General features: G+C 66.9%; 89 protein-coding genes, 1 other RNA gene and 1 pseudogene. 44 read left to right on the top strand and 47 right to left on the bottom strand.

Annotated features, from left to right (window positions below):
- The 3 genes from rpoB to ON40_RS10255 all read right to left on the bottom strand — a co-directional run.
- Positions 1–3009, bottom strand: a 3009-nt coding sequence (gene rpoB / locus ON40_RS10265; RefSeq protein ID WP_040820965.1) for a DNA-directed RNA polymerase subunit beta, incomplete at its 3' end; no start/stop codon positions are given.
- A 323-nt stretch (positions 3010–3332) separates the two neighbouring features.
- A complete protein-coding gene (locus ON40_RS10260; protein WP_169541848.1) occupies positions 3333–4289 on the bottom strand; it encodes a slipin family protein in 957 nt (318 codons plus the stop codon).
- Positions 4290–4427: 138 nt separating this feature from the next.
- Positions 4428–4655, bottom strand: a complete 228-nt coding sequence (locus ON40_RS10255; protein ID WP_040820963.1) for a hypothetical protein — start codon at positions 4653–4655, stop codon at positions 4428–4430.
- A 128-nt stretch (positions 4656–4783) separates the two neighbouring features.
- On the opposite strand from ON40_RS10255, the gene ON40_RS10250 reads away from it, so the two are divergent.
- Positions 4784–5131, top strand: a complete 348-nt coding sequence (locus ON40_RS10250; RefSeq protein ID WP_040820961.1) for a hypothetical protein — start codon at positions 4784–4786, stop codon at positions 5129–5131.
- Between the two features lie 75 nt (positions 5132–5206).
- Complete coding sequence (locus tag ON40_RS10245) at positions 5207–6082, top strand: D-alanyl-D-alanine carboxypeptidase family protein (RefSeq protein ID WP_051192944.1); 876 nt, start codon at positions 5207–5209, stop codon at positions 6080–6082.
- 40 nt (positions 6083–6122) lie between these two features.
- Here ON40_RS10245 and ON40_RS10240 read toward each other — a convergent pair whose 3' ends face one another.
- The gene (locus ON40_RS10240) at positions 6123–6347 is read right to left on the bottom strand and encodes a hypothetical protein (RefSeq protein ID WP_051192940.1); all 225 of its coding nucleotides are present in this window, start codon (positions 6345–6347) and stop codon (positions 6123–6125) included.
- Positions 6344–7315: an SDR family NAD(P)-dependent oxidoreductase gene (locus ON40_RS10235; protein WP_040820959.1), complete on the bottom strand. Its 972-nt coding sequence runs from the start codon at positions 7313–7315 to the stop codon at positions 6344–6346. The genes ON40_RS10240 and ON40_RS10235 overlap by 4 nt, the downstream gene beginning before the upstream one ends.
- Positions 7316–7417: 102 nt before the next feature.
- On the opposite strand from ON40_RS10235, the gene ON40_RS10230 reads away from it, so the two are divergent.
- Both ON40_RS10230 and ON40_RS10225 read left to right on the top strand, forming a co-directional pair.
- On the top strand, positions 7418–7996 hold the full coding sequence (locus tag ON40_RS10230; RefSeq protein ID WP_063712979.1) for a TetR/AcrR family transcriptional regulator: 579 nt from the start codon (positions 7418–7420) through the stop codon (positions 7994–7996).
- 14 nt (positions 7997–8010) lie between these two features.
- A complete protein-coding gene (locus ON40_RS10225) occupies positions 8011–8733 on the top strand; it encodes a cutinase family protein (protein ID WP_040820957.1) in 723 nt (240 codons plus the stop codon).
- A 13-nt stretch (positions 8734–8746) separates the two neighbouring features.
- On the opposite strand, the gene ON40_RS10220 is transcribed toward ON40_RS10225, so the two are convergent.
- Positions 8747–9202 carry a hypothetical protein gene (locus ON40_RS10220; RefSeq protein ID WP_174435022.1) on the bottom strand — a complete coding sequence of 152 codons (456 nt, stop codon included), beginning with the start codon at positions 9200–9202 and terminating at the stop codon, positions 8747–8749.
- 391 nt (positions 9203–9593) lie between these two features.
- On the bottom strand, positions 9594–9998 hold the full coding sequence (locus tag ON40_RS10215; protein WP_051192939.1) for a pyridoxamine 5'-phosphate oxidase family protein: 405 nt from the start codon (positions 9996–9998) through the stop codon (positions 9594–9596).
- A 193-nt stretch (positions 9999–10191) separates the two neighbouring features.
- Here ON40_RS10215 and ON40_RS10210 point away from each other — a divergent pair, with 193 nt between their 5' ends.
- A complete protein-coding gene (locus ON40_RS10210; protein WP_051192938.1) occupies positions 10192–10533 on the top strand; it encodes a hypothetical protein in 342 nt (113 codons plus the stop codon).
- A 59-nt stretch (positions 10534–10592) separates the two neighbouring features.
- On the opposite strand, the gene ON40_RS10205 is transcribed toward ON40_RS10210, so the two are convergent.
- Positions 10593–11225, bottom strand: a complete 633-nt coding sequence (locus ON40_RS10205) for a hypothetical protein (RefSeq protein WP_040820952.1) — start codon at positions 11223–11225, stop codon at positions 10593–10595.
- An 85-nt stretch (positions 11226–11310) separates the two neighbouring features.
- Positions 11311–11720: RNase P RNA component class A (gene rnpB, locus ON40_RS48050), an RNA gene on the bottom strand.
- 137 nt (positions 11721–11857) lie between these two features.
- Here rnpB and ON40_RS10200 point away from each other — a divergent pair.
- The 3 genes from ON40_RS10200 (at position 11858) to ON40_RS10190 (ending at position 13974) form a co-directional block, all read left to right on the top strand.
- The gene (locus ON40_RS10200) at positions 11858–12745 is read left to right on the top strand and encodes an alpha/beta hydrolase (protein WP_040820949.1); all 888 of its coding nucleotides are present in this window, start codon (positions 11858–11860) and stop codon (positions 12743–12745) included.
- A 73-nt stretch (positions 12746–12818) separates the two neighbouring features.
- Positions 12819–13292 carry a GNAT family N-acetyltransferase gene (locus tag ON40_RS48045; RefSeq protein ID WP_051192937.1) on the top strand — a complete coding sequence of 158 codons (474 nt, stop codon included), beginning with the start codon at positions 12819–12821 and terminating at the stop codon, positions 13290–13292.
- Between the two features lie 163 nt (positions 13293–13455).
- Positions 13456–13974 (top strand): TrmH family RNA methyltransferase, encoded by a 519-nt coding sequence (locus tag ON40_RS10190; protein ID WP_040820947.1) that lies wholly within the window; start codon positions 13456–13458, stop codon positions 13972–13974.
- On the opposite strand, the gene ON40_RS10185 is transcribed toward ON40_RS10190, so the two are convergent.
- The 11 genes from ON40_RS10185 to ON40_RS10135 form a co-directional block, all read right to left on the bottom strand.
- Positions 13975–15162 (bottom strand): bifunctional RNase H/acid phosphatase, encoded by a 1188-nt coding sequence (locus tag ON40_RS10185; RefSeq protein WP_040820945.1) that lies wholly within the window; start codon positions 15160–15162, stop codon positions 13975–13977.
- A gap of 7 nt (positions 15163–15169) precedes the next feature.
- Positions 15170–15907 (bottom strand): zinc ribbon domain-containing protein, encoded by a 738-nt coding sequence (locus ON40_RS10180; RefSeq protein ID WP_040820943.1) that lies wholly within the window; start codon positions 15905–15907, stop codon positions 15170–15172.
- Between the two features lie 204 nt (positions 15908–16111).
- Positions 16112–16882 carry an ABC transporter permease gene (locus ON40_RS10175; protein WP_040821020.1) on the bottom strand — a complete coding sequence of 257 codons (771 nt, stop codon included), beginning with the start codon at positions 16880–16882 and terminating at the stop codon, positions 16112–16114.
- Between the two features lie 16 nt (positions 16883–16898).
- Complete coding sequence (locus tag ON40_RS10170; RefSeq protein WP_040820941.1) at positions 16899–17678, bottom strand: ABC transporter ATP-binding protein; 780 nt, start codon at positions 17676–17678, stop codon at positions 16899–16901.
- Between the two features lie 13 nt (positions 17679–17691).
- Positions 17692–18069 (bottom strand): DUF1048 domain-containing protein, encoded by a 378-nt coding sequence (locus ON40_RS10165; RefSeq protein ID WP_306305380.1) that lies wholly within the window; start codon positions 18067–18069, stop codon positions 17692–17694.
- Positions 18070–18071: 2 nt separating this feature from the next.
- The gene (locus ON40_RS10160) at positions 18072–18404 is read right to left on the bottom strand and encodes a PadR family transcriptional regulator (RefSeq protein ID WP_040820937.1); all 333 of its coding nucleotides are present in this window, start codon (positions 18402–18404) and stop codon (positions 18072–18074) included.
- 231 nt (positions 18405–18635) lie between these two features.
- On the bottom strand, positions 18636–19760 hold the full coding sequence (locus ON40_RS10155; protein WP_040820935.1) for a Nif3-like dinuclear metal center hexameric protein: 1125 nt from the start codon (positions 19758–19760) through the stop codon (positions 18636–18638).
- Positions 19761–19878: 118 nt separating this feature from the next.
- Positions 19879–20928: an Rv2231c family histidinol phosphate aminotransferase CobC gene (cobC, locus tag ON40_RS10150; protein ID WP_083895548.1), complete on the bottom strand. Its 1050-nt coding sequence runs from the start codon at positions 20926–20928 to the stop codon at positions 19879–19881.
- Positions 20929–21073: 145 nt separating this feature from the next.
- Complete coding sequence (gene dmpG, locus ON40_RS10145; protein WP_040820934.1) at positions 21074–22087, bottom strand: 4-hydroxy-2-oxovalerate aldolase; 1014 nt, start codon at positions 22085–22087, stop codon at positions 21074–21076.
- Positions 22084–23055 (bottom strand): acetaldehyde dehydrogenase (acetylating), encoded by a 972-nt coding sequence (locus ON40_RS10140; protein ID WP_040820932.1) that lies wholly within the window; start codon positions 23053–23055, stop codon positions 22084–22086. The genes dmpG and ON40_RS10140 overlap by 4 nt, the downstream gene beginning before the upstream one ends.
- A complete protein-coding gene (locus tag ON40_RS10135) occupies positions 23052–23882 on the bottom strand; it encodes a 2-keto-4-pentenoate hydratase (RefSeq protein ID WP_040820930.1) in 831 nt (276 codons plus the stop codon). The genes ON40_RS10140 and ON40_RS10135 overlap by 4 nt, the downstream gene beginning before the upstream one ends.
- A 152-nt stretch (positions 23883–24034) precedes the next feature.
- Between ON40_RS10135 and ON40_RS10130 the strand changes: the two genes are divergently transcribed.
- Positions 24035–24757 (top strand): IclR family transcriptional regulator, encoded by a 723-nt coding sequence (locus tag ON40_RS10130; RefSeq protein ID WP_085997685.1) that lies wholly within the window; start codon positions 24035–24037, stop codon positions 24755–24757.
- Positions 24758–24794: 37 nt separating this feature from the next.
- Here ON40_RS10130 and ON40_RS10125 read toward each other — a convergent pair whose 3' ends face one another.
- Positions 24795–25754, bottom strand: a complete 960-nt coding sequence (locus ON40_RS10125) for an amidohydrolase family protein (RefSeq protein WP_040820926.1) — start codon at positions 25752–25754, stop codon at positions 24795–24797.
- Positions 25755–25828: 74 nt separating this feature from the next.
- Here ON40_RS10125 and ON40_RS10120 point away from each other — a divergent pair, with 74 nt between their 5' ends.
- Complete coding sequence (locus ON40_RS10120; protein ID WP_040820924.1) at positions 25829–26467, top strand: TetR/AcrR family transcriptional regulator; 639 nt, start codon at positions 25829–25831, stop codon at positions 26465–26467.
- Positions 26468–26498: 31 nt separating this feature from the next.
- Here the strand turns inward: ON40_RS10120 and mhpA are convergent, their stop codons facing one another.
- Genes mhpA through ON40_RS10105 form a run of 3 tightly spaced genes read right to left on the bottom strand, consistent with a single transcriptional unit; the run spans position 26499 to position 30189 of the window.
- Positions 26499–28247, bottom strand: a complete 1749-nt coding sequence (gene mhpA, locus ON40_RS10115; RefSeq protein ID WP_063712978.1) for a bifunctional 3-(3-hydroxy-phenyl)propionate/3-hydroxycinnamic acid hydroxylase MhpA — start codon at positions 28245–28247, stop codon at positions 26499–26501.
- The gene (locus ON40_RS10110) at positions 28244–29332 is read right to left on the bottom strand and encodes a VOC family protein (RefSeq protein WP_083895543.1); all 1089 of its coding nucleotides are present in this window, start codon (positions 29330–29332) and stop codon (positions 28244–28246) included. The genes mhpA and ON40_RS10110 overlap by 4 nt, the downstream gene beginning before the upstream one ends.
- Entirely contained in the window at positions 29329–30189 is an 861-nt protein-coding gene (locus ON40_RS10105) for an alpha/beta fold hydrolase (protein WP_040821012.1), read from the bottom strand. The genes ON40_RS10110 and ON40_RS10105 overlap by 4 nt, the downstream gene beginning before the upstream one ends.
- 250 nt (positions 30190–30439) lie before the next feature.
- Between ON40_RS10105 and ON40_RS10100 the strand changes: the two genes are divergently transcribed.
- Both ON40_RS10100 and ON40_RS10095 read left to right on the top strand, forming a co-directional pair.
- Positions 30440–30985 carry a low molecular weight protein-tyrosine-phosphatase gene (locus tag ON40_RS10100; protein ID WP_281033019.1) on the top strand — a complete coding sequence of 182 codons (546 nt, stop codon included), beginning with the start codon at positions 30440–30442 and terminating at the stop codon, positions 30983–30985.
- A 5-nt stretch (positions 30986–30990) separates the two neighbouring features.
- A complete protein-coding gene (locus ON40_RS10095; protein ID WP_040821008.1) occupies positions 30991–31980 on the top strand; it encodes an SURF1 family cytochrome oxidase biogenesis protein in 990 nt (329 codons plus the stop codon).
- An 80-nt stretch (positions 31981–32060) separates the two neighbouring features.
- On the opposite strand, the gene ON40_RS55440 is transcribed toward ON40_RS10095, so the two are convergent.
- Complete coding sequence (locus tag ON40_RS55440; protein ID WP_281033018.1) at positions 32061–32195, bottom strand: hypothetical protein; 135 nt, start codon at positions 32193–32195, stop codon at positions 32061–32063.
- A gap of 224 nt (positions 32196–32419) precedes the next feature.
- On the opposite strand from ON40_RS55440, the gene ON40_RS10085 reads away from it, so the two are divergent.
- Entirely contained in the window at positions 32420–33907 is a 1488-nt protein-coding gene (locus tag ON40_RS10085) for a cation:proton antiporter domain-containing protein (protein ID WP_040820921.1), read from the top strand.
- Between the two features lie 163 nt (positions 33908–34070).
- Here the strand turns inward: ON40_RS10085 and ON40_RS10080 are convergent, their stop codons facing one another.
- Positions 34071–35003, bottom strand: coding sequence for a cobalamin biosynthesis protein (locus ON40_RS10080; protein ID WP_040820918.1), 933 nt, complete (start codon positions 35001–35003; stop codon positions 34071–34073).
- A gap of 160 nt (positions 35004–35163) precedes the next feature.
- A complete protein-coding gene (locus ON40_RS48040; RefSeq protein WP_051192935.1) occupies positions 35164–35784 on the bottom strand; it encodes a TetR/AcrR family transcriptional regulator in 621 nt (206 codons plus the stop codon).
- Positions 35785–35846: 62 nt separating this feature from the next.
- Here ON40_RS48040 and ON40_RS10070 point away from each other — a divergent pair, with 62 nt between their 5' ends.
- Together ON40_RS10070 and sigJ are read left to right on the top strand one after the other, a co-directional pair.
- A complete protein-coding gene (locus tag ON40_RS10070) occupies positions 35847–37316 on the top strand; it encodes a carboxylesterase/lipase family protein (protein ID WP_051192934.1) in 1470 nt (489 codons plus the stop codon).
- 99 nt (positions 37317–37415) lie between these two features.
- Positions 37416–38345, top strand: coding sequence for an RNA polymerase sigma factor SigJ (gene sigJ / locus ON40_RS10065; RefSeq protein WP_083895542.1), 930 nt, complete (start codon positions 37416–37418; stop codon positions 38343–38345).
- A 128-nt stretch (positions 38346–38473) separates the two neighbouring features.
- On the opposite strand, the gene ald is transcribed toward sigJ, so the two are convergent.
- A complete protein-coding gene (ald, locus tag ON40_RS10060) occupies positions 38474–39586 on the bottom strand; it encodes an alanine dehydrogenase (RefSeq protein ID WP_040821000.1) in 1113 nt (370 codons plus the stop codon).
- A gap of 278 nt (positions 39587–39864) precedes the next feature.
- On the opposite strand from ald, the gene ON40_RS51760 reads away from it, so the two are divergent.
- Positions 39865–40374: an NUDIX hydrolase gene (locus ON40_RS51760; RefSeq protein WP_157186255.1), complete on the top strand. Its 510-nt coding sequence runs from the start codon at positions 39865–39867 to the stop codon at positions 40372–40374.
- Here the strand turns inward: ON40_RS51760 and ON40_RS10045 are convergent.
- The 3 genes from ON40_RS10045 to ON40_RS10035 all read right to left on the bottom strand — a co-directional run bounded on the left by ON40_RS10045 (position 40350) and on the right by ON40_RS10035 (position 42971).
- Positions 40350–40877 carry an HD domain-containing protein gene (locus ON40_RS10045; protein WP_169541847.1) on the bottom strand — a complete coding sequence of 176 codons (528 nt, stop codon included), beginning with the start codon at positions 40875–40877 and terminating at the stop codon, positions 40350–40352. The two genes, ON40_RS51760 and ON40_RS10045, sit on opposite strands and share 25 nt — an antisense overlap.
- Positions 40878–41077: 200 nt before the next feature.
- A complete protein-coding gene (locus ON40_RS10040; RefSeq protein ID WP_051192931.1) occupies positions 41078–42289 on the bottom strand; it encodes a hydroxymethylglutaryl-CoA reductase in 1212 nt (403 codons plus the stop codon).
- Positions 42290–42482: 193 nt separating this feature from the next.
- Complete coding sequence (locus tag ON40_RS10035) at positions 42483–42971, bottom strand: LURP-one-related/scramblase family protein (protein WP_040820992.1); 489 nt, start codon at positions 42969–42971, stop codon at positions 42483–42485.
- Between the two features lie 129 nt (positions 42972–43100).
- Here ON40_RS10035 and ON40_RS10030 point away from each other — a divergent pair, with 129 nt between their 5' ends.
- The 3 genes from ON40_RS10030 (at position 43101) to ON40_RS10020 (ending at position 44653) form a co-directional block, all read left to right on the top strand.
- A complete protein-coding gene (locus tag ON40_RS10030; RefSeq protein ID WP_040820914.1) occupies positions 43101–43616 on the top strand; it encodes a gamma carbonic anhydrase family protein in 516 nt (171 codons plus the stop codon).
- 149 nt (positions 43617–43765) lie between these two features.
- Positions 43766–43945 carry a hypothetical protein gene (locus ON40_RS10025; RefSeq protein ID WP_040820912.1) on the top strand — a complete coding sequence of 60 codons (180 nt, stop codon included), beginning with the start codon at positions 43766–43768 and terminating at the stop codon, positions 43943–43945.
- Positions 43946–44032: 87 nt separating this feature from the next.
- Positions 44033–44653: a TetR/AcrR family transcriptional regulator gene (locus ON40_RS10020; RefSeq protein WP_040820910.1), complete on the top strand. Its 621-nt coding sequence runs from the start codon at positions 44033–44035 to the stop codon at positions 44651–44653.
- A 40-nt stretch (positions 44654–44693) separates the two neighbouring features.
- Here the strand turns inward: ON40_RS10020 and ON40_RS10015 are convergent, their stop codons facing one another.
- From ON40_RS10015 to ON40_RS10000, 4 genes are all read right to left on the bottom strand, one after another.
- Entirely contained in the window at positions 44694–46538 is a 1845-nt protein-coding gene (locus tag ON40_RS10015) for an Eco57I restriction-modification methylase domain-containing protein (RefSeq protein ID WP_245567742.1), read from the bottom strand.
- A gap of 111 nt (positions 46539–46649) precedes the next feature.
- A complete protein-coding gene (locus tag ON40_RS10010; RefSeq protein ID WP_157186254.1) occupies positions 46650–47522 on the bottom strand; it encodes an MspA family porin in 873 nt (290 codons plus the stop codon).
- Between the two features lie 5 nt (positions 47523–47527).
- On the bottom strand, positions 47528–48133 hold the full coding sequence (locus ON40_RS10005) for an MspA family porin (RefSeq protein ID WP_040820905.1): 606 nt from the start codon (positions 48131–48133) through the stop codon (positions 47528–47530).
- 199 nt (positions 48134–48332) lie between these two features.
- On the bottom strand, positions 48333–49133 hold the full coding sequence (locus tag ON40_RS10000; RefSeq protein ID WP_040820988.1) for a nuclear transport factor 2 family protein: 801 nt from the start codon (positions 49131–49133) through the stop codon (positions 48333–48335).
- Between the two features lie 120 nt (positions 49134–49253).
- Here ON40_RS10000 and ON40_RS09995 point away from each other — a divergent pair, with 120 nt between their 5' ends.
- Complete coding sequence (locus ON40_RS09995; RefSeq protein ID WP_083895540.1) at positions 49254–49967, top strand: SanA/YdcF family protein; 714 nt, start codon at positions 49254–49256, stop codon at positions 49965–49967.
- A gap of 24 nt (positions 49968–49991) precedes the next feature.
- On the opposite strand, the gene ON40_RS09990 is transcribed toward ON40_RS09995, so the two are convergent.
- Positions 49992–50561 carry a TetR/AcrR family transcriptional regulator gene (locus tag ON40_RS09990; RefSeq protein WP_040820984.1) on the bottom strand — a complete coding sequence of 190 codons (570 nt, stop codon included), beginning with the start codon at positions 50559–50561 and terminating at the stop codon, positions 49992–49994.
- Positions 50562–50717: 156 nt separating this feature from the next.
- Between ON40_RS09990 and ON40_RS54470 the strand changes: the two are divergent.
- Positions 50718–51542, top strand: a pseudogene (locus ON40_RS54470) (oxidoreductase); the annotation flags it as partial.
- 70 nt (positions 51543–51612) lie between these two features.
- Here the strand turns inward: ON40_RS54470 and ON40_RS54465 are convergent.
- Together ON40_RS54465 and ON40_RS09975 are read right to left on the bottom strand one after the other, a co-directional pair.
- Positions 51613–52140 (bottom strand): hypothetical protein, encoded by a 528-nt coding sequence (locus ON40_RS54465; RefSeq protein WP_040820903.1) that lies wholly within the window; start codon positions 52138–52140, stop codon positions 51613–51615.
- Between the two features lie 368 nt (positions 52141–52508).
- Positions 52509–52889 carry a winged helix-turn-helix transcriptional regulator gene (locus tag ON40_RS09975; protein ID WP_040820901.1) on the bottom strand — a complete coding sequence of 127 codons (381 nt, stop codon included), beginning with the start codon at positions 52887–52889 and terminating at the stop codon, positions 52509–52511.
- Positions 52890–52966: 77 nt separating this feature from the next.
- On the opposite strand from ON40_RS09975, the gene ON40_RS09970 reads away from it, so the two are divergent.
- From ON40_RS09970 to ON40_RS09960, 3 genes are all read left to right on the top strand, one after another.
- Positions 52967–53893, top strand: a complete 927-nt coding sequence (locus tag ON40_RS09970) for an NADP-dependent oxidoreductase (RefSeq protein ID WP_040820899.1) — start codon at positions 52967–52969, stop codon at positions 53891–53893.
- Between the two features lie 42 nt (positions 53894–53935).
- On the top strand, positions 53936–54880 hold the full coding sequence (locus ON40_RS09965) for an ADP-ribosylglycohydrolase family protein (protein ID WP_051192927.1): 945 nt from the start codon (positions 53936–53938) through the stop codon (positions 54878–54880).
- A 240-nt stretch (positions 54881–55120) separates the two neighbouring features.
- On the top strand, positions 55121–55789 hold the full coding sequence (locus ON40_RS09960) for a VC0807 family protein (RefSeq protein ID WP_040820897.1): 669 nt from the start codon (positions 55121–55123) through the stop codon (positions 55787–55789).
- 81 nt (positions 55790–55870) lie between these two features.
- On the opposite strand, the gene ON40_RS09955 is transcribed toward ON40_RS09960, so the two are convergent.
- Positions 55871–56911 carry an NAD(P)-dependent alcohol dehydrogenase gene (locus ON40_RS09955; RefSeq protein WP_040820895.1) on the bottom strand — a complete coding sequence of 347 codons (1041 nt, stop codon included), beginning with the start codon at positions 56909–56911 and terminating at the stop codon, positions 55871–55873.
- A gap of 379 nt (positions 56912–57290) precedes the next feature.
- Here ON40_RS09955 and ON40_RS09950 point away from each other — a divergent pair, with 379 nt between their 5' ends.
- Both ON40_RS09950 and ON40_RS09945 read left to right on the top strand, forming a co-directional pair.
- The gene (locus ON40_RS09950) at positions 57291–57806 is read left to right on the top strand and encodes an OsmC family protein (RefSeq protein WP_040820894.1); all 516 of its coding nucleotides are present in this window, start codon (positions 57291–57293) and stop codon (positions 57804–57806) included.
- A gap of 37 nt (positions 57807–57843) precedes the next feature.
- Positions 57844–58608 (top strand): hypothetical protein, encoded by a 765-nt coding sequence (locus ON40_RS09945; RefSeq protein ID WP_169541846.1) that lies wholly within the window; start codon positions 57844–57846, stop codon positions 58606–58608.
- 298 nt (positions 58609–58906) lie between these two features.
- Here the strand turns inward: ON40_RS09945 and ON40_RS09940 are convergent, their stop codons facing one another.
- Positions 58907–60289, bottom strand: coding sequence for an NADP-dependent succinic semialdehyde dehydrogenase (locus tag ON40_RS09940; RefSeq protein WP_040820891.1), 1383 nt, complete (start codon positions 60287–60289; stop codon positions 58907–58909).
- A gap of 83 nt (positions 60290–60372) precedes the next feature.
- Between ON40_RS09940 and ON40_RS09935 the strand changes: the two genes are divergently transcribed.
- From ON40_RS09935 to ON40_RS09920, 4 genes are all read left to right on the top strand, one after another.
- A complete protein-coding gene (locus ON40_RS09935; RefSeq protein ID WP_083895538.1) occupies positions 60373–61446 on the top strand; it encodes an NAD(P)-dependent alcohol dehydrogenase in 1074 nt (357 codons plus the stop codon).
- Between the two features lie 358 nt (positions 61447–61804).
- Complete coding sequence (locus ON40_RS09930) at positions 61805–62953, top strand: PucR family transcriptional regulator (RefSeq protein WP_169541845.1); 1149 nt, start codon at positions 61805–61807, stop codon at positions 62951–62953.
- A gap of 319 nt (positions 62954–63272) precedes the next feature.
- Complete coding sequence (locus tag ON40_RS09925; RefSeq protein ID WP_157186252.1) at positions 63273–63806, top strand: hypothetical protein; 534 nt, start codon at positions 63273–63275, stop codon at positions 63804–63806.
- Positions 63803–64045, top strand: a complete 243-nt coding sequence (locus tag ON40_RS09920) for a hypothetical protein (protein WP_040820887.1) — start codon at positions 63803–63805, stop codon at positions 64043–64045. Before ON40_RS09925 ends, ON40_RS09920 begins: the two co-directional genes overlap by 4 nt.
- 603 nt (positions 64046–64648) lie before the next feature.
- Here ON40_RS09920 and ON40_RS09910 read toward each other — a convergent pair.
- Positions 64649–65386: a class I SAM-dependent methyltransferase gene (locus ON40_RS09910; protein ID WP_040820883.1), complete on the bottom strand. Its 738-nt coding sequence runs from the start codon at positions 65384–65386 to the stop codon at positions 64649–64651.
- Positions 65387–65514: 128 nt separating this feature from the next.
- On the opposite strand from ON40_RS09910, the gene ON40_RS09905 reads away from it, so the two are divergent.
- On the top strand, positions 65515–65955 hold the full coding sequence (locus ON40_RS09905) for a hypothetical protein (RefSeq protein ID WP_040820881.1): 441 nt from the start codon (positions 65515–65517) through the stop codon (positions 65953–65955).
- 30 nt (positions 65956–65985) lie between these two features.
- Here the strand turns inward: ON40_RS09905 and ON40_RS09900 are convergent, their stop codons facing one another.
- A complete protein-coding gene (locus tag ON40_RS09900; RefSeq protein ID WP_040820879.1) occupies positions 65986–66540 on the bottom strand; it encodes an isochorismatase family protein in 555 nt (184 codons plus the stop codon).
- 5 nt (positions 66541–66545) lie between these two features.
- Here ON40_RS09900 and ON40_RS09895 point away from each other — a divergent pair, with 5 nt between their 5' ends.
- From ON40_RS09895 to ON40_RS09885, 3 genes are read left to right on the top strand one after another with little or no spacing between them, the layout of a single operon-like run.
- Positions 66546–66995: a MarR family winged helix-turn-helix transcriptional regulator gene (locus ON40_RS09895; RefSeq protein WP_051192926.1), complete on the top strand. Its 450-nt coding sequence runs from the start codon at positions 66546–66548 to the stop codon at positions 66993–66995.
- 45 nt (positions 66996–67040) lie between these two features.
- Complete coding sequence (locus tag ON40_RS09890) at positions 67041–67412, top strand: aminoglycoside phosphotransferase family protein (protein WP_169541844.1); 372 nt, start codon at positions 67041–67043, stop codon at positions 67410–67412.
- 11 nt (positions 67413–67423) lie between these two features.
- Complete coding sequence (locus tag ON40_RS09885) at positions 67424–67726, top strand: aminoglycoside phosphotransferase family protein (RefSeq protein WP_040820875.1); 303 nt, start codon at positions 67424–67426, stop codon at positions 67724–67726.
- A 140-nt stretch (positions 67727–67866) separates the two neighbouring features.
- On the opposite strand, the gene ON40_RS09880 is transcribed toward ON40_RS09885, so the two are convergent.
- Positions 67867–68814: an NADP-dependent oxidoreductase gene (locus ON40_RS09880; protein ID WP_040820977.1), complete on the bottom strand. Its 948-nt coding sequence runs from the start codon at positions 68812–68814 to the stop codon at positions 67867–67869.
- A 339-nt stretch (positions 68815–69153) separates the two neighbouring features.
- Between ON40_RS09880 and ON40_RS09875 the strand changes: the two genes are divergently transcribed.
- Positions 69154–69531, top strand: coding sequence for a VOC family protein (locus ON40_RS09875; RefSeq protein ID WP_040820873.1), 378 nt, complete (start codon positions 69154–69156; stop codon positions 69529–69531).
- Between the two features lie 48 nt (positions 69532–69579).
- Here the strand turns inward: ON40_RS09875 and ON40_RS09870 are convergent, their stop codons facing one another.
- On the bottom strand, positions 69580–70353 hold the full coding sequence (locus ON40_RS09870) for a TIGR03084 family metal-binding protein (protein ID WP_040820975.1): 774 nt from the start codon (positions 70351–70353) through the stop codon (positions 69580–69582).
- Positions 70354–70634: 281 nt separating this feature from the next.
- On the bottom strand, positions 70635–71075 hold the full coding sequence (locus ON40_RS09865) for a VOC family protein (protein WP_083895535.1): 441 nt from the start codon (positions 71073–71075) through the stop codon (positions 70635–70637).
- Positions 71076–71269: 194 nt separating this feature from the next.
- On the opposite strand from ON40_RS09865, the gene ON40_RS51755 reads away from it, so the two are divergent.
- Positions 71270–71422, top strand: coding sequence for a hypothetical protein (locus tag ON40_RS51755; RefSeq protein WP_157186250.1), 153 nt, complete (start codon positions 71270–71272; stop codon positions 71420–71422).
- An 84-nt stretch (positions 71423–71506) separates the two neighbouring features.
- Here ON40_RS51755 and ON40_RS53920 read toward each other — a convergent pair whose 3' ends face one another.
- The gene (locus tag ON40_RS53920) at positions 71507–71698 is read right to left on the bottom strand and encodes a DUF4246 family protein (RefSeq protein ID WP_218008767.1); all 192 of its coding nucleotides are present in this window, start codon (positions 71696–71698) and stop codon (positions 71507–71509) included.
- Between the two features lie 92 nt (positions 71699–71790).
- On the opposite strand from ON40_RS53920, the gene ON40_RS09855 reads away from it, so the two are divergent.
- The 6 genes from ON40_RS09855 (at position 71791) to ON40_RS09830 (ending at position 80597) form a co-directional block, all read left to right on the top strand.
- Positions 71791–73017: a glycoside hydrolase family 76 protein gene (locus ON40_RS09855; protein ID WP_245567740.1), complete on the top strand. Its 1227-nt coding sequence runs from the start codon at positions 71791–71793 to the stop codon at positions 73015–73017.
- Positions 73018–73395: 378 nt separating this feature from the next.
- Positions 73396–77187 carry a nitrate reductase subunit alpha gene (locus tag ON40_RS09850; RefSeq protein WP_083895534.1) on the top strand — a complete coding sequence of 1264 codons (3792 nt, stop codon included), beginning with the start codon at positions 73396–73398 and terminating at the stop codon, positions 77185–77187.
- A 1-nt stretch (position 77188) separates the two neighbouring features.
- The gene (gene narH, locus ON40_RS09845) at positions 77189–78949 is read left to right on the top strand and encodes a nitrate reductase subunit beta (protein WP_040820867.1); all 1761 of its coding nucleotides are present in this window, start codon (positions 77189–77191) and stop codon (positions 78947–78949) included.
- The gene (gene narJ, locus ON40_RS09840) at positions 78946–79626 is read left to right on the top strand and encodes a nitrate reductase molybdenum cofactor assembly chaperone (protein WP_040820865.1); all 681 of its coding nucleotides are present in this window, start codon (positions 78946–78948) and stop codon (positions 79624–79626) included. The genes narH and narJ overlap by 4 nt, the downstream gene beginning before the upstream one ends.
- Positions 79623–80360 carry a respiratory nitrate reductase subunit gamma gene (gene narI, locus ON40_RS09835; protein WP_040820863.1) on the top strand — a complete coding sequence of 246 codons (738 nt, stop codon included), beginning with the start codon at positions 79623–79625 and terminating at the stop codon, positions 80358–80360. The genes narJ and narI overlap by 4 nt, the downstream gene beginning before the upstream one ends.
- Before the next feature lie 24 nt (positions 80361–80384).
- Positions 80385–80597, top strand: a complete 213-nt coding sequence (locus ON40_RS09830) for a hypothetical protein (protein ID WP_040820969.1) — start codon at positions 80385–80387, stop codon at positions 80595–80597.
- A gap of 1 nt (position 80598) precedes the next feature.
- Here ON40_RS09830 and ON40_RS09825 read toward each other — a convergent pair whose 3' ends face one another.
- Positions 80599–81585 (bottom strand): NAD(P)H-dependent flavin oxidoreductase, encoded by a 987-nt coding sequence (locus ON40_RS09825; protein ID WP_051192924.1) that lies wholly within the window; start codon positions 81583–81585, stop codon positions 80599–80601.
- Positions 81586–81888: 303 nt separating this feature from the next.
- Here ON40_RS09825 and ON40_RS09820 point away from each other — a divergent pair, with 303 nt between their 5' ends.
- Both ON40_RS09820 and ON40_RS09815 read left to right on the top strand, forming a co-directional pair.
- Positions 81889–83370 (top strand): nitrate/nitrite transporter, encoded by a 1482-nt coding sequence (locus ON40_RS09820; protein ID WP_051192923.1) that lies wholly within the window; start codon positions 81889–81891, stop codon positions 83368–83370.
- A gap of 41 nt (positions 83371–83411) precedes the next feature.
- A partial coding sequence (locus tag ON40_RS09815; protein ID WP_169541843.1) for an NAD(P)/FAD-dependent oxidoreductase occupies positions 83412–84092 on the top strand: 681 nt, incomplete at its 3' end.

The following is an 84092-nucleotide window of genomic DNA, read 5'->3' as shown; positions in this document are numbered from 1 at the left end:
GAACAACGTGGCCTTCCCGTCCGCGCCGACCATCACCTCACCGTCCCGGTTGGGCAGCGTCGAGGCCAGCAGTCCGGCCAGCTCCTCCTCCCGCGCACCGTCGAAAACCGGTGTGGCGAGGTTGGTTTCGGGCTCCGCGGACAGCAACTCCTCGGGCAGCCGCTGCGCCCAGTCCGGACGATCGCCGCCGTCGGCGAGCTGAATGTTCCAGCCCGTCTTGCCGATCCAGCCCAGATGCGTCTCCAGGATCTGGCCGATGTTCATCCGGCGCGGCACACCGTGCGTGTTCAGGATGATGTCGACCGGAGTCCCGTCGGGCAGGAACGGCATGTCCTCCTTCGGCAGGATCTTGCCGATGACGCCCTTGTTACCGTGCCGACCCGCCAGCTTGTCGCCGTCCTGGATCTTGCGCTTCTGCGCCACGTACACGCGCACCAGCTCGTTCACACCGGGAGGCAGATCGTCGTCGTCATCACGCGAGAACACCCGGATACCGATGACCTTGCCCGACTCACCGTGCGGCACCTTCAGCGAGGTGTCGCGCACCTCACGCGCCTTCTCACCGAAGATCGCACGCAGCAGCCGCTCCTCCGGAGTCAGCTCGGTCTCACCCTTCGGAGTGACCTTGCCGACCAGGATGTCACCGTCACGAACCTCCGCACCGATACGCACGATGCCACGCTCGTCGAGATCGGCCAGGACTTCCTCGGAGATGTTCGGAATGTCGCGGGTGATCTCCTCCGCACCCAATTTCGTTTCCCGCGCGTCGACTTCGTGCTCCTCGATGTGGATCGAGGTGAGCACGTCCTCCTCCACCAGACGCTGTGACAGGATGATCGCGTCCTCGTAGTTGTAACCCTCCCAAGGCATCACCGCGACGAGCAGGTTCTTGCCCAGGGCCATTTCGCCGTTCTGGGTACTGGGTCCGTCGGCCAGGACCTGCCTCGGCTCCACGCGCTGACCCTCGTCCACGATCGGACGCTGATTCGCGCAGGTGCCCTGGTTCGTACGGCTGAACTTGTGCATCCGATACGAACGCCGGGTGCCGTCGTCGTGCATGACGGTGACGAAATCGGCCGAAACCTCTTCCACCACACCCGATTTCTCGTTCACCACGACATCACCGGCATCGATCGCCGCCCGCAGCTCCATACCGGTGCCGACCAGCGGCGACTCGGAACGAATCAGCGGCACAGCCTGTTTCTGCATATTCGCGCCCATCAGCGCGCGGTTCGCGTCGTCGTGCTCGAGGAACGGGATCATCGCCGTCGCGACCGACACCATCTGGCGCGGTGAGACATCCATGTAGTCGACCAGCGCGGGATCGACCAGCGCGACCTCGGAATCCTTGCGGCGCACCAGAACTCGCGAGGAGGTGAAACGCCCGTCGGCATCGAGCGGTTCGTTCGCCTGCGCGACGACGTGCCGGTCCTCCTGATCCGCGGACAGATAGTCGACCTGCTCGGTCACTTTGCCGTCGACCACCCGGCGGTACGGCGTCTCGATGAAACCGAACGGGTTGACCCGCGCGTACACCGACAGATAGCCGATCAGACCGATATTCGGACCCTCGGGGGTTTCGATCGGGCACATCCGCCCGTAGTGGCTGTAGTGCACGTCGCGGACCTCGAGACCGGCACGTTCGCGGGTCAGGCCACCCGGGCCCAGCGCCGAGAGACGACGTTTCTGGGTGAGGCTCGCGAGCGGATTGCGTTCGTCCAGGAACGTCGAGGACTGTGAGGTGCCGAAGAACTCCCGGATGGCCGCCACGACCGGGCGGATGTTCATCAGGGTCTGCGGGGTGATCGCCTCGACGTCCTGCGTGGTCATGCGCTCGCGCACCACGCGCTCCATCCGGGACAGGCCCAGCCGCACCTGGTTCTGGATGAGCTCGCCGATGGTCCGCAACCGGCGGTTGCCGAAATGATCGATGTCGTCGACATCGACCGGCACCTCCTCGCCACCGGGCACGGTCATCGTCGCATCGCCCGCATGCAGATGCAGGAGATATTCGATGATCGCGACGATGTCCTCCTCGGTGAGCACCCGGTCGGCGTCCGCGGCGGGATCGACGCCGAGTTTGCGGGTGATCTTGTGCCGGCCGACGCGAGCCAGGTCGTACCGCTTCTCCTTGAAGAACAGGTTCTCCAGCAGCACCTGCGCGGATTCCTTCGTGGGCGGCTCACCCGGGCGCAGTTTGCGATGAATGTCCAGCAGCGCCTCGTCGGTGCCCGCCGTATTGTCCTTCTCCAGGGAGGTCATCATGATCTCCGAGAAGCCGAAACGCTCGGTGATCTGCTCGGCGCTCCAGCCCAGCGCCTTGAGCAGAACCGTCACCGGCTGGCGGCGTTTGCGGTCGATACGCACGCCGATGGTGTCGCGTTTGTCGATATCGAATTCCAGCCACGCGCCGCGGCTCGGGATGACGCGGGCACTGTGCAGTGTCTTCTCGGTGGTCTTGTCGACGGACTCGTCGAAGTACACGCCCGGCGAACGCACCAGCTGCGAGACGATCACCCGCTCGGTGCCGTTGACCACGAAAGTGCCGCGATCGGTCATCATCGGGAAATCACCCATGAAAACCGTCTGGGACTTGATCTCGCCGGTGTTGTTGTTGATGAACTCCGCGGTGACGAACAGCGGGGCCGCGTAGGTCAGATCCTTGTCCTTGCATTCCTCGACCGAGGCCTTGACGTCCTCGAAACGGGGATCGGACAGGGACAGCGACATCGTGGCGGCGAAGTCCTCGATCGGGCTGAACTCGTCGAGCACCTCCTCCAGGCCACCCAGGACCGAATCACCTGCCGCGCCCGCCCGTTCCCGCCACGTTCGCCCGCCGATCAGCCAGTCGAACGACTCGGTCTGAACGGCCAGCAAATCCGGAATCGCCAGGGGTTCACCGAGTTTGGCGAACGAAACCCGTCCGGGTGCACCCGGAATCCGGGCGATCGAGCTGACGGTATCCACCTCGGTCTGACTCGAGACTGCCAAGATACGTCCTTCCAGCACCTCGCGCCGACCACGCCTGCGCGCGGTCGTCGCGGTAGTAGCCGTCCTGTGGGCTGCATTCCTCATGGCGCACCGTGCCGGATACCGACCTAACCTGACTCGACACCGACGGACGGAAAGCGACACGCAGACAGTGCGACTTTCCGCAGTCAATTTCATTTTCGAGAGCTGGACAGCATGCGCCCCGGCGCGAAAACCAAAATTACACCCGAAACGACGAGATGTCGAGGGCAGAAACAAACAGACACCACAATCCGAGTGCCTTTCCCCTTTCAATAATGACATCCGGATATATGGCTCGTCAAGGACGATTCGGCGGGTTATTACGGCAAGTCGAGCCGAGGCCGGACAGTCGCGTCCTCGCGCGCGGGTCCCGGCTGCAGTATCTCGATGGTGTCGGACCTGGTGCGGGACTTCGGTTCCAGCGCCGGGGAATCCGGGCCGTCCGTCTCGGCGCTCGCCGCCTGCGGGGACGAGTCCGGTTCCGCCGACTCGTCGGGCTCCGCGGCTGCTTCGCCCGGTGTCGAACGCTCCAGGAAACGCAGCAACTCGACCGGGAAGGGCAGGACCAGCGTCGAATTCTTCTCCGCCGCGACCTCCACCACGGTCTGCAACAGGCGAAGCTGCAATGCGGCGGGGGCGGCCGCCATCGTCTTGCCCGCATCGGCCAGTTTCTGGGATGCCTGCAGTTCGCCCTCCGCGGTGATGACGCGGGCCCGGCGTTCGCGTTCGGCCTCGGCCTGGCGGGACATCGAGCGCTTCATCGATTCGGGCAGAGCCACATCCTTGATCTCCACCCGATCGATGTGCACGCCCCAGGACAGCGCCGGGCTGTCGATCATCAGCTCCAGGCCCCGATTGAGATGCTCCCGGTTGGACAGCAGATCATCCAGATCGCTCTTGCCGATGATCGACCGCAGCGAGGTCTGCGCCACCTGCGCGATCGCGAACAGGTAATCCTGCACGTCGACCACCGCCTGCACCGGATCGATGACCCGGAAGTACACCACGGCGTCCACCCGCACGGTCACGTTGTCCCGGGTGATGCCCTCCTGCCCCGGCACCGGCATGGTGACGATCTGCACCGGCACCTTGCGCATCCGGTCGACCACCGGAATCAACACCCGCAACCCGGGCTCGCGCACGTCACGCACCCGCCCGAACCGGAACACCACCCCGCGTTCGAACTGCTCCACCACTCGCATACTCGCCCCGAACGCGATCCCGGTCAGTACCGCTCCCGCCCCCACCAGGACGCCGAAGATGCCCAAGATATCCATATCGCACCACCACGCGAATCGCCCGGCACACGGAAGAACCGGGCCCTGCATCGATCATGGCACCGAGTCGTCGCGCGTGCGAGCACGATTATGCTGCGCTACCGGCCGGATCCGAGCGGTGCACACGCAGCCGTTGCACTACTGATCATTTCGGTCGAACCATGCGTCGGGCATTCGCGCGAACAACTCCATGGGCAAGTCCTCGACGACGGGATGACGGCCGACGCTCACGTACACATCGCCGAGCCGGGTGGGCACGATCAGGTTCGCGGACTGGTCCAATTCGGTGTCACACCACCGTCGAAGCAGCCGGACGAGCTCCCGGTGCTCGGCTTCGGTCAACGGAGTGTCGTCGGTGTCCGCCATACGATCAGCCTAGGGGCGAGGTCCATCGGATCACCCGCCGATCGACAGCCGATCATGTCGGGCCGCCACAAACATCCGTTAAGCCCGTCAGCGGCGACACGACAACCACCGCGACACATCATTTCATCGTGGTCGCGGTGCTGCTCGATCGGATACACCCACCGGTATCCGTGCGACGCGCCCCCGGCGCGCTGGCCGCATTCGCCCGGAAACTGTTCGGACAGAGCCCGGCGCCGACCGGCGACCCGGTCTTCGACTCGTTCTTCCGCATCGACTCCGCCGACCCGGACCATGCCCGCTCGCTCGTCGGGCCGCAGCTGATGCACGCACATGTCACCGGCGGGCCGCCGCCCTGGCAGATCGTCGGATCCGAACTGCTCACCTGCACACCGACTTCCGGCCGCATCCACGACCCGAACCTGGTTTTCGCCTACGCCGGGCCGACGGTGCGCGTCGCGGAACTGCTCGGCCGCTGAGCCCGGTCGCCGGCAGGCTGCTCCACGTCCAGCGAAATCCCGCTCACCAGGGGTATCGAACGGCACAATATGGCGATGCGACCAATTGCCCGAGTGATGCTGGCTGCCGCTTCCGGACTATTTCTCGTGACACCCGGCCCCGCCGTGGCCGCTCCCGCCGTCTCGCACGCTCAACTGCCCACCATGTCCGCCGAGCCGAACGGCGTACAGGCCCCGTTCGCCGAGCTCGCCGACGGGAACACCGGTGCGGTGCGCTGGTCGCGTCAGCCGAACACCCGGACCCCGATGGGCAGCATCACGAAGGTGATGACCGCGCTGGTCGTCCTGGAGGCGGGCAATCTGGACCGTGCCATCACCGTGCCGCAGGCGATCATCGCCTACGACCGCAAGTACGACGGCAGCACCGCGGGCCTGGTCCCCGGCGAGATACTCACAGCCAGACAGTTGCTGTACGCGATGATGCTCCCCTCCGGCTGCGATGCCGCCTACACCCTCGCCGAGGCGTACGGCCCCGGTCAGGCCGCCTTCATCGCCGAGATGAACGCCACCGCAGCACGTCTGGGCCTGGCGAACACCCATTTCACCGACCCGAGCGGCCTGCCCGCGCCCACCGGCCACGCCACCTATTCCACCCCGGCGGACCTGGTGAAACTCGGTATGCACGCCATGGCTCAGACCTATCACCAGCCCGCCGGTCCCGCCAATCGCGACCATGTCTGGCGCACAACGAATCTCCTGCTCCGCGACTATCCCGGCACCGTCGGCATCAAAACCGGCTCCACCGACGCCGCGGGCACATGCCTGTTGTTCGAGACGGTCCGCGCGGGCCAACCTCTCCTCGGCGTCGTCCTGCACAGCTCCCCCACCAGCGACGCCGTCGCCGAATCCGACGCCCGACACATGCTCGACTGGGGCTTCGGCCCGATCCTGAGCCTCATCCCCATCCCCTGACATCCTCCGAAAGTGACTCCGCCACACCGTGTCACGAACATCACGGTGCGGCGAGCCATTCGGCGAGAGCGGTGAAATCGGTGTCCAGCAGCCCGGATATACCGTCGACCCGATGGAGCAGGGCCCGGCCCGGATGATTCCCGCGGACCCATATCTCGTCGTGATCTCTGATCTCGTCATCGATCCAGATGAATGGGCGACCGGCAGCCAGATCGACCAAAGTTCTGGTCTTCCAATGTAATCCGGCAGATTCGACGAAGGTCACAGCTCGAGGGTTGCGAGTGACATCGACCAGAGCTCACGCGCGGCGTCCGGGTCCAGAGCCCATCGCTTGACGCCGTGGCTGTGGGCGGTGAGGTCCGCATCGTCGGGGACGGTATATGCCTCGCGGCAGTCGTCGAGGTAATGCCCGCCGGTTGCCTCGAATTCCGGTGCGACGGCCGCCACCAGGGTGGTCGCGGCGCCTTGCTCGACGGATTTGTAGGTGAACACTCCGGCGGCCTTGGCGGCGTCGAGTGATTCGCGCTGCCGCTGCGTGAAGTTCCGTTGCAGTCCGGTCCTGATTCCCCCGGGATTCACCGCATTGGCCACGATGCGATCTGCGGCCCACCGTCTGGTCGCTTCGACGGCGAAGAGTGAATTCGCCGTCTTGGACTGGGCGTATGCGATCTGCGGATCGTATGACCGGTGTTCGAAGTGGATGTCGTCGAAGTCGACCGGGGCGCGCATGTGGGCGGTGGAACTCACCGCCACGATTCGGGCTGCGCCGCGATCCACCGCGCCGCGGGCCAGTGCGTCGTGCAGTAGGTGGGCGAGGGCGAAGTGGCCGAGATGATTGGTCGCGAACTGCAGTTCCCAGCCCTGCTCGTTTCGTTCCAGACCCGGGGTGACCAGCCCGGCGTTGTTGACCAGAAGGTGCAGCGGGCCGTCCCAGCCCCGCGCGAAACGCGCCACGCTGCCCGGGTCGGCCAGGTCGACGGCGGCCACCGCGGGCCTCGAACACGCACCGCGCGAAGCGATCCGGTCGGCCACGCGTGCACCCGCCGAGATATCGCGTACAGCGAGAGTGACATCCGCGCCCGCGACCGCGAGGACCCGAGCCGTCTCCGCCCCGAGTCCCGAGGATGCACCGGTGACCACCGCGCGCAGCCCGCGTAGGTCGACACCGGCGGCCACTTCGTCGGCGGTGCTCGAACCGTCGAAGCGAGTGGAGATGAGTGGACCTCGGGTCATCGGAATCCTCCTGATCGGCACGGTTGTTGTCGGCCTCTGCCACCAACTTTACAACTTTTACCTACTTTGTATAGTACGTCCACAACCAGGTAGGGTGTGCGGATGGACGCCACCAACGAGGGCACGCCGGACCCGCACACGGACGGCGGTCGGCGCGAGCAGGTGCTCGCCGCGGCACTGGGCACCTTCGTGCGGTACGGCTATCGGAAGACGTCGATGGAGGACGTCGCGCGCGCCGCCGACATCTCGCGCCCCGGCCTGTACCTGATGTTCGGCGCCAAACAAGAGCTGTTCACCGCCGCCGTCACCCATGCCCTGGACCGCAGCATCGCCGCGGTCATCGAGGTGCTCACCGATCAGACCCGGCCGATCCGCGACCGGCTCCTCGACGCGTTCGACCAGTGGACCGGTCGCTACATCGGCGCGATGAGCCGCGAGGTCAACACCATGGCCGAGGAATACTCGGACCTGCTCGGACCCGCCGTGACCGAGTACCCCTCGCGATTCGCCGCACTCCTGGACACCGCCCTGGCCGAATCGACGGACCCCGCCCTCGCGCCCCGATCAGCCGCGGTGGCACAGACTTTGATCAGCACGTCGATCGGAATCAAGCAGCAGGTCACCACCCGTGCGGCGTTCCTCGAGCGCCTGGCCATCGCTATCGAGCTGATCGTGCGCTGAGGTAGTCTCCGGTAATGGAGCCACGGTGGTTGGTTCGTTTCGCGTGCGCTGCGATCCTGGCGGCCACCGTCTCGGTGGTCATGCCCGCGCGGCAGGCGTCCGCGGTTGTATGTCCCGACGTCGAAGTGGTCTTCGCCCGCGGCACCGCCGATGTTCCGCCGGACTTCGGCGCCGTCGGGGTCTCGTTCATCACCGCACTGCGCACCCAGATCCCGGGCCGCTCGATCGCCACCTACCCGGTCGAATATCCGGCGAGCGCCGACTTCGCCGACCGGCTGGCCTTCGCGCGCACGGTCGTGAACGGTATCCGAAATACGCAGTCGCACATCGAATCCACGGCCGCGAACTGCCCCCGGACGCGAATCGTGCTCGGCGGCTATTCACAAGGCGCGGTCGTCGCCGGATTCGCCACGATGGCAAGCCTCCCCGCAGGCATACCGTCCCAGTTCGCCCAGTACCAATCGAGCATCCCCCTGCCGATGCCGCCCGAGGTCGCCCCCCACGTCGCCGCGGTCGTACTGTTCGGCAAACCCTCGGACCGCTTCATGCGAGACGTCGGCGCCCCGCCCATCGTCATCGGCCCCCTCTACACACCGAAGGCCACCGAGTACTGCGTCCCCGGCGACACGGTATGCGACGGCTCCCCCTTCCCCGGCCGCCCCAACGCCCTACACGCCCTCTACAGCGTCAACGGAATGACCTTGGCCGCAGCAGGTTTCGCCGCGAGCCGACTCTGAGGCCGTTGCACCTTCAGCCGCGCGCCGCTCCCCGCGGCCACACGATCGTCACCGGCACACCGCGCTCACGCGCCAGCGCAACGACGCTGCCGGTGCCGCTACGCTCGCCGATCTCCCCGTCCCACACGGCGATCAGCCGATCACACGACCCGACCACAACCTCGTTCGCGGCCTCATATGCGTCAGCACCGGCTTCGTCGAAGTCCATCACCCGAACGCGCTCCGCTCGTTCCAGCAGCTCATCGAACAGCGGCGTATGATCCGGCTTCACCTTGCGCTCCCGGTAGTTCCGCGAGGGCAGCACAACCTCCAACCGGCCGCCTGCTTCAAGCACGGCTTGGGCGAACACCGAATCTGCCCCCCGGGCAAGGCAACTCACGCCGGTCACCTCGGCGGCCCGACCCGTTGCCGTGATCTGGCGGGTGATCTTCGCGTACACCAGCTGTGCCGTGTCCGCGGTCAGGTTCATATGTCCGGTCACGCCGATTCGCACGGCTCGACTCCTCTATGTCGTTGCGTCACCCATGGGCCGGATCCGGCGGTTCGGTCAGCGTGGTACGTCACGTGAGCGAGAGTCGCGGGCGGCGTCATCGGTCTGCATACTGCGATTATCACCAGCGAACCCATCTCCGGTGAGCGGCAAAGACTTCCCGACGGAAGAGAAGGGACCGGTGCGGCAGCCGCATCCGCCGCTGGGTCCCACATGCCGCCGGATCCTCCGGATCGAGGCCGGATTCGAGCAGTGCTTCGTAGTCGATGGAGTCCACGATCCGTTGGACGCTGGATGGTTGCTGATGATGTCGTAGGCGATGTGAATCGCCTGTGGTTGTCCTGTCCGACAAGGTGCTTGCGTGGTGATGTCAGGTGTTGCTGGAGTCGGTACGCCGCATACCTGTGACGAGGTCGGGTTCGATCGCGATCAGGGCATCGTTGACCGTGTGGGTCCAGGACTGCACGAGGGGGTCGTACAGGGCGATACGGTCCGGATCCTCGATGATCCGCCCGTAGCCGACCACCAGCACCGACCAGCCCTGACGGGAATGGGGGTCGATCTCGTCGGCCTGGTAGCCGAGCACGGTTTTGCCTCTCGTGCGCACCGCGTCGGTCAGCCAGGGCGACGCCCCGGCGCCGATGATGATCTTCCCGCCCCGCACGATGTGGTTGACCGGCCGCACGGCAGGCAGGACATCGCGGGTGTACGCCACCCTGCCCAGCGGCACCCCGGCCAGCAACGCCAGACACTCGTCCGAGTCGAGCGCGATCACTCCGGATTCCGGGGGCTCGGGTAGACGCTGGGGTGAATCGCAGGCGTTTGGCATTACCGTGCAGTTCCCCTGCCGGTTCGAGCGAAACGGGCCTCGTTCGCGGACCGGACACACGCCCTCTCGTCATGTTTGCTCGCTGCGCCGCGTCGGGCTCGCCACCGACCGCGATACAGACCGACTAGTATTCGAAACTGTGTTCGAAGAGTGGCCGCAGGAGTTCAGTCCGCCGCTGCGCCGCACCGTGACGCCGCCGGTGCCGGTCGTGGTCGACCTGAGCCAGGCCATGCCCACCCGGCAGCCGAACGGGTGGGGCCGCGACAAGATCGCCATCAAGGTGAAACTCGGCGGACTGGATCTCACCGGCAACGTCCCGGGCCTGCTGCACGCGTGGGCCCGAGTGAACGACGGCAGCTGGCTCGGCCTGGTCGAAATGGTGCTGTGGACCAATAACGGCAACGGGCAACTGTCGGTGACGCAGTGGTGCCCCGCACCCGCACTGTCACCACGCGACCGGGCAACAGGCCCTGAACAGTAGGGTGGCCCCGCCGGATCCGGCGGCGCCACAATCGTTTCCGGGCTGGCGAACGGTCGCCTCTACGTGCGGGAGATCTTGTCGATCTCTTTCCCGAGATGAGTCAGGGACTCGTAGAACCCGTGCCGTCCGCGGACGAGCTGATAGGCGAGCACCTCGTCCTTGTTCAACGCGTCGATCTGCTGTAACTCACCGAGGTGCCGGCGGAGGTCTCGGAGCCGGGGGGCATCGCCCCATCCGTTGTTTCCGGCGAAATCGATCCTCTCCAGGATCTTCTGATGCTCCTGCGAGCGATCGACAGCGTGGAACCGGCGTTCGACCATGTTGATCGCGCCGATCTCGTCGGCCCAGCGGGCGCACGAGAAAGATGGGTCTTCGACCACGGCGATCGGCTGGTCACCCGCGTACCTCATCGCCAGTTCCAGCTCCTTCAGCGCCGGCGCGTAGACCAACGTCGGACGTCCGAACGCGCCACCGATCCGGTTGGAGTTCAACGGAGTCAGAACGGTGCGGTTCGTCGCGTACCGCTTCAGAGGTTGCGAGTATTCGATGGAGTTCTTCTGCGGAGCAAGGATGATCGCGGTCGTGTGCGCGCCAATGCGATCCAGGAACGCGACACCCAGTTCAACTGCCGGATCGTACCCAGCTTCCGGGCGGAACGGGATGTACGCAGCGCGGGGAAGGCCACCTGCCATAACGACATCATCTTGCCGATCACCAGGATCGTTACCGGCCGGACTCGGATCGGACTGCGGCCGTCCGGGGTCGGGTGGAAGAGAAAGGACGAGTCGGTCTATAAGCCGGATCCTGTTCCCGGCTCGCGCCGGGAGGCGACCATCCATCTGGATGCACCGTTGCCGGGCACCTCGAGCGGTCCACCCGCGGGCTCGGGCGAGCAGCCCTCGAACACCCGCGCAGCCGCACTCGCGAGGAGTGCGGCCTTCGACCTTGCTCCGGGCGGGGTTTACCTAGCCGCCCCGGTCACCCGGGGCGCTGGTGCGCTCTTACCGCACCGTTTCACCCTTACCGGCGCTTGCGCGCCGGCGGTCTGTTTTCTGTGGCACTGTCCCGCGGGTCACCCCGGGTTGCCGTTAACAACCGCCCTGCTCTGTGGAGTCCGGACTTTCCTCGGCGCCGGGCGGCGGCACAGCTGTGCCCGTTCCCGTCGCCGCAGTCGCCCGACCGACTCGTCCGCAGAGATTATGCCGCATGGGGTGTTCGGCGGCCCCGCCGGTGGTGCTGTCCGGATGCCGCGCGACGAGATTTCGGGCCACGACCGGGGATCCAGCGCAGCGGGCCCGAGCGAGAACAAGTACCGTATTTCGCCATGGAGCGTGTCGAGGTGGGGTTCCCTTCGGGAAACGAACAGTGTGCAGCGTGGCTCTACCGGCCCGATGGACCACCCAAACCGCGCCCGCTGGTCATCATGGGCCACGGGCTGGGGGCGAATCGGGAAATGGGGCTGGACCGATATGCGCGCCGGTTCACCGCGGCCGGAATGGGTTGCCTGGTCTTCGATTACCGCAACTTCGGGGCAAGCGGCGGCACCCCGCGCCAGCTGATCAGCATTCGCAAGCAGCGTGCGGACTGGCGTTCGGCGATCACCTACGCACGCACCATCAAGGGTTTCGACGCGACGCGAATTGCGTTGTGGGGCAGCTCGTTCGGCGGGGGACATGTGCTGTCGATCGCGCACGAGGACGATTACCTCGCCGCGGTGGTGGCCCAGTGCCCGTTCACCAGCGGCTGGTCCTCGGCGATGGCCAAGGGCCCGATCAGCCTCACCAGGACCGGCATCGTCGCCATGACCGACCTGCTGCTCGGCCCCATCGTGCGCAAACCGATCAAGGTGCGGCTGGCCGGGCGCAAACGGTCCGCGGCATTGATGAGCGCCTCGGACGTGCCGGAGGGATTCGGCCGCCTGGCCGAGGAGAGCGAGCAGTACCAGCCGAAGGTGGCCGCCCGCTTCGGACTTCAGGTGCTGTTCGACTCACCGTGGCGGCGCACCAAGGGCATCAAGGTGCCCGTGCTGTATTCGCTGTGCGACAACGATTCTGTCGCGCCGATCAAACCGACCCTCAAGGCCGCCGAGCGCACCAAGCACTCGATCGTCAAGCGATACCCGATCGGGCACTTCGACATCTACTTCGACGACTGGTTCGAGAAGGCCGTCTACGACCAGACCGACTTCCTGGTTTCGGTGCTGCGCCCCTGACCGCTCACCGCGCAGCAGTCTCGGCGGCGTAATTCGATTGCCCACGGCCCCTGCCGAGGAGGACGATCACCGGATGACTGTGCGAGAGGTACCTCCGCAGGACTGGCAGACGGTCCGGACCGCGCGCCTGGCCGCGCTGGCCGGATCCACGCCGGGCACCTTCGCCACCCTGCTCGAGGAGGCCCAGGGGTGGGACGAGGAGCATTGGAAGCAGTGGTCCGCCCGCCGCACCATGTTCGTGGCCGAATCGGGCACGGAGGTGATCGGTTGCGCGGGCGGCATCCGGGAACACGGTGTGCCGGTTCTGGTCTCGATGTTCGTGGAACCGGCCGCACGCGGGACCGGAGTCTCGCGTGAGCTGATCGAGGCGGTCGCCGACTGGGCGCGCGCCGACGGGCACGCCGAACTACGACTCTGGGTGCTGGACGGCAATACCCCGGCCGAGAAGCTCTATCGCAGAATGGGTTTCGCCCCGACCGGAGTTTCTCGCAGCACCGGGGTCCACGCACCGGACACCGAATACGAGATGTCCCTCGCACTGCACTGAGCTTCCGCTCGCGGCAGTGCCGCACGTACAATCGGTGACATCCGGTGGGCGAGTAGGTCGTCCACCCCGACGATGGCCCCGGTGCGCCGACGAGCACCGTGTCGATGACATTGCTTCGTGTGAATATCGTTGTCCCCCACGGGAAGGTATTTCCCGTTCGCCGATGAGCGCGGTGCGGGCGCGTACGCCCGCCGAGATCCACCGCCGGCGCCGCACCCGAGCGCACACCTGCTGGAATCACCTCGTCGTGGCCCCGCTGTGGCCCAAACACGGCGTCAACCTGGGCACGCTACTGCGTACCTGTGATGCGGCAGGAGCCTGTCTGGCCGTACCCCGGTGGCCGTGGATCCCCGAAGCGCTCGAGCGCGGAAACACCTTGCGGCACCGCGCCTGTGTGCACTGGATCGACGGCCGCGCCGACCGCTGGCTGGACCGGCAGCGGCGCGGCGGATCGGCGATCGTCGGGGTGGAGCTGACCGACGAATCGATTCGCCTGGCGGATCTGCCCGTCGCACGCAGACGCACCGTGATCGTCCTGGGCAACGAGGGCTCGGGCATTCCGCCGGAGGGCCTCGAACGCCTGGACGTGGCGGTGGAGATCCCGATGGTCGGCACCGGCCACAGCCTCAACGTCGCGGTCGCGGGCTCCCTGGTGCTCTACAAATTGGCCGGGCTGTGCTGATCAGAGATAGGACGTCTCGTTCACCAGGCGCACCGAGGAGCCGCCGTCGGGATAGAACTCGGCGATCGACAGCGAGGCCAGATCCAGATGCAGCCGGTACAGCAGCGACGGGCCCACGCCGAGGGCCAGTTGCAGCAGGGTCTTGATGGGCGTCACGTGACTGACCACGACGACGTTGCGGCCCGGATACAACCCCACCAGATCCGAACGCGCCGCCTCGATCCGCTCGCGCACCGCGGCGAAGCTCTCGCCGCCCGGCGGGGAGATCGTGGAATCGCCCAGCCAGCGCGCGTGCAGCTCCGGGTCGGCCTCCGCCGCCTCGGCGAACGTGAGTCCCTCCCAGTCGCCGAAATCGGTTTCGATGAGCCGATCCAGCACCCGCACCGGGACGTTCAGGGCGTCACCGACCGCGCCCGCGGTCTCCTGTGCCCGACCCAGCGGAGAGGTCACGATCGCGGCGATATCGCCTTTGGCCGCAAGGTATTTCGCCGCCCGCGCGGCCTGCTCGCGCCCCAGGGCGGTGAGCGGCGGATTCCCGCGGCCGGAATACCGGCGTTCCACCGACAGTTCGGTCTGGCCGTGCCGTAACAGCAGCAGCCGGGTCGGACGGCCGCGCGCACCGGTCCAGCCGGGTGCGGTCTGGTCCGGCTTCTGTTGTGCCGCACGGGCGTCGGCAGCCTCATCGATCCAGCCGGTCAGCGTGCGCTCCACACCGACTGCCGATTCCTGCTGTGCTGCAGCGGTTTCCGAAGTCTGCGCCGAGCGAACCTCGCCGATCAGCGGCGCGTCGTCCATCGCCTCGTTGGCGAGCCGGTCGGCGTGGGAATTCTGCGCTCGCGGAATCCAGCTGAAATCGACCCGATCGAATTCCGTGACCAGCTGCCGCGCACGATCGTTGAGCGGAATCATGGCCGCGTGCTTGACCTTCCAGCGACCCGACATCTGCTCGACGACCAGTTTGGAGTCCATCCGCACCGCGACCTCGCGCGCGCCCAGCTCCGCCGCGGCCGCGAGTCCGGCGATCAGCCCGCGGTATTCGGCCACATTGTTGGTGGTGACCCCGAGCGACTCCTTGCGTTCGGCGAGCACGCGCGCATGGTCCGCATCCCAGACCACCGCGCCGTATCCGGCCGGACCGGGATTGCCCCGCGAACCGCCGTCCGCTTCGACGATCACGCTATCGGTCACAGCCGCCTCACAACCCGGATTGCTTGGTGCGCACCATGATCGCGCCGCACTCCGGGCAACGGACCACCGCATCCGGCGCCGCCTTCGCGATCCGCGCGATCTCACCGCGATCGAGTTCGATCCGGCACGCGCCACACCGGCGAGCCTGCAACAGCGCCGCGCCCACACCGTGCTGGGCGCGCTGCTTGTCATACACCGACAGCAGCTCCGCCGGGAACTGGGCCTGTAACTGCTCGCGATCGCCAGCGCAGCGCTGTGCGGCGACCTCGAGATCGGCCAGCGCCTCGTCCCGATGACGCTGTGCTTCGGCGAGCTCCCCCTCTGCCTTCGTCAGGTTCGCCCCGGTGTGTTCGTGATCGGCGACCGCGGCCTCGCGACGCTCCATCACCTCGAGCAGATCGTCTTCCAGCACCGAGCGGCGACGTTCCAGGCTGCCCAGCTCGTGCTGCAGCTCCGAGAGCTGCTTGGCTCCGACCGCGCCGCCCTCGAGCATGCCCCGATCGCGCTGTTCGCGTTTGCTGACGCCGTCGATCTCGGTCTCCAGCTTGCGGATGTCACGGTCGAGGTCGTCGAGCCGGATCTCGACCTTCACCGCCGCGTCCTTGCGAGAGGTGCGCTCACCCTCGAGCCGCTCGACCTCCTGCTGTTCCGGCAGCACCTTGCGCCGATGCGCGATACGCGTCAGCTCCGCATCGACCGCGGCGAGGTCGAGCAACTTGGCCTGGATCGTTGGTTCGACATTCAACGCGGGACGTACTCCTCGACACTCTGGACCTATACGACAGCGCGCCGGACGGGCCGACGCCGAAGTTCTAACCGTACTCCGCACCCGGCGGCACACACCCCAACCCCGCCGTTTTATCCGGTCCCCGTACCCGGCAGAGGTTCCGTGCGCCGACGCCCGATGGCGGCCTCGCTCCGTCCGGGGATCGAGGCCGCCTCCGGTGCGCTAGGAGATCTTGCGGCGGTAGGCGGCCATCGCGCCGAGATAGGCGACGACGAGGATGCCGAAACACCAGGCCAGCGCGGTCCAGATACCGGTTCCTACCGGCTGCTGTGCGAACAGATTGCGCAGGGTGTTCACGATCGAGGTCACCGGCTGGTGTTCGGCGAACGCCCGCACCGGTCCGGGCATCGTGTGCGTGGGCACGAACGCCGAACTCAGGAACGGCAGGAAGATCAGCGGATAGGAGAACGCGCTCGCACCGTCCGGGGTGCTCGCGGTCAGGCCGGGAATGATCGCGATCCAGGTCAGCGCCAGAGTGAACAGGATCAAGATGCCTGCCACCGCGAGCCACGCCGAAAGACCTGCGCTGGAACGGAATCCCATCAGCAACGCGACGGCCAGCACGACCGCGAGCGATATCACGTTGGCCACGACCGAGGTCAGCACGTGCGCCCACAGCACCGAAGAGCGAGCGATCGGCATGGATTGCAGACGCTCGAAGATGCCGTTGCTCTTGTCCTGGTAGAGCCGGAAGGCGGTGTAGGCGATGCCCGAGGCGACCGTCATGAGCAGAATGCCCGGCAGTAGGTATTTCACGTACGCATGCGAGCCCGAGGTGCCGGTATTGATCGCGCCGCCGAACACGTAGGTGAACAGCAGCAGGAATGCGATCGGCATGACGATGGTCGTGATGATGGTGTCCATGCTGCGGGTGATGTGGCGCAGCGACCGGCCCAGCAACACGACGGTATCGCCGAAGAAGTGCTTGTTCATCGAAATGCCCCGTCCGTCACGCGACGCCGCGCTGATCGCCGTCACCGGTGATCACGAAGAAGATGTCCTCCAGGGTCGGCTGCTTCTCGACGTATTCGACCTTCGTCGGCGGGTGCAGCGCCTGGAGTTCGGCAAGGGTGCCGTTCACGATGATCCGGCCCTCGTGCAGGATCGCGATCCGGTCGGCGAGGTGTTCGGCCTCGTCGAGATACTGCGTGGTGAGCAGCACCGTGGTGCCGCGCGCGGCGAGTTCGGAAACCGCGTGCCACACCTCGAGGCGCGCCTGCGGGTCGAGCCCGGTCGTCGGCTCGTCGAGGAAGATGACCGGCGGATCGCCGATCAGGCTCATCGCGATGTCCAGCCGTCGGCGCATACCACCGGAATAGGTCGACACCTTGCGCGCACCGGCCTCGGTCAACGCGAAGCGTTCCAGCAGATCCTCGGCGATCCGGCCCGGGTCCGGCACATGCCGCAGACGCGCGACCAGCACGAGATTCTCACGGCCGCTGAGGATTTCATCGACTGCGGCGAATTGCCCGGTGAGACTGATGGATTCGCGCACCCGCGCAGGTTGCGCGGCGACGTCGAACCCGTCCACCTCGGCCGCCCCGTCGTCGGCCTTCAGCAGGGTGGCCAGGATTCCGATGATCGTGGTCTTGCCCGCGCCGTTGGAACCCAGCAGTGCGAAGATGCTGCCGCGCGCCACGTCGAAATCGACGCCGCGTAGCACATTCAGTTGCTTGTAGGATTTCTCCAGCCCTCGCACGCGAATCGCCGGAATCTGATCTGTCATCATCGGAAAGTCCCTTTCATCCTTCTTTTCCGACGTCTTCTCCGGCTGCCCGCGCGATGGCGTTGTCCAGCCGTTCGCGTTCGCGTTTGATCCAGGATTCGTCCTGATAATTGCGCGCGAAGGTCTCGATGAACTCCACCGGATCGTCCCCGACGATTTCGCGGATCGGCGTACGATCCGCCGCACTCTGTTCGAACAGATCGATCAGATCCTCGAACATGGCGACACTGCCGCCCGCCGCGTACATCAGGTAGCGCTGAAAGGCATCGATCGCAGTGCTGTACGGCTCGGGGAGCTGTTTCGCGCGAGCGCGGTACTGCCGCCAACGCCGCTTCTCACCGAGGTCGCCGACCACCGTGGAGAGCAACTTTCCCGGCAATTTCGAATCGGACATGATCATTCTTCTCCTTCTGCACGAAGCTGTTCCAGCCGTTCCGAGAGGAAATCCCAGGTCCGCCAGAACTCGTCGAGATATTCGCGTCCCTGCGCGTTGAGTGAATACACCTTGCGCGGCGGTCCCTTTTCCGAAGGGACCTTCTCCACATCGACCAGGCCACGTTTCTCCACCCGCACGAGCAGCGCATATACGGTGCCCTCGGCGATATCGGCGAAGCCCTGCTCCCGCAGCCACGCGGTGATCTCGTAGCCGTACGCGGTCCGCACCGCCAAGATCGCGAGGACGATGCCTTCCAATGTGCCCTTGAGCATTTCCGTGATCTGCTTGCCCACGGATCACCTCCTCGTATCCAGTGGCGCTACTCAGTTCTACTGAGTACCAGTAGATAGTAACACTGAATAGCGGTGAGACAAGTCCCTACCGCAGCACTCGGTGCGAGTCGGCGAGCAGGCCGTTCGGGTGAGTCGAATCAGTTGTCCGCCAGATGATGTGCGCCATCACCGGGCATGCGCATCGGGCCGGGCCGCGAGCGAGAGAGACTTCGGCGCAGCGCCCAGGACAGCTCAGCCGTCGAGCGAGCCGAGGGTCCAGGGATCGGTGCGGACCGCGCTGACGTGGGTTTCCAGATCGGGCAGTGCGGTGCGCACGATGCGTTCGGCCTGAGCGCACCAGGGGTATTCGGTGGCCCAGTGCGCGGCGTCGACGAGTGCGGGGCCGCCCGCGCGCAGATGTTCGTCGGCGGGATGGTGGCGCAGATCGGCGGTGACGTAGGCGTCCACGCCGAGACGGGATACCTTGGCCAGGAAGGAATCTCCCGCGCCGCCGCAGACCGCGACCGAGGCGATGCGTCGCTCGGGATCACCGGCCGCGCGCACGCCCCAGGCGGTGACGGGCAGCGCCGCGCGGACGCGAGCGGTGAACTCCCGCAATGTTTCCGGCTCCGGGAGCTCTCCCACGCGGCCCAGTCCCAGACCGGTGGGCAGGCTCGCCCGCTCGGTGACGAAATAGGCGGGCTCCTCGTACGGATGCGCCTGTCGCAGGGCGGCGAGCAGAGCCGCGCGGGCCGACGGCGGCGCGACGACCTCGAGCCGGTCCTCGGCCACCTGTTCCAGTTCACCGACCGCGCCGAGCGCCGGATTCGCGCCCGCCACCGGCCGGAACTGTCCGATACCCGGCACCTGCCAACAGCATTCGCGATAGTTGCCCGAGCCGCCCGCACCTGCCGCGAACAATGCGCCCAGCACCGCGGCGGAGTGTTCACGCGGGACGTTGACCGTCCATTCATCCAGGGCCGCAGTAGGTTTGGGATCGAGCGGACCAGTCACCCGCAGTCCCAACGCGTCCGCCAGCGCATCGGAGACGCCCGGCGCGGCGGAATCGGCATTCGTGTGTGCGGTGAACAGCGCGCACCCGGCCCGAATCAGCCGGTGCAGCAGCGCACCTTTCGGCGTACTCACGGCCACGGTGTCCACCCCGCGCAGCAGCAGCGGATGGTGCACCACCAAAGCCTGTGCGCCCCAAGCGATCGCCTCGTCCACCACCGCCTCGGTCGCGTCGACGGCGAACAGCACCCGGGCCACGTCCTCCCCCGGATCACCACACACCAGCCCCACCGAATCCCACGATTCGGCCAGCCGCGGCGGATACGCCTCGTCCAGCACCGCCACGAGCTCACTCACCTGCGCCACCCTGGAACCTCCTCCACTGCGATCATCCCGCCGCGCTCTCGGCCGTCATCCGTCGCATCCGCATTCCGGAACACGGTCCGGCACCCCGCGCGAGCGGCGGACCGAATTCGAGCAGCGCTCATATGCCGACCTCGCGCAGCGCCGCGACCAAGCTGTCGACCTCGGCTTCCGGACGGACCGCGAGGCGCAGATGACCTCGTCCCAGCCCCGGAAAGGTGTCACCACGCCGGACCGCGACGCCCACACCGGCGAGACGTTTACGAAGCAGTTCGGCATCGGGCACCCGGATCAGCAGGAACGGGCCGTGCGCGGGTTCGTGGACCTCGATGCCGAGCGCACGCAGTCGCGGGATCATCGCGGCGCGGTCGGCGGCGATATGTTCCGCGCGGACCTGTGATTCGGCGACCGCGGCCGGATCGCCGGTTGCCGCAATGGCTTCCAGTTGCAGGGCGCCCAACGGCCAGTGCGCGCGGCCGTGCCGTACCCGCGCCAGCAGATCCGGCGGTCCCAGGAAATATCCACACCGCAGGCCCGCCAGCGCCCAGGTCTTGGTGAGGCTGCGCAGCACCAGGACATCCGGGAATGATTGGGCAGCAAGCGATTCCGGCTCACCGGGGATCGCATCGGCGAACGCTTCGTCGACCACGACCACCCGTCCGGGCCGCCGCAGCGCACGGATCGTCCCGGCGGGATGCAGCACCGAGGTCGGATTGGTCGGGTTGCCCAGCACCACCAGATCGGCGTCCTCGGGCACCAGCGCGGGATCGAGGGCGTAGGGCTCGCCCAGCACGACCCTGGTCACCGCCACTCCGGCCTCGCGCAACGCCAGTTCGGGTTCGGTGAACGAGGGGTGGATCACCGCGGCCAGGCGCGGAGCCAAGCGCGGCAGCATCGCGAACCCTTCGGCCGCCCCCGCGAGCAACAGCACCTCGTCCGGAGTCCGCCCGTGCCGCGCCGCGACGATCTTGCGCGCCGCCAGATCCTCGGCCGCCCCCGGATATCTGCCCAAGGCGTCCAGCCGCGCCGCGAGCCGCTCACGCAACCACGTCGGCGGCCCCTCCCCCTGGACGTTCACCGCGAAGTCCAGCATCCCGGGCCGCACGTCCACATCGCCGTGATGCCGCAACTTGGCCGCGTCCACCTCCCCGGACCCGGCGTCGGACGGCAGAGCCCGAACCGCCGCGGGCCCGGTTACGGGCCTCGACGGCGGTTCCGGTTCACGATCTGCCGTGACGTCCTCGGGCACAGCAATACACCCTACGTGGCCGCCCCCGCGCCGAATCGACCCAACGGCGGTGCTGGATCCGGACGGATCACGCGCCCTGTTCGGCGACCATCGTGAGTGCGATATCGACGATCATGTCCTCCTGACCACCGACGAGCCGCCGACGACCGGCCTCCATGAGCAAGGTGCGCACGTCGATCCCGTACCGCTCGCTCGCGGCCTCGGCGTGCCGCAGGAAGCTGGAGTAGACACCGGCGTAACCGAGGGTCAGCGTCTCCCGGTCGACCCGGACGGGGCGATCCTGGAGCGGGCGCACGAGATCGTCCGCGGCGTCCTGGAGGGCGAACACATCGCAGCCGTGCTTCCACTCCAGCAGATCCGCCACGGCGATGAACGCCTCGATCGGGGTATTGCCCGCACCCGCACCGTGCCCGGCGAGCGAGGCGTCCACGCGGAAGGCTCCGTTCTCCACGGCGACAACGGAATTGGCGACCGACAGCGACAGGTTCTCGTGCGCGTGGATACCGATCTCGGTGGTCTCGTCGAGAATGTCACGGTAGGCGCTGATCCGGTCGCGCACGCCGTTCATGGTGAGCCGGCCACCCGAGTCGGTGACGTAAACGCAGTGCGCCCCATAACTTTCCATCAACTTCGCCTGCGCGGCGAGGTCGGCGGCCGGGGCCATGTGACTCATCATCAGGAAGCCGGAGACGTCCATGCCGATCTCCCGGGCCGTCGCGATGTGCTGCGCCGAGACATCCGCCTCGGTGCAGTGCGTCGCGACGCGCACCGACCGGACGCCCAGATCGTAAGCGCGCCGGAGATCTTCGACCGTGCCGACGCCGGGCAGCAGCAGTGTGGTCAGGCGCGCGCGGCTCAGGTTCGCCGCGGCCGCCTCGATCCACGTCCAGTCGCTGTGCGAGCCGGGACCGTAGTTGACCGAACCACCCGCGAGACCGTCACCGTGGGCGACCTCGATGGCATCGACGCCGGCGGCGTCCAGCGCGGCCACGATCCGCCCGACGTTCTCGGGAGTGATCCGGTGCCGGATCGCGTGCATGCCGTCACGCAGCGTGACGTCCTGAACGAACAGTGTGGTCATCGCGCGTTCTCCTGCTTCTGGGCGTTCTGGGCGATCCGCTCGCCGACCTGCAGCGCGGCCGAGGTCATGATGTCGAGATTTCCGGCGTAGGCGGGCAGGTAGTGCGCCGCGCCCTCGACCTCGAGGAAGACCGACACCCGATGCGTCGGGACCGTGGCCGCGTCGTCGGCCAGCAGCGTGTGCACCGGCTGATCGGCGGGGATCGGATCGATCTGGACCTGCTGTTTGAGCCGATAACCGGGCACGTACGCGGCCACATCGCCGACCATCTTCGCCACCGAGGCGCGGATCTGTTCGTGCGTATCCGCATCGGCGGCATCGACCAGGCAGAACACGGTGTCGCGCATGATCAGCGGCGGCTCGGCCGGGTTCAGGATGATCACCGCTTTGCCGCGCGCGGCCCCGCCCACGGCCTGGATCGCGTGGGAGGTGGTCTCGGTGAATTCGTCGATATTGGCGCGCGTGCCCGGCCCGGCGGACTTCGAGGCGATCGAGGCGACGATCTCGGCATAGGCCACCGGCACGACCCGCGCGACCGCCGCGACGATGGGGATCGTCGCCTGTCCGCCGCAGGTCACCATGTTCACATTCGGTGCGTCGAGGTGATCGGAGAAGTTGACCGCCGGGACGACGAAGGGCCCGATCGCCGCGGGCGTCAGGTCGATCAACCGCTTGCCCAGCGGCGCCAGGCGAGCGTGGTTGGCCCGGTGTGCCTTGGCCGAGGTGGCGTCGAACACGATCTCGATCTCGTCGAAGCCCGGCATCGCCACCAGTCCCTCGACGCCCTCGTGGGTGGTCGGCACGTCCATCCGGGCCGCGCGCGCGAGACCGTCGGAGTCCGGGTCGATGCCCACCATGGCCGCCATCTCGAGATAGCGGGAATGGCGCATGACCTTGATCATCAGGTCGGTGCCGATATTGCCGGACCCGATGATCGCCACCTTGGTACGGGCGCTGTTCTCACTCATCGGATGACCTCCTCGTTGCTGAAGGACGCGGACAGACTGCCGAGCCCGCCGATGACGACCTCGACGACCGAGCCCGGACCCACCGGACGCATCGGACCGAGGGCGCCCGACAGGATCACCTGTCCGGCGCGCAGCGGGTCACCGAATTCGCGGGCCCGCAGCGCCAGCCACGACAGAGCGTTGAGCGGATCTCCCAGGCACGCCGCCCCGGTGCCGGTCGAGACCTCGGCACCGTCGATCCGCATGGACATGGTGACCTCGACGGGCTCGAACTGTGCGAGTGTGCGGCGCTCGGCGCCGAGCACGAAGACGCCGCTGGAGGCGTTGTCGGCCACCGTGTCCGCGAAGGAGATGTCCCAGTTGGTGATCCGGCTGTCGACGACCTCCAGTGCCGCGACCGCGTAATCGACCGCGGCCCGGCATTGCGCCACGTCCAGCGGGCCCTCGGCGAGGTCGTCGCTGAGTACGAACGCGACCTCGGCCTCGGCCCGCGGCTGCAACAACCGGCCCGTCTCGACGACGTCGCCGTCGGCGTAGGCCATATCGGCGAACAGGACACCGAAGTCGGGCTGGCGCACACCCAACTGGGTCTGCACGGCTTCGGACGTCGCGCCGATCTTCCGGCCAACCACGACGTTCCCCCCGACGCGCAGGCTGTTGAAGTGTTCCTGGATCCGGTACGCAGTGGCGACGTCGTCGGGGCCGATCAGATCTCGAATCGGTGCGCAGGGGTTGCCGGTGGCGGCGGCAGCGGCCAGGCGTTGCGCCGCCGCGGCGACGGTCGACTCGTCGACGGTCTCGGCGCGGCTGTCCGTGGTGGCGGACATGCCCACCTCCTTCCTTTCTCGGGTATTTCTCCTCGACGTCAGTGCACCCCACGCGACCAGTGCCCGAACAGTAAAGTGGTCCACTGGATGGACCGATAGGAGCGACCGTGGACGAAGCCGCGCTGCAGGACAAGTCGGTGCTGGGCCGGATCATGCGAATTCTCGACGCGTTCGATGTCGGGGATCAGGCCGTCGGCCTGTCGGAACTGGCCCGCCGAACCGGGCTGGCGAAGGCGACCGTGCATCGGATCGCGCAGGATCTGGTGACCGCGCGACTGCTCGCGGCCTCACCACAGGGCTATCGCCTAGGCCGGGGCCTGTTCGAATTGGGTATGCGCGCCGCCGCCGAACGAACCATGCTCGAGGTGGCCGTCCCGTTCCTGCAGGACCTGTTCGCCCGCACCCGGGAAACGGTGCATCTGGGCGTACTCGACGGTGACGAGGTGGTCTACATCAGCAAGATCGGCGGGCACCGGCAGGCACGCTCACCGTCGCGCATCGGCGGGCGAATGCCGTTGTACTGCACCGCGATCGGCAAGACTCTGCTGGCCAACTCGGACCAGGCCACCATCGCCCGGATCCTCGCCGGGCCGCTGCCCCGGCGCACTCCGCGCACCATCGTCGCGCCCGGCCTGCTGCGCGCCCACCTCGAGCAGGTCGCCGAACAGGGCGTGGCCTACGAGTACGAGGAGTCCACGCTCGGCATCGTGTGCGTCGCGGCGCCGGTCCTGAGCGCCGACGACCAGCCGCTGGCGGCAATCTCGGTCACCGGCCCCGCGACCCGGTTCCGTCCGGACGCACACGCCGCCTCGGTCCGGGCCGCGGCGGCCGGAGTCGCGTCGATCCTGGCCCGCCGCACGAGCACCGCCGAGTAGGGCCGCTACCGGTCGGCGATCTTCGATCACGCTGTCTTCAGACCTTCAATCGCGGAAAGAGCGTTTCGCAATTGCCACGGTCGATGCTCGCACGCACCGACTCGTCCAGGGGGTAGTTCTCGAACCCGCTGTCGATGAACGCGACCGCGGGCGGCGGCGCGAACGGAAAATCGCTGCCGTAGGTGATGTGGTCGGGTTCGGCGACCGCCAGCAGGCTCGGCAGCGCGGCGGGACCGGCCGACAACGCGATGTCGTAGTAGAACTGCCTCAGCACCGCTTTGTACCCCGCACCGGGATCGTCCGATTCCACCTGCGGCACAGTGGTATTCGCGGCGAACATGGTCAGCAGGATCCGGTTGGCGATATAGGGAACGAACCCGCCCGCGTGCGCGAGGATGAACCGGATGCCCGAGTATTTCGCCATCGCCCCCGACAGGATCAGGCTCAATGCGGTGCGAGTGGTGTCCAGCAGGAAATCCGCGGTGAAGGTGGGAATGCCGGGCACGGGCTCGGCGGGCAGTTCACCCGGATGGATGAAGACCACGCCCCGGCGCTCGTGCAGGAATTGCAGCAGCGGCGCGAAGGCGGGTTCGCCCAGGTACCGGCCGTCGTTGTTGGCCAGCAGCACGATTCCGTCGGCCTGCAGGGTGTCCAGCGCGTATTCGGCCTCGACGAGCGCGCCGGTCACATCGGGCAGGGTGAGAGTGGCGAAGAAGCCGAACCGATCCGGCCGCCTGCGCACCAGGTCGGCGGTGTATTCGTTGATCTCCCGTGCCCACCGCCCGGCCTCCGCGGCATCACCGAGGTACACCCCGGGCGTGGACAGCGACAGTATCCCGGTCCGGATTCCGTGACCGTCCATGAACTCCACCGCCGCCGTTTCCGACCAGGACGGCAGGTCGACACCACCGGGACGAATCCCCTTGCTGCGCAACCACTCCGCATATTTCGGGGGAACGATGTGTTGATGGGTGTCGATACGCCGTGCGCCGCTCATACAAGCCTCCTCCACTTAACTGATGCTTTTGTCAGATATGATTCAGGTAACGATTTCGACCGGAAGAAGGAGCCATGGCCGCGGAGCCCGCAGTACGCAACCGTATCGACCGGCGGCGCGAGCGCACCCGCAACGCGCTGCTCGGCGCGGCGCGAAAATTCCTGTCGGAGGGGCGTTCCGCGGTCAGCATCCAGGAGATCACCGATGCCGCGGACGTCGGATTCGGCTCCTTCTACAACCACTTCGATTCGAAGGATCAGCTGTTCGACGAGGCCGTGCGGTCCATCCTGCAGATCTACAGCGAGATGCGCGACGGCATCGTCGCGCTCTACGAGGACCCGGCCGAGGTGTTCGCGGTCAGCTTCCGCATGACCGGCCGCCTGCAACGTCAGATCCCCGAGGGGGTGCGGGTGATCCTGCACTCCGGCATGCCGGTGCTGCTGCGCGACGAGGGCCTGGCCCCGCGCGCCCGCCGGGACATCATCGCCGCGCAGGAAGCGAGCCGGTTCGAACCGATGGACCCGGACATCGCGATCATGGCCGCCGGTGGCGCGCTGCTGGGACTGCTGCAACTGCTCGATGCCAACCCGGACGCCGACGCCGGTGCCCTCACCGACGAGATGACTTTCCGGGTGCTGCGCATGTTCGGCATGAACAAGCGCGCGGCCCAGAAACTCGTCTCGACCGAACTGCCGCCGCAGCCACAGCTGTAACCGTCTCACGCGAGACTGCCCCGAGCGTGCTTCATCCGACGTCCTCGAGGTTCTCCGCCGCATCGAATTGTGCTGGGGCGCTTACTATCTCCGGCGGAAGAGCCGCGGAACCGGTGAGCTGACGGAACAATTCGGCGATCAGCGCACCGCTGCTCTGCCCGGTCGCGGTGCCGAAGACGTACCGGTCCGGGCGCAACAGCACCAGTCCCCCGGTCCGGACTCCCGCCTTGGCGAACCAGCGGGCCAGCGTGCCGGTGTGGTCTTCGACATCGATGTAGCCGTCGCCGGCGGTGCGGCCGTCGCCCGGCCTGCCCTGCGGTCGGCCACCGATCGGGTAGACGGTGACGAACTCCGTTCCCAGCCGACGCAATGCGGCGACCTCGTCGGCGCCGAGCACGGCGCGCGGGTCGACGCCGTACCCGAGCACCGAGAAGCCCAGGCCCAGAACGTCATCGAAGCGCCGATGCCGACCGTCGTAGGTGCGTATCTCCGGCTGCGGGGACAGTCGCCCCTCAGGTCCGCGCAGTCGGCTGCGCGGCAGGCCGAGGTAGGCGTTGCGGCGGAAGCGCGGCGCGGGTTTCATCTTCGCGGCGCGAATCCAGCCGCCCAGCCCGGGTACCCGCAGCGCGGTGGCGATCGTCAGATCGCGGGCCGCCGCGAGCAGTCTGTTGTCGACGGATACCAGAGATTTGTTGAACACCGAGAAGTCGATCATCGCCTCGGCGTGCGGTGCGCGTTCGGATTCGTAGCTGTCCAGAATCCGTTCGGACGCACCATGTTCGATGATGGCGGCCAGTTTCCACGACAGGTTGTCCGCATCGCGGACGCCCGACCCCATGCCCTGACCGACGAACTGCGGAGTCATGTGCGCGGCGTCACCGGCGATCAGGATCCGGCCGTCCCGCCAGCGGTCGGCGATCACGGCATTGAACGTGTAGACCAGCTTGCGCAACACCCGCACCTCGTCGGGGTCGACGAAACGCGCGATATGCCGACGGACGGTATCCGGGTCCTCCATCTCCTGTTTCGTCTGGGATTCGGTGAGCATGAACTCGAAGCGATGGTGCCGATCCGGCTGCGGGCAGGACACGACGGGCAACTCGGGATCGCAGACGAAATCGAAATAGGGCAGATGCCGGAACGCGTCGACCCCGTCCTCGGCCTGCAGATCCACCACCAGCCAGCGCTCGGGAAAACTGGTGCCGGACATGTCGATACCGAGCTTCGTGCGCACGACACTGCGGCCGCCGTCGCACCCGACGAGGTACTTCGCACGCACTCGCTCCGCCGTGCGTGGATCGGATTCCGCTGTGCGCGTGCCGTATCCGGTACCGGAGCAGTGAACGTGCTCGACGCTCACCGACCCATCATCCTGATCGAAGCCCACGACCTCCCGGCCGCGCCGCACCGTGACGTGCGGATACCGATCCAGCGCTCGTTCCAGACTGCTCTCCAGGTACGGCTGGTACAGGAAGTTCACCACCGGCCACCCCTGCGGCCGGTCCGTCTGGTGGAACTGGATCAGGACCCGGCCGTCGCCGCGCACCCATTGCACAGTCGAGTCGACATTCATATCCGCCGCGAGTTCCTCTGCCGCACCGGCAGTTTGGAAGATCCGCATACATTCGTCGTCGGTGTAGACCGCGCGCGCCGAACCGTAGTATTCGGGTTCCCGCTCCAGAACCAGCGCACTGACCCCACGCCTGCCCAGCAGATTGGCCAGGGTCAGCCCGGTCGGCCCCAGACCCACAACCACGACGTCGTAGTCGGTGTCGCTCATCGCGAATTTCCTCCTGAGCGCGAACGGGGTGAATGAACAACGGGCACAACATGTCCCGCTCGCACCGGAGCCGAGGCGGCAGCGAATTGCGGAACGGTGATCTCCGGCGTCGTCACCGACCGCAGGGCCTGACGGAACTGCGCGAACTTGTCCAGCACGGTCTCCCCCACCGGGGTGTGCCCCCAGATGCTGATGCCCTGATATGTCGTCGGCTCCCAGGTGGATTCGAGCTCCGCACCGATCACGACGGGGTTCCAGCCGACCTCGAGTTCGAATCCGGACGGCGTCACACAGTAGAACGACAGCTCGCGATCGTTGGTGTGCTGGCCCACCGACCACGCCATCCGGAATCCCAGCTCGGTGACCCGCCCGAACGCGGCGAGCATGTCGTCCAGGGTCGCGGACTGAATATTGATGTGCTGCACCCGGGTTCGGATCGGGTCGATCTTGATTCCGCGAATATTCGCGATCGCGACGGAATGGTGGCGCTCGTTCACCCGCAGGAACCGGATCTTCATCTTCAGCCCGGAGACGTTCTCATCGATGTAATCCGACAGCCGGGAGTCGAAGACGGTCCGGTAGTAGTCGCGCATCGCCTCCGGTTCCCGCGAGAGGATCGCCACGTGCCCGAGTCCGGACTCGCCGGTCACCCACCCGGAGCTGAGCATGCGCAGCGGCTCGGGTGTCGTCAGCGGCACCGTGAAGATCTCCTGCGCAATACCTTTCGGCCCCGCGAACCGCCACAGCCGCTGCACGCCCCGCAGTGTCGCCTCCCGCGCGCTGCCCTCGACGATCGGCACGCCGCGATCGGCGACCCGGGCGATGATGCGGTCGAAGGTCTCGTGATCGTCGACCTGCCAGCCCAGGGCGGTCGCGTCCTCGGCGGGGCCGCGTTCGACCAGGAACCGGCACGCTCGATCGTCGAGCCGGAATCGCAGTGCGCCACCGTCGATTTCGTCGACGTGCAATCCGATCGCCTCGGCCCCGAAGCGCCGCCAGTCCGACGCCCGATTCGATTGCACGACAACATATCCCAGATGCACCGCGCCGAATACCGAGGTACCGGCGCCCGGGGGCTCGTTCACGTCGTCTCCAGGAACGACGTGGCCAGCGCGTCGAACAGCTCGGCGCGTTCCCACTGCACCCAGTGACCGGTATCGGCGGCGAGGTACAGATCGCAGTGCGGCATCGCGTCGCGCAGGAGGCGACCTCCCTCGGGCCGGTTGACCTTGTCCGCCGCACCCCAGATCACCAGCGTGCGATGCGGGACCTCGCGCAGCCGGGCGTCGCGCGTGAAATCCATCCGCCACAGCGTGCGCAGCGCCAGCGGACCGGACGGACGTCGCAGCGGCGGATTCGCCACCACCTCCGGATCGATACTGGCCCGGAAACGCTCCTCGATCACCCCGTCATCGACCGCACTGCCGTCGAAGACCAGGTAGTCGCGGATGAATCGGGTGAGCTTGTCCCGGCTCGGGCCGCTACCCCCGTAGTACGACAGCAGCTCCCGCAGCCCCTCGGTGGGCAGTGCGCGAGTGGCGCCGACGCCGCCGGGGCCCATCAGGATCATCCGGCCCACTTTCCCGGGCCGATCCATCGCCAGCCGCAGCGCCGCCGCGCCGCCGTAGGAGTTCCCGACCAGATGCGCTGTGGCAATGCCGATTTCGTCGAGCAAGTCGCCGACCGCCCGTGCGAGATCGCCGAACGGGTCGGATTGATCGATCCGCTTGTCCGAGCGCCCGTACCCGGGCAGATCCGGCACGATCACCCGGAACCGCCCGGCCAGCGCGTCGATGTTGCGCGAGTAGTTCGACAGGCCCGAGGCCCCCGGTCCCCCGCCGTGCAGCAGTACCACCGCGGGACCGGAACCGGCCTCGGTGAAGAAGATCTCTCGCTCGCCGACCCGGACCGTCCGTCCGACACCCTCGCCGATGCTTGTCATCGCCACCTCCAGAACCATTACTGATCAAATCATCAGTTGCGATGACCTCATCTGTCAAGGCGATATTGATGAAAACATCAGAATCATCCGAACATCGCCGCCGCGACCGCACCGCCGCACGACCCCGGCGAGGTGAAACGGCATTCGGGCAGGCGATAGACTCGGCGCGCAGGCTTGGCGTGGCCGTGGATCGCCACATACCGGAATACGAACGCGGCACAGAACGTAGGAGAGTTGCAGGATGGACCCCGTGACCACGCAAACGTCCTGGTCACGAGACTTCTCCAGCGCGCAGTTGCACGTGACGTTCATCTGCACCGGCAATATCTGCCGGTCCCCGATGGCCGAGAAGATCTTCGCCGCGAACGTCGAGCGAGCCGGGCTCGCCGACCGGGTGCGGGTGAGCAGCGCCGGGACCACCCCGTGGCACGCCGGATCGGACGCCGATCCGCGCACCACCACGGTCCTGGCCCGGCACGGCTACCCGACCGGCCACGTGGCCGCGATGATCGGGCCCGACCACCTGAGCGCCGATATGGTCATCGGCCTGGACAGCCAGCACGACCGGGAACTGACCCGGCTCGGGGTGCCCGCGGCCCGACGGCGCCTGCTGCGCAGCTTCGATCCATACGCCCCCGCACCCGACGTCTCCGATCCGTACTACGGCGACGACCACGACTTCGAGATCGTCCGCGAGAAGATCGAGGCGGCCATGCCGGGGCTGCTGGACTGGGTGCGCGACCAGCTCGTCGAGGACCCTGCCGTCGACACACGTGGGCACGGCGATCCGCGATGAGCGTGCTGCGCCGCCTCACTTTCCTGCTCCGGCCGAGCTGGGCGATCCTGGCCGTGGTGGTCGTCGCGTTCGCGTACCTGTGCTTCACGGTGCTCGCGCCCTGGCAGCTGGGGAAGAACATCTCGACCTCGCATAGGAACAATCTGATCGCCGACTCGGTCAACGCCGCGCCCGTCCCGGTCGGGCAGTTCCTGGCCGATCCGAAGGCCAAGGACACCGAATGGCGGCAGATCACGGCCACCGGCAGCTACGTGCCCGGCTCGACGGTGCTCGAGCGGCTGCAACGTCTGGACGACAAACCCGCCTACGGCGTCCTGGCCGAATTTCGCCTCGACGACGGCCGCACCCTGCTGGTCGACCGCGGCCTGGTCGGCGCACCCGACGGCTCCCACCTGCCGACCATCACCGACCCACCGGCCGGACAACAGCACATCCAGGGCCGGGTGCGGAAATCCGAGGGCGTCATTCCCGGTAAGGAGCCGATGACGCAGGACGGCTTCCGGCAGGTGTACTCCATCGACACCACCCAGCTCGCCACTGTGCTCGACGCTCCGCTCACCGCGATCCCGACCGGCGGCGCGGGCGGCTACCTGCAGTTGAGCGACGACCAGCCCGGTGTGTTCACCCCGCAGCCCCTGCCGCAGCTGGACGCGGGCCCGTACCTGTCCTACGGCCTGCAGTGGATCGCCTTCGGCGTCATGGCCCCGCTCGGACTCGGGTATTTCGTCTACGCCGAGATCCGCGAACGTCGGCGGGAACGTGCCGAAGCCCCGAAGGATTCCGGCCCCGCAACCGAACCTGCCACTGCGGCAACCACTTCCACCCCGCGCGCGGCCACTACCGCAGTCCTTCCCGTCCCGACTCCCACCGCGGCAGCCGACGACGTTCCGGAACCGACCGAATCCGCCCCTGCCACAACCGAACCGGTCGCTGTTCCGCAAGTCCGCACCAACGCCCAACGGCTCGCCGACCGATACGGCGGCATGCGGCGCTGAACCCCGCCACACGCCCACTACGGATGCGGTCAACGCCACCGGTGCATCGGCCACATCCGAATCGCACACCTGTGACGCCCTCACGACACCAGCTCGAGCCGAGCAAACCCAGCCACGCACATAACGAGCAGCACCTGACGCGGCAGGAGTGCGGCATCGACCTGTCCGCTCGAGGCACCGGCAAACCCTGTCGACTCGCCGACCGTTTTGCCCATCCAGTCACTGTTTCCGCACGACCGGGCCGACGTGCGGATCGACACAATTCGGACAAGGCGATGCGGCCGAAGATCAACGAACCGTTAAGGTTGTACGCAGGTGCGTCGGGAAGTCTGGTCGACAGGATTCGTCAGTGGATTCCGGAAAGGACTTCTGTGCGCACACCGGATAGCAACGCTGCCAAGCGATCTCGGTCCGGATTCATCACCGGGGCTCGGTCGCGATGAACGATGTGACGCCCTTCGCGGTCGCGCTGTTGATCGCGGCGCTCGTGGGCCTGGCGGCGGTGCTGTCCAATCGGCTGGGCGAATGGTTCCCCGTTCCCGCGCCCGCGCTGTTCCTGGTCGGCGCAGCGGCGGCCTCGGACATCTGGCCTGCTCTGGGGAAGATTCCGATCACTCTGGTCGAACAGATCGTCACCGTTGCGCTGCTGGTGATCCTGTTCGACGGCGGTATGCAGATCGGCTGGCGGCGTTTCCGGGCCAATGCGGGGGCCATCACCTGGATCGGCGTGGCCGGAACACTCGTGACCGCTGCCGCGGTGGCGCTGGCGGCGCATTCTCTCTTCGGTCTCGACTGGCGTATCGCCCTGCTGCTGGGCACGGCGTTGTCGCCGACCGACCCCGCGGTGGTGTTCTCCGTACTGGGTCGGCGGCAGATCGGTGGCCGCGGCGGGATCATCGTCCAGGGCGAATCAGGAGCCAACGATCCGGTCGGGATCGCTCTGCTGGTGGTGCTGCTGGGCGCCGGCCGGATGGATATGCACTCGATCGGCTCGATACTGGGCGAATTCGCGGTACAGATCGTCGTCGGCGCGGTGGCCGGGCTCGTCGGCGGGCTGGCGCTGCTGTGGTTCATGCGACGGGTGCCGCTTCCGGCCGCGGGACTGTATTCGCTGCGGGTGCTGATGTGCGTGGTCGCTCTCTACGGCGTGACGACGCTCGCACACGGTTCCGGATTCCTGGCAGTCCTGGTGGCGGGTGTGGTCATCGGCGGCCAGCGCGCGCCCTATCGCGGCGATATCGAACGATTCCATTCGGCGCTGGCCAGTCTGGGCGAGATCGTCGCGTTCGTGATGCTCGGCTTCACCATCCAGGTCACCGGCGAACACGGTGTGGTCGACGGCGGCGCGTGGTGGATCGGGTTACTGCTGGCGGTCCTGCTGACGCTGGTGATCCGGCCCGTACTGGTCGGCGCGCTGATCTGGCGAATGCGTCTGGCCCTCGGCGAGCGCCTGTTCGTACTGTGGACCGGGCTCAAAGGCGCGGTGCCGATTCTGCTGGGCACCTACATTCTGCGGGCCGGGGTGCCCGATGCGCAGCGGGCCTACGAGATCATCTTCGTGGTGGTGGCCTTCTCGGTCATCGTGCAGGGCAGCGTGGTTCCCGTCCTGGCACGGCGACTCGGAGTTCCGTTGCAGACGGTGAATCCGCGCCCGTGGACGATGAACGCCCGGTTCGAGGAGGAACCCGACAGTCTGCACCGTTTCACCGTCGCCGCGGGGTCGATCGCCGACGGGAGGACCGTCGCGGAACTGCCCTCGGACGATCTGTGGGTCAGCGTCATCATCCGACGCGGCCGACTGGTCACCGTCACCCCGGAAACTCTGCTGCACAGCGGTGACGAGGTGCTGATCCTCGCCGAACCCGATTCCCGGGCAACGATTTCCGACCTCTTCACCTCGGACACCCTGGGCCCACAGCAGCTTTAGCGAGCCGGAACTCCGGAGCCACTGGTCTGCAGCAGCTTTTGGAGCTGTAAGTCCGGAGTCGCTGGTCTGCAGCATTTTCAGGGAGCTGTAACTCCGGAGTCGCTGGTCCGCAGCAGCTTCAGCGAGCTGGGAGTCTGGAGTCTCTGGCCCACAGTAGCTTTCACTATTTCGGCGAGAGGCTCACGACGGCGGCGGTGAGCGCGGCAGCGAGCTGGACCGCCTCCGAAAGACATACGGCGCGACGGAGATCCGCGACGCGCGGCGCAGGACCGTCGCCGAGGGTGGGGCGCAGTTCCGGGCCGTAGCGGTACTGGGTGCGCCCACCCAGCGTGACGCCCAGGGCGCCGGCCATCGCGGATTCGGCGACGCCCGCGTTGGGACTCGGATGTTTCGCGGCATCACGACGCCAGGCGCGCAGCGCAGCAGCGGGACGTCCGCCGATCAGCGGGGCCAACGCCACGGTCAGGACGCCGCTCACCCGGGCCGGGAGCAGGTTGGCCAGATCGTCGGTGCGGGCGGCGGCCCAGCCGAAGTTCCGGTAACGATCGTTGCGGTAGCCGACCATCGCATCCAAGGTGTTCACCGCGCGATAGACCAGCAGGCCCGGAATTCCGGCCAGCGCACCCCACACCAGCGGTGCGACGGTCGCGTCCGAGGTGTTCTCGGCAATGGATTCGACTGCGGCACGGGCCAATCCGTCCGCATCGAGTACCTCCGGATCGCGCCCGCACAGCGCCGGCAGCAGCGCGCGAGCCCCGGCCAGATCTTCCGCTTCCAGCCGATCGGCCATCGCCCGCCCGGTCCGCGCGAGCGTCGTCCCGCCCAGCACGGTCCAGGTCGTCAGCGCGGTCAGCGCCGTGGCGACCGCGAACCGTCCCCGTCCCACCCTGTCGACGGCCACGCCCAGCACGGCGGTCCCCCCGACGAGCACGACCTCGTGCACCACCCCGGCCATCCGCCCGTCCCGGTAGGTCGCCGACTCCAATGCCGCAGCCGCCGAACCGAATCCGGCCACCGGATGCCACCGCCGCGGATCGCCCACCGCCCGGTCCAGACCGAACCCCAGCACCAACCCGACAGCCGTCGACATCCGCATACCCACCGATCGAGACTAACGCGGCAGGTCATCGACCAGTATCGACCGGGTTGCCCACCGCGTCTCGCACCGCATCGGTCGCTTGGTCGGACGCACCGTGTGGCCGGGATCCGGATCATCGCGTGGACTGCCCATCGACCCGTCAGCGCTTGTGTCGACCTCAACGGGCGAACACGACCGCTACGAAACGCGCGAGGGTCGCGGCGGCCGCGGCGGGGTCGATGTCGCGGCGCGCGAGCTGCAGGAGCAGGCCCTCGACGAGGGCGAGCAGGCCGCGCGCGTCGCGTTGCGCTTGTTCCGGGGAGCGGTGGGCCCTCATGCGCAGGGCGGCGGTGATCCCTCGCGCGAGCCGATCGGAACCGGCGGACAACCGCGCCGACATCGCCGGGTTCTGCGCGGCCCGGCTCACCACGGTCAGCCAGGCCATCACCTGGACCTGCCAGACGTCGTCCGGCGGCGGAGTGCCCGACAGGTCGGGGGTCGCACCGGGGATCATGCTCTGAAGTACCTGGCGCACAGTCGATTCGGCATGGTCCGGATCGGCGAGGGTGGTGAGCTGATCGGCGAGTTGCTCGTCCAGGACGTCGAGCACACCGGCGACGGCGTAGTTGAGCAGGTCGTCCATTCCCGCGAAGTAGTGCTGGAGCGATCCGAGCGAGAGACCCGCCTCGGCGGCGACCCTGCGCAGACTCACCGCGCCCCAGCCCTCGCGGTGGGCCACTCGCCACAGGGCGGCCGCGACCTCGTCGCGCCGCTGTCGGGGGTCAACGATCTTCGGCACCGAACCTCGCTTTTTAGTACAGTGACTTATATAAGTCTAGGCCGATCTCCGAGGGGGCAGAAGTGGATGTGGTCGTTCGCGCACAGTGCGGCGCCGTACGTGGTGAATCGCGGCAGGGTTGTTCGGTTTTCCGCGGCATTCCCTACGCCGCGCCGCTCGAGGGCCCCCGCCGTTTCCAGGCGCCCGCTCCGGCGCAGCGCTGGGACGAGGTGCGCGACGCGCGGACGTTCGGTTCCTCGGTTCCTCAGCCGATCCTCTGGCATCCCGGTGACGATCCCGAGTGCCTGACGGTCAATGTGTGGACCCCCGACGTCGCGTCCTCGGGAATGCCGGTGCTGGTGTGGCTGCACGGCGGCGCGTGCCTGGGCGGCACCGCCGCCACCACAGATTTCGACGGTGCCGCGTTCGCCGCCGCGGGCATCGTCGTGGTCACGGTGAACTACCGGGTGGGGTACGAGGGGTTCGGCTGGGTCGAGGACGCCCCGTGCAACCGCGGCGTCCTGGACCAACTCGCCGCACTCCGGTGGGTGCACGAGAACATCGCCGCCTTCAGTGGGGATCCCGGCGCGGTGACGCTGATCGGCCAGTCCGCCGGTGCGTCGTCGGTGGTGGGCCTGATCGCCGATGACGTTGCACTGGAACTGTTTCGGCGCGGCATCGCGCAGAGTCCGGGAAAGATCTTCGTCCCCGCCGACGAGGCCCGCGCGGTGTCGGCGATGATCACCTCACAGCTCGGCGTTCCCGCGACGGTCGAAGCCCTGGCAGCGGTGCCGTCCGAGGCGATCCACGCGGTTCAGATGACCCCGGTGGTGACCATGTCGCAGGAACCGGGACGCTGGACTCATCCGAACGCCCCTTACGGACTCACCGTCGACCACGACCTGTTCGACGCGCCACCGTGGATCCCGCAGCAGCAGAAGACATTCGGCACGCGGGAACTCGTCTGCGGGTACACCACCGACGAGGCCCGGATGTTCACCGTCGATGCCGACCTGTCGGGCGTCGATCCCGTCGATACCGCTCGCGGGTGCGGCCTGGATGCCGACGCGGTGCGCGACTACCGAGCCGACAATCCCGGCATCACCGACGCCGACCTGCACCCCCTGATCCTGTCCGACGCCCTGTTCCGGATGCCCGCCCTGTGGTGCGCCGAAGCGCACGCCGACGCCGGAACCGCCACCTACCTGTACGAGTTCGCGTGGCCCAGCCCGGCCCGCGACGGCGCACTGCGCGCCTGTCACGGCCTCGACGTGCCTTTCACCTTCGACACCCCGCACGGTCCGCTCGCCGCCGATCTCATCGGGCCGCGGATTCCACCGGACTTCGCGGTGCTCTCGACCGCGATGCGCAGCGCCTTTGCGGCATTCGCCACGACCGGCGACCCCGGCTGGCCCCGGTTCGACAGCACCACGAGAGTTCGCCGGATCTGGCAAACCCCGCCTGCGCTGGGCGAGGAATCACTGTCGGCATCCGATCGGATCTGGCGGCCCGAACGCCCTCGCGCGGCCGAAAGTGAATCCACGCTCGGGTGAGCCGCGATCCGGTCCTGTCACACCTCCGGTGGCGATTTCGTCCACCTTGCGACGGATAAGCTCACGCTGGAAGGCGCGGGACGGCAGTGAGGATGCACAGTGACGACCGACGAACGCCCCGACGACATCGACCGGGCCGAGCTGGCCCGGCAGTTCGAGGAGCATCGGCAGTATCTGCGGCGGCTGGCATACAGCACGCTGGGCAGTCTCAGCGACGCCGACGACGTGGTGCAGGAGGCGTGGCTGCGGTTGCAACGCTGGCACGAGAATCGCGCGCCGGGTGAGCGGATCGATAATCTGCGGGCCTGGCTGTCCACCGTCACCGGCCGGCTGGCGCTCGATCAGCTCGGTTCCGCGCGCGCCCGCCGCGAACAGTACGTCGGCGAGTGGCTGCCGGAGCCGGAGGTGAGCACCGACGACGATCCCGCCGACCGCGTCACCCAGGACGAACGTGTCACCACCGCGCTGCTGGTGGTGCTGGAGTCGCTCACCCCCGCCGAGCGCACCGCATTCGTGCTGCAGGAGGTGTTCGGGATGACCGGTCCCGAGGTGGCCGAGGTGGTCGGCCGGACCCCGGCGGCGGTCCGGCAGCTGGCCTCGCGGGCACGCAAACACGTCGAGGAGGGCACTCCGCGCTTCCCGGCGAGCGCCGACGAACACGGCAAGGCGGTCTCCGCCTTCGCCCTGGCCTGGCGCACCGGGGATATGAGCGCGCTGCTGGGTGTGCTGGACCAGAACGTGGTGCTGACCGCCGACGGCGGCGGCAAGGTTCCGGCGGTCCGCCAGCCGGTGCGCGGGTCCGAGCTGATCGCCAAGCTGTTCCTCGGCTGGTATCGGGCCGCGTCCGGGGCGTGGGGCCGGGAGGTGCGGGTCAACGGACAACCCGGGCTGCTGGTCTTCGACGGCGCCTACCCCGGGGTGATGTCCTTCACCGTCGAACAGGGCGCCATCACGGCCATCCACGTCGTGCGCAACCCCGACAAACTGCGTCACCTGCCGGAGGAGTCGGAGCCCGACTGGTACCTGTAGGCGTCCGGGCAGCACACCTCGCCTGACCACGCACCTGCGCCAGCGCTGAAAACGGTTGCCCCGCAACGCACGAACCGCGCAGCCGACCGCGAGGCACCGACCCGACCGATACCTTCGGACGTCCGGGCTCACCGGTCGGGCGGTAAGTCGATCGCCGTCAGGCCGTGCGCGTGCGCGACTTCGGCCGAGAACAGTTGTCCCGCATCGGCGGTCAGTCCGTGGCCCAGGCCCGGATCGGCGCGGCAGGCGGCCTGCCAGCCGTGGTCCGCGATCGCGCGCACATACGGGAGTGTGGCGTTGGTCAGCGCGACGGTCGCGGTGTGCGGCACCGCGCCGGGCATATTCGCCACGCAGTAGAACAGCGTGTCGGCCACCCGGAAGGTCGGATCGGCATGCGTTGTGGGATGGGAACTTTCGAAGCAGCCACCCTGATCGATCGCGATGTCGACCAGCACCGCACCGGGCCGCATCCGCGCCACCAACGTATCCGGAACCAGTTGCGGCGCACGGGCTCCCGGCACCAGGACCGATCCGATCACCAGATCCGCGTCGGTCACGGCCCGGTCGACCTCGGCGGCGTTGGACCCGACCGTCTCGAGCCGTCCGTCGAAACGCGCGTCGAGCTCGCGCAACCGCACCAGATTCGTATCGAGCACCGTGACGTGCGCGCCCATACCCACCGCGACGACAGCGGCATGGGATCCGGCCACACCACCGCCCAGCACCGTCACCTCGGCCGCCCGCACCCCGGGCACACCACCCAGCAATACTCCAGCACCGCCGTTGGGTGACATCAGGTGCTGCGCGCCGACCTGCGCGCCGAGCTTGCCCGCGACCTCACTCATCGGCGCCAGCAGCGGCAGCGATCCCCCGGCACCGCGCACCGTCTCATAGGCGATCGCGGTGATCCCGGATCGCAGAATCGCCTCGGTACACTCCCACGAGGCAGCCAGATGCAGAAACGTGAACAGCACCTGCCCCGACCGCATCCGCGAATACTCCGGCGCAACAGGCTCTTTCACCTTCAAAACCAGATCCGCGTCGCCCCACACCACCTCCGCCGCCACCACGACCCGCGCCCCCGCATCCCGATACTCCACATCCGAGAACCCCGACTCCACCCCGGCCCCCGCCTCCACGAGCACCTCATGCCCGTACCGCCGCAACTCCCCCGCCCCCGCCGGCGTCAACGCCACCCGCGTCTCCTGCGGTTTGATCTCGCGCGGAACACCGATTCGCATAACGTCATCGTCACCCACGACCACCCCGTACGCCACGACCCCACTCGCGCGATTCACAAAATAGCAATTATTCAGCAACTACGAGTCGCTGTTCGCAGCACACCAGCCTGGCACGAACACGCCGCAAGATCCGATCCCGAGTTGGCGCGCGGACGGTTTCGCACAACTTCCGAACACAGTTCGAGACCCCTGCGAAAGATAGCTCACAGAGCGTCCTCAGCAGCCAACATGAACGCCGCCTCCAGGTGCACGATGCATTCGTCCGGAGGACGGTGCCGATGAATGAACCGCAGCTGTCGAGCGCGCTCTGTGGTCAGCTCGATCAGATGCACCTGGCACATGAATTCGGCCAATCGACCGTCCGCGTGCACAAAAGTCCGATGCCCCGCCGGCTCGGAGAGAGTCATCGATCCACCTCGATGCGCCGCCTCGGCGGAGATGGGTCCGCCCTCATCGCCACCGCCATACCGAACAAGCACCGGCCGCGCGATCCGTGGAAGGACACATCCGGGCCCAGAATTCACCTTGCACCTTGTCCCACAACCAATCCCATGCCGGATGAAGATCCCGGGCACTACACCAGCAACGACGAGGTTCGGCAGGAATTCACGGTCGTATACCGAGGTGAACCAACCGGCGGGAATCCCACGACGAGCGAGGAAAGTACGCGAGTCGAATGGGTGCCCATCGAACGAATTCCCTCACTGACAATGGACCGAAGCCAGCGCAATCGCATCGAATGGGCACTGAGCGAGAGCGATCCCTACCTAGATCCCGAGACTCGCTGAAATGCCTCTCGCAGTTGCGATTCCGCTCGGATGATCGCCCTGTACACGACGCTCCCCGACTCATAACGCTCGAGAATCTCGGACAACCGCTCGTCCAGAGTGAATTCTTCACCTTTCGGCCCGGTGGAGAGGTCGGCCCACCAGAGGAAATCATCGGCGGCATCGATTCCGTCCACGTCGACCAGCCGAAACTCGTCGAATATCTGCTGGTCCAGACCGCGCACTGCCGCCTCGGTTTGCGCGGCAGTATGGAACGCCACCATGTGGCACACAACGGGCGAATATCCGCGAGTGCGCAAGAGTCGAGCGCCATCGATCGGATGGAACCCGATATCCGGGTGGCCGTAGCCCACATCGTGCAAACAGGCTGCGGTTACCGCATCGGCACGAAGCTCGGCAGGCAGATGGCCCACCACACTCTCCATCCGTCGCCCGACCGCCAACGAATGAGCGCGTCGCGACGCCGTCAGCGGGGACAGTAATTCGGCCATGGCCTCGTTCACCGCTGCCATGTTACGCGCCGACAGCACCCGAACGTCCGTGTCGACGCAGTCATTCACCACCAATCATCGAGGGCGATGTTGTCGAATTATGTTCACCCCCAACGTATTCCGAGATGAAAGGATCGAACGCGGAAACCGGCCGGAAGCGCACCCCCGGCCGGTGAACCACATCTGCCGAGTCGGCACCCGACACGCGATACTCAGAGTCGCTTGTTACGGCCGAGTTGTTCGTGGGCGGCGACGAATTGGCCCGCGGCGATCGCCGAGACGGTCGAAATATCAAGTGCCAGACAGAATCCGGTGACGATCTCGGCCAGGCGACGGGCCTTGCCCGGGCCGGCGCAGCCGAGCGCCTCCAGGAACGCCTGCTGCTGCGGCAGGCCGGTGCCGCCGCCGACCGTGGCGACCAGCAGGCTCGGCAGGGTCAGGGTGATCAGCAGGTCATCACCCTCGAAGCGGCTGGAGATCATCGCCGTACCGGATTCGAAGACGCTCGCCGCATCCTGGCCGGTCGCGATGAACATCGCCGCGAGCACGTTCGCCGCGTCGACGTCGGCGCCGAGCGCGCCGCTGTGCCAGGCGGCGTCGTCGAACACCTGCAGCGTGCGATGCAGCATCTCCGGGGTGGTCTTCAACACGCGTTCGATCGCCTCCCGGGTGAGCAGGGTCTCGGCCACGACCCGGTAACCCCGGCCGCCGATCGTGTTGAGGCTCGCCGCCTTCTTGTCGCAGGCCATGTTCGCCTCGATGATGAACCACAGCACGTCCACCCCGGACAGCTCGACGACGTGGTCCAGAATCCACTGGCAGGCGTGCCAGGTGGTCGCCGAGGTCATGTTCTGACCGGTGGCGTCGGCGGTTTCGTAGCAGAACCGGACGTGCACGTCACGCCCGATCTGCACGGCCTCGACATCGAGCAGCAGCGCATGCCGGGAGGCTTCCCGCACCCGCGCGCTGAGCTGGTCGAACTGCAACGGCACCCAGCGGGCGAATCGAGCGGCCTGCTCGAGCGAACCGAATCCGAATCCGGGCACCCGCGTCATCCGCTGCCGCAGCACCCTGGTCACCACTCCGCCCGAGTCGGTCATCGCACGCGCGCCGCGGGCGGTCGACGCGAGCACCGCGCCCTCCACCGTGGCCATCGGCGCGATGATCGGGCCCCGGGCGTGCTCGCCGTCGAACAGCAGCGGTCCGGCCAGGCCGACCGGAACGTCGATGGTCCCGACGAAGTTCTCGATATTGCCGCGCACCAGTTCCGCGGGCACCCCTGGTTCACGCAATGCGTCGAGAGAGGTACCGGTCGCCGACCGATACCACTCCAGCCGTTGCGCGCGAGCCTGTTCCGTGTATTCCCCGAGCCCTGGCATCTTCTCGATGACGGGCGTTTCGTCGACCACCGGATTGATCGTCATCACAACTCTCCACTCGGATCGCTGCCCCATCAGGGCAGGTACTGGGACAAGCTCCCGCACGGAGCGTATCCGCCCGATCCACCGAGCGCATTGCGAGCAATCACCAACTGCCGCAGCAGAATTCGACCGACACAAATAATTAACGGACAGGAAATACTGCGCGGCGCAACGGCATGGTTACCGTGAACAGTCCCTAATCACTTTCGCGCTGCGCGGCGACCATCTCGTCGACACAGACGACGATCGCCAGTGCCAACGGAACGTCGGGGTGATAGATCTCGACTCCGTAGCTGTCCCGAATGCGGAACCACTTGCGCGAGGTCTCGGCGACGATGCCCTGCGGACCCTCGAGGGTGTAGTTCTTCTCGATCAGGTCGCCGTGCGCGTTCCACCGCTCACCGTCGGCCAGCGCGATGGTGAAACTGTGCCGCAGCGGACTGAACAGCTTCTTGCGCACGGTGGCCACATGCCTGCCGCCGGAGCTCACGACCATGGCGGTGCGCAGCGCGAACACCTTCCGGCGCCCCACCGCGTACACCTCGCCCTGCGGCCCACGCAGCTCGAAGGTCCGCCGGAACGTGAGCACCTTGCCGTCGACGAGAAAAGCCTTGTTACCCGAATCGTCGGTGACCCAATAGTCCTGGCCCAGCCCGAGTACCCGCTGCCGCATCACATATCGCACGAATCCAGTCTGCCCGAATACGCCGCACGCGAACCCCGCCCGCAGGACGGCGACCACACCCCACCGGCCTCGAGTACCGATGACGGATCACAGCGAACCCGCGGAAACCCGCCCGGTAGGTTGACGATCATGATGATCAAGCTGGGTGAGCATGCACCGCAGGTCGAGGACACCGCGTGGGTGGCGCCGAACGCCACGGTGATCGGGCGGGTGCGACTGGGCGCGGAGGTCGGCATCTGGTATTCGGCGGTGCTGCGCGGCGATCTCGAGGACATCAGCGTCGGCCCGCGCACCAATATCCAGGACGGCTGTGTGCTGCACGCGGATCCGGGCTTCCCGCTGACGGTCGGCGAGGGAGTCTCGGTGGGGCACAACGCGATCCTGCACGGCTGCACGATCGGCGACAACGTCCTGGTCGGCATGGGTGCGACCGTGCTGAACGGCGCGGTGATCGGCGAAGGCAGCCTGATCGCGGCCAACGCGCTGATTCCCGAGGGCGCGCAGATCCCGCCCGGATCACTGGTGGCCGGGGTGCCCGGCAAGGTGCGCCGCGAACTCGGCGAGGCGGAGCTGGACAGGATTCGCCTGAACGCCACTGTGTACCTGCACAACCTGGCCGTACACCGGGACGCCGCCGAGGTGTGACACATCACACAGGGCTCGAATCCGGGTTGCCGAGTCTTGCTAGCATCGTGGCAGCGAGCTCGGAGTCCGGGTGGTGCCGCCGAGACGGCTGGCAGCACAAGGGATATCACCCTGGCGGCGGGCACGTGGTTTGGCAAGGAGGTTTCACGGTGTCGTGCGAGCAGTCCGGTATGCACCGATCCAGCGGGCGAATCAGTGTGGCCGATATCGCGGCCCAGCCGGGGGGCATCGAGGCGTTGCAGCGCCGGGTTCACGAATTACGTTCCAGCGGAATCGACTTCGCTGCGAACGCCATCGAGCGAGAGATGGATGCACTGAATCTGCGGTGAGCGCGAGCGGCGTCCACCGGCGGCGATGAGACAATGAGACACGTCCACCCGCATCGACGCGGTATCCGCCGACCGACTGGAGGCTCGATGCCCACCGTTCACTCGATCCTGGCCCGCATCCTGGAAAAGCCCCGGGCCGAGGGTGAGCATCTGCTCGAAAGCGCGTTGTCGGCATTCCTGGACTTCGGCATCAAGCGCACCAGTATGGGCGAGGTCGCGCGCCGCGCCGGGATCAGCCCGGCCACCCTGTACCGCCGATACGAGTCGAAGAACGATCTGGTCCAGGCCGTGGGGGTGCGCGAGGCGCAGCGATTCGTCGCCGATATCGACGACCGCGTGCAGGCCATCACCGACGGCGAGGACCAATTGGCGGAGATCTTCGTCGCGTTCATCACCTCACTGGCCCGCAACGAACTGCTGCAGCGCCTGCTGCGTACCGAACCGGACCTGATCCTGCCGCGACTGACCACCCAGGCCGGACCGATCCTCGCCGTCGGACGCGCCTATCTGGCCGACAAACTGCGGGCGCTCCACAAGGACGACACCGAACCGGATTTCGATGCCGACCTGGTCGCGGAGATCATGGCACGCCTGGCGCAGTCCCTGGCGCTGACCCCCGACGGGCTGATCCCGCTCGGCGACGAGGCAGCCGCACGGGAGTTCGCCCGCCGCACCCTGCTGCCGATGATGGGCGGACATCGTCCCTGAACCGCCGGTGCGCCCGCCCGCGTCGAACGAAGGAGAATTCTCATGCGGGCGAACTGAATTCGTCGCCGAGCTGCGCCGAGCCCAAGCCGAACGCGGCCGCGACCCACTCGTCCAGTTCCCCCGGATCCGGCGCCGCGCCCTCCTCCACCACGGCACGAACCCCGCGGACGAGCGCGTCCGCCGCCGCGGTCGACGGGTCCGGAACCGGAAGGCGCGCAACGTACTGCGTGATCCACCGCCGTCGCGCGGCATAGAGCCGATTACCGCACACCGCATCGTAGAACCGCAGGCCCAGCGCCGAATTCGCCACTCCCATCAGCAGATACGCCAGGGTTTCGCTGCCGATGTCGGGCACCGAGATCCAGTAGCAGTCGCCGTTGACGATCGCGCCGCTGCGATCGAGCGCGAAACGCGGTGCGACACTGATATCGGGAAAGACGAGCTTGGGATGCCGCCACAGATGCGGACGCTGCGGCACCCAGATCTCGAACCATTCCCGACCGCTCGCGGTGAGATAGGCCCGCGCGGCCAGCACATCCTTGTGCTCGGCGAGATATGCTGCCGCGCAAGGGAATCCGTCCAGATCCACCGGCGTGCGCCGCGAGCAGCTCACATCGTACGGATACAGCACGCGGGTCGGACGCTCCCGGGAGATCCGCCAGGGCACCAGGTCGTGGTGGGTGATCAGATCGAACAACAACTCCGGCTCCGGCGGCGAGGGCCGATGCTCCCACCGATCGGAGATGAACACCCGATCCGCGGTCGTCTTGATTCCCACGCGAATGCGCGCCACCTCGCCGAATGTCCGCCACGTCCCGCCACGCACCCGCCGCAACCACTCGTCCACACTCGGCCGCGACATCCGCCACGGCGTCGCCACATCCGCCGGACGCACGATCGGCCCGGAATCGCTCAACACCGGCACGGCGAACTCGACCGAATCCTCGAGCGGCGCAGCGGTACCCGGGTCGAGGGTGCCCGCCTCGATCGCGATGTGCCGACCTTCGTGCCGCAGCGAACATTCCCGGGCAGCGGCCAGGGCGGTGAAAAGGTCCAGGGTTTCGGCGGATTCACCGTCGGGGATCTCGTAGGCCGACACGTAGCGGCAGGGGGTCGCGAGCGATGCGCGCACCGCGACGGTGACGGCCGGTAGTACCGCGGCGTCGAAGAGTTTGGTGTCGCCCAGGTCGTAGAGTTCGACCGGGGTGAGATCGGCGCGTAACAGCGCGCGCAGGTTCGCGCCCGCCTTGGTGGTGAGAAATCGGTTGGCACACAACAAGCCCAGGACACCCCCGGGCCGTAGTAATCGAGGCACGCTGGCGACGAACGGATGGGTCAGATCGATCCGGCCGCGCAGTCCGAAGCGCACGCTCAACAGGCGCGCGGTCGCCCCGCCCAGCTGCTGGGTCCGCACATAGGGTGGATTGGTGATGACCGCGTCGAAACTGCTCTCCGCCAATTCCTCCGCAGCACAGAGGAAATCACCCACACGCCAGGTGACCGGCAGCCCCGCGGCGCGCTCCCGCGCGAGCGCGACCGCCGCCGCGTCCAGGTCGAAGCCGGTGAGCTGAACCGGGATCCCGGGAAACCGCCGCACCGCGGCCCGATACACCGCCAACAGCAATTCCCCGTCTCCGCAGGCAGGGTCCAGAATTCGCAACCGCCCCTGCGGCACAACATGTTCCAACAGACGCTCGGCCAGGAACTCGGCCAGCCGGACCGGTGTGTAGTGCCGCCCGTGCCGCTTGCGCACCCGTGCCCCGGCGGACGCGCTCGCCCGCCGGTCCGCCGCTGCCCGCCCCACCCGGCCGTCCATACCGGACCATTCTGCCCGGGTGAACCGGCAAATATCGGGTGACGAGCCGATCGACTCGATCGAATTCACGACCGGGAACACCCCGCACACGACAGTGGGCTCGCGGGGATGCTCTCCCGCGAGCCCACTCGGCTCGTTCTCATCTCACGGGCCCGGTCCGCAGCACCGCACCGGAACCACTCAGCCGAGGCTGAAAGGCTTGCCCCACAACGTCTCGGTCGAATCCATGACGTTGTCGTGCAGTACGACCGTGGTGTACGCGCGCGCCTCGGCGTATCCGGCGCAACCGTCCACCGAGATCGTGTGGTCGACGTACTGGGTCGTACCGGAGGTCCCGGTGAAGTTGTAGACCTGGATCATCTTGCTCGCGACGTTGCCCGGCTTGAGCTTGATCGACATCGACGGATCGGCGTACGGAGTGATGCCCGAACTGCTCAGACCCGCGCCGCTGTCGCCGGTCGAGACCGAGAGTCCGCCGCCGCCACCTCCGCCGCCCCCACCGCCGCCGTTACCGCCACCGCCGCCGCTGCTGTTGCCGCCGGAGCTCTGATCCGAGGAGGAGGCACCGCCGCCGCCGTCCGACTGATCGGCGCCGCCGTTGCCGGACTGGGAGTTGTTCTGATCGGCGGTGTTACCGCTGCCGTTGGCGTGTACGGCGCTGCCCAGATCGATCTGACAACCCACCAGGTAGCCGGTCTCGATCCGCCCGCCGGTGATCTTCACCCCGCCGGGTGCGGTGGCCTGCACCGTGGCCACCGCCGAGACCATCGCGTTGCGGGACAGCGGACTGGCGGCCATCGATCCCGACAGTGTGGCGCTCTCCCCGGTGCGGTCGACGTGCACGGTCACGGCGTCATGCGTGGTGTAGGACGCGTGCCCGTCCGGCAGCGGCACGTGGGTGTCCGCACCGGCCGACCCGCCGATGCCCAGTACGAGCGGTACGCACACACCCGCCACGATCGCGCTGCCCAGCGCGCCGCGCACGGCGCGATTGCGCTCCCGCGGGCCGAATGTCGTTGCGGCACTGCTGTTCATCGAAAGTTTCGCCCTCATCGCCCTCATCCGATGCTGAACGGGTTGCCGTACAGGGTGACCTCGGAGGTGCCCCGGCTGTTGGTGACCGTCAACGTGCTGAACGATCGCGCTTGCGCATATCCGGCGCACCCGTCGACCTGGATGCCGCGGTCGTGGTACTCCACGCCGATGGCACCGGCTTTCGGATCCATCTTCTTGGTCCCGAATTTCACCTGCGTCACACCGCCGGGCACCAGATCGATACTGGGCACGACCTCCGGCCACGCCGAATCGGGCGAGACATAGACGTCGCCGCCGAGTGAGAGCCCACCGGACAGATCGACCTGACATCCGACCAGGTAGCCGGTGACCAGCGTGCCGCCGGTCACGCCCGGCGCGGTCGCGTAGACCGTGGCCGACATGGTGGCCGTGCGCGAGAGGCCGTTGTAGGCCAGGGACGGGGAGAGCACCGCTTTCTCACCGGTGCGGCTGAAATCGACCGCGACACCGGTCGCGGTGGTGAAATGCTGCCGGCCATCGGGTAGCGGTACAACCGTATCTGCTTGCGCCACACCACATCCGAGCATCAGAACGGCGAGCCCCGCCCCACCGCGAATGAGCCAGCGACCGGCTCGTGAAACCAATCTCATATTTCCTTCATCGTTTGTGTTCGGGCAAGCGCAGCCAACGGTTGTTGATCTAGGTAAGAGTTAGCTGTGAGCCCACGGGGAATCTGCCGGGAATCGCAGTGCGACAGCACAGTCCGGACAGCGGCCTGCTCGAGATGTTCCGGAGACAGTACTCCGGCGTACCGGCCCGCCGAAACCGCGACGCACCGGACAGTCCGGATCAGTCGGACACGTAGACCCGGACCGCCGACACCCGTCCACCGCGCGCGACCACGATCTCGGCGATCCCGCGCCCGGCGGTCGTCTCCACCGATGCGGTCACATATCGCCCCGCCGCGATCGACTTGGCTACCTCGGTTCCGGCGGCCTGGGCGACGAAAGTGGCCGGATCCACCGCGATTCCGGCCGGCCATTCGAGCACCGCGCCCGGTGTCAGCGCCGCGCGCACCCCGTCGACGTCCCCACGCGCGGCGTCCTCGATCACCCCCGTCGCGGCCCGCTTACCCGCGGCCCCGACCCGGACGAACCCGCGCGCGAAGCCCAATGCGCCACCGATTCCCTGATTGCCGAGCAACTGCGGGGCGAGTCGCACGGCCGCGGCGAGTCCGCGCACACCGGCGGCCAGCAACTGCACGATCATCACCGGCAGTTCCCAATGCGCGTGCAGCTCACGAATTCTCAGCGCCCCGCCCTCTCGCTCGAGGTCGTAGCGCAGATGCATGGGCACCCGCAGGGTGACGCCCGTGGACATGGTCGTCTCGATCACCAGATCGCGGAATACCGTCGCACCGCACACCACGTCGTGCTCGACCCGGAAGGCGATGCCGTTGGGCGCGATGAACGTGTCGTAGAAGCGCTCGATCGCCGCGTGCCCGATGTGCGGACGCGATCCGACCGGATCCTCGACCCGGGCTCCGGATGCGAACAATCCGATCCAGGCGGCGCGATCGTGCACGGCGACAGCCCGTGGCGACGCCTCGACGGCGGCCAGCAGTTCGGCGGCTGATCCAGTTGCGGACATCATTTCCCTTCGTGACGTGGGGCGATGAACCCACCCCTAACCTATAACGTGTTCTACTTCATGTCACGGGGCGGAAAAATGGATTCCGGATCGAGTGCCCGACCGGGCAGACTTTCGCGCATGAGTCCGCGTGATACCCCCTCGGGGGTGGGAGCTTTCCTCAGGCCCTGGCTGCGGCCGAAGGTTCTGCTCCGAGTGGCGGTGGTGGCCGCGCTCACGGTGATGGTGCTCGTCGGTGTTTGTATCGGCGTCGTCCGGTGGCGCGCGAGCGGTCCGGAGTACTCCGCGACCTCGGTGCCGCCCGCCGACGTCGCGTTGGTGCCGGGTGCGGAGATCTACCCGAACGGCCAACCCTCCCCCTATGTGGCCGGCCGGCTCGACCTGGCTCGCACCCTGCTGAATACGGGCAAGGTCCAGGCGCTGCTGCTGACCGGAGATTTCGGCACGCCGACCTACGACGAACCCGATGCGATGCGCAGATATCTGATCGACAAGGGCGTGCCCGCGAACAAGATCGCCCTGGACTACGCCGGTTTCGACACCTATCAGTCCTGCGCTCGCGCCTACCGCATCTTCGGGGTGCGCAACGCGATCGTGGTCACCCAGGATTTCAGCGTCCCGCGCACCATCGCCCTGTGCCGGTCGGTGGGCATCCGGACCACCGCGGTCGGCGATCACAGCCAGGCGCACAACCTCACCTACGACAAATGCTGGGTACGTGATCAGATCGCCGCGATCAAGGCGGTGTATTCGATGCTGGTCCAACCCGATCCGAAATTCCTCGGCCGCCAGGAGACCTCGGTCCGCGATGCCATCGCGGCGAGCCCGCATTGATATCGCCTTGCGCCGCAGCTCCTTTCACCGGAATGCGGCACGTCGATCGGGTGCACCGACGCCGAATCCGTTGATCAGTGTGTCCACCACGACGTCGGCGGCCTGAGCGGCGCTGAGCTCGGGGAGGTCCTCGGCGGCCCGCAGCAGCAGCGACGGCAGCACCGCGCCGATCCAGCCCTGCGGCAGATCCTCGCGCAGCAGTCCCTCCTCGGTGGCGCGGCGCAGGAAGTGCTCGACCTCCGCGATGAACCCCTCGCGACGGTCGCGAATCGTCTTCTCGGACAACATGCGGAACGTCTCGACGGGCCAGCGGCGATTCACCTCGATGATGCCCTCCACGTAGCGGTGCAGTGCGACACCGACGGGCGCCTCCCGCAATCTCGCCGCGGCGATCACCTCCTCGACCGCGTCGTAGCGGGCGCGGTACACCGCGGCGAGCAGGTCCTCTCGGGAGGCGAAGCGGCGGTACACGGTGCGCCGGTCCACCCCGGCGGCAGCGGCAATGGCGGCGATGCTCACCGAGGGATCGTCGGCGAGCAGCCGCGCGCCGGTGCGCAGGACGAGTTCCAGGTTGTGCGCCGCATCCGCTCTCATCGCTCCAAGGTATCCGGCAGTGCCGCTCATCGCCGAACATCAGCCACATTCAGATGGAATAAACTTCGATAACTGCTACGTTGATGTGACAGTTAGTGCGTACGGGCAGACACCGTCACCCGACGCGGACAGTGAATCGGAACGGAGAAACCGCTCATGACCAGAACATGGTTGATCACCGGAGCATCTCGCGGCTTCGGCCGTCACCTCACCGAAGCGGTCCTCGCGGCAGGAGACCAGGTCGTCGCCACCGCACGCCGACCCGAGCAACTCGACGATCTGGCGACCGCCCACGGCGAGCGGATCCGGGCCGTGGCGCTGGACGTCACCGATGCGGCCGCCGCCGAACACGCGGTTCAGCAAGCGATCGACGCGTTCGGCCACCTCGACGTCGTGGTCAACAACGCCGGTTACGCCAACAGCGCACCGATCGAAGAGATGGCCGAGCAGGATTTCCGCACCCAGGTCGAGACCAATCTGTTCGGCGTCGTCAACGTCACCCGCGCCGCGCTGCCGGTGCTGCGCGCCCAGCGGTCCGGAATATTCGTCCAGTTCTCCTCGATCGGCGGAAGGGTCGGCGGCACACCGGGAATGGGCGCGTACCAGACCGCCAAATTCGCGGTGGAAGGATTCTCCGAAGTGCTCGCCAGCGAGGTCGCACCGTTCGGAGTGCAGGTCGTCATCGTCGAACCCGGCGGCTTCCGCACCGACTGGCAGGGTTCGTCGATGACCCTGCACACCGTCGGCCCCGACTACGAGCAGACCGTCGGCGCGATCAACCGGTACCGGCAGGACAGCCACGGCAGCCAGCCCGGAGATCCCGCCCGCGCGGCGAAGGTCCTCATCGACGTCGTCGCCGATGAGAACCCGCCCCGCCGCCTACTACTCGGCAGCGACGCCCTCGCCGCGGCACGCGACGCGGGCAGGATCCGCGCCGCGGAAACCGAGCAGTGGGCAGCGGTGAGCACCTCCACCGATTTCGCCGCTGACGAACAACGACGCTGCCGCAACGTCTTTCGCTCGGACCGTCACCGGGTGGCGATGCGGGGCGTCACTGCGACGGCGGCATCAGCATCGGGACCGGTTCGCGCACGGTCACCAGCACGACGACGTCGCCGTAGGGCGCCGCACCCCGCGCCACGCGATGTGCCATGCGCGCCACGGAGGTTCGCCACCGGTACTTGGCGTCGATCTCCGATTGCACGAACGGCAGCAGGGTGCCTCCGGTCACGACCTGGGCCTGCCCGTGCCACTGATGTGAACCGAGGGCCGGGTTGCCGCGCCAGTCGCCGGGTTGCACGATCACCCGGCCGTCCTGGGCGAGCTGCTCGGCCTCCTCGGCGTAGGAGGAGACGCGAAATGCCAACTGGTTGTGCCCGATCGGGACGACCAGCCGGGGCACCGTCACCAACTGTTGCGGGCCGGCGACGCGCGTGACCAGGGCCGTCTTCGCCTCCTGCCACATCATCGCGAGCTGGGATCTTCCGGAGCGAGCCGGTACCCGCCGCGAATTCGCCGCAGGATCCGGCTGGGCGATCTGTCGGTAGTTGGTAGGGACATCCACCAGGGTTCCTGCCATCACATTCGTCCTCTCCGGTGACACAATCCAGCGCTGGTTCGGTGTCGGATCCACCGGTCCCGCCCGGTCGGCGGGCCGTCCGCCGCCCTGTGATCGCTCGCCGGTTCGGCAGCATTACAGACCGACCAGTCGGCCCTCCCAGAGGGCGTACGAACCCCCTTCCCGCCCGGATTCGGTCGTACATCCGGCCGAGCGCGAGCCCGACATGCCGGGCATCCTCGGCCGACCACCTTCGATACTCCATTCCCCGCCTCAGGATGGCAACGACGCAGGTCACATCTGTCTCGGACGCGCACCGTGACGAGTTCGCGACGGTCCGCCGCGAGGGTCCGATCCGGTCACCGCACAACCTTCGAAGCGGTACGGACTCAACCGTTCTCGGCGACCGGGTCGGAATCGGCGTCGAGCGCCTCGAGGACCGCGTCACCGTTTTCCCGTGCCCACTCGGTCAGGACGTGGATCGGATCGATCAGCGTCGCTCCGAGCGGAGTGAGTTCGTACTCGACGCGGGGCGGCACTTCGGCATACGCGTGGCGGCGCACGAGTCCGTGTGATTCGAGCCGTCGGAGCGTCTGGGTGAGCACCTTGCGGGAGATGCCGCCGATCAGCTCGATCAGCTCACCGTGGCGCACCGGGCCGCGGCTGAGGCCGTAGAGCACGACCACGGTCCACTTGTCGGCGATCAGCTCGACCGCCAGACGCCCCGGACAGTCGGCTAGAAAGGGGGCACCGGGGCCGAAACCGCTCATGGCGCCAAAGGTACCTGGGGGTTCCCATGGGGAAACCTAGCCTGGTTTTTCCTTCCCCCTCCGAAGCCAGGAGAGTCATGCGAATCATCACCCAGCAGGAGATCGGCGGTCCCGAGGTGCTCACCATCGTGGACGCGCCCGCGCCCCGGCCCCTGCCGACCGAGGTCCTCGTCCGTGTCGAGGCGATCGGGCTGAACCCGCTGGAGGCGCGACTGCGCGCCGGCGAATTCCCGTTGATCGGCAAGCCGCCGTTCATTCTCGGCTGGGATATCAGCGGTGTGGTCGAACAGGCGCAGACGTGGCGCTTGCGGCCCGGCGACGAGGTTTTCGGAATGCCGCTGTTCCCGCGGGCGGCCGGTGCGTACGCCGAATTCGTATCTGCTCCGGCATTGCACCTGACGCGCAAACCGGCGTCGCTCTCACACGTCGAGGCGGCCGCGTTGCCGGTCGTCGGGCTGACGGCGTGGCAGGGCCTCGTCGACCTCGGCGGCGTGAGCGCGGGTGACCGCGTCCTGGTCCACGGCGGTGGCGGCGGGGTCGGCCACGTCGCGATCCAGATCGCGAAATCGCTCGGCGCGCACGTGATCGCGACAGCAGGCGGGAGCAAACGAGAGTTCGTCCAAGGGCTCGGCGCCGACGAGGTGATCGACTACAGGACAGTCGATTTCACCGAGGCGGTCAGCGACATCGATATGGTGCTCGACACACTCGGCGGCGACACCGTCGAACGGTCGCTCGCAGTGCTCCGGCCAGGAGGGCACCTGGTGACAGCGGTCGCCGAGGAGGATTCGGAACTCGCCGCGAAGTTCGAGGCGGCCGGCATGCGCTTCAGCGGCATCGCGGTCGACCCGGATCCGGTTGCCCTGCAACGGCTCGTCGAACTCGTCGAACAGGGCAGGCTCCGGGTCCACGTGCAGGAGACGTTCCCCTTCGAGCGCGTCGCCGACGCGCACCGGCTGCTCGACGGCGGTCACCTCCAGGGCAAGCTCGTGCTCACCCTCTGACTCCGTCGACGAATTCCGACGCGCGACATAAACTCGGCTGCAATGTATGTCGAGATGATGTTCGACTCGCTCGAGGGCCTGTCGGTGGGGGATGCACTCGGCCAGCAATTCCCCGTCATGCGCACGTCGGTCGATGCGCTGCGCGCCGGGGCCGTCCCGGTCGGGCAGTGGCGATGGACCGACGACACCGAGATGGCCTGCAGTGTGGTCGCCGAACTGTGCACGCGCGGCGCGATCGATCAGGATCGTCTCGCCGAGGTCTTCGCGCGGCGGTGCGATCCGGATCGCGACTACGGCTTCGCCACGGTCGGGAACCTGAGCCGCATCCGCAAGGGCGCGCCGTGGCGCGAGGTGTCCGCCGCGGCGTTCGATCATCAGGGCTCGTGCGGCAACGGTGCGGCCATGCGGGTCGCGGCGCTCGGGGCCTACTTCGCCGGTGATCCGGAAACGATTGTCGCCCAGGCAATCCGCTCGGCCCAGGTGACGCATATGCATCCCGAAGGGATCAGCGGCGCGGTCGCGGTGGCACTCGCGGCCGGGCACGCGGCGCACGCCCGGAAGGCCGGAATACGGCCCGCGCCGGAGGAATTCATCACCACCGTGCTCGATCGTCTCGGCGACAGCGAGACCAGTCGCGGAATCCGCCGCGCCCGAACGCTACTCGGCGCTTCGGTCCAGCAGGTCGCCGACGAACTCGGCAACGGCTCCCACGTCACCGCACAGGACACCGTGCCACTCACCCTGTGGATCGCGGCGACGCATCTGCAGGACTACCCCACCGCGATCACCACATGCCTTGCCGCGGGCGGAGATATCGACACCACCGCGGCGATCGTGGGCGGCATCGTCGCCGCCCACACCGGGAGCGAGGCGGTCCCCCGCGAATGGCTCGCCGCGCGAGAACCGTTGCCCGGCTGGCTGGATCGAGCTCGTCCAGCCAAGGCCGGACCGGGTCGTCTTCGCCGGTGGTTCACGGGCAGTCGGTGAAATCTCTTGTCCTCGCGAACCGCGCCCGAACCCGAACAAACCTCATCCCTCCGAAACCGACTGACCCACAAGACCATAACCCTGCCTCGGTACGGTCGCGACCGTGTGACCGTGACCGGCAGCGCGCCACCACCCATGACAACCGTCATGGGTGGTTCGTGACGAACGAGCCGGGTGGGGCGCACTCGGCGACCGTAATTTGGGAGTCGACACAGCCACCTCCGTTCACGGGAGTCCGAGATGACCGCCACCCAGGCAGCGCCCACACCCGACCGCCGAGCGATGGTCCGCCAGATCCTGCGCGACGTCGGGGTGCCGCTCGTCGCGTACTACGCACTGCACGCCCTGGGGGCGAGCAATCTGGTCGCACTCGGTGCGGGCACCGTGATCTCGGGTGCGTTCCTGCTCGCGGAGGTCGCGCACAAACGTAAGGTCGACCTCTTCGCGGGAGTGATCCTGGCCGGATTCGTGATCGGGTTCGCGATGACCTTCCTCTCCGGCGACGCGCGATTCATGCTGGCGAAGGATTCGGTCGTCACGGGCCTGATCGGGCTGGCATTCCTGGGCAGCGCCCTGATCGGCAAACCGCTGGTCTACGTGGCCGCGCGCAGCGGGATGGCCGGGTCCGACCCGGCCAAGGCGGCCGCGTTCGAGGAGCGGTACCGGACTCGCCCGGCCATGCGACGGGCGTTCGGCATGCTGAGCGGAATCTGGGGCGTCGGCCTGCTCGGCGAGGCCGCACTGCGAGTTTTCCTGGTCTATCAGCTGCCCGTCTCGACCATGGTGTGGTTGTCCACGGTCATGATGGTGGTGACCTTCACCGTGCTGATCGGGCTGAGCATCGCGCTCGGTCGCCGGTGGAAGGCGGCCGGAGAGCGTGCCGAAGCCACCGCACTCGCCGCGGCCTGAACCTCCACGAATCATCTACTGCACCAATAAAATTCGCGCCTCGCCCGGATCCCTCCGAGCGAGGCGCGATGCTGTGTCGGCTCAGCCGTTCGGCAGAATCACCGCGCGGCCGTTGATCTTTCCGCTGTGCAACCGCTCGTAGGCCAGCGGCGCGTCCGCCATGGCGAAGGTTTCCACGTGCACCTTCACCGAACCGGCCCGAGCCAGATCGAGCACCTCGTGCAACTCCTCGCGACTGCCCCAGTACGGCGCCATGACATTCACTTCGAAGGGCAGCACACCGAAACCGACCGGCACCGTACCGCCGGCGATGCCGATGATCGTGATATCTCCCTCCACCGCGACACACCCCGCGGCGGTGGCGGTCGTCGGCGTGGCCCCGACGAAGTCGAATACCGCGGTCGCACCCCGGCCGCCAGTCAGCTCCCGCACCCGATCGGCCGCCGCGGCGTCGGAAATCACGGTCTCGTGTGCGCCGACCGTACGCGCGAGTTCGAGTTTGTCCTCGCTCACGTCCAGAGCGATCACCCGCGCCGGACTCGATGCGCGCAACAGCTGAATGGCCACGTGCCCGAGACCGCCGGCGCCGATCACCACGGCCGTCGAGCCGGGAACGAGTTTCGGCAACGACCGTTTGATCGCGTGATACGGGGTCAGTCCGGCGTCGGTCAGCGGGACGGTCTCGACCGGATCCAGCCCGTCGAGCGGCTCGAGATGCCGCGCATCGTCCACGATCATGTATTCGGCGATCGCCCCCGGCGCACCCAGTCCGGGCGGGAAGATGTTCAGCTCACCAGCCCGCAGGCAGTAGTTCTCCCGCCCACCCGCACACGGCGGACAGGCGCCACATCCCCACGGACCGTAGACGGCGACCGAGTCACCCACCGCGAATCCGGTCACCCCGTCACCCAGCGCCTCGATCGTCCCGGCCCCCTCGTGTCCCAGTGTGAGCGGCAGCGGATACGGGAAATCCTTTTCCGGCCAGGACATCACGGCGATATCCGAGTGACACACCCCCGCCGCGGTCACCTTCAACAACACCTGTCCGGGCCCCGGTTCCGGATCGGGCACGGTCACCAATTCCGGTGCGGCGCCGATGGTTCGATATTGCAGAGCCTTCATCGCTATACCTCCGCGGTCGAGTTCACGGTCGGATACACCGCGCCACACCCCGAACGCACGGATCAGCGAATACTCCGCAAACGGCTGGATGCACCGCGGCCCCGGCCTCGAATACCGACGTCGATGGCTCACCGCAACACAGAGGCCTGGGAACATCCCCCCGATCATACGGCCGAACCGGGCAGGCCCAGCAACTGCTCCGATATCAACGGCAATCAACCAGCGAACTACTTTGCAGACAGCATGGCGCTCGAATTACCCGCCCCGAAGCCGGAAGAACTCCCCGCGGCCCCGAAACCCGGACCAGCCGCGCGGTGCATTGCATTCACGCCGACCACAACCCTCCCCGGGCGGGCGAACCCCGGATAGCTTCGGCCGCATGACAACCGATGTGGGCGCACCGCTCAATGCCATCACTCGGGCCACCGCGCAGGCCGTCGCCGACGATCCGGCGAACGCGCTCGCCGTCTTCCGCGCTTCCGGTGTCGCGGAGAGCGCCGTTGCCACCGTGGTCGAGGCCCGCACGCACACGGTCCGGGTGGACGAGCCCCCGGCGCTGGGCGGTGCGGACACCGCCGCCAATCCGGTCGAGGTGTATCTGGCCGCGTTGATCGCCTGCCAGGTGGTGACCTACCGGTTCGTGGCCGAGCAGCGCGGCATCGTCGTGGACGATCTGCGGATCGACGCCGAGGGCGATCTGGACGTCCGCGGATTCTTCGGGTTGGACGAGTCGGTTCGCCCGGGATTCCAGGCCGTGCGGTTGACGGTCCACCTCCGTGGACCCGAGTCGGCCGAGCGCTATGCCGAATTGCAACGTGAGGTCGAAAGGCGTTGCCCCGTACTGGATCTCACCATCGAACCGACACCGGTGCGGACCACGCTCGTCACCGAGTGACTTACGCCCCAGGACCTTTCACTGTCACACTCGAGCGGTGAGCCTGCGGCGATTGTTCAAACGGACCCCTGGTCACCCGGTGACGGGAACGTTCCGGGTCACCGGCGTGTCCGTCACCCGGGACGAGGACGGCTACGGCAGCGCGCGGCTGTCCGGTGTGCTGTCCGGTCCGGAGGTCCCGGCACGGGCGCTGCGGGTCGGGCGGCGGTACGGCCCCGGCGAGCGGGTGCCCGAATGCGGCGACGAATTCCCGGCCACGATCGACCGCGAACATCCCGGTCGCTACGGAATCATCTGGCCCGAACAGGTTTCGCCGGGCACGAAGGCGCTGTGGAACGAGGAGTACGCCGAACGGGTCGCCGCCGCCATGCGCCTGGGCCTCGAGCCCTCGGTCGTGCCCGAGGTGACCGGCATCGGCATCCGGGAACTGGCGCGCGTGGCCGTCGAACGCCGCTACGGACGGGACCTGCTGCCCGACGGCAACCGGCAGATCACCGCCGAGGAGGCCCAGGAGCTCTACCGCACAGGCGTGCGCGCGACCGCGACGATCACCGGGATCGACTTCCTCGAGGTGCCCTCCCGCAGTATGCCCGACGCGGAGTCGAGCCTGGCGAATGTCGCTGTGCGAGTGAACTATCCGGACGGAGTCGAATACACGACCACCGCGCGTTTCGGCTTCCGCACCGCCGCGCGCAGGGCTCAGATCGGTTTCGTCGGCGCGCGGGTGCCGGTCCGGATCCACCCACAGGACCGAGCACGCCTGTGCCTGGACAGTCCCGCGTTGCCGACGCTGCCCGAGTGAGAGCTGATCCTGCACCTGCCCAGCCACCGGCTTGGACTCGAGCCTGGATCGCGTCGTGGCACAACACGATCGGCTACACACCACCCAAACCCGTCACCATTCGCCCCCGGCCCCAACCGAGATCTACGTGGAAAAGCTGGGCAGACAGTGGCTACCCCACACCCGAAACGCACTAGTACGCGCGCCGCAGGCGCGCGGGCGGACCGTGCGTCCATCCCGCCGAGCGAGGTCGGTGGTGTGGGAGTCGGCCGGGCGTGCGGCGGCGAGGATGCGCAGCGTTGTACGGGCGCGGCAAAGCCTATGCATCCTGCCCGATCCAGACGGTCTTGGCGTTCATGAACTCCCGCATACCGAGGTCCGCCAGCTCGCGTCCGTAACCGCTGCGTTTGACGCCGCCGAAGGGGATCTCGGGGTAGCTGGTCGTGTTGCCGTTGATGAAGGCCATGCCCGACTGCACGTCGCGGACGAAGAGTTCGCGTTCGGCCTCGTCCTCGCTCCACAGGTTCGACCCGAGGCCGTAGGGGTGCCCGTTGGCCTCCCGCAATGCATCCTCCAAAGAGGAGACCGTCCACACCTGCGCCACGGGACCGAAGACCTCCTCGTGGTACATCCGCATCTCCGACGTGATGCCGGTCAGCACGGTGGGCGGGTAGAACCAGCCGGGCCCGTCCGGGCGTTCGCCGCCCAGCAGCACTGTCGCGCCCTTGCCGACGGCGTCCTCGACGTAGGATTCCACATCCCGCCGGCCGGACTCGGTGGCCAGCGGACCGACGTCGGTCCCCCCGTCCATCGGGTCACCCACCACCAGTGCGCCCATCTTCGCCACGAACATCTCGATGAATGCGTCACCGATGTCCTGGTGGACGAAGAACCGCTTGCCGTTGATGCAGGACTGCCCATTGTTCAAACACCGCGCCTTGACCGCGACGTCGGTGGCCCGCTCCAGGTTCGTGGAGGGCATGACGATGAACGGGTCGGAGCCGCCGAGTTCGAGGACCACCTTCTTGATCTCGTCGCCGGCGATGGTGGCCACCGACCGCCCCGCCGGTTCACTGCCCGTCAGTGTCGCGGCCGCCACCCGCGGGTCGCGCAGCACCTGCTCCACCTTCCCCGACGAGATCAGCAGGGTCTGGAACACGTCGTCCGGGAAGCCCGCGTCACGGAAGAGCTCTTCCAGGTACAGGGCGCACTGCGGCACGTTCGAGGCGTGCTTCAACAGTCCCGCGTTCCCCGCCGTCAGGGCAGGCGCGGCGAACCGCATGACTTGCCACAACGGCAGATTCCACGGCATCACCGCGAGCACCACACCGATCGGCTGGTACGTCACGAACGTCTGCTCCGCGCCTACGCGCCGGCCATCACCGACCACATCCCGCAGGAATGCGGGGCCCGCGGTGGCGTAGAACCGCAGCCCGTGCACGCACTTGGCCACTTCCTGCTCCGCCGCCCGCAATGTCTTGCCCATTTCCATGGTGATCATCCGGCTGACGCTCTCGGCCTCCTTCTCCAGGCGGTCGGCCGCATGCTGCAGCCATCCCGCCCGCTCCTCGACGCTCGTGAGCCGGTACGAGGCAGCCGCTGCCGACGCCCGTGCAAGCTTGTCCTCCAGTTCCTCAGGAGTCAGTTCGTCGAACCTCCTGAGGACCTCACCCGTCACAGGACTCGTCGTCGCGATAGCCATAAATTAACGGTACGTCCGCCTAATATGGCTCGCAATCCACATTTGCGCCCTCGTCCCACCCACAGCGAAGCGAGGAACACGTGATGCAGATGCTCGCAGCCCGGATGTACGGATACCGGGAACCGCTTCGGATCGAAGAGGTTCCTGTGCCTGAGCCCGGGCCGGGCGAGATTCTCCTGAAGGTCGCCGCGACGGGCATGTGCCGAAGCGACTATCAGCTACTCGACGGTTACTTCAAGGGCCCGTTCCCCGTGGAGTTCCCCTACATCCCCGGTCACGAGGTCACAGGCCGAGTGGCGGGACTGGGCAGCGGCGTACCGAAAACGCTGGCCTACTCGGAGGGCGACATGGTCGTGGTGAATCCCAGCTGGGGAGACGGCACCTGCCGGCAGTGCCGCGAAGGCAACGAACAGCTGTGCAGCGGCAACGGCCGGTGGGTGGGCTTCGGCCCTCCCGGAGGCTTCGCCGAGTACATGGCGGTGGAGTACCGCCATGCGATCCCGGTCTCGGAGGACGCCGCGAAAGCACCCGAGCTCCTCGCCCCCATGACCGACGCGGGTATGACTCCGTACCGAGGGATGCGCAAGCTCCGGGACGCGGGCAAGCTAGGCCCCGGCCGCACCGTCGCGGTCACGGGCATCGGCGGGCTGGGAAGCTACGCGGTCCAATACGCGAAGCTGCTCGGAGCTGGAGCGATCGTGGTGGCGCTCGCACGGACGGACAGCAAACTGGGCGTGGCGAAGGAGAACGGCGCGGACCACGGCATCAATGTCAAGGACAAGTCCACCGAGGCCATCCAGCGCGAACTGGAGAGGCTGACCGGCCGGAGAACCATCGACGCCATCCTGGACTGCGTCGGCAGCGAGGCATCTGTCTCGATGGGGTTCGACCTGCTGGGCCCCGAAGGCGCACTGGCGGCCGTCGGCCTCATGAGCCACCGCGTCGAGCACCGGCAGTTCCCGTTCGTCGGCACGGAACTGTCCTACCTGGGTTCCTTCTGGGGCAACCACTTGGACCTCGTCGAGGTGCTCTCCCTGGCCGAAGCCGGCCTCATCAAGCACAACGTCACCAAAGTCAGCCTCCAGGACATCAACGAGAACCTGGAAGCCCTGGGCCGCGGCGAGATCGTCGGACGCCAAGTCATCGTCTTCGAATGAAGCCCGCGGCGGGCAAACCCGGAAGCCAGCCACCCACCGGCAATAAATCGACTCGCCCCTCCCGCACCCTGCTACGTCTCTCCTCCAGAGCACAGTTGCCTGATATTTGCAGTGCCCTGTGGTGGCCTGGGCGAACTGTGTGACTGGGCTCGTCCGGGCTGCCGAGGTACAGCCCTACCGGCTCATTACGCTGCGGGCGGCTTACGCCTCCTGCGGGCTATCCTCACCAACATGTGCGGCGGATATGCGTGCTGCGCGCTATTTCGATCGAGGCCGCCGCGGCCATCCTCGGTCGATGTAGGTTTCCGAGCCGCGTGTATGGCCGCGGTCGCGGGAAGGCGGTGACACCGTGCAGGGATTGCCGAAATTGAAAGCGGACACCCGGTCTCGGTGGCAGGAACTGCTTGCCGGCGCAGCCGTCGAAATCGATCGGCTCGCCGATTCCTACCTCGAACAGATCATGCAAATCTCTCCCTACGACAGCGGACTGGTCGACCGGGACGAAGTCCATGATGATGCACGGAAGTCGCTGCAGTTGATCCTGCGCAACACCACCGCACCCAGCACGACAGGCACGGATGACCTACCGGTTGAACTCGGCCAGCGCCGCGCACGCCAGGGCGTGCCGGTCGAAAGCCTGGTGGCTGCCGTCCGCCTGTGCTTCGGGGTGATCTGGTCCTACATCCTGTGGCGCGCCCACCACCGCGACGCGATGGCGCTGGCAATGCACGTCGGAAACCTGTGCGGCATCGTCGATACCTACGCCCGCACTGTGCAGCAGAGCTACCTGCAGGAGATTGCGATCATTGCCCGGGAGGAGAGCGATCATCAGCGCGGCTTCCTCCTCGAACTGCTCCGGCACCCGCATCTGCCTTCGAATATTTCTCGGCTCGCCGCGGCATTGGGGACCGACGAGTCCGCGTCCTATCGCGTGGTGATGGCACTCATGCCGGAGGCGGACGCGATCCACCGGGCTGAATCACAGGCCCGCGCCAGCGCAGAGAAACTGTTCACCGTCGAATGGAACAGCGGGATTGTGGGGTTCTGGCAGGCCCCCCGGAAGTCGAAAGGGCCGCAAACCGAATTGCAGTACCGGCTCTTGTCCGGGGTGCGCGCCGGGTTCGTCCCGCAGGTCGCGGGACTCGGCAAGGTACCGTCGGCCGCCGACTCCGCCCTGGACATCGCACATGTGTTGACAGCCGACGACTCAGGCTTGGTCACTTTTCCGCAGGCCTGGGCCCGAGTTGCTCGCCGCAAACTCGAGGGCGGAGCCGATCCTGTCGATCGCGTGACCGAGCGACTCGATAGCTGCGGCGACGAGGAACGTCACCGCATAGTCGAAACCGTGCAGGCATTCCTCGAGTCCGGCAACGTCGGACATGTGGCGACCCGGCTGTACTGCCATCGGAACACAGTGCTCAAACGCCTGCAGCGGTTCCGGGAGCTCACCGGACTCGACGTCACCATCCCCCAGGACGCGGCACTGGCGCTGCTGGCCTTGTCCTGAACAGTGTCGACGCATTGTTACATGCATGTAAACGACGGTGTGGCGCTGTGCGGCGCGCCGGACCTAGGTTCAGTGCCATACCTTCGACGCCAAATGGCAGCGGCCGGCCAGATTTCGGCTCGCTGCCTGCAAAATCTTGGTTCGTGCCAGCGCGACGCGGCGCGCTGCATCGTCTCGTGATCTCTGAACGACGGTGTGAGGTCGCACATTCGGTCGGCCGAGTCCGGGTGTGTACCGGCATTCCGATGGCGATGTTCCCGCACTTCAATTATGCGTGAATTCGATGCCGCACAGGAGGCATCGATATGGGTGATGACCGATGCATTTGAAGGGCTCCGGACCGATGATCAAACAACCGAACTACCCGTCTTCGCCGACTGAGACGTTGCCGCTTTTGGAACCCGCACATCTATTCCAGGCAATCGCAGGCCGCAGCTCGAGTACCTCCCCCCTGGCCGGGTGGGCGCGAGAACTCGGTGATATGCATGCCGAACTCATACCGTTTCAGCTGGGCGATATCTTGCGGCAAAGAAATCCCGCCGGGGAGCAAATTCATGCGGCCATCGATCGTGCTGTCAGCGAAATCGACGCTTGGGCGGCGCGCAATATACCCCGCATGAAAGGTGCGCGCACGCACACACATACGCTCGGCGAGGTAATCAGCCGCATAGCCAAAATATACGCCGTGACGTGGTGGACAGTGCTGCATTCGGCCGACAGCGAGACGCGGCACCGGGCATGGTTCCATCTGGGCGAGGCTCGTGAGAGCTATGCGGAGATGGTGGACGAAATACGCTGGCGACATCTCCAGTTACCGCTGGGCTGGACCGGAATTTGCAGGGGAACCGAATGAAACAGGGCAAGTATCGGAATCCGAGGGGCGACAAGGGGTCGAAAATGCATCCGAAAGCCGGAAAAGAGCTGCGTCGGGACTTCGAGCGCTGGGTCGAACTCATCGACCTCACCGGGCACGCGGAGAACGAAGTCGAACGAGAGATGCTCACCTTGCGTGCCGCAGACCTGGAAAAGAAATGGGTACGCGGCGCCGCCGAAGACTGGATGGCACTTCGCGCTCTCCATCGGCAATGGTAAGACAAACCAGTGTTGGACCTGAAATTTTCACCACAACTGGTGAACAGCTACCTCGCTCTATGCCTCCTGAAGGTCACCGAAGGCCTTCACGACCCTTTCGGCTGCATTACGCGCACTCGCCGGATTGGCTCCAGTAACGACTCGGCCGGCAGTAATGGAGTAGTCGTCGAACGGATGCATGGGAGAGCTGTAGTCCAAGCCGTATGTGCCTGTTTCTGCGGCCAGATCCACTTCGAACCCAGCCTGCGTAAACACTTCGAACGGATGGAGGGCCTCGGTGAAAAAGAGACCGGTTTTTGTGCCGTACGGATAGATTACCCCGTGATAGCTATTAATGGCGATCAGCGCCTTAGCCGCAGATGATGTGCGGCCGGCCTTGGCGGCGGCACCGCACTCTCCGGCTCGTCGCTCACCGACGCGAGTGGGTCATTCTGGAAGCGATGCTGCCGCCACCGGGCAATCGGGGCGGCAAAGGTGGGAGGTATGAAAAGTACTGTGTGGGCCGCTGCCGGGACGTGGCAGCGGATCCACGACGCGCTGTGCGACCGGGTCCGGGTTCACGCCGGACGGGCACCGCAGCCCACCGCGGCGATCGTCGACTGCTCACAGGTCTGCCGCGACCACCAGGAAGTTGGGCAGATGGGTGTACGCCTCGATCCCGGGCGCGGTGGCCGCGGCCTGTTCGGCGACGGCGGGGTCGAGGCGGGGCTCCGCCAGCCGGTGGATCCGGCAGCCCAGTGCGGTGAGTTCGTTGAGATAGTCCGACAGGGATCGATGGAAATCCCAGGCGTAGCTGCCCGGGATCTCGTACTCGTCCAGATAACGCCACACCCGGTACTCGCCGTGTTCGCGCCAGGTGGTCCAGAGTTGTTCGAAAGCAGGATGATTCACCGAGAAGATGAATCGGCCGCCCGGTCGCAGCAACCCGACGCAGGTGCGCATGGCCGCCCGCCAGTCCTCGATCGCGCACAGCACCATATTGCAGACCACGGCGTCGTGCACCGGGCCGAGATCGACGGCCCGGGTCAGATCCGCCTGGATGTACGTAATCCCCTGGCGCAGTTGACTTTCCTTCTCCAGCGCATAGGTGAGCAGCCCCTGTGCCGGTTCGACTCCGGTCACCAGGGCCCCGCTGCCGGTGAGCATGCGGGCGAAATACCCGTGCCCGCAACCGGCGTCGACGATTCTGCGCCCGGAAACCTCGCCGAGCATCTGCAGCAGAACAGGATTGAGCAGATGCCGCCGACAGAAATCGCCGTCGGGCTCCATCTGCTCGAGCACCTCGTGCGGGATCCGACTCCACTGCTCGATGGCCGCGTCGGCCGTCCCCTCGCCGGTCATTCTCTCGAGGATAGTGTGCGGCGAGACGGTCCGGGTGAATGGTGCTTTCCACCTGTCGCTTTCACCGTAAGGACACGACTCGGTCTCGGCGCTGGCATCCCCCGCGATCCCTGCCTACGGTGGTCTCCATGTCGACGATCGTGATCGAGGATCTGCCCGAACCGGCCGCCCGCGTCCTGCGACGGCGGGCCCAGGCAGCGGGCGTGTCCACCGCGGCCTACATCCGGGTGGCGCTGACCGAACTCGCGAGCACGCGCATCCCGCTCGATGACGTCGTCGAGTTCCTGCACGCCGAACTACCCGACCCGCCCGTCGCCGAAATCGACAGCGAGGCAACGGAATTGATGCGAGACCTACCGGAGGAGGCCGCACGGGTGTTCACCCGTCGCGCGGGCGCGGCCGGTATCGCGCTGAGCACCTACCTGCGCCAGGAGCTGACCACCCTGGGCCGGCGGACCACCATCGACGATGTGATCCTCGAGTTCCGCGAGGCGCAGGATCACGACCCGAATCTGCTGCTCGACATGGACGCGGTCATCGCCGCGGCCCGGTACGCGCGAGCGGAATGATCATCGCCGGGGACGACGCCCCGGGCGAGGCTACGCCGCGCCGAACAAGCCGTGTAGCGCGCCGATCACCCGTCCGCCGGTCGGAGTGGTGAAGTCGCGCACCATATCCGCGGCCAGGTTCGGCACACAGCCGACGTACCCGCCCGCGGATTCGATCCGGCGCAGGGCCGCGTTCTCGGTGCTGTTCGACAACCCGCCGCAGGCATCCAGGGCCACATGAACCTGCATGCCCGCGTCGATCAGGTCGAGCGCGGTCAACTGCACGACCAGTTCGGTCAGCACGCCGCAGATGACCACGACCGGACGCCCGGTCGACGCCAGCGCGTCGCGGGTGCCCGCATGATCGAGGCAGCTCGCGCCGGACCGCACCTGCACTCCGCCCACCGGCTGCGCGCCCGAGAGCTCCGCGATCGGGTCCGGGCCCTCCGGCCGCGGTGCGATCGACACCGTCGCGGGCAGCTCGAGCAGCTCCGCGACCTCGGCCAGGACGCGCGCCGAGGCGCGGATTCCGCTCTCAGGCCGCGTCCGGCCGAACAGAACGATGGATTCCTGCAGGTCAGCGAACAGTGATTGCTCGGATACCATGTGTCGTGCCCACTCCACCGGACGAGGCGGAACGCTTCCTACGCCGCACCACCTTCCTGACCGCGGTCGTCGGCCAGGCGGCCACCGATGTGCAGACCAAAGAGCTTGCCGCACTGGGCCTCTCGACCAAGGCCCACGGCATTCTCACGATGCTGCGCCAGTACGGCCCCCTGGCCCAGAACGAGCTGAGCCGCACCATGAACGCCGCCGCCAGCACGGTGGTGACTCTGGTCGACGGCCTCGAGCGGGCCGGTTACCTCACCCGCCGCGGCGATCCCGGCGACCGCCGCCGCAACGCGGTCGAGATCACCGACTCGGGCCGCGAAATCGCCGAGCGCGCAGACGATCTCGCCGACCACCTGGAGGACCGTTTCCTCGCTCCCCTCACCCCCGGCGAACGCGACACCCTCCGCACCCTCCTCCAGCGCCTCTGGACCCCACCCCAACCACGTTGAACGTCGAGGTGCACCTCAGCGCGAACAGCGCACAACCAATTGCGCGTGCTGTTGCGCCGGGTCCATCCGGTCGCCCCGGACGAAATGATCACCGTTCCAGCGACTTTCGCCGCTCGTTTGCGCACGCCGGAGCAGCGGCGCCGGCTCACGGCGTTGCCGGAAATGGTCGAGCGGTATCTGGCGCGGTGGGATCTGCGGCTCGACGGGGAACCGATGCACGGTTATTCGGGGCTCGTGGTGCCGGTGCGAGCCGCTGATCGCGCGGCTGTCCTGAAGGTGTCGTGGCCGCATATCGAGGCGCGGGACGAAGCGGTGGCGCTCGCCACCTGGCAGGGTGCGGGTGCGGTCGAGTTGCTCGATCACGACATTGCGGATTTCGTTCTGCTGCTCGAACGTCGGACGCGGACCGGGATCTGACCTGCCTCAACGTGCTGCGCGGCACTCGGGAACCGTGGCTGGTGATCGATCCGAAGGTGCTCACCGGCGATCCCGAGTTCAGGGTCATCCCCTTGTTACGCAACAGATTCCACGAGATGGCTGGACCAGCCGCCATACGCCGCCGATTGGCGGCCGTGGTGAACGCCGCGGATCTGGATCCGGAGCTGACCACGGCCTGGACATTCATCCGAGCCATCGACGACTGGCTGTACTTCCTGCCGGAGAGTTCGAGCGATGCCGACATCGCGGCCGAAATCGCCACTGCCCTGGCTGATTACGTCGGCAAACTGTGAGGGTTTTCGACCAGATCGACGGTGCCGAACAGTTTCCCGATTCGCGTGTCGAAAGCCCCCGAAAGGGCTGTCCAACAGGCGATTATCTGGCGCACTCTTGTCGGTCGTGCGGGCTCACCGGACATTCCTGGCGAACCCGTTCAGAACGTGAGCACGATGCGACCGCGCAGCCCACCGGCTTCGAGCAGGCGATGTGCGTCCGCGGCCTCGGTCGCCGGGAACGTTTGGGCCACACGCAAAGTCAGCACGCCATCGGAGGCCAGACGGCTCAGTTCCGTGAGCGTGGCCGAGTCGTGGACGCGGTCGAGGACCATGACGTAGTGCACGTCGATATCGCGCTCCGAGTCGACGGTTCCGCTCAATCGCGGCGGTCGCAGCGCGACGTAGGATCCGTTGTCGCGGACGGCGGACAGCACGGCGCTCCCCAGCAACGCGCAGTCGATCACGCTGTCGACACCATCGGGCACCTGCACACGGACGCGCCGGGCGAAATCATCACCCCGCGCGAGAACGGTATCAGCGCCGAGGTCGGCGACCAGTTGCTCGTCCCGAGGTGAGGCGTCGGCGAGCACGGTGAGCCCACGATGCTTGGCCAACTGGATCACATATCCGCCGACCGCACCGGCCGCACCGGTCACCGCGACCGTGCCGCCCGGACGAACATCGGCCGCATCGAGCGCGAGGGCCGCGGTGAGCCCGTTCATCGGCAGTGTCGCCGCCGCGACGGCATCGGCTCCCGCGGGCATCGGCGCCACCGAATCATCGGAAACCACAATCCGTTCCGCGTACGCACCACCCCCTTCCAACACCGGTTTGGTGATCGCGACGACCTGATCCCCGACGCGCCACCGCGACCCCGGCCCCACCTCGTCGATCACACCGGCCGCATCCCACCCCGGCACATAAGGCGGCCTCACCTCCCGATAGCGATCATGCGCCGCCCCACTCCTGGTAACCAGATCCGACGGATTCACCGTCGCAGCCGCAACCCGAATCCGAACCTGCCCCTCCCCCGCATGCGGCTCGGGCACCTGCACCACACGCAACACGTCGGGACCACCCGGCTCGTCGAAACCGATAGCCAGCATCACCACTCCTTCTCCGATTCGCAGAGAACAACCACACCCGGCCGCACCGATGTTCCCGGCACTATCCGCGCACCACCAGCTACGGTAGAGAACTCGGCATTCCCGATCACCAACTCGACTGGCCGCGATAACGGCCCGTACACCGCGCGGGCGGTAGCGGTGATCGCCTTCGGACCGGGTGGCCCGATCAACCGCAGTGCGCAATCCGTGCCCGATCCGGCGATCACGCGCCGTCGACGGATGGGATGCTCTGCGGCGCAGGACATCTACCCATCTGTGGTATCCATGGCGGTGGAGTGGCCTCGGCGCCGGGCCGGGGACCGGACGTCAGGGGGAGCAATGGCCGCGATAGCCAATTTCGGTGCAATTGCGTTGGACAGCCGAGATCCGCGAGGGCTCGGGCAGTTCTATCGAGCATTGCTGGATTTCGAGGTTCGGTACGAATCCGATGAGCTGGTGGTGCTGCAGGGTGCCGGGGTGCTGCTGACGATCGAACACGTGGCAGATCACAGGCCACCGGATTGGCCGGGTAACCAGGTGCCCAAGCAGATGCATCTCGATCTGTTCGTCGCCGATCTCGATGGCGCAGAGCAGGCAGCGGTCGGCTGCGGCACGGTCAAGGCCGACTTCCAACCTGCACCTGATCGTTGGCGAGTACTCATCGATCCGTCGGGGCATCCCTTCTGCCTCACGGTTCCGCCCGGCGCCGAAGAGTGATGCGCGCGCCCCTGATCGAGTTCGCGCCCTGCGGAATTCGTTCACATGTCAGAGGAATACGCGGGCTATATCGAGCCACTTCTGCGCGTCCTCGCCGACTGCGGTGAGGTCGGTTACGGCTCGGGGTCTGCGGTGGGTGACTCGCAGACAGAAGTCCAGGGCGCTGCCTCGGACGCGTTGCGCGGCGTCTTCCGGGCCCCATGCCCAGGTCTCACCGTCGGGTGCGGTCAGCTCGACGCGGAAAGGGTCTGCGGGAGTGGGGATTTGCGCGGCGTAGAAGGACAGCTCTCGTCCCGCCACGCCCAGTGCGGCCACGTGCTGGAGTCGATCGGTGGGCAGGTGTGTGGCACCCAGTGCATCGAAGATGTCCTGGCCGTGCGCCCATGTCTCCATCAGCCGCAGCGGGACCATCAGCGCCGCGGTCAGCTCCGAGCCGTACCACGGAAAGCCCTGGTTCAAAGGAATCTCGTGCAGCGCGGCCGCCACCTCGATCCGGCCGGTACGCCACCGTTCCAGCAGCTCCGATCTCGGTTGGGCCGCACCGGCGGCGGCGTCGAGGTCGGCGTATCGGCTGCCATCGGCCTCCGCCTGTTTCGCGACGTCGTCGAACGCCTCCGGCGTTCGAATGGCGATCAGGGCGTTCGCATCGGCCGCGGCGAGATGAGCGATCTGATGGGCGACCGTCCACCCGGCCGCCGGTGTGGACTCGGACCAATCGTCGTGGGCCGACACCAGTGCGTCGAGTTCATCTCCCTCGGCCACCAGGCCGGGCAGCGCACGATCGCGATCGACACCGGACATGTCGAGGCCGTAGTCGAGCATCGGCATTCACCTTCACACTCATCGACGGCAACGAACTCGTTCCGTTCGGACCGGCGAGACAGACGTTGTGCCGCCAGGCTATCCGAGGTCGGCACTCGGCGCGAGCACACATTCAGCAAGAGCTGATCTGGCGGTATTCTCTTGTCTACGAGGAGGATCGGCCTACGAGAAGTAGGCGTTCCCCCGTCTGCGTTCCAGTGTCATCCACGATGCCATCGTCCCGGCGCGGCATGTTGTCGACCATCCGGGCGCGTCCTCGATGCGAAGGCGGGGGCAGTCCCTCAGCTCAGTTCCTCGGCAAGGCCGACCACGATACCCTCCGGCCCTCGGACGTAGCAGAGCCGATAAATCTGCTCGAACTGCACGATCTCGCCGACGAGTTCGGCGCCGCGAGCGCGCAACCGGGTGACCACGTCATCGATGTCGTCGACGGCGAACATGACCCGGCGAATCCCCAACGTGTTCGCGGGCGCATCCTTGGGCTCGGCCCGAATCACCTCGGGATTACTGAACATCGCCAACTCGATGCGCCCGTGCCCGCCGGGAATCCGCAACATCGCCACCTCCTGCCGCACATCGTCGACCCCGATCACCCGCTCCACCCACGGCCCCTCCACCGGCCCCCGCCCCTCCAACTCCATCCCGATCTCGACGAAGAACCCGATCACTGCATCGAGATCTTCGACGACGATCAACACGTTGTCCATCCGCCGAATCGCCACAGCACTCTCCCTCGTCCACAAGCCCACCCGGGCACGGCAGCTACTCCGTTATCGACCGACTCACCGACGAAAACTCATCGGTCATCAACGGTCGACATACATTCCGATGGGCCGAGGTGTCCCCGCGCCGAGAGGACAGTTGCCAACGGCGATACCCAGCGCGGAACTCATCGCGATCAGGGGCATCGGGCATCGTGGACGCCATTCGCCACACGACCGACCGCGGCGAGAAGTCGATCACCGACCCCGAAGCACAGATCATCGACCAGACCGGCGCACCCATCGCCCGCGCCCGCCAGCAGCTGTACGTCAGGGCGCCCCGAGAGGACCCGCCGCCCGAACGATGATGCCGTCTTGCCGCCACACTTATTGAGACACAGTCGATCTCGCGACGCGATGCGCATGGCCCGCAGGTGGGACCGGTGCGGGGTTCAGTGTTCGCAGAGGGAGAACCCTCGTTCGTAGATTTCCTCGTTGTCGTTCATCATCGCCTCGACATGCCATGTGCCGCCGGAGTATTCGGAGTTCTCGGGGGTGAGGTGGATATTGGCCAGCTTGACGATGAGCTGTAGGCGACGACCCCGATCCCGACATCCGGACCGGGCACCACCAGGGACGAGCACCGGTCCGCATCCGCCGGGGACGCCGCGCGCCCCGGATCGTCGCCCGATACGATGGAGGCGCACAATTTCCGCTCCGGTGATCGTTGTTGGGTATGAGGGAGTCCGAGCGGATGGATCGCCGGAACAACAGAATCGGCAGGCGCAGCATCCTGGTCGCAGCCGGGGCCTGGGTCGCATTGACCGCTACCGCACAGCCGACGCAGGCGCTGATGATCAACCAGACGGCGCCGCCCGGCCCCGAGGAGTCCGGGAAACGGGCCGAGCTGGCAGAACAGGCGATCGTGCAGCGTTATGTCCGCCCGCTCTGGGGTGAGCCGCAGGTGCAACTGGGCACCCTCGTCTGGCCCGCTTCGCTGTGGGAGCAACTGCTGCTGGGGCGATGGTGCTACTGGTGGCAGGCTCATCTGCTCGACTGCGCGGTGGACGCCGCGGTTCGTGCGCGCACCCCCGAACGCATCGGCCGGATCTTCGCCCTCGCGCGCGGCATCCGGGTCCGCAACATCACCGCCTGGACCAACGGGTACTACGACGACATGTCCTGGCTGATACTGGCGCTCGAACGAGCCGAACGACTGCTCGACATCCGGTTCGGCGAGGCCGTCGGGGATCTGCACCGTGCCCTGTACGCGGGCTGGCGGCCGGACATCGGTGCGGTGCCGTGGCGGTCGCACGACAACTACTACTCCACCTCCGCGATCGGCCCGACCGGTATCGCGATGGCCCGATCGGGCGAATTGACCCGCGCTGCAGCACTTTCCGACTTCCTACAGGCCCGATTGCGCGATCCTCGCAGCGGCCTGATCTTCGACGGCGTGCACGAACCCGAGGGCCGGGTGGACCACGCGACACCGACCTACTGCCAGGGTGCGGCCATCGCCCTGGAAGCCGAATTGGCAACGCGCACCGGTGATTCGACTCACCACAAACGTGCGACGGATCTCATCGCCGCGACCGCGGACAAGCTCACGAACGCCGGCGTGATCGCGGCGGCCGCCGCGAACGACTCCGGCCTTTTCATGGGTATCCTCGCCAGATATCTCGCCGAGGCCGCGCTCGCCCTCGGCGACACCACCGCCGCGAATATCGTGCACGCCTCCGCGCGAGCGGCCTGGGAGCACCGCGCCGAGGTGGGCGGCCTGCCGCTGTTCGGGATGGACTGGACCCGCCCGGTGACCGTGCCGGACCACCCGGGCACCTTCACTCAGCTGACGCACTCCTCGACCGTCCCGGCGGCGAATCTGAGCCGCGACCTGTCGGTCCAGCTCAGCGGCTGGATGGTGCTCGAGGCAGATCACCTGCTCACCGCGGCCGGACACTGAGACCGGCCCACGCCGCGGACGCTCACCACGGCCGCGGATGCCGGTGAATTCGACCGCGCCGGGGCGAAATCTGCCGCTCGCAGGCCGCCGCGAACGTGTTAATTAATGTAAACCGTCCGAGAAGGCACAGTTTCCAATCCATCACCGGTTGCCGAACAGGGCGGGGGCACAGCCCCGGATTTCCGGGATTCGGGGGCGTCGGGCCTGTTCGCCGGTGAATGGTGACGAGGATCACCACCGTCCGTGGTGACCGGTAGGTTGCGGCGGCCTCACAGCGCACAGGCGGTTCGGATGGGCTGTGAGAGATCTGTTTTGCCTGCTCCGGATAGGTCTTTACAGTCGGATTCGTCAGCCTGCTATTCCGCTCGAAGGGGCATCATGGCCAACTCACGTGCCCGAGGATCGGCATCCGGTCCCGCCCCGCGCATCGGGATCGAGGACGCCGGGGACGCACTGCTCGGACTCGGCAAATACTTTCAACGCGGCGAGGTTTCGGACGACCAGCGAACCCTGCACAAACAGGGCGGGCGCGAGGCCGACGAGTTCTATCGGGACCGGTGGTCGCACGACAAGGTGGTGCGGTCCACGCACGGGGTGAACTGCACCGGTTCGTGCTCGTGGAAGATCTACGTCAAGGACGGCGTGATCACCTGGGAGTCGCAGCAGACCGACTACCCCTCGGTGGGTGCGGACAAGCCCGAGTACGAGCCGCGCGGATGCCCGCGCGGGGCCTCCTTCTCCTGGTACACGTATTCCCCTGCGCGCGTGCGGTATCCGTATGTGCGCGGGGTTCTGCTCGAGATGTACCGGGAGGCCAGGTCGCGAGTGAAGGACCCGGTGCTGGCCTGGGCGGAGCTGGTCGAGGATCCCGAGCGCGCCCGCCGGTACAAATCCGCGCGCGGCAAGGGCGGATTCGTTCGCGCGGAATGGTGGGAAGCGGCCGAAATCGCCGCTGCCGCACATGTTTACACGATCAAGCAGTACGGTCCGGACCGCGTCGCGGGCTTCTCCCCGATCCCGGCCATGTCGATGGTGAGCCATGCGGTCGGCGCTCGGTTCATCTCGCTGCTCGGCGGGTCGATGCTCTCGTTCTACGACTGGTACGCCGATCTGCCGGTGGCCTCGCCGCAGGTGTTCGGGGATCAGACCGACGTCCCGGAGTCGGCCGACTGGTTCGACGCCGGATATCTGATCATGTGGGGTTCGAACGTCCCGGTCACCCGCACCCCGGACGCGCACTACATGACCGAGGCGCGCTATCGCGGCCAGAAGGTCGTCGTGGTCTCCCCCGACTACGCGGACAACACCAAATTCGCCGACGAATGGCTGCCTGCGCGTCCGGGAACCGATGCGGCACTTGCCATGTCGATGGGACATGTGGTGCTGAAGGAATTCTTCGTCGACCGGACGACTCCGCGTTTCCGGGATTACGTCAAGCGCTACACCGATCTGCCGTTCCTGATCTGCCTGGACGAGGCGGGCGGCTGGGACGCCGAGGGCCGGTATCACGCCGAGGGCACCCTGCCCGGCAAATTCCTCACCGCCGCCGATCTCGGACAGGACGGCGAAGGCGCCGAACACAAGATGGTCCTGCTCGACGACGACGGAAATCCGGTGGTGCCCAACGGTTCACTCGGGCACCGCTTCACCGGCGCGGACGCCGGAAAATGGAATCTGGACCTGGAGAGCGTGGATCCGTTGCTGAGCCTGCACGGGCAGCCCGGGACACAGGCGGTCACCCTGCGACTGCCCCGCTTCGACAGCGATGTCCCGGGCAGCGTCCTGCGCGGCGTCCCCACGACACTCGTTGCCGGAAAACGGGTTACCACCGTCTTCGACCTGCTGCTGGCCCAATACGGCGTGCCCCGCGACGGGCTGCCAGGTTCCTGGCCCACCGGATACGACGACGCCACCCAGCCCTACACCCCGGCCTGGCAGGAGACCATCACCGGGGTTCCGGCCGCCCAGGCCGAGCGGGTCGCGCGCGAATTCGCCGACAACGCGGAACAATCCGGCGGCCGCTCGATGATCCTGATGGGCGCGGGCACCAACCACTGGTTCCACTCGGACCAGATCTATCGCGCTTTCTTCACCCTCACGCTGCTCACCGGCTGTCAGGGCGTGAACGGCGGCGGCTGGGCGCATTACGTCGGCCAGGAGAAGTGCCGCCCCGTAACCGGCTGGTCCACACTGGCTTTCGGCCTGGACTGGCAACGCCCGCCGCGACAGATGCAGGGCACGGTGTTCTGGTATCTGACCAACGACCAGTGGCGCTACGACCCGTTCACCGCGGAGGCGTTCACCTCGCCACTGAGCCGGGGCACCTTCGCCGGGCGAACCGCCGCGGACAATATCGCGCTGGCCAGCCGACTGGGCTGGATGCCGACCTATCCGACCTTCGACCGCAATCCCCTGGATCTGGCCGACGAGGCCGAACGATCCGGCAAATCGGCCGCGGATCACGTCGTGGACGAACTGAAGTCGGGCACACTGCGTTTCGCCTGCGAGGATCCCGACGCACCGGAGAACTTCCCGCGCTGCCTGACCGTCTGGCGGGCGAATCTGCTGGGCTCGTCCGGTAAGGGCAACGAATACTTCCACAGGCATCTGCTGGGCGCGGACTCCAATCTGCAGACCACCGACAGCACCGGGGTGCGGCCGTCCGAACTCACCTGGCGCGAACAGGCCCCGACCGGGAAGCTCGACCTGCTGCTGTCCCTGGATTTCCGGATGACCAGCACGACGCTGTTCTCCGATATCGTGCTGCCCGCGGCGACCTGGTACGAGAAACACGATCTGTCCTCGACCGATATGCACCCGTTCGTGCACTCCTTCTCCCCCGCGATCTCCCCGCCGTGGGAGGCCCGGACCGATTTCGAGGCGTTCCACCGCATCGCCCGCGGGTTCTCCTGGATGGCGGAGAAGCATCTGGGTGTGCGCAAGGACGTCATCGCCGTTCCGCTGCAACATGATTCACCCGATGCGCTGGCACAGGCGGGCGGGCGCGTGCGGGACTGGAAAGCCGGCGAGTGCGAACCCGTTCCCGGCAAGACCATGCCCAAACTGGTTGTCGTCGAACGCGATTACCCGAATCTCGCGGAGAAGATGGCGGCGCTGGGTCCGCTGATCGAGACGCTCGGCGTCACCACGAAGGGCGTGACCACCTATCCCGACCAGGAGGTCGCCTACCTCGCCGGAGTGAACGGCACGGTGGTTTCCGGTGTGGCACAGGGACGTCCGTCGCTGGCCAAGGACACGCACGCCGCCGAGGCGATCCTGGCGCTGTCCGGCACCACCAACGGCAGACTCGCGGTGGAGGGGTTCGAGGCGCTCGAACGCCGCACCGGCACCCGCCTGGCGGATCTGGCCGCCGAGCACGAGGGCAAGCGAATCACCTTCGCGGACACCCAGTCCCGGCCGGTGCCGGTGATCACCTCGCCCGAATGGTCGGGCAGTGAAACCGGCGGACGCCGCTACTCCCCGTTCACCATCAACACCGAACGTCTCAAACCCTGGCACACCCTCACCGGACGCCAGCACTTCTACCTCGACCACGACTGGATGGCCGAGCTCGGCGAACAGCTGCCGATCTTCCGCCCGCCGCTGGACATGAGCGCTTTGTTCAGCGAACCGGGGGTGGGGTCCGTCGGTGACAACGGCGTCACCGTTCGGTACCTCACACCGCATTCGAAGTGGTCGATCCACTCGGCGTATCAGGACAACCTGCACATGCTGACCCTGTCCCGCGGCGGACAGGCGATCTGGATGTCGGACCGGGACGCGGCGAAGATCGGTGTGGCCGACAACGATTGGATCGAGGCGGTGAACCGCAACGGTGTCGTCGTCGCGCGCGCGATCGTCAGTCACCGCATGCCCGAGGGCACCGTATTCATGTATCACGCTCAGGACCGGGCGGTCGGCGTGCCGAGGATCGACGGTCGGCCGGACGGGGCGGCGACCGGATTCGATTGGGCCGCACCGCAACAGCAGCCCGGTAAGGGTAAGCGCGGCGGCATCCACAACGCGCTCACCCGGATCATGATCAAACCCACGCATCTCATCGGCGGGTACGCGCAGCAGTCGTTCGCGCTCAACTACCACGGCCCCACCGGAAATCAGCGCGACGAGGTCACGACGATCCGCAAGCGCTCGCAGGAAGTGGAGTACTGATATGCGTGTCATGGCACAGATGGCCATGGTGATGAACCTGGACAAATGCATCGGCTGTCACACCTGCAGCGTCACCTGCAAGCAGGCGTGGACCAATCGCGGCGGCACCGAGTACATGTGGTTCAACAATGTGGAAACCCGTCCGGGACAGGGGTATCCGCGGCAGTACCAGGATCAGGAGAAGTGGAAGGGCGGCTGGCGGCTCACCAAGCGCGGTCGGCTCACCCTGAAGTCCGGTTCGCGAATGAAACGGCTGCTCAACATCTTCGCCAACCCGGACCTGCCCACGGTCGAGGACTACTACGAGCCCTGGAGCTACGACTACGACAACCTGCTGTCCGCCCCGGCCATGGACACCACTCCCGTCGCGCGGCCGAAATCGCTGATCACCGGCAAGGATACGACGATCACCTGGGGTGCGAACTGGGACGACGATCTGGGATCGGGCCCCGAGCAGGTCGGCCGGGATCCGCTGCTGGCCCGGCTCTCGGAGCAGGTCAAACTGGAATTCGAACAGACCTTCATGTTCTATCTGCCCAGGATCTGTGAACACTGCCTGAATCCGTCCTGCGTGGCCTCCTGCCCGTCCGGGGCGATCTACAAGCGGTCCGAGGACGGCATCGTGCTCGTCGACCAGGACGCGTGCCGTGGCTGGCGGCAGTGTGTCACCGGATGTCCGTACAAGAAGATCTATTTCAACCACAAGACGGGCAAGGCGGAGAAGTGCACGTTCTGCTACCCGCGGGTGGAGGTCGGCATCCCGACGGTGTGCTCGGAGACCTGCGTGGGGCGGCTGCGCTATATCGGCGTGATGCTGTACGACGCGGACGCCGTCCTCCAGGCGGCCTCGGTGACCGATCCGAAGGATCTGTATCCCAGCCAGCTCGGCGTGTTCCTCAACCCGCACGATCCGCGCGTGGTCGCCGAGGCCGAACGCGCCGGAATCAGCCCGGATTGGATCGAGGCCGCGCAGAGTTCGCCGGTCTACAAGCTGATCGTCGACTATCAGATCGCCCTGCCGCTGCATCCGGAATATCGCACCATGCCGATGGTCTGGTACGTGCCGCCGCTGTCGCCGGTGGTGGAATCCCTGTCGGAGACCGGGCACGACGGTGAGGACGCCTCGAATCTGTTCGGCGCCATCGACGCACTGCGCATTCCGATCGAATATCTCGCCGAACTGTTCACCGCCGGTGAGATCGGGCCGGTGCGCGCGGCCATGCAGCGCCTGGCGGCCATGCGCTCGTTCATGCGGTCGGTGAATCTCGGCAAGGAGCCCGATCCCTCGATCGCACCGTCGGTACGGCTCGAACCCGAGGAGATCGAGGCGATGTACCGGCTGCTGGCCATCGCGAAATACGAACACCGGTATGTGATTCCGCAGGGTGCGACATCACAGGCGCACGAATTGGATTCGCTCGCCACGGGATGCAGCCTGGACACCGACGGCGGGCCGGGGATGACGGCCTTCGACACGATGGTCGAGAAATTTCATCTCACCGACGCCAATGACGCTGCACCGGAAGAGAAGACGAATCGGATCAATCTGCTGAACTGGGACGGCCGCAGCACCGAGGGACTCGTTCCGACGGCAGCGAACGGCAATGGCCACGCCGAGAACGGAACTGCCGGAACAGCGGCCAACGGCAACGGCGCCAACGGAAGCCGAGCCGCAGCAAACGGCAACGGCAACGGCAACGGCAACGGCAAGTCAGCACCGACCGACGACGTGACACCGATTTCGAGCGGGGCCCAGCGATGACCTTGTTGAAAATACGCCGACGCCCCGAACCGGCCGTGCAGATGTCCGAACGGGATCGCCGCCTGATCTGGCGCACCGCCGCGCTCCTGCTGGACTATCCCGACGAACACCTGTTCACCGCCGTCGACCGGATCACCGCAGCGGCCGCACATCTGCCCGATGATGCCCGAATTCCGTTGCAGCGCTTCCTCACCCATATCACGGCATCGTCACCACTCGACCTCGCCCAGCAGTACGTGGAGACCTTCGACATGCGACGCCGCGCCAGCATGCACCTCACGTTCTACGCCTACGGCGACACCCGCAAGCGGGGTATGGCGCTGCTGCGTTTCAAACACGCCTACCGGCATGCGGGCGTCGAACTCGACGACCGGGAACTGCCCGATCACCTGCCCGTCCTGCTCGAATTCGCGGCGACGGTCGACCCGATCGGCGGCGAGCGCCTGCTGGGCGAACACATCCCGGTCATCGAACTGCTGCGATTGTCGCTGAGCGACAACGGATCTCCGTATGCCGATATCGTTGCCGCGGTGGTCACCACGCTGCCGCCACTGACGGTCGCGGACCGCCGCCGCATCACCGAACTGGCGGCGGCCGGACCGCCGGACGAGGAAGTCGGGATGGATCCCTACACGATGGATCCCGCGCTGTTCGACGGATCGCAGGCCCGCCGATGACCGCCGACATCTGGCTGATCCTGCCCTATATCGCCTTCACCTCCTTCGTCCTGGGCCACCTGTGGCGCTATCGCACCGACCAATTCGGTTGGACCACAAGGTCTTCGCAGTTGTACGAGAGCCGGTTGCTGCGGCTGGGCAGTCCGCTGTTCCACTTCGGCATGCTCGGGGTCATCGGCGGCCACGTCCTGGGTGTGCTGATCCCGCAGGCGTGGACCGATGCGGTGGGGGTGTCCGAGGAGCTGTATCACGTGGTCGCGGTCTCGGCGGGATCGGTCGCGGGAATCGCGGTCATCGCCGGAATCGCGATCCTGCTCTACCGCCGCGTCACGGTGCCCGCGGTGCGCAAGGCCACCACGACCAACGACAAGATCATGTACGTACTGTTGGCCGCCGCCCTGATCACCGGACTGCTCAACACTCTCGGCAGTAATCTGCTGTGGGGTACCTACAACTATCGCGAAACCGTATCCCCTTGGTTCCGTAGCATTTTCACGCTGCACTCGCATCCGGAGCTGATGGTCGGCACGCCCTGGACCTTCCAGGTGCACGGGGTGATCGTGCTGACGTTGATCGGCCTGTGGCCCTACACCAGGCTCGTGCACATGTTCAGCGCGCCGATCGGTTATCTCACCCGCCCGTACATCGTCTACCGCGCCAAGGCCGTACAACGCCCGGACCACAGCCGGTACGCCAAGGCATGGGATGCGCCCGTGACTCCAGAACGCTGGTGAAGGCCGTGCGCGATCATGGATCATATGGCCCATGAATCGTCGGAGACGCCGGATCCGGTAGCGATCCTGCGACGCTGGGAGGATTCCGGCGCGGTGTGGCGGGTGCTGAACCGCCGCGACGACCGGGTGACCGTCGTGCTCTACCAATGCACCGGCGGTGAGGAGGTGGACCGGTTCACCTCCGGCGATCCGGATCTGCTGCGCTTCCTGGGCGACCGGCGCAGCAGCGAGGATTGACCTACCGCGCGAGCAGCCGGGCGGCTCCCGCACACAACGTCTCGAGCACCTGCGCCACCGGTTCGGCGGCGGTCACCAGGCCGACGCCCTGACCGGCATCGATCGGCGTCACCCGCTGATCCTCCCGCGCGATCCCGGCATCGAGCGCATCCCGTGCCGCCGGATCGCGGGACAGTTCCTCCTCCCGGCCGGTCCACCGCTCGGCGAACTCGTTGCGCAGCACCCGGGCGGGAAACCTTGTCGCCCAGGGCAATCCCATTCCGACGTCGAAGGCGCGAGTCAGGATCGTATCGGTCCCCCGCGCGGCGAGCATGGCCGCCCGGCCGTCCTGCGACAGCAGCGATTCCGGGCAGGCGGCCAGGCAGGTGCCGAGCCACGCCCCCGCCGCCCCCGCGGTCAGCACCGCGGCCAGACTCGCCGCCGACCCGATTCCCCCGGCCGCCAGCACCGGAATCGACACCGCGCCGACGACCGCATCGAGCAGCGGCAGCGTGGCCATCTCCACCGCACCGTGCCCGCCACCCTCCGATCCCCGGGCCACCAGCACCTCGACCCCGGCCTGCTCCGCGCGCCGAGCCTCGTCGGCGTTGTAAACCTGTGTGGCCGTGCGGATTCCAGCGTCCCGGACGCGGGGAACCCAGGACAGATCCGTCCCGAAACTCACCGAGATCAACACCGGCCTCGCGGCAATGGCTCGGTCGAGCAGTCCGGGCTGCGCGGCGATCACCCAGTCCACCAACCCGATCCCGAACGGCCCCGCACCATCGCCCAATCGTCCGAGTTCACGGTCGAGCGCGGCCACCGAACCGGCGCTGCCCATTCCGATCATGCCCAGACCACCGGCCGCGGTGACGGCCGCGGCCATCCGCCCACCGGCCACCCCGCCCATCGGCGCGTTGACCACCGGAATCCGCAACCCCATCTCCCGCGACCATGCCGTGGACAGGGGCGTCGCCCCGGCAGTCGATCGGGGCTCTCCGGCTACCATCGGGTGACTTCCTCGCACGATGACATGCACTCATATCAGCACATCCAGGGCATCTCGGTCGCCACGGGGCGATCCCGCGCACGGTTGGTCCATGCCCTCGAACTGTGCGCGATCTCTCCCCTCACCCGCGCTTCGGGCAACGCCCCGTTACTTCGTGACGGGCACACAACCGCCGTGTCACACCCCTGAAACAATCGGCACGATCTCACGACCCGCACCGCATATCCGTGCGGAACCGTTGACGTCTCGGACATTCCACGCAGCATGGCGGAAATACCCTCTTTCTACTGTTGAGCCAACCTGATGTGGGAGGCCCCGTTGAGTACGCTGTCGCGAAATCGCAATATCGAGAATTGGAACGCAGAGGATGTCGACGCCTGGGAAGCCGGCGGTAAGGACATCGCCAGACGAAACCTGGTGTGGTCGGTATTCGCCGAGCATGTGGGCTTCTCGATCTGGTCGATCTGGTCGGTCATGGTGCTGTTCATGCCCACCGACAAATTCGGCATCGACCCGGCCGGGAAATTCTTCCTCGGCGCGGTGCCGACATTGGTCGGCGGATTTCTCCGGATTCCGTACACGGTGGCCACCGCACGATTCGGCGGCCGCAACTGGACGATCTTCAGCGCGATCATGCTGTTGATCCCGACCCTGCTGACGCTGTATTTCGTCAACCACCCCGGCACCTCGTACACGACCTTCTTGGTGGTCGCCGCGCTCGCCGGATTCGGCGGCGGCAATTTCGCCTCGTCGATGACGAATATCAACGCCTTCTACCCGCAACGGCTCAAGGGCTGGGCGCTGGGCATGAACGCGGGCGGCGGCAATCTCGGTGTGCCGCTGATCCAGCTGGTCGGGCTGGCCGTCATCGCCACGGTCGGCAACGCCTACGGACACGCGTCGATCGTGTGCCTGGTGTACCTGGTGCTGATCGCGATCGCGGGCGTCGGCGCGGCGCTGTACATGGACAATCTGCGCAATCAGAAGGCCGATATGTCCTACATGCTCACCTCGTTGAAGGTGCCGCAGTCCTGGGCGATCGCCTTCCTGTACATCGGCACCTTCGGCTCGTTCATCGGCTTCAGCTTCGCATTCGGACAGGTTTTGCAGATCAGCTTCAAGGCCGGTGGCGAGAGCGTCGCCCACGCCACGCTGCACGCCGCGCAGATCGCGTTCATCGGCCCGCTGCTGGGCTCGGTGATGCGCCCGTACGGTGGCAAGTGGTCCGATCGCTTCGGCGGCAGCAGGGTCACGCTGTACACGTTCCTGGGCATGATCGTGGCCGCCGTGGTGGTCAGTATCGCCGGCATGATCGGGGACGCGCACGGCGGCGTGCCGACCGGCGGGGCGATGGTGGCCCTGATCGCCGGATTCATCGCGCTGTTCCTGCTGTCGGGTATCGGCAACGGTTCGGTCACCAAGATCATCCCCTCGGTGTTCGAGGCGAAATCCAAGAGCCTGCAAGCGGATCCGGCGACGCAGGCGGCCTGGTCGCAGAACACCTCCGGTGCGCTGATCGGTTTCGTGGGCGCGGTAGGTGCGCTGGGTGGCGTCGGCATCAACCTGGTGTTCCGGTCCTCCTACGCCTCGACCAACTCCGCGACCACCGCGTTCTGGGTGTTCATGGGCTTCTACGTGGTCTGCGCGATCGTGGTGTCGACGGTATTCCTGCGGCGGCCGCACGCGACCCGCAAGGCCGATCCCTCCACGCTCGAGACGGTGACGCAGGCCCTGTCGGGCGCCGAAACCACTCCGGTACAGGAGCATTCGGCTCGCTCGATCTGAGCCCCGAGACGTCCGAGCCCGAACCCAGCCACGGAGGACATATGAATTCCACAGTCGAATCCACTTGCAGGACAGTGGTCGTCGCCGGTCACGGCATGGTCGGGCATCGGTTCGCGGAGGCGCTGCGGTCGCGCGACACCGACGGACGTTGGCGGATCGTCATCGTCGGCGAGGAAACCCTGCCCGCCTACGATCGGGTCGGACTGTCCGCATATGTCGACGGCTGGGATGCGGACGCACTCGCCCTGCCCGGCAATGTATTTCAGGGCGACGCGCTGGTGGAGCTCCGCACCGGCGAGCGGGTGGAGCGGATCGATCGGGCCGCTCACACGGTGACGACCTCCATCGGCGCCGTGATCGCCTACGACACACTGGTTCTGGCCACCGGCTCGTATCCGTTCGTCCCGCCGGTGCCGGGACATGAACTGCCGCAGTGTTTCGTGTACCGCACCATCGAGGATCTGAATCGCATCCGGGCCGCCGCGCTGGCGGGCGGCCCGGGAGCGCGCGGTGTGGTGATCGGCGGTGGGCTGCTGGGGCTCGAGGCCGCCAACACGCTGCGTCTGCTCGGGCTGGAAGCGCATGTCGTGGAGTACAACGACCGGCTGATGCATACGCAGGTCGATACCGGCGGCGGGGCCGTATTGGAGAAGTTGGTCACCGATCTGGGGCTGCGAGTGCACACCGGGGTCGGCACCTCGGTCATCGAATCGGCGGAAGAC

The organism is Nocardia jiangxiensis NBRC 101359, assembly GCF_000308615.1.
Taxonomy (GTDB): domain Bacteria; phylum Actinomycetota; class Actinomycetes; order Mycobacteriales; family Mycobacteriaceae; genus Nocardia; species Nocardia jiangxiensis.
Note: the sequence above shows the minus strand (reverse complement) of the source record. Positions and strands in the feature narration are given on the sequence as shown.

Excerpts from the sequence above, each read along its gene's own strand:
- ON40_RS09910 (WP_040820883.1), bottom strand. The coding sequence starts at position 65,386 with ATGACCGGCGAGGGGACGGCCGACGCGGCCATCGAGCAGTGGAGTCGG.
- ON40_RS10190 (WP_040820947.1), top strand. The coding sequence starts at position 13,456 with ATGAGCGCGGTGCGGGCGCGTACGCCCGCCGAGATCCACCGCCGGCGC.
- ON40_RS10120 (WP_040820924.1), top strand. The coding sequence starts at position 25,829 with ATGGCCGCGGAGCCCGCAGTACGCAACCGTATCGACCGGCGGCGCGAG.
- ON40_RS09965 (WP_051192927.1), top strand. The coding sequence starts at position 53,936 with ATGTATGTCGAGATGATGTTCGACTCGCTCGAGGGCCTGTCGGTGGGG.
- ON40_RS10010 (WP_157186254.1), bottom strand. The coding sequence starts at position 47,522 with ATGAGGGCGAAACTTTCGATGAACAGCAGTGCCGCAACGACATTCGGC.
- ON40_RS09950 (WP_040820894.1), top strand. The coding sequence starts at position 57,291 with ATGACAACCGATGTGGGCGCACCGCTCAATGCCATCACTCGGGCCACC.
- ON40_RS09960 (WP_040820897.1), top strand. The coding sequence starts at position 55,121 with ATGACCGCCACCCAGGCAGCGCCCACACCCGACCGCCGAGCGATGGTC.
- ON40_RS10020 (WP_040820910.1), top strand. The coding sequence starts at position 44,033 with ATGCCCACCGTTCACTCGATCCTGGCCCGCATCCTGGAAAAGCCCCGG.
- ON40_RS09935 (WP_083895538.1), top strand. The coding sequence starts at position 60,373 with ATGCAGATGCTCGCAGCCCGGATGTACGGATACCGGGAACCGCTTCGG.
- ON40_RS09875 (WP_040820873.1), top strand. The coding sequence starts at position 69,154 with ATGGCCGCGATAGCCAATTTCGGTGCAATTGCGTTGGACAGCCGAGAT.
- ON40_RS09870 (WP_040820975.1), bottom strand. The coding sequence starts at position 70,353 with ATGCTCGACTACGGCCTCGACATGTCCGGTGTCGATCGCGATCGTGCG.
- ON40_RS10225 (WP_040820957.1), top strand. The coding sequence starts at position 8,011 with ATGGAGCCACGGTGGTTGGTTCGTTTCGCGTGCGCTGCGATCCTGGCG.
- ON40_RS10005 (WP_040820905.1), bottom strand. The coding sequence starts at position 48,133 with ATGAGATTGGTTTCACGAGCCGGTCGCTGGCTCATTCGCGGTGGGGCG.
- ON40_RS09855 (WP_245567740.1), top strand. The coding sequence starts at position 71,791 with ATGAGGGAGTCCGAGCGGATGGATCGCCGGAACAACAGAATCGGCAGG.
- dmpG (WP_040820934.1), bottom strand. The coding sequence starts at position 22,087 with ATGACCACACTGTTCGTTCAGGACGTCACGCTGCGTGACGGCATGCAC.
- narH (WP_040820867.1), top strand. The coding sequence starts at position 77,189 with ATGCGTGTCATGGCACAGATGGCCATGGTGATGAACCTGGACAAATGC.
- ON40_RS09955 (WP_040820895.1), bottom strand. The coding sequence starts at position 56,911 with ATGAAGGCTCTGCAATATCGAACCATCGGCGCCGCACCGGAATTGGTG.
- ON40_RS09825 (WP_051192924.1), bottom strand. The coding sequence starts at position 81,585 with ATGGTAGCCGGAGAGCCCCGATCGACTGCCGGGGCGACGCCCCTGTCC.
- ON40_RS55440 (WP_281033018.1), bottom strand. The coding sequence starts at position 32,195 with ATGGGCAAAACGGTCGGCGAGTCGACAGGGTTTGCCGGTGCCTCGAGC.
- ON40_RS10260 (WP_169541848.1), bottom strand. The coding sequence starts at position 4,289 with ATGGATATCTTGGGCATCTTCGGCGTCCTGGTGGGGGCGGGAGCGGTA.
- ON40_RS09905 (WP_040820881.1), top strand. The coding sequence starts at position 65,515 with ATGTCGACGATCGTGATCGAGGATCTGCCCGAACCGGCCGCCCGCGTC.
- ON40_RS10235 (WP_040820959.1), bottom strand. The coding sequence starts at position 7,315 with ATGACCCGAGGTCCACTCATCTCCACTCGCTTCGACGGTTCGAGCACC.
- ald (WP_040821000.1), bottom strand. The coding sequence starts at position 39,586 with ATGCGAATCGGTGTTCCGCGCGAGATCAAACCGCAGGAGACGCGGGTG.
- ON40_RS10080 (WP_040820918.1), bottom strand. The coding sequence starts at position 35,003 with ATGCGGATGTCGACGGCTGTCGGGTTGGTGCTGGGGTTCGGTCTGGAC.
- narI (WP_040820863.1), top strand. The coding sequence starts at position 79,623 with ATGACCGCCGACATCTGGCTGATCCTGCCCTATATCGCCTTCACCTCC.
- ON40_RS10135 (WP_040820930.1), bottom strand. The coding sequence starts at position 23,882 with ATGTCCGCCACCACGGACAGCCGCGCCGAGACCGTCGACGAGTCGACC.
- ON40_RS10140 (WP_040820932.1), bottom strand. The coding sequence starts at position 23,055 with ATGAGTGAGAACAGCGCCCGTACCAAGGTGGCGATCATCGGGTCCGGC.
- ON40_RS10175 (WP_040821020.1), bottom strand. The coding sequence starts at position 16,882 with ATGAACAAGCACTTCTTCGGCGATACCGTCGTGTTGCTGGGCCGGTCG.
- ON40_RS09880 (WP_040820977.1), bottom strand. The coding sequence starts at position 68,814 with ATGCTGGCTATCGGTTTCGACGAGCCGGGTGGTCCCGACGTGTTGCGT.
- ON40_RS09920 (WP_040820887.1), top strand. The coding sequence starts at position 63,803 with ATGAAACAGGGCAAGTATCGGAATCCGAGGGGCGACAAGGGGTCGAAA.
- ON40_RS10255 (WP_040820963.1), bottom strand. The coding sequence starts at position 4,655 with ATGGCGGACACCGACGACACTCCGTTGACCGAAGCCGAGCACCGGGAG.
- narJ (WP_040820865.1), top strand. The coding sequence starts at position 78,946 with ATGACCTTGTTGAAAATACGCCGACGCCCCGAACCGGCCGTGCAGATG.
- ON40_RS54465 (WP_040820903.1), bottom strand. The coding sequence starts at position 52,140 with ATGGCAGGAACCCTGGTGGATGTCCCTACCAACTACCGACAGATCGCC.
- ON40_RS10165 (WP_306305380.1), bottom strand. The coding sequence starts at position 18,069 with ATGTCCGATTCGAAATTGCCGGGAAAGTTGCTCTCCACGGTGGTCGGC.
- ON40_RS09970 (WP_040820899.1), top strand. The coding sequence starts at position 52,967 with ATGCGAATCATCACCCAGCAGGAGATCGGCGGTCCCGAGGTGCTCACC.
- ON40_RS09850 (WP_083895534.1), top strand. The coding sequence starts at position 73,396 with ATGGCCAACTCACGTGCCCGAGGATCGGCATCCGGTCCCGCCCCGCGC.
- ON40_RS10130 (WP_085997685.1), top strand. The coding sequence starts at position 24,035 with ATGCGAATTCTCGACGCGTTCGATGTCGGGGATCAGGCCGTCGGCCTG.
- ON40_RS10000 (WP_040820988.1), bottom strand. The coding sequence starts at position 49,133 with ATGTCCGCAACTGGATCAGCCGCCGAACTGCTGGCCGCCGTCGAGGCG.
- ON40_RS10105 (WP_040821012.1), bottom strand. The coding sequence starts at position 30,189 with ATGACAAGCATCGGCGAGGGTGTCGGACGGACGGTCCGGGTCGGCGAG.
- mhpA (WP_063712978.1), bottom strand. The coding sequence starts at position 28,247 with ATGAGCGACACCGACTACGACGTCGTGGTTGTGGGTCTGGGGCCGACC.
- ON40_RS09830 (WP_040820969.1), top strand. The coding sequence starts at position 80,385 with ATGGCCCATGAATCGTCGGAGACGCCGGATCCGGTAGCGATCCTGCGA.
- ON40_RS51760 (WP_157186255.1), top strand. The coding sequence starts at position 39,865 with ATGAATGAACCGCAGCTGTCGAGCGCGCTCTGTGGTCAGCTCGATCAG.
- ON40_RS10040 (WP_051192931.1), bottom strand. The coding sequence starts at position 42,289 with ATGACGATCAATCCGGTGGTCGACGAAACGCCCGTCATCGAGAAGATG.
- ON40_RS09940 (WP_040820891.1), bottom strand. The coding sequence starts at position 60,289 with ATGGCTATCGCGACGACGAGTCCTGTGACGGGTGAGGTCCTCAGGAGG.
- ON40_RS10200 (WP_040820949.1), top strand. The coding sequence starts at position 11,858 with ATGGAGCGTGTCGAGGTGGGGTTCCCTTCGGGAAACGAACAGTGTGCA.
- ON40_RS48045 (WP_051192937.1), top strand. The coding sequence starts at position 12,819 with ATGACTGTGCGAGAGGTACCTCCGCAGGACTGGCAGACGGTCCGGACC.
- ON40_RS09820 (WP_051192923.1), top strand. The coding sequence starts at position 81,889 with ATGTGGGAGGCCCCGTTGAGTACGCTGTCGCGAAATCGCAATATCGAG.
- ON40_RS10030 (WP_040820914.1), top strand. The coding sequence starts at position 43,101 with ATGATGATCAAGCTGGGTGAGCATGCACCGCAGGTCGAGGACACCGCG.
- ON40_RS10170 (WP_040820941.1), bottom strand. The coding sequence starts at position 17,678 with ATGATGACAGATCAGATTCCGGCGATTCGCGTGCGAGGGCTGGAGAAA.
- ON40_RS10205 (WP_040820952.1), bottom strand. The coding sequence starts at position 11,225 with ATGGCAGGTGGCCTTCCCCGCGCTGCGTACATCCCGTTCCGCCCGGAA.
- ON40_RS10245 (WP_051192944.1), top strand. The coding sequence starts at position 5,207 with ATGCGACCAATTGCCCGAGTGATGCTGGCTGCCGCTTCCGGACTATTT.
- ON40_RS09900 (WP_040820879.1), bottom strand. The coding sequence starts at position 66,540 with ATGGTATCCGAGCAATCACTGTTCGCTGACCTGCAGGAATCCATCGTT.
- ON40_RS09925 (WP_157186252.1), top strand. The coding sequence starts at position 63,273 with ATGCATTTGAAGGGCTCCGGACCGATGATCAAACAACCGAACTACCCG.
- ON40_RS10230 (WP_063712979.1), top strand. The coding sequence starts at position 7,418 with ATGGACGCCACCAACGAGGGCACGCCGGACCCGCACACGGACGGCGGT.
- ON40_RS09975 (WP_040820901.1), bottom strand. The coding sequence starts at position 52,889 with ATGAGCGGTTTCGGCCCCGGTGCCCCCTTTCTAGCCGACTGTCCGGGG.
- ON40_RS09995 (WP_083895540.1), top strand. The coding sequence starts at position 49,254 with ATGAGTCCGCGTGATACCCCCTCGGGGGTGGGAGCTTTCCTCAGGCCC.
- ON40_RS10125 (WP_040820926.1), bottom strand. The coding sequence starts at position 25,754 with ATGAGCGGCGCACGGCGTATCGACACCCATCAACACATCGTTCCCCCG.
- ON40_RS09990 (WP_040820984.1), bottom strand. The coding sequence starts at position 50,561 with ATGAGAGCGGATGCGGCGCACAACCTGGAACTCGTCCTGCGCACCGGC.
- ON40_RS10085 (WP_040820921.1), top strand. The coding sequence starts at position 32,420 with ATGAACGATGTGACGCCCTTCGCGGTCGCGCTGTTGATCGCGGCGCTC.
- ON40_RS10220 (WP_174435022.1), bottom strand. The coding sequence starts at position 9,202 with ATGAACCTGACCGCGGACACGGCACAGCTGGTGTACGCGAAGATCACC.